Here is a 115343-nt window from a genome sequence, read left to right as displayed (position 1 = left end):
TTCCCCACAACATTTTCAGATGCTCAGGGGACACGCTGAAATTCGGTGAGTGGACATAGCGATTGAGAGTGTCCACTGACACAAGAGCTTCGCCTTGCTGCAGCTTTGTGATGGCTCCAAGATATTTTCTGTCTATCTTTCCTTTCGCGGCCATGTCATCGGCAACCTTGGCCACCTTTCGGGAGAGCTTGTCACTGTCATAGACAGAGGCCAACTTGGCTTGCTTTATGTAGTTATCGGTAGACAATTCAAGCAGAACACGCAGCAAGACTGAGATCGCATTCGGATGCTCCGAGAGGTCCAGCCGAAATTGCAATTCCTCCCAGATTTGGTGATGACGTTGGAGGCGCGCAACCCACACCACCCCGTAGTCGATCTGCGGAATGAGGTGGGGCCACGCCGCAGGTTTAGGCGGACTTGGCTTGGGCGGATTGGGCGCAGGCGTCGAAGACGGTGGCAACGGGCGAGGGCCGGGTGCAGGCTTATCCGCGACAGTCGGAAGGACGCCTTCGCGGTCCAGCTTGTCGATGTAATCCGATTTAGATTCCGTATCCCAAATGTCGTCCAAAGTGATGACTCGATTGGAAAGGTCGGCTGCCACACGACTCAACGCCTCAAGCGCAGCTTGTTCATCTCGAACGAATTCAAGCTTCCCCCTACGAACAGAAATTCCCAAGCGATTCCGCAGAGATTCCGACGACAGAAGGCGGTTCATGTTGGATCGGGGAATCTTTCGGGCGGGTAGCATCCCCGATGCCGAGAGCTTCTTTTCAATCTCATCAGCGACATTCAATCCGCTACTTTTCCCTGTCCGAATGACGAAATTATTCTTCATCCGATCATTCCAGGTACTCTGGCCGATACCGCCCTGAACCCCGGTGTGACGGCGGAAGAGAATATCGTCCACACGGTCGCGATCACTCTCGACACGACATTCAATAGTCTCGGGGAAGTCTCCCACCCACTGCTTTCGTAAATCTCCGAAAAATTGCTGCAGATCAACCGTAGGCGCACGCCGCGGCTTTGCCAGCAACTTCAGGCATGTAGTACGGCGATTGCCGTCCGCGACAACGAATTTGTCCCCCTCAGGAAAGACAAGGGGAGGCTCAAAAACCTCACCTTTTGCCACAAGATCTTTGGCAAGGCTGCGCATATGCAGCTCTTGTGAGGCAAAGAGCTGAGCGATCGCAGCGGTTTCGTTTTCCAGTTCTCCGTGCCGGTCATTGGCCGGATTCACTATGAGCGAATCTAGAGACAATTCTTTGTAAGGCATGGGCTCCCCCCCACATCAAGCTATATTGTCTGGCGGAAGATGTATATCCGGCCACTTCCACCTTCTTTCCCCCCCAAACGAAAAAAGCCGGTCCCTCTCAGGACCGGCTTTTCCGTACCCGGACCAACCCGGGAATATCGTCAGCGTATAACGCCAGCCATCAAGCCGCGTTATACCCCAGCACCGCCTTCACCTCGAGGAACTCCTCGAAGCCGAACTCGCCCCATTCGCGGCCATTGCCCGACTGCTTGTAGCCGCCGAACGGTGCGTTGAGGTCCGGTCCGGCGAGGTTCAGATGCACGTTGCCGGTGCGGAGCTGCGCCGCCACCTTCTTCGCATGTGCCGGTTCGCCCTGCACATAGCCCGAAAGCCCGTAGACCGTGTCGTTCGCGATCTGGATCGCCTCTTCCTCGTTCTTGTAGGGGAGGATCGCCAGCACCGGCCCGAAGATTTCCTCGCGCGCGATGGTCATGTCGTTGGTGACATTGGCGAACACGGTCGGGCGCACATAATAGCCCTTGTTGACGCCTTCCGGGCGGCCCGGGCCGCCGGCGACGAGCGTCGCGCCTTCCTCGATGCCCTTCTGGATGAGCGCCTGGATCTTGTTGAACTGCACTTCCGAAACGACGGGGCCGATGGTCGTGCCTTCCGCGTTCGGATCGCCCGCCTTCACGCTTTCGGCGGCGGCCTTCGCGATCTTGATGACCTCGTCCTGCTTCGATGCGGGCACCAGCATGCGCGACGGCGCGTTGCAGCTCTGGCCCGAGTTCGACATCATGCCGAAGACCGAGCCCGTCACCGCCTTGTTGAGGTCGGCATCTTCCAGAACGATATTGGCCGACTTGCCGCCAAGTTCGAGCGCGACGCGCTTCACCGTGTCCGCCGCCGCCTTGGAGACGAGAATGCCCGCCCGCGTCGAGCCGGTGAACGACACCATGTCGACATCCGGGTGCGACGAGAGCGGCGAGCCGACGCCCGGACCGTCGCCGTTCACGAGGTTGAACACGCCCGCCGGCACGCCCGCTTCATGCAGCACTTCGGCGAAGATATAGGCATTGATCGGCGCCACTTCCGAAGGCTTCAGCACCATGGTGCAGCCAACGGCGAGAGCCGGCGCCACCTTGCAGGTGATCTGGTTGATCGGCCAGTTCCAGGGCGTGATGAAGGCGCACACACCGATCGGCTCGCGCACGATGCGGGTCGGGCCCTTGTCTTCCTCGAATTCGTACTTCTTCAGGATTTCGAGATTGGTGTTGAGATGCGCGATGCCCATGGCCGCCTGCGCATGCTGGGCAAGCTTCTGCGGCGCGCCCATTTCCTCGGTGATCGCGGCGGCGATGTCCGCATAGCGCTTCTGATAGACCGCCATGATCGACTGCAGCAGCTCGATGCGCTCCTGCTTCGTCGTCGTGGAGAATTTCGGGAAGGCGGCCTTCGCGGCGGCGACAGCCTTGTCCACGTCCTTGGACGTGCCCATGCTGATGAGCGCGAAGGGCTCTTCATTGGCCGGGTTGATGACCTCGAGCGTCTTCTTCTCGACGGGGTCCACCCACTGGCCGTTGATGTAGAATTTCAGATATTCTTTCATGATCGTCCTCCATGTGATTTGCCGTCCCTTGCCGGGCTCGCGACCGTTTGCACATCTGCCGGGTCGGCCTTTTCGCAGGCCGGCCCCGGTGGCGGCGCAGGTGCCGTAAGGGGATTCTTGTTGGGGAGAAACCTCGCATGGCCGGGCTTGCCCGGTCCAGCCGAAAACGTCCTCGTTTCCCGCCAAAACCGGGAGTAAATTCTAGGGTGCCATCCCACAAAAGCCCGGCCTCCGCCGCAATTCAGGCGCGAAACCGGGTAAGAAACAGGTGGACCGAAGCCAGGAGACCAGAGCCCCCATGTTTATCGACGGACGCAGCCTTCCCGAGGGAACAGTCGTTGAAACCGATCTCGCCATCATAGGCGCCGGCGCCGCCGGCATCTCGATCGCGCGCGAACTGGCCGGTTCCGGCATTTCCGTCGCCCTGCTCGAAAGCGGCGGCTTCGAGTTCGATGCCGAAACGCAGGATCTTTATGAAGGCGAGATGGGCGGCGTCGATTATCCGCTCACAAGCTCGCGGCTGCGCTATTTCGGCGGCACCACAAATCACTGGGGCGGCTGGTGCCGTCCGCTCGAGCCGCTGGATTTCGAGGAGCGCGACTGGGTGCCGAATTCCGGCTGGCCGATCAACCGCCAGACCCTCGATCCCTTTTACGACCGCGCCCGCGAGCTCTGTCAGATACCGACGGGCCATTTCGACAATGCCGCCGCCTGGTCCGAATATGGCGAGCCCCTGCCGCTGGCGGGCAAGGATGTCGAAACGCGCTTCTTCCTCTACAGCCCGCCCACCCGCTTCGGAAAGAAATACCGGCCGGATATAGAGCGCGCGAAAAACATCACCTGCTACCTGAACAGCAACGTGCTGGAAATCGTACCCTCGGAAAACGCGAAGACGGTGGAGAGCCTGAGCATGGGCACGCTCACCGGCATCCGCTTCACCGTAAAGCCGAAAATCTGCATCCTCGCCGCCGGCGGCATCGAGAATGCGCGCATCCTCCTCCTCTCGAACAGCGTCCAGAAGGAAGGCCTGGGCAACGGCAATGATGTCGTCGGCCGCTACTTCATGGAGCATCCGCACATCCCCTCGCCCGCCTCCTTCCTCATCACCGATCCCGAACTCGTCGCCCGCTTCTACCGCACCTATACGCGGACGGATGAAGGCGTCATTCGCGGCTGCCTCATGTTCACGGAAGATTATCTCCGCCGCAGCCGGCGCATGGGCACCGTCCTCACCTTCGGCATGGTGCAGCCCGTCACGGCGGAAACGGGCCGCGGCCCGGAGGAAAAAGACCCCGCCGCCTTCACCATGCCCTCCGTGTTGCAGCTCGCGCGCAGCACCACCTCCACGCCTGCCACGGGCGAGGAGCTGGGCTGGCGTCTCGGCGTCGGCTGCGCCGGCGAGCAGGAGCCGAACCCGGCAAGCCGCATCACGCTTTCCGAACAGAAGGACGCGCTCGGCCTCAACCGCACGAAGCTTTCATGGCGCCTGAAAAAAACGGATGCCGAAAGCCTGCGCGGCAATCTCCTCGCGCTCGCCCAGGCCTTTGGCGGCTGGGGCGAAGGCCGCGTCCGCGTCCTCTTCCCGGAGCGCGACGAATGGACGGAGGCCGAGGGCTGGGGCAATCATCACCTCGGCTCGACGCGCATGTCCACCGATCCGAAGAAAGGCGTCACCGACGCCAATTGCCGCGTCCACGGCCTCTCGAACCTCTATATCGCGGGTTCGTCGCTCTATCCGACAGGCGGCACCGTCAATCCGACACTCACCCTCGTCGCGCTGGCGCTCCGCCTTTCCGATCACCTGAAGCTTCGCTTCGCGCAGACCAACGCCGTGCAATAGGGATTCCGGTCATGGAAGAAAATCATCACGATACGGAACATCACGGCGAAGCAGCGCATGGCCCCGCCATCTCGCGCCGCACCGTCGTCATCCTGGGCGGCACCGCCCTTCTCGCCGCGGCGCTCCCCACCGCCCTTTTCCTCACCGGCGGCCCGGAAGGCGCCTCCCTCGGCGCGCGCCATTTCATCACCCTGCTGGCGGACCCCGCCAGCGCCGCCGAGCTAGGTGAGGTCTGGTTCCGCGATGGCCGCCCCGGCGAGGCGCTCCCGGTCTATGAAAGCCGCTTTGAAAAGCGCCTCCGCGCCCATGGCTGGAACCCGCGCATGGACATGGAAGAAACCCACCGCGTCCTCGCCGCTGCCGTCCGCGCCGACTACGCCGCCGGCCGCATGGTCTCCATCCGCGAATGGCAGCTCTCCGAAACCGAAGCCGACCTCTGCGCACTGGCCGCCCTGGAAGCCCGCCGCCGAGATATCCCCGGCACGCATCCGCCGAAAGACGAACCCGGGGACAACCCCGCCCACGGCTGAGAACCGGCACGACTTGTCCCCGTCCTTTCCGTCTTCACCGGCCCTTGCCTAAAACAAACATGTCATCCCGGCGAAAGCCGGGATCCATGGGCCTCGCGGCCCCCGCGCACGCGCCTGTCCCCGGTCGGGGATAAATCGCGCATAATCCGCCCACGGACAAAATCCGCGCGCCCTTCATGGCAGTTCGATGACAGTTCAATGACGGTCAAAACCCGCTTCCGAAAAACCCCGGATGTCCGCCCTTTTCCAATTGTGACAGTCAGCCGGAAATCTCAGTCGCACGGACCGTGCTTGCCGAGCTGAACCGAGTTCATCCGCGCCGAAATCGTGCCCGCATAGCCGGTGTTCGACGGCCGCCGCGTCAGCGGGCTCGGCAGCACCGCCGCCAGTTGTGCCGCCTGCGCATGGCTGAGTTGTCCCGCACTGACGCCGTAATAGTGCCGCGCCGCCGCTTCCGCCCCATATATGCCGGGCCCGAACTCGATCACATTGAGGTAAAGCTCCAGGATCCGCTTCTTGGAAAGCAGCGTTTCCAGCCACACGGTGATATAGGCCTCGCCGCCTTTCCTCAGAAAAGTCCGCCCCGGCCACAGAAACAGGTTCTTCGAGGTCTGCATGCTGATGGTGCTGGCCCCCACCACGCGCCCACCGCCACGCAGCCTTTCGATGGCGGTATCGACGGCCTCCCAGTCGAAGCCTCCATGCTGACAGAATTTACTATCTTCAGCCGCAATCACGGCCCGCTGAAGGTTCGGGGAAATCTCGCTAAGTGGCTGCCACGACTTGGAAATTCCGTGTCCTTCCACCGCCCTTATCAGCATCAGCGGCGTCACCGGCGGCGGGACAATCATATAGACCAAAAGAACTAAGGCCGGCCCGAAAAACAGCAGCAGCAGCGCCCGCGCCGCCCACAGCCCAGCCCGCTTCCAGGGGCCGCGTCCGGCCTCCTTCTCATCCCCCGTTTCCAGGCGATCGCCGCTCGGGCCTTCTGGTTTGAAATCCATTGTCACGGCCGGATCATCCGCGAGCCCATGCAATCCTGCAAGCGCAACGCCCCGGAATCGGCCATTAAATGCCCAATTCCTGCCCTTCTCTTCGGTTGCGCCCGCCCTACCATTACAGGCAGTTAAGGCAGGACAGGAGGTATAAGCGATGATGAAGACATCTCTGGCTCTGACAGCCGCCGCCTTTCTGATGACGGCAGGCTGCACCGACCTCAACAGAACGGAGTCGGGCGCCCTTTCCGGCGGCGCCATCGGTGCCGGCGTCGGCGCCGCGGCAGGCGCCATTACCGGCGGTTCCGCCACCACAGGCGCCGTGATCGGCGGTGCGGTTGGCGCGGCGGGCGGTGCCTACAAGGGCTGCCGCGAAGAAGGAAAGTGCTGACAAGTCTTTGAAATCAAATAAGGAATGGCCCGGCCGGCAGCGCGGCCGGGCCATTTTTATGCGCTCTTGCCCGGCGCCAGCGCCCTCTCGACGGCGCTGAAGGATCCGGCCTTTGGCCCTTCCATCCACGCCTCTTCCTGAAGGGTGCGGTCGATTGTAACCGCCTGCATTCCCGCCTCCCGCGCCGCCTTGATCTCTCCTTCATGATCCGAAAGAAAGAGCACTTCCCGCGTCGGCAGGCCGGCACTCTGCGCGATCGCCGCATAGGATGCGCTGTCGACTTTCGCGCCGATCCGCGTATCGAAATAACCTTCAAAACAAGGGCCGAGATCGCCCTGGTCCGAATGGCCGAAGATCAGCCGCTGCGCGGCTTCCGATCCCGAGGAATAGACGAACAGCCGCAGGCCTCTGCCGTGCCAGAGCCGCAGCGCCGCCGCCGCATCGGCATAGATCTCGCCCTTCAGCACGCCCTCTTCATAGCCATGCCGCCAGATCAGCCCCTGCAGCAGCTTCAGCGGTCCGGCCTTCCGGTCTTCATCCATCCATGCCAGCAGAAGCTGGAGCGTCTCCGCATCGCCGGCCCCTGCAATGCCGCCCAATTCGCGCGCATCGCCAAGCGCCGCGGCCACTTCCTCGTCATCGGCATTCGCCGCCACGAAGTCGGCAAGCCGCGCGCGCGCATAGGGAAACAACACCTCATGCACAAAGGCGAGGGGCGTCGTCGTGCCCTCAATATCGGTGACGACGGCGCGAACAGCCGTCATTGCGGCTCGCTCTCGAACTTGGGAAACCGCGTGGCGATATCGTCGCCCGTGAAATGACCGACCCAGCCCTCCGGCGATGTGAAAATGCGGATCGCACAGAAATGCGGTGCCGCGCCCGTATCGAACCAATGGGTCGTACCGGCCGGCACCGAAATGAGATCGTTGCGCTCGCAAACGACGCGGTAGACACGGCCATCCTTCCGCAAATAGAAGGCGCCGGCACCCTCGACGAAAAACCGCACTTCATCATCGTCATGCGTATGTTCGGCGAGGAATTTCTGGCGCATTTCCGCGCGGTTCGGATTGTCCGGCTTCACGCGAACGACATCGACGCTCTTGTACCCGCCCTCATCCATGAGCCTCTTCACATCGGCTTCATAGGCGGCAAGCACGGCCGTCTGGTCCGCATCTTCGCCAAGCGCATGCGGTGCATCCCAGCGCTCGAACACAACGCCAATGCCGGAAAGCGATGCGGCAATCTCCGCCCCGTCTCTCGTATCGAGCAACACGGTCGCCGGATCGGTATCCGGATAAACGGTGAGATGGGTCATCTTGCGCTCTCCTCGTGAAGCTGGGCGGTGAGCAGAAAATCGAAAGCTTCCATATGGCGTATCGTCTCCGCGGCGCTCGCGCCCCAAACATATAGGCCGTGTCCGGCAATGAGATAACCGGGGCAGATGCTGTCCTTGTCCAGCCGCTCCTCGACAAGGGCGGCAAGGCGGTCAGTATCCTGGTCGTTCGGCACGATGGGGATATCTATCGACATGTCATGCGTCGTGACCCCGGCAAACGCCTTCATCAGCTCCCAGCCTTCAAGCCGCACCGCACCCGTCCCGGCATGCCGCCGCGAAAGGACGGTCGCCGCCATGCTGTGCATGTGAGAGATCGCTCCAATGCCGGGCGCTGCGCGGTAGCGGGCGAGATGCAACGGCGCTTCGGCGGAGGCTCGGGGATGCTTCGCCCCGGCGATTTCCGCCTCGATCACACCATTCTCGTCCAGCTCGGCTTTGTTCGCGCCCGTGGCCGTCAGCGCCGCGCTTAGCTCATTCATACGGACGGAAAAATTCCCGCTCGTCGCCGGTACCCAGCCCCGCGCGCCGGCAAACCGCGCCATCGCAATGACGCCCTTCGCCGCTTCGGCAAAATCCAGCCGGGGCACCATACTCTTCATTGCGACAACCTTCCGGCGGGATCAAAACTGGGGCCACCATAATGGATTTTCCCCGCAAATAAACCCTGCCGCCAGGATCGGTCGGCATAGGAAAGCTGGCTGATTTCCGCCAGATTTCGGTAGGTCCGATCCGGTACCGCAATGGCGGAATACACCATTTGAGCTAGTCTTATATATTTAAAGTTGTATAAACCTTTTTATGTGTGTCATTGTGGTTGAACGCACTCCGATTCGCCTACTAAAAAAGGTCTATGCAATGATCCCCATTACGCAGAACCTTCCAACCCCCGCAGTAATAACGCTGGTCGACCCCGATTGCGCCGAGCGCCTGCGGGATTGGAACGCGGCCCCCGCGGCAGATCAGCCCCTCAATTTATCGTGGCAGATCGCAGGCTCGCGCGGCGCTGTGAAAGACCGCCTGCTTCGCGACCAGGAGGTTCGGGTGGTCGTCATCGCCGCCTCATCGGGCGACGATCCGCTGCTGCGCGATCTTGCGCGCAATTGCTCCCAGCTGCCCGGACACGCATGGCTGCACCTCCTGCTGGTCACAAGCGGACCTGTAACGACGCCGCTCCTCACGCAGCTGCGGCACTTCAGTTCCTGGTCGGTCCTCGCCGCCCCTTGCGACAGCCGTGACCTCGGTGAGGCATTGGGCGACGCCATCGAAAAATCGGCCGAACAGCACCGCCTCGCCATGCTTTCCGCCGCAATTCGCGCCGATGCAGAGGACATTCTCGTCCGGACCCGCAATATCGTCGGCGCGCTCTGCCATGGCGAGGTGCCCGCCGCTCTCGGAAATCTCATTCGGATTGCCGATCGCCTCGGCAGCGGCGAAGGACGGGAGCTTCCTGCCACCGGCCGGGCAGCGCAGCCTATGCTCCAACCGGCTCCACCACCCCGCAGCGGCCAGGCCGCCGCCGGCCAGTTGCTGTCGGAGGAAGATGCAAACCGTCATTGGACGCGAAGCCTGATCGAGCTCTGCTCTGCGCGCCAGAACTACTTTCCAGAAGGGCTGTTCTCGGACCCCGCCTGGGACATGCTGCTCGATCTGACCTATGCGCGGCTGGCGGGAAAGCGTGTGTCCGTATCGAGTCTTTGTATCGCTTCCCGGGTACCGGCTACCACCGCCCTCCGGCGTATCGGCGATCTCGTCTCCCAAGGGCTCGCGGCCCGCAAACGGGACGAGGCAGACGGGCGGCGCGTCTTCGTGGAGCTAACCGAAGACGGCTTCTCCCGCATGCTGACATACATCGACAACATCCAAAGCATGCTCAACGGCGAACCGCGCGCACGGCTCCGCAAAATATGATCACTGAGCAATACAAAAGCAAAAAGCCCATCGGAAAATCCGATGGGCTTTTTATATATTTGGTTGCGGGGGCCCGCAACCACCGATACTTGCGGCTGACAGAGTGTGAGATTCCGAGGGCGTGAACAAGATTTGAATAAATTCACCCACATCGGAGGATCTAGAATAGTATTATTCGGCAAATATGAGAGCCGGTGCCGACGCTGAATATAAGGCCCTCGATCTCCACCAAGCTTTGCCGCCAATTCCTGCAGCAAAGACAAAGCGGTGCGCGGCGTAAGTCTGAACAAGGTATGGCGCGCGAACATACGCGAGGTGTTCACACGCCCAGACAAGCAATCCTCCCAGCGAGCTCTCCCGCGACTGAGATTTCAGAGACGGACAGCGTGAACAGCCTCGGCATTCGCCGCCAGCCAGCCGCGCACCGCACGAGAGGCCGCGTCATGAGCCGAGAACAACGTGTCCATAAGGCGGTGCGCGGCGTCCAGGTCGCCAGCCCGGCATGCTTTTTCAAGCAACCGCGCGGCCGCGCTTTCCCGCCTGGCACCGATTTCGCCCGCCGTTCCGACAATGACATGAGCAGCGGCCATCATCCCCTCAAGATCGGCACGGCCGTTCGCCTCCCGGATCGTTGCAATCCGTTCTTCCGTGTCGCTCAGATAGAGATCGAGCAACTCTCGCAAATCCGACATCGAGAGCACAGACAAAAGGTTCTCCAGTGACGCCACATCGAGGTCGGCGAGTCCTTCCTCGATTGCCAAGGTGGCAGGATCGCCGGATAGCTCTTCATTCGCGACTGCGTCGGACGCAGGCGGCTGCGCGGGCAACGCGGCGGACACTTTGGCAAGCTTGGCGAAAAGAATGTCCCGGCGCACCGGCTTGGATATGTAGTCGTCCATGCCGCAATCCAGATATTTCCGCTCGGCGCCTTCCATCGCATTGGCCGTCATCGCGATGATGGGGATGTCGCATTTCGGCGCCGGCAAGGCTCGAATGCCCCGCGTGGCGCCAACGCCATCGAGCTCCGGCATCTGAATGTCCATGAGCACCACGTCGAAATGCCCACGGCGAACGGCATCGACGGCCTGCAATCCGTTCTCCGCAATGGTCACGCTATGCCCCAGCTGTTCGAGCATCGCCAGAGCGACCTTCTGGTTGATCTTGTTGTCCTCCGCCAGCAGAATCCGCAAGGTACGGGCGGACGTCGCCGCGCCGTCCTCAAGCACGTCTCGATTATGCGCTGAACTCGAATCGACGAGCGGCGCTCCGCTATAGACGCGCATCAGACAATCCAGCAGCTCATGCTGCCTCAACGGCTTTTCAACGCGGGCATCCAGCGTGTCGTTTTCCTCGTGAAGCTTGCTCGCATGAGAGCCTGCCGATGAGACGAGTACCAGCTTCATATCGGCGAGATCGGGATTGTTGCGAATGCGCGAGGCAAGGTCTTCGCCCGAGATGCCGGGCATCATCTGATCGAGGAAGGCAATGTCATATGGATGACCGGCATGCCATGCCCTTTCCAGCTCGGCCTGCGCGGCAAAACCATCTTCGGCTCTGGTGACGGTAATGCCATAGGTGCCCAGTTGAGAGGTCAGGACGTCGAGGTTCACTGGAACGTCATCGACGACCAGCACTTTGAGCTTCTCGAGATAGACAGGCAGGCGGCTGAGATCGGGCAGGTGGGCGGCCGAGCGTACAAGCGATAACTGGAACCAGAACGTCGAACCCGCCCCGACCCGGCTGTTGACGCCGATATTGCCATCCATCAATTCGACGATCTGCTTGCAGATCGCAAGACCCAGGCCGGTGCCGCCATAGCGCCGTGTAACGGAGCTGTCAGCCTGGCTGAATTTCTGAAACAACCTGCCGCAGACGTCCTCGGGAATGCCAATGCCCGTGTCATGCACTTCAAAACGCAGATGAGACGCCTTTGTCTGGGGATCCTCGACGCGGTAAACCGACACCCGCACGGCGACGCCGCCCTTCTCGGTGAACTTGATGGCGTTGCCGATGAGATTCAACAGGACCTGGCGCAGACGCGCGGGATCGCCGCGGTAAATGCCCCGCGCGGCCGGCTCGATATAGGCGCCGAGATCGATCTGTTTTTCCGCCGCCCGCGCCGCCATCAGGCTGATCGCGCTTTCGACCGTGTTGACCAGATCGAAGTCGATATGATCGAGCTCGAGACGACCGGCCTCCAGCTTGGACACATCGAGAATATCGTTGACGATGGTCAGCAAGGCTTCCCCGGACTCTCGAACGGTCTCGGCGAATTTTCGCTGCTCGGCGTTCAACGCCGTGGTGAGCAGCAATTCCGTCATGCCCAGTACGCCGTTCATGGGCGTACGAATCTCATGGCTCATATTGGCGAGAAAGTCGGACTTGGCGCGATTTCCCGCTTCAGCCTGATCCTTGGCGGCGATCAATTCCTGCTTTGTCGCTTCGAGTTCGGCGATATAGACGCGCATGCGTTCCGCTTCACCAGACGCGCGTTGAGCCAGATAATTGTCCACCAAGGCGCCGACCAGGCCGAGCGCAATGATCAGGAATGTAACGGTCGCGATCGCGATGGCGATCATGCCGGGTTCCGCGACAACATCCGTTACGACGATGGTCGGGTCCGGCACATAGGTGAGCGCCGTCATTGCCGTGAAGTGTGTGGCGCAAATCGCGATGGTGAAGAGAAGCGATCCCACCAAGATGCCACCAAGTGCAGGAACGCGCATGGCGGCATGCATGGCGCCCGCGCTCGTCAGTACGCCGATGACGACGGCCGCGACGACATAGTTCATATCCCAGACGGGATCGGCCGGAATCCGGACGGCGGTCATGCCCGTGAAATGCATGGCGCTGATGGCCGCACCGATCAGGGCACCCCCGGCCAAGGGGCCGGGCCTCCCGAGAACAATCGCAAACCCCACCCCGCACAACACGATGGCGATCAAGGCGGAGAAGAAGGTCAAGCCAATCTCGTAGTTCACGGGCAGGATGGACTTGAACGCAAGCATCGCGACGAAATGCGTCGCCCAGATGCCGCTTCCTGCTACGCCCCCTGCCGCCATCAGCCAGAGCGTCCGCACTCGGCCCTGCGCGAGTTTGGCCCTGCCCAGCATGTTCATGGCGGTGAAGCAGGCGAACAGGCACAAGCCGCCCGCCAAAACGACGAGCCCTAGATCGTGTTCCTGAGTGATGCAGCCAATGACCCTCAACATGCCCGCAAGCTAGCGAGACATGTTGAATACGCGGTTAATTCTCTTAACGAGTTGGATCACACGGCGACGGACAGGACCGCGCTCAAACAGAGCTTTCGCGTGCTTTTCGCCTCGGCCGAGTGTCTCATCAATGTTGGCCACCTCCCTCCAGCCGAGACCTGCATCCGCACACGATATCCGACGGCCGGTGGTGTCGTGGTGAGTAGCCCCTCGTCACAGCCGCCGATCATACGGCCATAGCGTGCTTCGCTTCTGCTCGGTATGACCGGACTAGCGGCTTTGCGATAGGAGAGCTGGATGCAGTCACGCGCTTACTTTCGGGCCGAAATTTCGCCCGGATCGTTCGCTTGCCGAATCAGTTTCCGTCCTCTGCATCGGGATCTGGGGTCAAGATCGGCCAAGGGCGACCCGACGCAAGATCGGGATGGCGTGGTTCCGATTCTGGAGCGCCGTACTCGTCCCGGAGCTTGTCTATGAGGTTGAGAAAGCGGGCGGCGGGGTCATCCTTGCCGCCGCTGCCCGTCATCGCCAGCAGCTTCCGGCGCAGCTCGACCGCCGGGACGGGCACGACATTGTACGCACCTTCCCAGTTCTCTGCCGGGACGTGCTCCGTGACAGCGCTTTGGATCGACTGCCACGTCGTGAACGAACGTCCGGTTTTCATCTCAAAATCGATCAGCATCAATACGCCGTCCGTGTCAGGGTCTTCGGCAACTGCGCTAGCTAGCAAGGCAAGCTGCTTCGTTGTCGGCCCATTCTTCAGGAGGTCATGGACATAGGCGCGGACCTCGGAGAACTCCGAAATCAAACCACCCAACTCACGTTGCCAACGCCACCCGTCGTGTGACTTGTTGTCGAGCGCGCCGCTGATCGTCAAGTCAACAAGGCGGCGCGCGGCGGATACGGTGCCGAACCTCAACGCGGTCGCGCGCCACCCATGGTTCTGGTAGAGACGCGGATCATCTTCTGCGAGCGTGAAAATCACATCTTCTGCGTCGTCCGAGGACGAACTGCCGAGTCCGCGGACCATCTCTTCGAGTATTCGTGGATGGCGCTGAGCATCCGGCATGCCGCGCACGATGGCGGGCAGATCGGTGACAGGCGTGGCAAACGGCAAAAGGCGCAACCAATCGCGTAGCTGATACGCGTCGCTTTGTGTCAGAATCCAAGTCTCCTTCTCGGCCGCCTCAAAGGTCTCAGCTATGCCGTCGGCCACGAGCTTGATGTCGATGTCCTCGCCAGAGAGGACCAGCGACAACAACAAGCCTGCGCGCGCCTGCCTCGGCGCGAGAGAAATGAGCTTCTGGATCGTCGCGTCACGCTGGCCGTGGGGGAGCCGTGCTCCTACAATGCCGAGCGCGACCGCCAGCTTCACTTGCGCATCTGACGAACCATCGACAATCAAGGTCTCGATTGCGCCGAAGATCGCCTCCGCCTCGATCGATGTCGCGGCGGGATCGGCGGCGCGGGCGTCCCGGCGCGCTTCCACGCGCGAGAAGTCTACGCCGATGAGGAACTTTTTGTCGTCCTTGGGTTCGTTTGCCTCAACCCACTGGGCAGCCAGCACACACGCCGCCAGCTCGCCAAAATGCTCATCCGTCAGGTATTGGCGCATCAGCGCAGCGGTCTCCGACGCATTGATTGCCAAGAACGCACGTTGGTACTCGTGCATGTGCGGATGCTGTGCTTCGTGGACCGCGTCGCGATCCTTCCAGCCGCTGGCAGTCGCTTCTTCGCGGAAAGCCCGATAACGACGTAAATTGTCGTCAAGCATGCTTTTCAAGAGTGGAAGATGTGCGACGGACGGTGCGTGGCTCATCATCGTTGCAATGGTAGCCACTCGCCAGCGCTTCTCATCCCCAGCGGCGAGCATACGCTCAGCCCATTTGCGCGCGAGCACACCGATTGCAGCCAAGCCTTCTTCGCTAAAGGGTCGCGCCCGTTCTTCGTCACCGTTGGTCTCGCGGGAAAACAGCTCGGCCAGTTGGACGATTTCCTCATTATCGGCATCTGCCGCCCGCGCCTGAACGGCAGCCACCAAACTTGCGCCCGGCGTGTGGCCGATACGGTCTCGCAGACCGTGATAGCGATCACCCGCAGACTGATCGTATTTCCCGCTGGCGTCGCGCACGACTTTCCCAGCGGCAAGATACGCGTCGATCAGCCGTCCGACAGCGATTGGTCCTAGCACTGAGGCGGCAGCTTCAGCGCGGTCGTCGTGGCGGTTTGTCTCTTCGAGGGAAATTCCGAGCAGCTTGTCGTCCTCAAGGGAAAACCCGGCGGCGGCAAGAATATTGTCCGCGCCGTAGAAGAGATTTCGGTGCTCGCGCACGCGACGCAGCAACCCCTTAGCGAGAGCATGCGGATAGCGTTTTCGCACTTCATACAAAAGGTGGAATTCGCCATCGCGCTTCCGGTCGATCTCCATTTCAGCAACAATCTCAGCGACCTCGGCATCGCGATCATCTCCCTCCGGCGCGTAGACGAGCGTGCGCAGGCGCTGGAAGTGCGAAGTGCCAAAAGCTTTGCGCCGCTCACGCGCGCGCTGGAGTTCCCGCTGGACGGCATCGACTGCAATATCGTCGAGGTGACCCTTTTCGGCGAGGATGTCGTAGGTCGCGTCGCCGGCGTCAGCGAGCAAGTCGGCGACGTGGCGATCCGCTCGCCGAAATGAAAGCGCATCGACCACTGTCGCCTTCACGTCCGGGTCGCCGTCAGTCTTCGCGATTGCGGTCGCAAGGTCGAGGCCGTCGATTCCGCCATGCGATGCAATTTCATGCAGTACGTTCTTGCGGATTTCCGGTGGCAGCGCTGCGATGCGCACCGGCGCGTCGTTCCCAAGCACGGATGGGCGAAATCGCTTCGCCGCCCGGAGAGCGGACAAGTGCACTTGGGTGTTCGCGTGCGAAATAAGCGGCCAAAGAAGATCGCCGAATTCCGGCCTGCCGGACGCGACCATGAAACGCACCGCGCGATCCACCTTGCCTGGCGCGTGCCACTGCTCGGCGAGGTTCCGCATTTCGGTGCCGATCGGTGCCCATACCTCGTCGGTGGCGCGGAAGATCATCTCGCCCGCGAGGACAGGATCGACTTCAAAGGCCGCGCGGATGGCGGCACTGCATGCGGCCTTATGTACGGCGTCGCCGCGCGCGCTTCGTTCGACAGCGAACAGGACTGCTTCTTCCCACGGGCGCTGATCGAGCACGTCTACCTTCAGATTCTCGCGTGCTGCTGGATCGCTAACGGCCTGTAGCATCAGTCGCTCGACGTAGTGCGAGGCGTACCATTCCTGAAATTGCTGGTGCTGGAATGAGTAGCCCGGCATGTCGCCGGAGCGCGTCAGAACATGATTGCTGACAAGCGTGTCGAGCAACGTGTCGGGTTGTGTGGAGATGGTGATTTGTCCGTCGTCCACCAAGACCCGCGCGGTCTCAGCGACCGATTTGCGCGCGTTGCTGTCCGTGATCGCCGTGTTGGCCGTTGTCGTGGCGAACACGGCGAGGCCATCCAAATAGTCCTGCTGGAAGCCGAGGGCCACGGCATGAAGCGCCGCCGCACGGCGGGCTTCCTGCTCGTGTGCGGCAATGAAGCGTCGTAGCACTTCTTCCTTTGTTGTCGGAAAAGGCGCGCCCTCTGGCAGCGAAAGAAGTGCCGTGAGGTAGAGTGGGATGGTCACAAGATCCCGGACACCCGCTGTCCGCCACGCCTGATCGACGAGTTGTACGCCAGCCTCGCCCCGCATGCCGCGCGCGATCTCCATTTGCTGCTCGTCGTCAAGCGGCAGTAAATCGACCCGCGTCCCGCCGAACGGAATGTCGAGGGCCTGTTTGCGCGTGGAAATGACAAGACCGAGCTCCGGCAATTCAGCCTTGAGAGCAGTGATTTGCACGCGCGCGCGTTCGCGTGCGGCGGCATCCAGTTCGTTCCAACCGTCAAGAAGTAGCACGACGCCGGGTTTCGTGGCGACGGCGCGGAAATCCTGCTCTGAAATTCCGTTGAACGCAGGTCGTTTGAGAATGGATGCGAGCAGCGCTCCGCCTTCGGTGGCCCAATCTCCCAGCGGTACGATGAGTGGCGTGCCGTTGCCGATTTCCAACAGACCATCGGCGACCTGAAAGAGGGTTGTCGTCTTTCCCATTCCGGGTGCCGCGACAAGGATAAGGTCATCCAGCGTGGTCACGGCGTTGGCAAGCGCGCGCGTGCTGAGCGCCTCGTCCACGTGCTTCACCTTTAACGTCAGCGTGAGCGCTACGTTCGTGCCCGGCCATTTGGGTGTTCGACGGAACACGGCCAAGTCCGCAGCGGCAGCTTTTTGAAAGCGTGCACTGATTTCCGAAAACGTCGGCGGCATGGTCGGACCGAAGGCAAGCTTGTCGATAATGCTGCGCCACATGTCCTCAGAGTGCTTCTGCTTCCAGGTATGCAGAAACGCCTCGGTAAAAATGGGATCATCTGAATCAATCGCCTTTGCACAGTCCTGGCAAAGCCAAATCCCATTCTCATGCGATTTCCGTTGCTCTGGGGTCATATCGGCGCGATAGCGGCGCGCACCAACTCCGGGGGCTGCAGCACAGATATGAGCGGCAACTCCGATATTCACTTCCTTTGAGCCATCGCTGGTCGGCGCTGACGTCAGCTTCCTGCAACTTGGATTGCTACAATGATACCGGGCTTGCTTTGCTAGGCGATTCTTGGTCGCCTGAGAGAAATCGTCCCTGTTTTTACTCTTGGTCATCGGCGGTCTGCTCAAATTTGGTCGCGTGTACATGTTCTATATTTTGTCCGCCGGTGGACATATTGCCGGTCTCGGCTGAAATCAAAAGCAGAGACAGATACCCCGCTGCCTCGGCGAAATTGCTTGAAGATCCGCCAATCGCAGCCTGCGCGTCAGCAGCAAAATCGATCTCCCCAGTTCGCAGATGCTCGATCAATTCAGACACATCCGATCGCAGAGCTGGATCAAAGGCATCGAGGCGTCGGATCAGTTCTTCGTGCTTTCTGGCGAAGGCGGCCTCCAAGCTCCGACGGGCAGCGATCTCTTCTTCAGGACGAGTCTCATTGCCGAGCCATTTTTGATCCATTGCTCCAAGTTCGCTAGCAAGGCTCAGCACCTCCCCAAATATGCTTGCCATAGCAGTTGGGGCCTGTGGCAATCCGAGTTGTTCCGCCCAGACGGCAGCCCCTTCCACGTCGGGAAGGAGGGTCCGGTAACCAGACTTCGCGAGCGCCGGGAACGCGACATCCGCAATGTAAGGCATGATTGTCAGGTGGACAGACGAGCCCACCAATGACCGCACGAGTTCGGCTTGTTCAGCGAGCGTGACCACCGCATCTGCAATGTCGGGCGCAGGTATTAGCGCGAGAACATCTGCTGGCGGCCACGGGAAAATACCCTTGGCGTTAACGCGAAGATGAAACTGTGCGACGACCCCGGCTTCCTCTGCCAGGCGCTCAATTTCTGCCTTTCGCTGAGCTAGTCGTGTTTCGCCGGCAGCTTTGGCAGAGAGGGATACGAGCCGAACTGAGTTGCCTACTCGCGCGCCTTTGCCGCGTGCCGCCCAAGTTACCGCTGGCGCTTGCTTCCTTTCGTGGGCTTCTCCAGCCAGAAGTCGCAACGCCTCCAAGAGCGTCTTGAGTCGGATAAGCATTGGCGAGGGACCGTCGGCGATGAGCTGCCAAGGCTCTTCGGCAATTGCAGTGTCGACATCGGCGATGAGATCGGTCAACCAAGCAATGTATGCGCCAGCTTGGTCCGGCAGTATCGCGAACCTCTTGACGAGATTGACGCTTGCGCTGTGCAGGAGGTTCTGAAACTTGGTGACGGCTGTACTAGCCTCTCCGCCTCCCGCGCCCGACGCTTCCAATGACGAAACAGCAGGAGGTGTCAGCGCTTCAGTATCCGCGTTGAGTGAATTCAGCCTGTCGGCGAGGCTACCGAGTGCATCCTTTCCTCGAAAATACGCGTCGAAGACCTTCTCCAACGTCGGCACAAGGGCCTCGAGAATGGCCACGCCTCTTGCAAGATAATCGCTATAGCTCGGAGCGGCGACGCGGCGGGAGATCAGATCCCGCCAGCGCCGGTTCCATTGAGGAACCGACGGTGGAGGAAGATTCTCTCGGGGAATCCGCTTTGTCCCGAGCGGCAACTGGGCAAGGCCTGCCAATTCGCCACTTGCGGTAATAGCGTTGGACACCGCAATGTCAGCCGACGGACACAGTGCCAATATCCGCTCGCACAAACTAACAACCGCGTCGTGCGGATTTTTCTGTACAGAGCCGGCAACGTACCAAAGATCGCAACGGACGATCACTCCATCATCGGCATCTTCGATTGTTACAGGCCCGGCCCAAGCCGTCTCTGCTTGAACCCGTGCGAACAGCGTCTCTTGCCCGACCTCCGCTACCCAATGACTGGCAATCTCACGATCCAGGGCGGACAAGGTGCCCATCAGAGAGCCCAAAAGATCGAGATTGGCATACAAGAGGCCTTCTGGAGCCTGCATGAGACTGGTCCGCACCGCGGCTGGCAATGGCATTCCGATCAACGCTGCGAGAATCTCATCTAAGCTCACCAAATCCGCTGTCTCGATCAGGGCCGACAGGACAGAGAGCGACATGCGCTCCATCAACAGGCGGCGAGGGTCATCTTCCGGCGAACCTTTGATCTGCGAAAGTCGATCCGCCGCGGCCTGGACCTCCGGGATGATGGTGAGACTACTCAGGCTAGTACCGGCGACCCCGAACATTGCGGCGTTCGTGACTTGCGTTCGCGGCAACACACGCGCTTCGGGAGTGTCCAGCCATTCGTCCACGCCCGAAGAAATGAGGCCCGAACCGAGGCCCCGAAGCGCTGAAGCCAACGCCCGCGCATCCTGTTCGTCCTCCAAGCAGGCAATCAAGCCATTGAGCACCGCTGGAACAGGCAAGCGCCGCGCAGATAGCGTGTCCGCGACCAACGGCTCGAGATCGGCGGCGGGCACACTTGCAATCGTCCGTTCGAAACTCGTTTCGAGGGTCGGCAACGTTGTTTGGTGCGCGAGCTGCAGCAATTCTTCGGATCGAAGCTGGTGTAGGCCGGTGACTGCGCCCGGCGCAGGTGAACGAACCAGATGTTCCTGGATGAGGCGTTGTAAGGCGCGTGACAGATCGGCGTCACTGACCGAGAGAGCGCGTGCCAATCGCGATGCATCGACTTCAGCATTCGCTGCGCCTGCCCAAGCGCCGGATCGCAGAATATCCAGTTCAAGGGAACGCTTCGGATCTGAAATTCTGGCCGCGACTTGATCAGCGAGGAGTTCGTGCATCCTTCGCCCGCGCGTCAGGATATGGACATATTCTAGAAGAAGGCCATCGCTCATCTTCCACGGCTCGCGCCAACCCGCCCAGTTCGTCTTTTCAGCTTCGCGCAGTTCTCGCCAGAGTCGTTCTGCGAGTTCATCATCGGGATCGGCGCGTATTTCAGCTGCACGTGCGCGCTCGGCAATCAGCGTTACATCTTCTTCCCGGACCGAACCGAGCAGTACGACGCCGGGTACGGACATCGCTTCTTTGAGCAAGGCGCCCCAGCTTTCCGGCCCGTTCCGTCCGATATCATCCATGACGAAGCCCAAGGGACTGTCTTCTGAAGCGCGGAACGTCCGGACTAACTGGCGCAGAGAAGGAATATCCGCCGCGCTCAGACGACGGATACGAAACCACCGCACCGTATGGCTCAACGTGTTGGCGACCTCCCACATCAAAGCAGATTTTCCGGCCCCTGACGGTCCGACGATCAGCGCGGCCCGGCGTTGTTCAATACCTTCCACCAATGCTGATCTGCTTTGGGGCCGCTCGGATACCAGTCCCGCCGCGAGGTGACCGGGTTCTACATCGACCCCAAGATAAAAGTTCGGATCATTGAGCGGTGTGAGGAAATCGACCGGTTCGCAGACGCCTTCCCTGAGGGCCTGTTCGATCGCGTCAACATCGATAGCAGCCAAGACATCGCGGATTGACGTTTCGGTATCGGAGATCGAAAGGCCGCGATAACTCTCCGGCGATAACCTGCCATTGGCGTCTGCCAAGGAACCCACGCGAACAAGCAGATCGGCAAAGCACATCTGGGCCGCGATCGGAGCGCAGCCCAGCCGATTTGCGATCAAGCTGATCGCCCATTCCTGCGGTGAGGTCGCCACGGTGATCGACGTTCTCGGAAGAAGGTCGGAGGCCTCACTGAGCTTTGAAAGCCTAGCGCTGATCGAGCCTTTGATTGAGCGGACTGCCGGTTGATCTTCGAAGGGGACGAGGCCCGCCACCTCCCGCTCAAGAACGAGTTCCAGTCGCTCCGGCCGCGGTGCCGAGCCAAGCGACCGTTTCCACAGATCTTCTATATACCCGACGGTCTCGCCTTCCGTATAGTCTCCAAGGTGCTCACGTCGGCTCTTGATCTGGACAAAGCTCTCTGCGTCGCCACGCAGCTCAACATCGTCACCGCCTTCCGGAATCACTATGGCGGGCGCTCGCTGACCGGCCCATATTTCTACCGCTAACCAAGCGGACACGGCATCCTGGTAACGAAAGCCCCGGCCTGCATTGGATCCGGCCCTGGATGCAGCCTTGGCCGGTTTGGACGATGGCTTTGGATCACGGCGCGGCTTCGGGCTTTTTGTCTTCTTAGCCATCTTCCTGGCCGTCGCTTTCTTCAGCTCCTTCCGCCGGAACATTCAGAGCCGTCTCAAGTTCAATGATATCGTCGACAATCTCTTCAAAGGCCGGAGCTTCTCCGAAGATCATGCTCGACATGGCGCGATAGTCGCGGCTGAGGTCGTCGAGCATCTTGCCTTCGGGACGAAGAGAGAATGTGGGTGGCGTTGCCGTCGCGAGATCGAAGGCTGGGCGATTGAAGAACATGCGGGCATGGGCCACGCAGTCGGCGCCCAGTTCGCGGTCTTTCAAGGCCCTCTTCCCGGCTTCTGAAGCCAGCAGTAGGTGTAAATCGTAGTAGTGGCGCGAGACCCGCTGACCGTTTCCTTTGAGTTCCCCACGATTATCGAACCAGCGCCGAAGCCCATGCAGGATCACGACCTTGTCCCAAAAGGTCCGTTCCGGATCGACCGTTGTGACGTTACCGACACCTAAGTCGATATCTGGGATATCGCTTTCCAGATACGGCCGGATGACTCGATCCGAATTGGGATCGAGAGCCGACTTCGCGCCGGACTCGATCTTTACAGCCTTGCCGACATATGCATCTTCGGGCGTTGCCGTCGGATAACGCACATAGAGCGCCTGACTGTCTTCAGGGTCGGGCTCAATTCGGAACTGTTCCGCGCTTAACCCATTGCGTTTGGCCGTTTCGCCTATGATCGCGGACAGCCCCGTTAGGCACGGTCCATTGATGTAAGCCTCGCAGGCTGCTTTGATCGCATCCAGAGCTTTGCCGCGTTTCTTACCGCTGAGAGCTTCTAGTTCCGTGATAGAGGCTGCTTCTCCCAGATCGTCACGGAAGACAGTGACATCGATATCCTCCGAGAAACGCTTGATCAGGCCAAGCCCTTTGGAGAGCGATGTGCCGCCCTTGAACAGCAAGCGTGGCCGGTCTGCTAATCCATTGAAGAGCGCATCAAGGGTCCAGCAAACCCAGAAGTCCTTTTCGACGTTCTGGGGCGTCGTACCGAGGCGTTGGGCTGTCGTCGTATAAAGACCCAGCCGTGTCTCATCGTCTGCTGCGATGACCTGGTCGAATGCAGAGTTCATCATGTGCCGGCCTGTTCTTTCAACATCGGCCGCAACAGATTCTGCATCCAGCTCGGCAACGTCGACAGGCCAGCCAACAGGTCAGCCCGGAGCGCCTGTCCATCTTTTGGGTTCTGAAGAATTGCGTTCAGGCGGCGCTTAAGAACTGCATCGTCATCGACCTGACCCATGGTGTCCCGTAGCCAATGTAGCGCCTGAACAATGCGCATGGCCGGCCTTCCCGCCCAATATAGCTTGCTTGCAGCGGTTGGCTTGAATGTGATTCCGAGCTGGCCAAGCGAGACCGATTTGAGCCGCGCATCCGCGTGCACGACGATCTTCGCAGGAACTGCATTCGTAAGCCCCAGATCATTGGCGGCGGTCATACCGTCGACGAGTACGCGGATCTGGTCCCGCCGGGCGATAGCCTCAATCACCTGTCGTGGGTCGGGAGGATTGCTTTTCTGTGTGAGAGTGTTGAACGACGGCTTGTCGTAAAGCCCTCGATCGACCCGCCGCAGATTTCCGGCGCGTGTCAGTCGCTGCAGTGTCTTGTCCACGGCGTCGCGCCCGCCAAGATCGAGGAAGTCTCGTGGCGTCCAGACCCCTCTTGGCGCACCACTTTCGATGCGCCTCAGGATCGCGGTTTTCAAGTCTGATGCAGTGTCCGTCATGTCCGAAATATGTAGTATTTTTTCGGACAACCTTCAAGGAGTGCGTCCGAAATCTGTATGCAAATTTCGGACGTATGCCATAATATAGCTATAATCTTCCCTCAAACACTGGCTTTAACTAGGCCGCCATTCAGACTTTTGGACAGCTCATCAAGTAAGAGAATCTCTGCGCAAAATGGACCAGCTTCCCGCCCGGTTCCATGTGCCTAAGGAGCGCGTGGGTGACCTCTCGTTGCGAGCGTGACCTGGATCATTGATACATATCCTCACAGCTCAGAACCCCTAGTCCAAGGATTTGCATCACAGAAGGTTGGGACAGAGATAGCCCTGCCACGACCGCTCAGGGGACAGATATCGATTTGCCCATTTGAAATGGCCACGTGTCTCGGATGTCGCTTTTTCTCGCGGGCCAACTGTTTCCAGGAGTCCGCACAAGGAGCGGAAATTCGAACATAACTTTCCGAACTGATCCCGTATTGGCCGACGCTCATACTCATCTGACCAGCGATCTTAAATTCGGCTCGAACCGCATCCGAGCCATTCTTCAAGTCGTTTCCCACCGCCGCCAGACGAGGTGAGCCTCCCGATTCCCCTCCGTCGGGAAGAGCGCCGCGTGAAGGGGCGCCGCCAGTACCGGATCGTCGAGCCGGACACTCAGATACTCCTTCTCACCGCTCCGCTCCCGCCAGGCGGCGCCGATCTCTGAGCGGCCGACATAGAGCTTGAAGGCCGGCGCCCGCTCGCTGTCGCGATTGTCGTTCGGTACGAAGCGCAGCTTCGCATCGATAGTGAGGGTTCGGATCGTGCCGGACCAGCCTCCCTCCTTCGTGGGCGTGAACATCCCTATCACAGACATCTCAATCCTTCTTGTCCGTTGGCAGCAACAGCGTTCGAGGTGCGCGTCTTCCCGATCCCGGCTGAGCGATACCAGATCCCTTGCCCTCTCCTTCCGGCAACGCCTTCCGCGCCTTGGCAAAGCCGCGATCGGCCTCCAGAAAACTCTGCAGCATGTAGGGGATGAGCTCCGATACCGACTCCGCCTCGCCATAGGTCTCGCGATAGAGCGCGGCATAAGCGTGGAGCGCCTTGTTGAGATCGGGCGGCGCGGTGAAGGTGATCTTGACCGGCGTGCGGTCGGGCAGTTTGCCGAGTTTCAGGTCGGGCATGGATGTCATCCTCGATAGGGACGCAGGATCAGGTCCTTCTGCACGATGACGCGGATCGGCCAGCCGGGCCTCACCGTGATGGTCGGCTGGATGTTGAGGTTCTTCTCGGTGAGACGCTGACCGGCCTGCGAAACGTTCTGCTGCGTCGACTGGCGGATCGCGCGCAGGAGATCGCTCTCCTCGCTGCCGAAACTAAGCTCGGTGCCGACACTTAAAAGTGTCGCCAGCGCCACGCCCTTGACGAGCGCCCATGTGTGGTAGTCGACCTTATCGGCGACGCCGGCATAACCGGCGGCATCCGTTGCCGGCAGATTGTCGATCACGATCGAAGACCCATCCGGCATGATGATGCGGTGCCAGACGAGCAGCGCCCGCGACTGACCAAAGGCGACGACACTGTCGTAACTGCCGATCAGCCTCGATCCTTGCGGAATAAGCAAAGTTTTCCCGCTCACCGTGTCGAAAATATTTTCTGTGATCTGGGCGACGACAAGGCCCGGCAGATCGGAATTCAACCCCGTGATCAGGCTCGCAGCAATGACGCTGCCGGCCATCAGCTGATGCGCCGAGACCGGTTCCCGCAGTGCGTGGCGGTTATAGATGTCTTGGTCCGGTCCCCGGTTCAGGAAATCGAGCTTGCGCTGCTGATGGTTCTGGTCCCCCTCCGCTGAAGCTACGGAGGACAGGTCGCGCTTCGGATCGAGATGGAGGCGTTCGTCGACTGCAACAGCTTGGAAGCCTGTGCTGTCTCCCGCGTCTGACATCCTCGATTGTGAAGCACTGCCCTTCCCGCTTCCGCTTCCCTTCAATTGAAAGAACACACCGGCTTCCGCCGCCTGCCGCGCCTGTTGCGCAAGCCGCAATCGTTCGGCGCGGGCGTCGTTCTCTTCGGCGCTCGGCACGAAGTTTGGGCGGAGACCGGCGCCGCTGTCGATGCCGAGTTCGGCTTCCTGCCTGACGATGGGACGGCCGAACTCGCCGGGAAGCGGTGCGCCGAGTTCGGGGATAGGCTTCGGGATCTCGTCATAGCTCTCGGGCAGCGCCGCCAGTCCCTCCGCCCTCTCCTTCCGCTCCGGGTGGTAGAGTTCCGAGCCATCCGGTCCCATGAGACGGAAGCTTGAGCCCTCCAGCGCCAGAAAGGCGAGCGCGAAGATCGTTGCTGAGCCTGCCGCCGCGGCGCCGATGACGACGCTCCGCCGGAAGCGCGTCACGCGGCGCGGCTTTGCACGCAGCGCCAGCGTTTCGGGATCGACTTTTCCGGGCGGGGGCGTTTGACCCTGAGGCGAAGCGGGACCGGCCATGGCACGCTCCTATCGTCCCGGCCGCAGCCGCGCGGGGCGGTTGTCGCCCGTGTTCACCACCCTGTCCGCGCGGCTGATGCGTACCACCTGTTGCGGTGCCTCGCCGAGCCGCAGTTCCGCCGCCGCGAAGAGCCGGTCGACAATGTAGTAGTGGCCGCGCATGCGATAATTGACGAGTTCGCTGCCGCCCGACGGGCCGACGACGAAAAGCGGCGGCGCCTCGCCCTGATCGAGCCGCGCCGGAAACTCGATATAGACTTTCGCGCCATCATCGAAGGCGCGGAGCGGCCGCCAGGGCGGATCGTCGCCCGTAATTTCGTAGCGAAAGCGGAGCGCGGCGAGATCGACGCCGCCCGCAATTGCAGACGATGCTTCGGCCCTCGCATTCCGCGCCTGCAGGGCGAGCAGCTCGTCCCGCGGATAGGTCCAGGAGAGCGCGGCCATGGCCGTCGTCTCGGTGCTTTCGAGCGCCAGATGGTAGGCACGTCGATCGGTGGTGATGACGAGATTGGTCTCGAGCCCGGCGGCGAAAGGCTTCACCAGTACATGAATACGTTTGCCGGCGCCGCTGCCACTTACTGTGTCGCCGATCACCCAGCGCACCGTATCGCCGGCCGAGACGGCGATGAGTTCCTCACCCGGCTGCAGCGCGATATCGCTGACGCGCTCCGGTGCCGCATAGAGCCGGTAAAGCGCTCCTTCGGCGAAGGGATAGACCTGGATCGCATTGATATAGCCATCCCGCATAGGTTCGATCAGCGCCACCTTGTTGGCGGCGTCGACCCGTTCCGTCGGCACCCGCTTGTCGGGCTTCGGTTTTGCCGTATCGAGAGGCTGCAACTGACCCGGCAGCGGCAAAGGCTCGGGCATGGCAACAATCTCGACGGGTTTCGGGGCCTGAGGTTCGAGCTGTGCCGGTTGCAGATCGGCCGCGTCATAGCGGATCTGGGGCGGCGGCACCTTGTCGGCGCAGGCGGTTAACACAAGCGCCGAGATGCTTACCATCAAGAACGAACGGATCGGGGTCATCTGGATCTCCTTCGTCAGGGGGCTTCACCGGGGTTGAGTTCGCGCGACCAGTCGAGCGCTTCGACATAAAGACCGAGCGGGTTTTTCCGGAGCGTCTCGGCATCGCGCGGCGGTCGAATGGCGGTGGTGAGGATCGCGGTCCAGCGTGTCGTCGCGGCGAGACTGCCGCGCTCGTAATGCCGCTCGCGCCACTTGACCTGGAAGGAGCGCTCCGAGACGCGGACGACGCTCGTCACCTCGACGGACACATTGCGCGTGCCGACCGATTTGAAAGGATCGCTCTCGCGCGCGAATTCGTTGAGGAATGTCGCCGCCCTGCCCGTCGCGTGGTCGTAGGCTTCCAGCCAGTTCTTCCGCAGGACGATCGGATCGGAGGAAAGCGAGCGGACACTCGAGATGAAGCGCGCCAGCACAAAGGCGATCTGGGCGTCACCCGGCGTGTAGCTCTCGACGGCGGGCCGCACGGCGCGAACCTCGCCCGAACGCTCGATCTCGACGACGTAAGGGATCACGTGGGACTGCAGCGATTGCCAGTAGAGGCCGGCCGACAGCCCGGCGCTGAGTGCAAGCGAGCCGAAGGCCATCAGCCGCCAGTTCCGCGCCTGCACGCGCGCCGCGCCGATCCGCTCGTCCCAGAGCTGCGCCGCCTTCTGATAAGGCGTGACCGGTTCGGGGGTCCGGCCATATCGCTCGGTAGCGCGCTTGAAGAGCATCAGGACCTCCCATCATCGAAGGAAGGATTGGCGCCGGCGCCCGGCCGGTCGCCTTCGCGGATCGCCTGAATCGCGGTCTGGGTATGGGTGCGGCGGCGCTGCTCGGCGCGGAGACGCCGCGCCCAGTCGGGCGTGCCCGCCGCCATGCTTGAAGACATTCCGGCGGAGGATGATGCGGCCATGCCCGCCGCAGACCCCATCGCCGATGCACCTGCCGTCGCGGTGCTCATGCCGGTGCCGGCCCGAAGTGCCGAAAGTCCGGTACCACCCCCTATCCGCGCGGCGCCAAATGCGGCTCCGCCTGCAAGCGCCGCACCAGCCGCGACGCCGCCGGTCGCGCCGACCGCCGCGCCGGCGCCGAGCTGCGGCGCGCCGGAGACGAGACCCGCCGCGATGCCCGGCCCGAAGATACCGAGACCGAATAAGGCGAGCGAGGCGAGCACCAGTGCCATGGCGTCGTTGAGGTTGGGCTCGCGGCCCTGAAGCGCCGTCACGAAATCGGTGAAGAAGCCCGAACCGATGCCGATGATGACCGCGAGCAGCATCACCTTGACGCCCGAGGCGACGACATTGCCGAGCACGCGCTCCGCCAGAAACGCCGTTTTGGTCCAGAGCGCGAAGGGCACCAGTACAAAGCCCGCCAGCGTCGTCAGCTTGAACTCTATGATGGTGATGAAGAGTTGTACCGCGAGAATAAAAAAGGCGGCGATGACGACGGTCCAGGCAAGTACCAGCACGATGATGGTGACGGCATGGTTGAAGAAACTTGTGAAGCCCATCAGCGAGCCTGCCTGCTGCAGAAGCGGCCAGGCCGCCTCGAAGCCGATGCCGGCGAGATAGCCCGGCCGGAGCAGATCGTCGGCGGTGAGTTCGTTCTCCGCCGCACGAAGCCCGAGACCTGCGAAGGAGCGGAAGATGATATCGGCGAGGCCTGCGAAATTATTCAGGATCAGTGCGAAGACGCCGACATAGAGCACCTTCCGCAGGAGGCGACCGAGCACATTGCCCTCCTCCATCGCCCAGAAGAGACCGGCCAGCGTGATGTCGATACCGATCAATATCGCGGTCAGGAAGGCGACATCGCCCTGCAATAGCCCGAAGCCGCTGTCGACTGCTTGCGTGAAGGCTTCCATAAAGCGGTCGATGACGCCGAGATCGTCCATGCCCTCGTATCTCCAATCTCACTCTTCGTTTGTCACTGTGCCCTGTAGGCTTTGCCCTCGCCCATGAAGCGGTCGAAGCTTGCGCGGGCCTGTTCCTCGGCCTGGGCCTTGCGCGCTGCGTCGAGCGCCTCGGCGCGGTATTGCGCCGCCATCAGGCTCTGGATCTGAAGCTGCTGTTTCGTCGAGAGCGCGAGCAACTGGTTCGCCGCCTGCTGCGCCTGAAGCACACCGACCGCGCCCTGCGAGGCGGCGACCAGCGAGACGAGCGCCGCCTGGTCGCTCTCGACATTGCGCGCGATGCCCGCCTGCAGGCGCATCGTGTCGCCGTAGGCCGACATGGCATCGCGCCAGCGTTGTTTGGCATCGGCGAGAAGCACGTCGTGAGTGACCTCCGCGCCATAACGCTCGGGATAGCTCTGCTCCAGCGCGGCTTGCGTTGCCTCGATGGTGAAGGCGATGCCGCGCGCCTGATCCATCAGCTGACCGATCCTTGTGAGGCCCGAGACCATGCCCTCCAGTGTCGAGAGGTCGAGACGCTCCAGATTGCGCGCCATATTCTCGAGCATCACGGCCTCGTTCTGGAGGGAGCGGATCTGGTTGTCGATCTGCTCCAGCGCGCGCACCGCCTGCAGCAGGTTCTGCACATAGTTCGTGGGATCGAAGACGGTCATGGCGGCGGCGGGACGTAGGCATGCCATTACGAGACCAGCCGAGAGGCAGAGAACGAGCAGCACTGCCCGCAGTGTCGTGCATGTCATGAGCATGTCTCCGATTAAGAAGTTTTCGCTGTATGGATGTCGATGAGATCGGCGGCCCAATCGAGGCCCTTCGCGGCGAGAAATCTCTTCGCGAAACCCGCTGACCCCGTCTCATTCAACACACGACCGATGAGTTTCCGGTCGGCGGAAGAAGACGCGCCGCAAAAGGTGAACGCCACGGGACCGAGCCCGAGTTCGAAAAGCCGGTTGCCGCGGCGGGATTGGAGATAGTAGTGCCGCTTCGGCATGGCTTCCGCGATCAGCTCGATCTGGCGCGTGTTGAGACCGAAGCGCTCGTAAGCCGCCCGCGCCTGCGGTTCGATTGCGCGGTCATTGGGGAGGAATATCCGCTGCGGACAGCTCTCGATGATAGCGGGCGCGATGGCGCTCTCAGCGATATCGGCAAGCGACTGCGTCGCGAAGATGACCGCGACATTCTTCTTGCGAAGCGTCTTCAACCATTCACGGATGCGGGAGGCGAAAAGCGGGTCGTCGAGATAGACCCAGGCCTCATCGAGAATGAGAAGCGTCGGCGCGCCGGTGAAGCGTTCCTCAAGGCGATGGAAGAGATAGGTGAGAACCGGCATCACCGCGCCCTTCTCGTGCAGCAGTGCTTCCATCTCGAAACACTGGATGCCGGAAAGCGCGAGCCCGTCTTCTGCCGCATCGAGCAAATGCCCGAACGGACCTTCCAGCGTGTAAGGCGTGAGCGCTGCCTTGAGCGCGTTCGATTGCAGCAGGACGGAGAGGCCGGTCAGCGTCCGCTCACCGCACGGCGCGGAGGCGAGGCTCCTCAACGCCGACCAGACGGCATCCTTCACCTCCGGCGTCACCTCGAGTTTCTCATGCGTGAGAAGCGATCCGATCCATTCCGCCGCCCAGCCGCATTCCGCCGCTTCGTCGATTCGGGCAAGCGGCTGGAAGGCGAGCGCGGTCTCGCCCTCGCCCGAGCCCAGCGCATGATGGGCGCCGCCCATGGCGAGAATGGCGGCACGCGCCGAGAAACCCTTGTCAAAGAGATAGAGTTGCGCGCCTTCGTAGCGCCGGAACTGCATCGCCATCAGCGCCAGCAACACCGACTTGCCGGCGCCGGTCGGACCGACGATCAGCATATGGCCGACATCGCCGATATGGGTCGAAAACCGGAAGGGCGTTGCGCCTTCGCTTTCGGCATGGAGCAGGACCGGACCGTCCAAATGCGCGTTCCGCGCCGGTCCGGCCCAGACCGACGACAAGGGCATCAGATGGGCGAGATTGAGCGTATGGACGATCGGCTGCCGGACATTGGCATAGACGTGACCCGGCAGACTGCCAAGCCAGGCTTCGACCGCGTTGACGCTTTCGCGGATCACGGTGAAGCCGGCGCCGGTGACCGCGCGCTCGACAGCACGGCGATGCTCGTCCGCGACTTCGGCATCCTCGTCGGCGACGGTGATCGTCGTCGTCAGATAGCCGAAGCTCACATGATCGCCACCCAGCGCCTGCAGGGCGAGATCGGCATCGACCACCTTGTTGTCGGCATCCGTGTCGAGAAGCGGCGCCGGTTCGTTATAGATGACCTCGCGCAGGAGCGCGGTCACCGACTTCCGCTTCGCGAACCATTGGCGGCGGAGTTTGGTGAGTTCCCGCGTTGCAAGGGTCTTGTCGAGCGCGATGAAGCGCGTCATCCAGCGATAGGGGAGCGCCAGATGATTGAGCGCATCGAGCAGCCCGGGCCTTGTCAGGTTCGAGAAGCCGAGCACCGTCAGCGTCCGCAGATGCCGCGCGCCCAGCATCGGCTCGAGGCCGCCACTCAAGGCCTCGTCGGCCAGCACCGCGTCGAGATAGACCGGCGTCTCGGGCGGCACGATAAGGTGTCGCTTCGAGGAGACGGCGCGGTGGAGATAGGTGAGCGTCTCCGCATCGTCGAGCGGACGGAGCTCCGGCATGAAACCCTTGAGGAGATCGGCGATCCGGTCGGTCTCGGCAATGAAGCCGTCGAGATCCTCCCGCCAGTCGCGGGCGCTCTCCGCCCTCTCCTTCTCGATGAGCCACCGCTCGGCCCGCGAAACCGTATCCGCCGGCGGCATATAATAAAGGGTGAGGTGGCAGGCGCTCTCGAAATGTCCCGCCCCCTCGAAGCCCGCGCGGCGCTCGCGATCGACCAGCCAGGAAGCGGCGTCGGGAAAGACGCTGTCGGGATAATCCGCCGCCGCGAAACGCTCTGCCTCGAAAAAGAGCGCCCAGCCCGAGCCGAAGCGGCGCGCGACATTGTTGAAGCGGGCCGAAACGCCGATCAGTTCGGCCTCCGTCGCGCTTTCGAGGTCCGGGCCCCGAAACCTCAACGTCCGCTGAAACGCACCATCCTTGTTGAGGACAACGCCCGGCGCCACGAGTGCCGCCCAGGGCAAGTGATCGGCGAGGCGGTCCGGCTTGCGGCGGTACTCGGTTAGGTTCAGCATGAGAGAAATCCCTTCTGCCGAAGATGGCGCGCCAGCACCTGCCCGAATTGCGGATCGCGCTTTGCCGCGAAGACGCAGAGCGTGTGACCGGCAAGCCAGAGGACGAGGCCCGCGATCCAGAGTTGAAGACCGAGACCGAGCGCAGCCGCCACCGTGCCGTTCAGGATCGCGACGCTGCGCGGCGCGCCGGCAAGCAGGATCGGTTCGGCAAGAGCGCGGTGGAGCGGTACTTCGAAGCCTTCGAGATGCGCGCTCATGCGATCACCGCCCCGCCGCCGAAGGAGAAGAAGGAAAGAAAGAAACTCGAAGCGGCAAAGGCGATCGACAGGCCGAAAACGATCTGGATCAGGCGCCGGAAGCCGCCCGCCGTATCGCCGAAGGCGAGCGTCAGCCCGGTCACGATGATGATGATCACCGCGACGATCTTCGCGACCGGGCCTTGCACGGAATCGAGGATCTGCTGCAACGGCTGCTCCCAGGGCATGCCGGTGCCGGCGGCCTCTGCGGCACCGATAAACATGAGGCTCAAGAACAGGGACAGCGCACCGGTTCGGACGAGACGATGGGGCAAGCGCATGAGGCAGTCCTTTCAGGTCAGACAGAGGGGCGATGCGGGCTCGTGGTCTCAGTGACGAGATAGTCGCCATTGGTGTCGAGGCCGGTCACTTGGGCGATGCAGCCGACATGGCGGGCCGCCCCTCTTCCCTCGATGAAGGCGACGAGATCGATCGCTTCGGCGATGAGACGGCGCGGCACGACGGCGCTCGCCTCCTGGACGAGCTGTTCGAGCCGGTAGAGGGCGGCGCGGGCGGAGTTCGCATGCAGCGTCGCGATGCCGCCCGGATGGCCTGTGTTCCAGGCCTTCAGCATGTCGAGTGCCTCACCGCCTCTCACTTCGCCGACAATGATGCGGTCGGGCCGGAGGCGAAGCGTCGAGCGGACGAGATCGGCCAGCGAGACCACGCCCGGCTTCGTGCGGAGCGCCACGCAATCGGGCGCCGCGCATTGCAACTCGCGCGTATCCTCGATCAGGATGATGCGCTCGTCGGCCGTCGCCATTTCGGCAAGCAGCGCGTTCGCGAGCGTCGTCTTGCCCGAACTCGTACCGCCCGCGATCAGAAGATTGCGCCGGTCGGCGACGGCATCGCGTAAAGCGCTTGCCTGCTCGGGCGAGAGGATGCGGTCGGCGATATAGTCCTCCAGCGTATGAATCCGTGCGGCGGGTTTGCGGATCGCGAAACAGGGTGCGGGCGCGACGGGCGGCAGCAGGCCTTCGAAGCGTTCGCCGCTTTCGGGAAGCTCAGCGCTCACGACCGGGTTGCCGGCATGGACTTCGGTGCGAACATGCGAGGCCACAAGCCGGATCACGCGTTCGACCTCGGCCGCCTCGAAGCGCACGCCGGTGTCGACCCTGCCCTCGCCCAGCCGGTCAAGCCGGAGGCTCCCGTCCGGATTGACCATCACCTCGACGACCGAGGGATCGGCGAGCGCCGCCGCGATCGCCGGTCCCATGGCGGTCCGGAGCATCGAACGGCGCCGTTCCCTCGCTTGCGCTTCGGCGGGACCGCTCATGGCGTCTCCTCCATGTCGGCGCCGCGCAGGATCGTGTCGCCGCTCAGATCCCGCCTGCCGCCCGCAAGTTGCCGGCCGACCCGGTCGATGAAGGCCTCGAAGCGGTCGCGGCCGACGGCGCGGGCCGCGTGATCGGGCTCGGGCAGCGGCGCGGTGACGGTCAGTTGATAGCGGACGAAGAGCCCCAGGCTCTCCATCACGATCGCGAGGTCGCGCTCGATGCGGTTCAGTTGCGCGCTCATCCGGTCGAGCCGGAGTTTGAAGAGATCGTCGAGCTCCTTCGCGCCGCGGCGCGCGAGATAGGCGCGGAGTGCATCGCTGACGATGGCGGATTTGGATGAGCCGGGCTTCGCGGCGAGTTTCTCGAGCTCTTCGCTGAGCGCATCGTCGAGATAGAGATGATGGCGGGGCTTCATCGCATGCACCTTCAAAATCCAGGGAGCAGTTCTTGCGAGGCGCGGTGACGGTCGCCGTCGCTCCCCGCATTGGCCGCATAGGCGCGCCTGATCGAGCTGCGCCCGCCGCGTTTTCCTCCATCCATTGCCCTAGGATCGGTGCCCGCATCGCCGTCATCGTCGAAAAGGCCGAGTGTCGCTTCGCGGTGCTCGCGCCGTTTCGCGACCTCCTTCGCGGGCCGGCCCGGATGGCGCTGCTGCTGGAGACCGCCTTCCTCTTCCGCCAGTCCGGCATCGGGATCGGGGACGCTTGCGGTGGCGAGCCGGTGATCGAGCCCGCGCACCTGGCCGCTCCAGTCGTCGGGACGCGGAGCGGGCCTGTCGCGATAGCCATTCTCGGCAAGGACCGGCGCCGGCTTCACCCGCTCGGTGAAGTTCTTGTCCTCGTAATAACGGAGCTTCTTCGCTCGAATGGGCGCAAGACCCGAGACCAGCACAAGCTCGTCTGCCGAAGGCAATTGCATCACCTCGCCGGGCGTCAGGAGCGGCCGCGCCGTTTCCTGCCGCGAGACCATGACATGGGAGAGCCAGGGCGCCAGGCGGTGCCCGGCATAGTTGCGCTGGGCGCGCAGTTCAGTCGCGGTGCCGAGTGCGTCCGATATCCGCTTCGCGGTCCGCTCGTCATTGGAGGAGAAGGCGATCCGGACATGACAATTGTCGAGGATCGCATTGTTCTCGCCATAGGCCTTGGAGATCTGATTGAGCGACTGGGCGATCAGATAGGCCCTGATCCCGTAGCCCGCCATGAAGGCGAGCGCCGTTTCGAAGAAGTCGAGCCGCCCGAGCGCCGGGAACTCGTCCAGCATCATGAGCAGCCCGTAGCGCCGCCGCTTTGCCGGATCGCCTTCGAGCTTCTCGGTGAGGCGCCGCCCGATCTGGTTGAGCACGAGCCGGGCCAGCGGCTTCGTGCGCGAAATGTCGGCCGGCGGAATGACGAGATAGAGCGAGACCGGCCGCGCTGCATCAACGAGATCGGCGATCCGCCAGTCGCAGGCCGAGATCGTCGCCGCGACGATCGGGTCGCGGTAAAGCCCCAGAAACGACATGGCGGTCGAGAGCACGCCGGAGCGCTCATTGTCGGACTTGTTCAAGACCTCGCGGGCGGCGGACGCCACGACGGGGTGAACCTCCGGATGCTCCGGTGTTCCCAGATGATTGGTCGCCATCATGGCACGCAGCGTGTGCTCGAAGGAGCGTCGCGGGTCCGACAGGAGCGTCGCGACGCGGGCAAGCGTCTTCTCTTCTTCCGCATAAAGGACATGCAGGATCGCACCGACCAGCAGCGCGTGGCTCGTCTTCTCCCAGTGATTGCGGCGTTCGAGCGCGCCTTCCGGATCGACCAGGATATCGGCGATGTTCTGGACGTCGCGAACCTCGTCCGGGCCTTTGCGCACTTCGAGCAGCGGGTTGTAGCGGGCAGAGCGTGGATCGGTCGGGTTGAAGAGGAGGCAATGGGAAAAGCGGCTCCGCCAACCGGCGGTCAGCTGCCAGTTCTCGCCCTTGATGTCGTGAATGACGGCCGAGCCTGTCCAGGAAAGAAGCGTCGGCACGACGAGACCGACGCCCTTGCCGGAGCGCGTCGGCGCGAAGGCCATGACATGCTCCGGTCCGTCATGACGGAGATACTGCTCGCCAAGCCGCCCCAGAAACACGCCGGCGGCGCGGAAGAGTCCTGCCCGCTCGATCTCGCCGCGCTTCGCCCAGCGCGACGAACCGTAAGTGGTGACGAGCTTGCCCTGCCGGGCGCGCCAGAGAGAGCCGGCAATGGCGACCGCGCATCCGGCGACGCCACTCGAAGCGGCGATCGCGCCTGCCCGCGTAAAGACGCCCGGCGCATAGGCCTCATAGGCATACCACCACTCGAAGAGCCGCCAGGGATAATAGACGGGCCATGAGAGGAGGATGAACCAGGGCGCGCCGAGACGTGCCTGGAAACCGAGCGCGAAGGCTGCCCATTGCGTCGCGGTCCAGACGCCGAGAATGACGATCGCGAAGACGATCAGCGCCTGACCGATCAGAAGTTTTGTCGGGGTCATCCGTCTCTCTCCATCGCGCCATAGCTCGCGAAAACGAGAGACAGGATTCAATCGGAAGAAGGATTCTGAAAATCGCCTTTATCTGCGCTCTCGCGCGACGACGAGCACTGACGGAAAAGAGAGCGTTGAAGAGAATGCATGAACGTGAGAACAAGGACTCTGGAAACGCGGAATCGAGAGGTGTAGAATCCAGCAACGAGCGTCGATGCACGAGATCGTTTGCACCGCCCCGATGAAACAAGACCTCACCGCGACGGATGGAGATCCGATATGATCGCCATGCTTCTGCTCACCGCCTTCGGGCTCGGCGCCTTCTGCGTGCTGCTGTTCAGATGCGCGGTCTATGCGCTTCCCGTCATGGTCGGACTCTGGACCGGCTATTGGGCGGTCATGTTTGGGGCGGGCTTGGTCGGTGGCGTTCTCATCGGCTTGGTCGTCGGCGGTCTTGTGTTCGGCCTCGGGCAGGCCGCGCTCGCAACGAGCCATTCGTCGGTGCTTCGATTCCTGACTGTAGGGGTGTTCGCGGTACCTGCGGCATTGGTCGGCTACGGCATGGTGCTGGAGATATGGCAGCTCACCATGCCGATGAGTGCGTGGCAGTATGTGTTTGGAGTCGCCGCAGGCCTAGCCGCAGCGTGTTCGGTGGTGATCAGATTTCTTGATCCGGAACCCGCACCGGTCGTTATGAAGAATTCTAATGCTCTACACCGTCCCTGAAGACCGCTCCGCGCTAGAAGCCCACGCTCCCTCACCCGCGCCAGATCGTGGGGGTTTGATTGCGCTGAACTGCGCCCACAATTTTTCGTCTAAGAGCCATTGTCACTTTCGCTTCGCCGAAATTGGACCGGTCATGGATTCAATCCGATAGGGCAATCTCAGATTGACCGGGCGATCAGACGGAACCACGCGGAGCCGGTCGACGACCGAGATGTGAACGAGGCTGTCGGGTGCGATAAAGCGCGGTTCGCCTCGGGGGAGATAATAGCCCCACAAAGTATGCCGGTCGTGCCAGTCACGACGGCGCACATTTTTCGGCCACCATTCGAACGGCCACCACATCTTGTTCAACGAGTGATGCAACCGGCCTTTGGGGTCGGGTGCAGTATAGCGCCGGGCATGTTTGCGCTCCTTTCCGAGGACGATGTGGTTGAGCATGGTGCGCCGAATGCGAAGCCCTTTGTCGGCGGCCTGCTCGAGCATCCATCGCAACGGATACTTGGACAGCGCGCTTTCTTCTTCCACAAAGCCGCCGCCAATATCCGAATGACAGCCCGCAAACCAAACTTGCCGGCTGTCTTGCACCGGAATGGTCTTGCTTTGGGAATGACGGTTGGGTTTGAATTGCTGCGGTTCGATCCAGCGCTGAACACGGAACATGCGGCGGAACTCGTCAATTGCTATCGCCTGACGAAGCGTGGAAACCGCTGGATTCGTCGAAGTGAATGGTAGCTCCTCGAGCCGCAGCTTCGACCAAAACAGACGGCCTGGCACGATCACCGAGGCCACAGAATCCCAGAGCCCAAGAAAATGGATGGGCACGCATTGCGGCAGGGCGATTTCGTTGAACTCGCGAGCGACTGCATAGTCATCAACTGCACTGGCCTGTTTATAGGCCTTGAGTGCATAGCTTGCGAAATTCACCTGATGTTCGCGCAATAACCCGATGAGGTAAATGACGCCTGCCACGACGCTCACGGTATATGCGCCCCGACTGAACCCGAACAAGAAAATCCGATCGCCATCACGATAGTGACGCGCGAGGAAGCAATAGGCATTCAAGACATCTCGATCGAGTCCATGCCCGGTCGCCATCTCAAAAGTCGACCTCAATTTCTGCTTCCACTTACCCCAGTTGTTGGGCATGGAAACCGTGCCAATGCCGGGCTGGTAGAAAACGATCTGCCGTTCACTCTTCTCGGCAATCCGATAGAGCTTCAATACGTTCGACAACTGCTTGCCAATCTCATTGCTGGTGCCGTCGCAACACACAACGAGGTTGCGGCCCAGCATTACGCCGCCTGGGGTGGTGTTCTTGCCCTTCTCGCTGCTGGGTCGGCCCAGCTGGCAGGCGCGTTCGATATGGTCATGGTTAGCCATAGGGCTCTCGTTCTTGGCCATACATCCAGATCCTCGAACTGACTGCGCGCATCAATATCTTCAATCGACGTCATCGGCACCCTAGAAACGGTGTTCTATTTAGTCAGCCACTTAGCGTACGCCTCAATATCGATCATTGGCACGGTACCGCTGAATTGCAGCTGTGAGATCAGCTTGAATAGGAATGCCGTGGCGGGCTTATTCTCGTCTACGAACGAATACGCCGACGTTGACTGATCGAAGAAAAAATGACCGTGCGCAGCAATGCACCCTATATCGAGCCGCCCGTCTTCCAGGTCAGCAATCAATGCTTTGTCGAGTGACAATCCCAATGCTGGGTTCCACTCGCTTTCGAAGGTGAGCAAACCACCTAAGATCGGAATTAGGGGCTTAGCCGGGTAGGTGCCCTTCGCATAAGGAATAGGCAGGCTTGTCCGGTGTAGACGACGAACGCTTGCGACCTTCTCCTGAGCGTATGCGACTAGAGAAGCATCTGCCGTCTGCTTGGCCTCGAGAACGGCATAGACACTTTCGGCGGGGACGATTGTTTCATTCTCATAAGTGAAGATGAAGGGAGAATACTGGCGATCAAAGATCACCACATCGATCTGCTGGCTGAAGTTGCCAAGGCTATCCACCACATGCGCCTTGGCCGCTTGATATCGCTTAGGAAGATATGTCTCTAGCAGGCTGATCCAAACGTTCTCGCTGGCGTCGCCTTTCGTTCCAGGATGATTGAAGGATTTTCGTACCACCGCGAGACGCTGCTGAATATCTTCATGCAGCGAGGAAAGGAGTTGGGATAGAGACCATTCCGCCATCCGAAACCTCTGTATTTATTGGCCCCGACCGTCAAGATAGCGGGAACTTCGGCCCAAAAAGATCTCGCCACGCCCGGAGCGCTTCGCCATTTCGACCGCAACGTGTATGAGCAATTGCAAGCGTGGCTTGGCGCTCTGCCGCGCGGAGAAGATCGCATGCCCGCGCTCTGCGCGCGGTATCCATCCCGTTGCTAATCGCCGGACCAAGACCTGCCGGATCAGGCCACTCATCAAGCATTCGATCTGCAAGCGTCGCAAAAAAACCCTGCACCTCACGGTCGAAGCTTCCACCCCACCCGCCATGCAGGCACTGAAGCGCCATGACCTCGAGAAGGAATGAGGGCTTTACCGGCTTCTCACCGTGCTTCGGATGGTTGTTCCAGTACTTCACCATCCGCACCAGCCCCTTCCACTCACTGGAATAAGCTTGGTGCGCTGCGGTCGCCTTTGCGGCGTGCGTTTGTGGATTTGTCTTTATCCATTTTTTGAGTTCATCATCGGGAATCTCGAAATCATCACCTACATCAAACGCCGGAACGACATCTACGCTGATAACACGGTAGTCAGTGTTGTCGTCGGTGTCGGCCGTGACCCCAAAGTCGATGTTGATTGATCGATTTTGCTTCCTGGCGTTGTCGCCGTATTTTTCGACCAATGCATCATGGAAATCGGTCAAAACCGTTGATGGCGCCTTGGACCGATAGTGATCCTCGGAGGACTTCAGGACGAAGAAGATGTCGACGTCCTTGAGAGGCTTCGTCTTGGTCCAACGTGCATATGAGCCTGTGAGAAAGCTCCGATCGATCTTGAACTTAGTATCGATGTAGTCTCGCACCTCCGTTTGGCGTGCGGATGCGTTTTTCTGCTCTTTGTCGTTCAGCTCAAGACGGCTTTTGAACTTTCTGAAGGCTTCGTCGACCGTGAGCATCAAGCTCTCCTCAGATATGATGTGCGAGCGCCGAGGCCACTGTGTTCAACTGTGGTGCCAAGGCTTTGACGGACCATTCCCTCTGTCGAACGTCCGCTGGTCCTACTCCATCCGATCACGTCAGGCCTACCGGGCTTCGTGTGCACAAGCATACGATAGCGAGCCTCGCTTGGTGCCAGACCAGCCTTTTTTATCGCATACTTGAGCTGCTCGGTGTCGGTCCAGAAGCTACCGTCTCCATCCGACGAGCCATAGGAGATATCAATGTCCCAGCGAAAAATCAGCGTGTTCGTCTTCGGGTCATAGATCTCAAGCTTCACGGTCTCAAGGTCGCCGGTGCTCAGCCAGGTCTGAATACCGCGCATGTTGGTCTCCCAATCGCCAACGAACTCCGATGGATTCAGCCCGCTAAGACGAATGATGTCTTTCAGGCTTTTCAGGATATTGTCCGCTACATATGTGACGGAGTATGTGTATGTGTTGACGGCGACGCTTGTCATGAGCCGAGGAATCCTTTCGAGTCAAAAACAAGTGTCTGGGATTTCGTTGTTGCCGACTCGTTCGCACCGGGGACAGTTGCGTCGAGATCGCGAGCCGTAATGCGAGTGCTGTGCTGCTTCAGGGCGCTCTGAACCCAGACGAGATCATCAGCCAGGCAGGGAAGCGAAATCCTCCAGTCCCCTTTCAAAGGTTCAAAGCCGAGTGGATCCTCATTGGCATCAGAGCCCTCGATCGCATCCTCGTCATAAAGGCAATAGATGCGGGTGCGGGGGCCATCGCAGGTCACGGTAATCGCGGCATCCTTCGGCGCTTGATCCGCGATCACGCTGGCGGCGGTGCCAACGACAGCAAGAAGCTCAGTACGAGCATCGCCGGATTTTCCCTGCGTCAGAAGGTCGACGATCGCTATCCAGGTTTGTGCGGCATCACGCCCGGGAGTGCTCCTGAAAGTGCGGCTTGCAACGGTGCTCATGACGCTCCGCCTCCCATGATACGTCCCGCCTTGGCGGCACGAGCGGCTGCAAGCAGGTCGTCGATCGTCACACGTTCCGGATCCATGGCCGTCTTCTGATTGCTCGCCAGTGCATTGGCCACCATCTTGCGGATGGCTCGCCCGTCGAGACCAACGCATTCGGTTGCGCAGCGATCAAAGCCCGCAACACTCGGCAATCTTGCGATAGCTGGGTAGACCTTACCGAGGCCCGTTAGACAATCCCTCAGAATGCGTGCGCACGCTTCGCGGTCCGGCAAGGGCACATGGACGACAAGGTCGCAGCGCGACGTGAACGCTGCGTCGACAGCTTGAGGGAAATTGCTAGTAGCGAGAAACAGCAGGTTCGGATGCTTCTCGGCAAGGGCGTCAAGCTGGACGAGGACCGCATCGGTTGCCCGATGAATGTCGATCGGGTTGGCTTCGAGACTCATCTTTGAGCGGTCAGCTGCCAGTGTTTCGACTTCGTCGAGAAGAACGATAGTCGGTCCTCTGACGGCAGACTCTGCAATTGACTGCGAAAACAACTCCGATACGGCCCGTTGAGTTTTACCCATCGCTGAGCTGGTCAATGCATGTGGCTCGACCTCGAGCAGGTGGAACCCGCTTCCCTTGAACGACTCGGCAGTACGATGCGCCAATCCGCGAGCGAGAGAGGTTTTCCCCGTCCCTGGCGGCCCGACTAGAAGGATCACGCCATGCAAGGGGATCACACTTCGATCGACCTTGCCGCGCATCGTGAAATTCAGCATCGCCTGCGAAAGGAGCTGCGCTTTCAGGCGTTCTTCAATGATTATCGATTCCCAAAGAGCGCCAAGCTTGGGATCCGGAAGCCGCCGCATCCGCTGGATACCCTTCGGTCGATTGAAATCCTCATCTTGCACCGCAGCCAACTTCTGCATCGTCGATCCCTTCGTATCGCCTGTGTGGCGCGGGTAAACATGTTTCAGGAAAAATGCCGCACCTGAAAGGGGTCCGGCGCTATGGATCAACCCTTCGGAGGGAAGGGATCGGTGCCGTAGGAATTTGCATCCCTGATCCGGCCGTCCGGTCGATGGATGATGACCTCACCCCGCTCGCGGATTGCGGTGCTGCGCGCCGCTTCCGTGGCCTGGGCCTGAGTTTCGTGGGTCGACCCCGCGCGCGACGTTCCCTCACGGCGCGTCGCCCAACCGGAATCGTGTGGAACAACATGGATGCGTTTGGACACTCTACTGAATCTCCTCTACTTGCCGCTGATCAAGCCCTGCGCTTACCGGCTGCTTACTGATTCCATAATGTGGAAATGTTGTCAATAAGCACATTGCAATGTGCTTATTGAGCACATGTTTGTGAGATTGACATCGAGACTCACGTGTAGCAAACATGAGGCATGTCGGACGGAGCTATTTACAAGGCGTTCGGGCGGGCCGTCGCGACGCGGCGGAAAGAGCTCGGATTTACTCAAGCCGATCTGGCTGGCCGGGTGGGTATGTCGCGCGCGTCTGTCGCCAATATCGAGAGTGGCCGGCAGAACGTGCTGCTGCATCACGTCTACAATCTCGCCTCGGCGCTTCAATTCTCAAAAGTCTCAGATCTGCTGCCGACCCAACTGAAACCTGCGACGCAGGAGGACTTAGACATGATCCTATCGGACGAAACTCTAACCGCGCGTGGCAAAGCCCAGGTCACCGACCTAATCGCGAGCGCGTTGGCCCAACGCAGTTCTACAAAGGCGGCGTCGTGAAAGCGAACCCAGAGAGGGCCAGAGAAGCCGCCCGCGCGGTCTTGCAAGACTTCGGGGTAAAAGGTGTGCCTGTTCCGGTCGAGCGCATTATCAAGACAAGAAACATTGTTCTTCAATACGCTCCGCTTGAGGAAGACCTCTCCGGAATGGCCTATATTAAAGATGGAGTTGGGATCATCGGGGTCAACGCCCTGCATCATCCCAACCGGCAACGATTCTCGGCGGCACATGAGTTGGCTCATCATGTGCTGCATGCGCCAGAGATTCAGAAATCCGTTCATATCGACAAGGGATTTCGCGTCTTGCTGCGTGACGACGTCTCTTCGCAGGGCATTGATCCGTTGGAAATTGAAGCCAACGCTTTCGCATCTGAACTGTTGATGCCGCAGGAATTCTTGATGGACGCGCTGGACGCAAGCGGTCTGGATATCGAGGATGATTCGGGCATTGAAGCGTTAGCCCGCAAATTTAGGGTAAGCGCCTCTGCGATGCGATATCGCTTGGCGGGCCGCTTCTAGGCATAGGTGGGCCCGGTGAGTTTCGTCTTCTTCGATACAGAGACAACCGGCCTGAGGCACGGCTTCGATCAGATCGTTCATTTTGCTGCCATTCGGACCGACGCCGATCTCAATGAGATCGACCGATTTGAAGCGCATTCTCGACTTCTCCCACACGTGGTGCCTCACCCCTTTGCCCTGTACACAAACGGTCTTTCTATCGGGAGGCTTACCGATGATGGGCTTCCGTCACATTATGTCATGGTCCAAACCATCCGACGAAAGCTGTTGTCATGGTCTCCATCGATCTTCGTTGGATACAACTCGATTCGTTTTGACGAAGAAATGTTGAGACAAGCGTTCTTTCAGACACTCCATCCGGCCTACCTCACAAGCAATCATGGCAATTGCCGTGCTGATGCCCTGGGGCTGATGACAGCTGCAGCGGCGCTTTCTCCAAGCTGCTTGCTGGTTCCGTTTGGAGCAACGGGCCGCCCGACCTTTCGACTGGAGCAATTGGCGTCAGCGAACGGTATCGAACATACCAGAGCTCATGACGCGATGGCCGATGTCCTAGCCACGCTTGGACTATGTCGCTGCGTGTACGAGCGCTCATCAGAGCTCTGGCAGCGTTTCGTGCGATTTTCGAAGAAAGCGACAGTCGCTGATTTCGTTGACAGCGAGGATGCGTTCATTCTCACAGAATTTTTTAGCAATGAAGCTTATCATGCACCGGTCGTCTGCTTGGGCAGAGATCCTGAACAACCCAACGGTCGTCTATGCTTGAGGCTAGATGGCGACGTTGGTCGTTTCTACACGATGTCAGATGAGGATTTGCGGGTGGAGTTGGCTCGGAAGCCTAGCCCCATACGACGGTTTCGAATTAATGCCGCTCCGACTCTGACAGCGCTCTACGACGCGCGGGATCAGATGCTGAATGGTATCGATTTAGATGAGGTGGAAACTCGAGCTCGTCGAGTGAAAGACGATCCAACGTTCTGCGCCCATCTTATTTCGGCCTACGCCTCAATACGCGGACCACATGCGCCGTCCCGACATGTCGAAGAGCAAATTTATGACAGGTTTCCAGGACCGGACGACGAAGCTCGCATGGAAAGATTCCACAAGGTCGGCTGGCGAGAAGTGTTGTCCATCGTCCAGAGCTTTGAGGACGAGCGCCTCCGATGCTTCGGGCTCCGTCTTGTCTATTTCGAACATCGTTCTGTCTTGCCGGAAGAGATACGCCTCCGTGTGGAGCGCGAACTGACAGACCGACTTGTTGAGGAAGAAAGCGGTGGGTTGACACTTCGGCGGGCACTCCAAGAGACAGACGCTCTTCTGGGTAGCGACTACACCGACACGAACGGAATTCTTGCTGACTACAGAGCATACCTCGTCGATCGAATTACACGCGTGTCCAATTTTCGGCACAGCATTTCGTGATTCCATTACCCCACCTAGTTCTCGAGTCCTTTGGTAACAGACATCCACTCTTCGCGACTAAATCAAACTGATCCGATCTATATTTAGCTAGGTGCTGCCAATTTTCCGGTGCCGTCTCCCATAGTTGCTGTTTTTCTGTCATGTACGGTCGGTTCTCCTCGCCGGCAACCCAATCGTCCGCTTCCCGCGGGGAATATAAACAGCTATGAAACCCCCGGCCCTCTCCGCCTCCCGATCGTCCACGAGACCCTCCCTTCCCGGACGACCCCTGCGACCTGCCTCCCGAGATGCCGCTCCAGCACCGGCCGCCAGGGTACGAGCGTGAACTCGCGCGATCTTTCGATCACCGCGAAACGCCCGCTGGCGAGATCGACATGCCGGCGATAGGTGCCAGTCGCCTTTTGCCCCAATTCTGCCTCGGCATAGGGTAGACCGAGCTCGCCCGAGAGCTGTTCCGCTACACGCAGCAGCTCGCGCCGGCGCAGGATGCCGAGCATGTTGGCGCGATAGACGATCCGGTCCTGTTCCTCGCGTGCCAGTTCCTGCCCGGCCAGCCATCGCCGACGCATCGCGAGCGCGTCGCGCACCTCCCCGCCGAAGCCCGCCTCGCGCAAGGGCTCCGGCTTTTCCGCCACAAGCTCACGGTCAAGCCAGGTCGCGCCATTGGCGGTCACCTGCCGCTCGAGCGGCCAGGCGGAAAGCGTCTCGACAATGACCGGGCTCGATCTTGCCTGACCGCGCTCGAAGGATGCGGCGCGTTCCAAGTGATCCGGCGCGATGACCCAGCTTCCGTCCGGCTCTCGCTCGACCAGCCCGGCAATCCTCCGCATCGCTTCCAGCCGCCGGATATGGGTTTCGGCGAAGGCGCGTGACGCGGTTGGGTCGTGGCGGAGATGCGCCTCGATGTCGTAGCGCCCGTTATTCGCCGCCGCGACCTCCGCAATCGTTCGGTCGACGGTTCTCTGTCCCACCGGCTTCGGCCTGATCGCGACGATGGCGCCGTCCGGCAGCGCGTCCACCGTCTCCGCCCCACCGATATCGACGTAATGCACACGACCGTCGATCCCGTCGACGATCAAATAGTGACGGTCGTTGAGTTCATTCGACAGCCCTCTGGTGACAAGACGCCCGACGACGCGTCGCTCCTGCCCGTTCGCGGTTTCATGAACCGCATAGTCGGAGGGGACCCGCGCGAGCCCCTTCTCCGTCATTTCGCGGTGAAGCGTCTTGATGATGTCGCCGCGCTCCCCCATGCGGCGGAGCGCCGGTTCCAGGTCCCCGGCAAGCTTCCACGTTCCGGTGGCGATCTCCTCCGCCAGTCCCAACCGTTTCAGTTTCTGCAATCGCCCGGCCCGCAGGCTTTGCCGGAAGGCGTCGCCGACGGTCGCCCCAGACCGAACACAGCCTTCGCCGTCCGCGTCCTTCAACAGGCCGCGGTCGAGACCCGTGAACCGTTCCTGTTCGACCTCCCGCGCGAGGTTCGCCTCGATCTCGAGATCGCTGCGGGGACCGAGATCGAGGGTGACGATTTCGGCGGCGCGCTCGCGCATGCCCGTCGAAAGATAATCCCGCGCGATGACCAGGTCCTGTCCGCGCTCGTCCTTGCCCCGGAGCATGATGTGGGTATGGGGATGGCCGGTGTTGTAATGATCGACCGCGACCCAATCGAGACGCGTTCCCAGATCCTCCTCCATGCGGGCCATGAAGCGCCGCGTGAAACCCTTCAGTTCCTCATATTGCGCGGCGTCCTCGGCCGAAACGATAAAGCGGAACTGGTGCCGGTCGCCGTCGCAGCGTTTCAGAAACGCCTTGCCGTCCGCCCGGTCGTGTTCGGCATCGTAAAGCTCGCCCGGCTGCCCTTCGCGCGTCACGCCGTCGCGCTGGATATAGCGGAGATGGAGACGGGCCGCCTTCAGGCCCTGCCCCTTCAGCTTCACGATGCGGGATTTGACGACCACGCGCCGCGCGCGGAAGGCGGCATGGGTTCCGCGCGACGCGAGCACGCGACCGATGCCGGCGCCGCGGCCGATGCGATTGCCGTGAAAGCCCGAGCCCGGCGACGCTCCACCGAAGCGGCGTCCGCCCGCCAGCGCCGCCGATTTCAGCACGCGTTGCTGGTAGCGCCGCTCGGCCTTTCCGGCGCGCGCCCCGATCCTGCCGAGACGTGGCTCGAAGCCGTCGTCCTGCATCGTCTCCTCTCCGCGATTGTGACCCATCTTCAAGATGATCGGCTTTCGCCGCGTAACAAGACGGCGCCATGAAGACCGAAGAGGCACAGGGACTTGGCGCGGCCATGGCGCCACGCCTTCGGCGCATGGCGCCGTCAAAAGAGATGTGCAGACAGGAACATAAGCCGCTCATGGCGCCGTTCTTTTATCTTGCCCTCCCGCGATCCAGAACCGGCCTCACGCTCACCGGCGCTTAAGTACTTTCTCCTGGGACTGACTAACGGAAGGTGCCGGAGAGCGGCGCGAATAGATCGCCATCAACGGCTGCGGATTCGCCCTGCAATTTGCCGCCCGAACCGACGAACAGATGCTGTTCCGAAGGCCGCTTCGGATCGCTCGACGAGCCGATTTCGGCACGCATTTCATGCCCGCCGAGCGGAAAGAAGAGCGACTTTCCTGACGCGAATGACGCTCGCGCGGTCATTCTCTGGACGACTTTTCTGTCGTCTGCGGCGACCAGATCGATACGCGGCAGCAATGTAGTGAGATAGACAAGGGTCTCCTCGGGAAGCGGTTCCTCGCCTTTCAGACACGCCACATAACGCGTCGGTCCGGCATGATAGGCGGCGAAAAGTCCCGGAAAGCCGAAGCGGTCGCGCATCTCGCGGAGATAGGCGGTGCCCGCCAGAATATTGTCGCGAGGATCATGCGGATCGGGCCCGAGCCCGTGGCGCGCACGCAGTTCGGCATAGGTCGCGGGCATCAGCTGCATCAGGCCCATCGCGCCTGCGGGCGAGGTGATCGGCGCACCGTCCAGCACGGTCCGGCCACCGCTTTCCGCCTCGATGACGGCCTCGATCCAGTCCACCGGAATGCCGAAACGCCGCGCGGCTTCGACGATGAGGGGCCGCCATTGCGCCATGTCCCCTGCTTCCGGCTCGACCGCCATGCTCACCGTGAGGAGCGGTGAAAGGTCATGTTCAGGCTCGGCGTTGCGGATCGCATGCGCGAGAACCAGCGTCAGAATATCCATAGCGGCACCAGCCTGCCGATGACGAGCCGCCGCTCAACCGGCCCGAAATACCGCCCGTCGAAGGAGACGGGTTCGCCTTCGGCGAGAAGAAAAACGTGATAGCCGCCCAACCGCTCGCAGCCCTGCCAGCGCGACATCGGGCGGCCCGCGCCGTCTTGCTCTAGCCGCCGCGCCGTGTGCCGTCCGTTGATATAGAGATCGTTGCCCATCATGCAGACCGTGTCGAAACGGGAGGCGACAACGCGCTTGATCAGCAAGGCGTCCCGCGCGAGGTAGTGCCGTTCGTCGGCAAGCTGCCGCACTTCATCGGGCAATCGCGCCAGCACCAGATCGCCCCGAACGAAATCCTGCGAGAGACGCAGATAGAGCCCGCGCGGCGCGCTGGCGCTCGCGTTCCAGACGAGACGCGGCAGCGGTTCGAAGAGCGCCGTTGCGCCGATCAGGCCGACGCCGAACACCGTCCAGAGAAGAAGACGCCTGCGGCGGCGCGGATGTTTCGGGCCGCGCGGAGACCGCATGGGAATCAGCGCGCCGCTCTCGGCGATGAGGGAGAGCCGCTCATTCATCGGAGGTCGAGCGCTTTGCCCGCTCCCGCGACCAGGCGTCGAGATCGTCGATGTGATAGCGCACATAACGGCCATGCTTGCGGTATTCCGGGCCGCCGCCGACGACGCGCATCTTTTCCAGCGTGCGCTCGGAGAGGCCGACATAGTGCGCGGCCTGCGGCGTGTTGAGAAAGGGGCTGCCCTTCTTGGCGTTCGCAGCCCGGGTCGCGTCGTCATCCATGAGGCACCTCGCATGTGATCCACGCGCGAATCGCGCAAGGACGCCCCACCACGGCAAGGATCGGGAAAAGAGGTCCGGTGACCGAGCGGCGAATATCCGGCCACGTCGTTTCGCCAGCGCAACAGATCGCAGAAGGGCAAAGCCTCCGCGCCCGGAGGGACGCGGAGGCGAGGCGTGACCGTCAGTCGACGGGATTCCAGATCAGCGCGAAGGTCTCATCGTCGTCCTGACCGGCGGCGCGGCCGAGATTGGCGTAGAGCCGGCGCGGCCCGAATTCCGGGGCGGCGAGGCTGAGGCTCACATAGTCCCGGCCCGAAGTTTCGCCGGTACGCGTCCAGCCCGCGCCGATCTCGACGCCCTGTGTGAGGACCCGGAAGTCCGGCTGTGCCTCGGCGCTTTTCGCCGCATTGGGCACGATATCGATCTCGACGCGGATGGTCAGCGTCTTCAACTGGCCCTTGTAGCCGCCGCTCGACTGCTTGGTGACATATCCGATCGCAGGCATGGTCTTTCTCCTTCGATGAACGCCGAGGGGTCCATTCCCCTCGCGATGGCGAACCCCGATGGGCGCGGCAGCCGCCCGCCGAACCGGAGGCCGGAGCGCAAGCGAAGGACCCGAGCGGCGGGCTTTATTGAAGCGAAGCGACCGCGAGGAGCGCGCGACAGCGCGCGGGGAAAAAAGCCCGGCGCGACGGTTTCGGGCGGGCGGCAGCGCCCATAGGTCTCGCGGCTCAAGCGAGGAAATGGCCCCTTGACGCCTTACCGAAGGGGGAAAGAGCCCATGCAATCCATGCGCACCAAGCCTCTTGAGGCGGACGGGCCGTATGATGAAGGCCGGAGCGATAGATCGATTCAACACCGAGGCAACACGCCGACGGCACCGGAAAACGCTCACGCGGGGTGTGCGTATGACGCGGTAGATGCGTGGCGAAGGACGGGCAAACAGAGAGCCCCGACTCGCCACCGGAATGCGGCCAAGCGCGCCCGCATCGTGTTCCCGCGTGCCGCTTGACGACACCGTAGCTGTCTCTGAAATCATGTCCACGATCGTGCCCCGTCGCGATACCGGAGCGCGGCAGGCGATGCACAACAAGCTGTTCGCTCATGAAAAAGAGCGGGCGGCGAAGAAGCCGCCCGCACAAGTCTCAGGTCTTCCCGAAATATCCCGCGACGCGATCCCACGCCTCGGCGGGCGGGAAAGCTCCGTCCTCGCGATAGGACCGGGCCGGGACATGCATCCAGCGCGGCAGCCATGTGCCGACCTTCGCGCGGCCATTCGCGCCCGCGAGACAATCGCGAATGATCTGCTTCTGCACCGACGCCTTCTCGGCGACATTCTGGTCGGCGACGCTTTTTCCGGCGATGTCGGCCAGCATGGCATTGATCGTGCCCCGGTCGCGCAGCAGCTCGAAGAAGGTCTCGTCCGGCTCCCAGACCGGGCCCATGTCGCGCTTCAGCACCACCGCCAGCGCCTCGACCGCCGCGCTCCCGACCTGCAATGTCTCGCCCATCACGGTGACAAGCACATTCATGATTTCCTCGTCGTTGAGCATCAGAAGCCTGGCGAAGAGGGCGACGGTTGCTGCGTCGTCGCCGTGCGGCGCGGTGAGGTTTTCGCGCTCTTCCGGCAGACCGAGCAAGGCCCGGATATTGGCCTGCCAGCCCCGGAAGGCACATTCGGCGACATTGGCCGCGAGGCTTTTCGCGATGGCGTCGGACGCCGCTTTCTGCGGCTCAGGCGTCACCTGCCAGAGCGCCGATCCGGCGATGGCATGGGCGAGCATCAGCCGTAGCGCGATGCCGGGATGGTCCAGCAGTTCGGCACGGACGGCGGCATGGCGATGCAGTTCGATATAGTTGCGCATCGATTTGGTCACCTCGGGCCGGGCGGCGCGAACCTCCGCCGCATCATCGCTCGCGCCCTCCTGTCTCGCCTTGCGGCGCGCCTCCGCGCGGGAGAGATAGCCCTCGTGGAAACCGACCTCGCCGCGGCCTGAGACCTCGACATAGACCTTGCCGCCCTTTTTCTTCGACACCTTCTCGTAGTCCCATGCGGGGAAGCGGACGCCGGGCTCCATGACGATGACCTCACTCCAGCCCGCCTCGCGCAGCGCGTCTGCCTTGGCCGCAATGGCCTCGCCCTGCTTGCGCCAGAAGAGGTCGGGATCGGCGAAATACCCTTCCTCGCCGAAAAGATCGGCGACGACCTCGCCTTCGTAAGTATCGAGCGGGAAGAGCGCCGCGCCGGTCGCAATCGACTGGCCGCCGAAGAGCCATTGCTTCAACCGATGGCCCGTCGGGCAGGCGCTCCGGTCGGTCTTCCAGAGTTTCCACCATTCCTTCTGCTTCGCCTGCGAGGCAAGCGTCAGATGGCGGATCGATGCGGCATCGATCTTCTCCGCCCGATAGGCTTCGCGGATCGGTGCGATCAGCGTGCCGAGCGCGAGACGGCGCTTCACCATCAACTCGGTAAGGCCGAAGGTCGCGGCGATGTCGGCGACGGATTTTCCCTCGCGGGTGAGCCGCGCGAAACACTCATACTGGCTCATCTCGTCGGGATCGAGACGGGCGATGTTCTCGATCAGCGAGGCTTCGAGCGCGGCCGCATCGTCGCCGGGCTCCATCACGGCGCAGGGCAAGGGTTCGACCTCACCCTGCTCTTCCTTCACCGCCTTGGCCGAGAAATAACGCCGCCGTCCGGCGACGATTTCATAGGCATTCGCTTCCGTCTCGACGGGGCGTACGAGCAACGGCTGCAGGATGCCGCGCGCCCGGATCGAGGGCAGGATGTCGTCGATATCGGGCGGGCGTTTGCCATGCCGCATATTGATCGCGGCGGGGCGCAGTTCATCGATCGGGATGTGACGCAGTTCCATGGGTCTCTCCTTTCGGGTGCTCTTGGGTGGGGCTCGGGCTCTCCGCCGTTTCATGGGGCAGAGAGAAGTTCGACCAGTCGGCGAGCGCGTAAGTGCCGCCGTCCGCATCGATATGAAGGCCGGGCGTGCCGGGCGCGGCGCCTTCGGTGTCGTAGTCATGGACATGGACGATTGCGCGTCCGCCCTCGATCTCGACCTGCTGCACGGTGCCGCCGGAAACCGTAACGGTCACGGCGACCGGCTCGCCGCGCTCCGAAAAGCGCGGCGGCACGGGAAGCGAGGAGGCAAACTCCCGCCACGGATCAGCGTCGTCGCCTTCGGCAACCGCATCAATGAAGGTCGGGCCGCAATCATCAAGCGGTTTCCAGCCGTCGCTCTCATTGGCCGCGACGATGGCCTTCTCCAGCGCCGCGTCGAACGTCTCGGCCTCGACCGTCACGGTGTTGGCGTAATAGGCGGCAAAGCCGCATTGCACGGTCCATTTCTTCATGGGGCGTCTCCTTCAGAACAGGCTCAGCTGGTTGCGCGCGTCCTCGTCGAAGAGGCCGATGTTCAGGGGCTTCTGGGCCTTGCGCGGGCGCAGCGGCGCGGCCATGAAGGCGGCCAGCCGGTCGCACTCCCGGATCGGTGCGACACCCGGCATGAGGCACTGCTCGCCTTCGGGCGTCGTTTCCACATCGAGAGGCGGGTGCCCGCTCATGCCGCCCTCCCCTCGCCCGGCTCTATGCCCTCCGCGCGGAACGCCAGCAGGAAATCTGCTGCCTTGGAGGCGAGGCTCGCGGCGCGGAAGATGGCGCGGTCGTCGTCGCGCAAGAGGTCGAGCCATGAGGCGATGTAATCAGCATGTCGCACGGTCGGCACGATGCCGAGCGCGGCGCAGACAAAGGCGCTTGCCATTTCGGCGACGAGTTCCTCCGCCGCATAGGCGCGCGAGCCGAAGCGCCCGGAAAGATCGCGCGCCAGCCGCGAGGGGTGACCTGTCCAGTGGCCGAGTTCGTGGAAACAGGTGCGGTAATAATTGACCGGCTCGTGAAAGGCCGCTTGCGGCGGCACCTCGATGCAGTCGAGGCTCGGCATATAAAAGGCCATCGCGCCGCCGACATGAAATGCCGCCCCGGTCGCCGTGATCAGCGCCTCGGCGGCGGGCACGGTCTCGCTCTCCGGCAGTATGGCGGGCGGTGCAAGCAGGTCGTCCGGCAGGCCGTCGCATTGCGCGACATTGAAGACGGTGAAGCGCTTGAGGAAGGGGATGCTCCGGGCCTCGTCGCCGTCCGCCGCCGCGCGTTCGCGCTCCGCCTTCGGCGTGAAGCGGTCGGCATAAACGAGGGTCACGCCCTTCTCGCCCTTGCGGACATGCCCGCCGAGCGAGAGTGCCTGCCGGAAGGTAAGCCAGTTCTGGACGGTAAAGCCTCGCTCGATGACGGCGCTCCAGAGGATCAGGATATTGATCCCCGAATAGGCGTTCGCCGTCGCCGCATTGCGCGGCAAACCGAGCCCGGCCTTGGCCCCGTCCCAGGGTTGCACCCAAGGCACCCGGCCCGCTTCCAGTTCCGCGACGATCTTTGCCGTCACATCGGCATAAAGCTGCGGCCCCGCCTGCCTCCCGGCCTGACGATTATGTTCTCCGCGCATCGGCCAGCTCCCGTCAAATCCCGCCGCGTCTCTCCCGGAAGCGGGATGGGCGGCGAAAAGCGACCGGAAGGCCCGCCGTCAGAGGCGGGACGCACCGAAGGCCGGAACGGAGTGGAGGACCCGGAGCGCAAGCGGAGGGTTGCGGCCTGCCGCGGCGGGCCTAGAAGGGAGCGCCGCCCATCACGCGTGACGGGGAGACGCTTCAAAGAAAGACGCCGCGCGAGAGCGCGGCGACCTTAGCCCTTGGGCTTGTAAAGTTCCTTGAGAACGTCACCGGGATCATCACCAAGCGCCTGCACGACGTCGACGAATTCGATGATATCGAGACGGCGTTCGCCGCCTTCATATTTGGCGACAAAGGACTGGGTGCGCTTGAGCCGCGCGGCGACATCCGCCTGCGTCAGGCCCTTCGCCTTGCGAAGCTTGATCAGCAGCGCCAGCAGCTTTCGTTGACGCGGCGTGCGAAGGGTCTTGGACATTCGGCCGGACCGGCTGGAAGCGAAACGGTCCGATCAAATAATCCCAGTTTCGGATTATCCCATTTTAGGATATTTTGATGCGGTGCGAACTTGACTGATGGGACGAGATCGCCCTTCGCCACATCCGAAAAACAAGGTGATCGAGTCTCAGCCCGATCTGTCCGGACGCAGGAGATCGAGATGACTGACACCCAACGCGGTCGCGAGTTCATAAAGCGTCACGACGGTTGGATTGCGGCGGCCTTGTTCGAGCCCGCTGATGTATTGCTGGCTGAAACCGGAAATCTCGGCGAACTGCTCCTGGGTCAGACCCTTTTTGAGCCTGATTCGCCTGACATTGCCGCCGACCGTCTTGCGCATATCCATGCGCCAAGGTCAGCGGATTACATACTTTAAGTTTATCAACTATAATATGTTATCTGGTAACAACGGAACAATGAGCGGAGCGGGACATGTCCAAACCGGAACTCAATCCCGAGATCGCCGACGATGTCCCCTGGTCGGAGACCATCACCGACTATGACGAGCGTCATCTGATCGTCTATCTGCGATTGCTCGACGCGGTCGCGGCTGGAGCGTCGGATGAGGCGATGTCGAGGACCGTTCTGGGCATCGACCCCACGCGTGAGGCCGAAAGGGCACGCAACGCGTTGGCAAGCCATTTACGCCGCGCCAGATGGATGTCGGAAAAAGGCTACCGTCATCTCCTCAATGCCGGCGCGCACTGAGTTCCTTCACCGCAGCAATTTCAGATAGCCGCCATTCATGAGGTCACGGCCACGCCTGATGGCGCGGCGCACTTGGTCGCAGAGATGGTTCCGCGGATCGCGCCAGTCCGCCTCGACACGCTCCGCACCGAACAGCGCAATCGCGACCTCGCGCTGGGATGCTCCAGCGAGATAGCCGTCCAGCGCCTGCAGAACTCGGGAGAGGCGTCGAGCGCCAAGGTCCGGCGGATAAAATTTCGTTCGTAGCGTCTCGGTGCACACAAGGTCGTTCAGCCGCCTGAAGCCGCGCCATCTTGTCTCCGAATAGGGCGTCATGGGCAAGACGTTCGCAAGCACCTGCACCGGGCGCGTAAGGCATTCGCCAGTAACAGACAGTTGCAGGAACCGGCCCTGGTCGGCGCACAGAAGATGTTGAATGTCTTCTCCGGGGATGAGGACATTGCGGCATCGCAGGCGGCTTAAATTCAGAAACCGGCCCGACACGTGACCGACATTCTGGCTCGCAACGACCGGAAGAACACTCGGGCAGAACTCCGGCATCCAGAAAATATTCGCCTCGCGCGCGTCGCGATCGGGCGTTTCGAAAAGGAGCAAGCCCCATTCCCGTGCCTCGGACATTTGGTCGCCGGCGGACCAGGTCTCATCGGGCGGGCTGCCATCCGGCGGCCACGTCACGCCAAGATTTGCAGCCGCGCTCCTGTAGGCGCGATTGCGGCGCAAAAATTCCCACGCAAGCCCATGCGCCGATAAGGCCTGAAGCCACTCATATTGCTCTGTGTTTTGCCATTTCATGGGACCGGTTCGAAAAAGAGATAAGTCGCCGGAGCCTTCTATTCCGGTTCGGATATGGTCAATGGACCGCTCATCTGGTGAGGACGATCCATATCTGCGCGAGTGACGTGGGGTTCGGGTCTTTGACCGTCGCGAAGGCATTGCGCGCCGGGGTCCGGGACGGGGACACCGTTCCAGAACACCGTGCCGTCGAAGTCGAGTTCGAGATCGACGACCTGCGGCTCCGTCTCGGGCGGCGGGGCTGACAGGTTCTGCGGCATGTCGAGCTTCACCGCATGGGTCTGGATCGGGATGGTGATGATCAGCATGATCAGCAGCACCAGCATGACGTCGATCAGGGGCGTCGTGTTGACCTCCATCATCACGTCGTCTTCCTTGCCGTCGCCGACATTCATGGCCATGGGTTCACTCCTGCTGCGCCGCGCCGGAGACGGGCTCGGTGATGAAGGCGACCTTCTGGATGCCGTCGCGCTGACAGGTGACAGTCACCCGGCCGATGAACTCGAAGCCCGCATTCCGGTCGCCCCGGACATGGACTTCCGGTTGCGGCTCCAGCACCGCCACTTCCTTGATCCGGTCCAAAAGTTCGCGATTGTCCGCCATCTTCTCTTTGTTCCAGAAGACGGCGCCTTCGCCGTCGACCGCCGCACGATGTTCTCCGGCCGCGCCTGGGAGACGACAAGCACCTCACCATGATCGAAACCCAGTTCGGCAATGTCGATCAACAGCTCAAGCGCTATTCGCGGACGGCTTGAGCCTGAAGGGTTGGTGGACTGACATAAAAAAGGGACGCATCCCGGATGGTCCGTCAAAGTCCCAGAACGGCCTTTGCGATGACATTGCGCTGGATTTCGTTCGAGCCGCCATAAATCGAAGCGGCGCGACCGAAATTATAGGCACTTGTCACGCTCACCGCATAGGCGGGCCCGATGGGCGCTTCATTGGCGATTCCCATCAAATGTTCCCTCTGGAACGGCATGGCGTAGAAGGCGGCTGCTTCGACGGCAAGCTCCGACAACGCCTGCTGAACTTCGGTCCCGACAATCTTCAAGGTCGAAGAAGAGGGGCCCGCAGGGCGGCCCGCCACCTCCTCCGCGACGATCCTCAGATTGGTATATTCGAGACCCGTAAGCTTTACCTCGATTTCGGAGAGCCTCGTCATGAATGCCGGTTCGTCCGCCAGCGCCGCGCCATCGCCGAGCCTTTCCTGTTTCACGATTTTTCTGAGGTGCGCGATCTTGCGCTTGGACTCAGGAACACCTGCAATGCCGGTGCGCTCATTGACGAGCAGGAACTTCGCGTAGGTCCAGCCCTTGTTTTCATCGCCGATGCGATTCGTCACCGGCACCTTGACGTCAGTAAAAAAAACTTCGTTCAAGTGATGCAGGCCATCGATTGAAATGATGGGCTTCACCTCGATGCCGGGCGTCTTCATGTCGATCAGAAGGAACGAGATACCTTCCTGCGGTTTAGCGGTCTCATCCGTTCGCACGAGACAGAATATCCAATCGGCTTCGTGGGCGTACGACGTCCAGATTTTCTGGCCGTTAACGATGTAATGGTCGCCCTGGCGCACAGCCCTAGTCTTCAGCGAGGCGAGGTCCGATCCGGATCCCGGCTCCGAATAGCCCTGGCACCACCAGACATCGCCGGTAAGAATGCCCGCCAGATGCTGCTTTTTCTGGTCTTCATTGCCGAAGGTGTAGATCACCGGGCCTACCATTGACAGACCGAAAGGCGAAAGACGCGGCGCGTTAGCGGCGGCCATCTCCTCATTGAAAATATGCTTCTGCATCGGCGTCCATCCGGTGCCGCCATACTGCTTGGGCCAATTGACCGCTACCCAGCCTTTCTCGAAGAGGTCCTTCTGCCAGCGCCTGAGCGCACCGCGCTCGCCAGACGCGCCCACTGTCTCTCTCTCCGCGAGCTCCCTGGGGAGTTTTTCCGAAATGAACCGGCGGACTTCCGCGCGGAAGGCATCGTCCTCTTTCGTAAGCTCGATATCCATCTACAGACCTTTCGCGGCGACGATCCGGGTGATTGTATTTTTATTATAATGAATTTATCCGGGTGGGCAAAAGACCGAATTGTCCGCCTCTTTCAAAAATTTCGGCGAAAGGTTCGCCGCGATAAATCCGCCTCTCTCCCCATTGCCGGGCCGATGCGAATATTACCGCGTCGTGAGTCGCGGCAACACTCATCGACAACCGTATCCATGCTTCCCGATACCCGGATCGGGGTCTAGGCAGCCCAGCCCTGCAAGCGCGCCGCTTCAAGACGAACCAGCTCCGGCCCGCCCAACAGCTGCCGATCGAAACCAATACGCTTGAACCAGTAATGCAGGCCAAGCAGATCGGTGAAGCCCATGCCGCCATGAACCTCGGTCGCGGTGCGCGCGACGAAGCGGCCCACTTCCGACAAATGGCTCTTGGCATGACATGCCATGAGGCGCGCGTCGCCCGGCACCTCGTCCAGCGCATGGGCCGCATACCACACCAGCGAACGCGATGGTTCGAGAGCGGCCGCCATCTCGGCGCAGAGGTGTTTCACGGCCTGAAACGACCCGATCACACGGCCGAACTGCTTGCGCTCTCCCGCATAAGCTACCGCCTTCTCGATCATCATCTGACCCGCGCCGAGGGTGTCGGCGGCAAGCATGACCCTACCGGCATCTATCACCCGCGCAACCGCGTCGGCGCTGGATAGGCGCAAGGGCTCAGCCGCGACCCGATCGAAGACAAGTTCGCCAACCGATCGGGTCTTGTCGATGGTGTTGAGCGCCCGCCGCGACAAACCCTTCGCGTCGGGCAAAACGAGATGAAGTCCATGGTCGCTGTCGGCCACGATGTAGAGATCGGCCTCAGCCCAGTCGATCACGAAGAGGGACTTGCCCGTGAGCGTTCCCTTCCGGGCTTTCACGCCGGCACCTTCGCGGATGCCGATTCTTTCCGTGACGGCCACGCCTGCGACAATCTCGCCCGCGGCGATTTTTGGAAGCCACTTTTCCTGCTGGGCCTCGCTGCCTGCAAGCATCAGCGCGAGCGGCGCCATGACGGCGGCCCCAAGGAAAGGCAGCGGCGCCACATGCCGACCGAACATCTCGTAAACGATCGCCGCGTCGAGAAACCCAAGACCCATGCCGCCAAAATCTTCCGGAATCAGCATTCCAGGGATACCCAGCTCGCTGGCGCCCGCCCACAGGGACCGCTGAACGGTATGCGTGTTCCCGGCGGCAAGGCGTACCTTGTCAAGCGGCGCATTCTGTTCAAGAAAACGGCGGACGCTATCCTGCAACATGCGCTGCTCTTCCGACAATGCAAATTCCATCGGATAAATTCCTATTTTGCCAGCTTCGGTTCGCGCGGCATTCCAAGCCCACGTTCCGAAATAATGTTTTTCTGAATCTGCGCCGTACCGCCGCCGATGATGAGCCCAAGCTGAAACATGTATCCCCACTGCCACGAGCCGTGGCTGCGCAGATAGGGGCTGTCGTCGTAGAGAACGCCAAACTCTCCCATGACGTCGATCGCGAGCGCCGATATTTGATGGGTAAGTTCGCAGGATTGAAGCTTCACGATCAGGCGCGCCAAGCCGGAATCTTCGCCCTTGCTGGCGCTGGTCAGCAGCCGGAGCCCATTGAACTTCATGGCGGCAAGTTCTGCCTGAAGCCTTACCAGGCGGTCCCGGAAAATTGGATTGTCGATGGCCCGCTGCCCGTCGACAGTCTCCTCGCGCATCAGATCGACAAGGGCCTGGAACCTGGTTTCCATAGCGGCCGGATCACCCAGCATTCCGCGTTCGTGTTTCAGCGTTGCGTTGGCGACGAACCACCCCTGCCCGCGCTGGCCGACGATCTGCGTCTTCGGTACGCGCACATCGGTGAAGAAGACTTCGTTGAATTCGGCATGGCCCGTCATGGTGGTGAGCGGACGGACTTCGATGCCGGGCGTTTTCATCGAGAAAATCAGATAGGAAATGCCTTCATGCTTCGGCTTGTCGGGCTCAGTGCGCACCAGGCAGAAGATCATGTCCGCCTCATGCGCGGTACTGGTCCAGATTTTCTGACCGTTGATGACGAAATCGTCGCCATCGACAGTCGCCCTTGTCTGAAGGCTGGCGAGGTCCGAACCCGAACCCGGCTCGGAATATCCCTGGCACCAGACCACCTCGCCGCGAAGCGTCGGCTTCACCCATTTTTTCTTTTGCTCCTCGGTGCCAAGTTCCAGAAGCGTCGGCACCAGCATGGAGATACCCTGGTTCTGCAACGCCGAAGGCACACGAGCAGCGGAAAATTCCTCCGCGATGATGCGCGATTCGAGAATATCCGGCTTGGCACCATAACCGCCGTAGTCTTTCGGAATCGTCCGCGCGGCATAGCCGTACTGGATCAGCAGTTGCTGCCAGGAACAGGCTTCGGGAGACGGGCGCCCGGCAGCACCGAGCCCCTTAGGCGCCTGACTCTTGTATTTCGTCAGGAACGCCCTGACTTCTTCCCGGAAGGCCTCGTATTTGGGGCCGTATGCCAGATCCATTTTCGATCTCCGATGCGTAGATGGCGATTGGCTTTGCTTTTATTTCGGGGCAGGTTTGAAACACGGAAGCATGAATCCGTCGCCGATATCCTTGAAGACAAGGACCACAGGCATGTCCAGTTCAACTGCCTCCGGGTCGCAGTCGAGCAAGCGCGTCGCCATGCGAACGCCTTCCTCCAATTCCACGACCGCAGCTATGTAGGGCACGTCGCGTGCAAAAGCCGGATGAAAGGGCTGGTAGGTCACCGTCCAGGAAAAAATGCGGCCGCGCCCGCCGCTCGGCTTCCACTCGTAATCCGGCGAGCTACATTTCGCGCACATGTAACGCGGCAGGAACCGCCAGGTGTCACAATGGCTGCACTGCTGAAAACGCAGGACGCTGTCTTGGCAAAGCTTCCAGAACTCCGCATCGACCGGATCGACGGTCGCGGGCTGAGGATATTTGGGTTGCTCAATTTCCATTTTTACCTCCTCAAAATCGCGAGGCTACCATCGCCGAGATCGCCCCATCCGGTCACGAGTCCGATTTCGGCATCCGGAATTTGCCGCTTGCCCGCATCGCCGCGCAATTGGCGGGTCGCCTCAAGCACATGATTGAGGCCCCACACATGTGCCTCGCTCAAAAGTCCGCCATGCGTGTTAAGCGGGAGCTTACCGCCGAGCTCGATCTGTCCATCCTTGACGAAATCGAGCGCGCCACCCGGCTCGAAATAACCCAGGGCTTCGAGCTGGAGCAGCACAACATAGGTGAAACAGTCGTAGACCTGCAGAAAGTCCATGTCCTTCGGTGTCACGCCAGCCATGGCGAACGCGCGCGGCGCGGCGTAGCTCAAACCGATCTTGAAAGGATCCGGCCGTGACGGAATATCGTCGGCAGGATAAGGATGGCCCTCGGCCGCACCGGAGATATAGACCGGCCTGTGAGGCAAGTCCCTCGCCCGCTCAGCGCTCGTCACCACGACGGCGCAAGCCCCATCCGTTTCGAGACAGCAATCGTATAAACGGAACGGCGAGGACACCATGCGCGACCGCATGTAATCGTCCATCGTCATCGGTTGACCGCAGGTCAGGGCGCGGTCGTTGAGTTGGGCATGCTTGCGGCACGCCATCGCAATCCAACCCGTCGCCTCGGGGCCAACATTGTAAAGTTTCGAGTGCCGCGTCGCGAGCCAAGCATACATCTGCACCGGCAACAGAACGCCATAGGGGAGATAGTAACCCCGGATGGTCGAGGTCAGCGTGTTCATATTCATCGGCCGGCTTGGCGGCACCCCCGCTTTTGGACGCAGCGCCGAGTAGCCGTTCCAGCCGAGCGTGACCAGCACGTTGTCGCAGATACCGGAGGCCACGGCCATGGCGGCATTCTGCAACGCCGTGGTCGGGCTCGCGCCTCCCATGTTGACCGTCGAGGCATATCGCAGCACATCAACGCCAAGGTTGGCGGCCAATTCCTCCGAGGTTGTATAGACGGGCGGCGGCACCATGCCGTCAATGTCCCCGGGCTTCAGCCCCGCATCCGCGATGGCCCGCCTGGCGGCGTCGAGCATCATGGCCACGGCCGTCTGGTCCGACCCTTTTACATAGCCGGTCTCGCCGATCCCGACGATCGCAGCCTTGTCGCTGAAATTCTTCACGAAACTGCCCTCATCATCATTGCCCCGGCACGCAGCCTTGTCGTTGATCCGCCGCACACCTTCCGTAGAAAATATTCTGTAGACAGATCAAGTCGCCGGAATGAGACAGGAATGGACGGATTCCTGCCCCTCGATCTGGCGCGCCAGCGTCTTGATCGCCAGTTCAGCTTCCTCAAGCTCGAAATTATGAGTGTGCATGAGCTCAAGAGGATATTTGCGGCGCTCGATCATCTCGATCGCCTTCTTGTATCCCGACGACGTAACGCCGATCGCGCCCTTGATGGTGATTTCCTTCATGACGATAAGGTCGGACACAAAATCGGAGACGGGCTTAAATCCCTTGACGCCGGCAAGGACGACCGTTCCGCCCATACGGACACAATCCAGCGCATCACGGACCGGCTGAGTCGCGTAGGATGTAACCTCAACGATGACGTCCGCGCCCTTTCCGTTTGTCAACGCCCGCACGCGATCGACAACATTTTCGTTCTGCACGTCGATGATGTGATCGGCGCCCAGAGCAAGCGCCATCTGGAGCTTGTTTGAATCGGCCGCAAGCCCCGTGACTATGATCTTTCCCGCGCCGGCTTCACGTGCGGCAACGACGCTCGCAAGCCCGCGCTGTCCGGGCCCAAAAATCAAAACGGTATCGCCAACCTGCGTCTGCGGAATCTCTACCGCCCAGCGGAAACCGGCGCCCAGCGGATTGAACATGACCGCCAGTTCCGCCGGAAGGTTCTTGTCCATCTTGTGAAGGATCGTGTTGGGCGCGAGATACATATATTGCGAATAGGCACCCCAGAGGCCCGGTGACTCCGTGAGCGGAATATATGAGTAGATCTGGCGACGGTCGCAGAGGTGATAATGCCCGCCGACACAGGTGTCGCAGCAATGGCATGACAACATCGTCTCGATGGCGACCCGATCACCAACATCGACGCCCCAGCGCCTGGCGGCCTTGTCGCCGATTGCCTCGATAATCCCGAGAGGTTCGTGGCCCGGAATCACCGGCATCGGAGTCTGCAAGACCCCTTCGTATTGTTCGTAATCACTGCCGCAAATGCCGCAGGCTTCGATGCGGAGGATGGCGCTGTCGTCGGCGATCTGGGGGATCGGTAAATCGCGGGCTTCGAGTTTGCGCGGAGCCGTTTGCACCATCGCCATCGATTTTTTCGGCAACATTTTCAACTCCCTGTTTCGTGTCGGCGCCGACGACGCGTCGATAACACATATATATTTTTTTATCTTCGTATGTGTTATAGAGGCTCAAAGGTAGGATGCGAAGCCCTAAACTTCCGGCTTCGCAAAATTTTGGGGAGGACAAAATAATAATGACCGATGAAACGCCCAGGGTTCCCCTGCTGTCGATGGCGGAAGCGGCGGCCGCGGCCGCGAAGGCCGGCATATCCGAACAAATGGCGCCACTCAGCGTCTTCAGGGTCTTGCTCCGGCATCCCGATGTAGCGAGCGAGCTTGCCTCGACGCTGAACACCCTGCTTTTCCAGGGCAACAAGCTCGATGCAAGACTGCGCGAACTCATCATCATGCGTATCGGCTGGAAGACAAAATCGCTCTATGAATGGACACAACATTGGCGGGTCGCCCGCATGCTGGACATTCCGGAGGCGGATCTGGTCGCCACGCGGGATTGGAAAAATGCTTCCTGCCTGTCAGACGCCGACCGCGCCGTTCTCGCCGCGACCGACGAGACGCTCGACGGCGGCATGATTTCGGACGCCACATGGACTGCCTGTGCGGCACACCTGAAAACGGCCGAAGAACGCATCGAACTGGTTGTCGCCATCGGCAACTGGACGCTTTTCTCGCAACTGCTCAAAAGCCTGAAAATCCCGCTTGAGGATGGCGTCGTCGCCTGGCCACCGGATGGCAAGAAGCCTTGATCTGGCGAGGAATAACAATTCGAGGAATAACAATTCAAGAACAGGATCGCGACAATGAGCGGAAAAAAGGCGATTTCGAAGGATTTGGTCGGCATGACGTTTCCGGCCGTCGATGTGGAATGGTCCGACAAGGACACGATGCTCTATGCACTCGGCGTCGGCGCTCGTCCCGCCGACGGGCTTGATTTCATTTACGAAGGCCGGGGACCGAAAGTTTTGCCGACTTACGCCGTCATCCCTGGCGGGCGAGGGCTCGCCGGGCTGATGAGCGGCGTCGAGATGAAGCTGGAAATGCTGCTGCATGGCGAGCAATCCGTCGAGTTGCTGCGTCCCCTGCCCTCATCGGCCAAGATCAAGGTAACGGGACGCGTTTCCGAGGTTTGGGACAAAGGCAAGGCGGCCGTTATCGGGGTTGAGAGCACAGGTTCCGACGAGAAGGGGCCCCTCTTCAAAACTCACGCAACACTATTTGTGCGCGGCGCCGGCGGATTCGGCGGAGAGCGCGGCCCTTCGGGCGTCGACTCGACGCCGCCGGATCGGACGCCTGACGCCGTGGTCGAGGATGTGACGCGCCCCGAGCAAGGGGCAATCTACCGCCTCTCGGGCGACCGCAATCCGATCCACATTGATCCGGACTTCGCCAAACTGGGCGGCTTTGAAAAGCCCTTCGTTCACGGGCTTTGCACATATGGCTTTGTCGGCCGCGCGGTCCTGCGCGAGCTTTGCGGCAACGATCCTGCCCGCTTCAAATCTCTCAGCGGACGCTTTGCCGCTCAGGTCTATTTCGGCGACACCATTATAACGAAGATGTGGAAAACGGGCGACGGAGTCGCAATCGTGCAGGCCGAGACGCAAAACGGTAATGTCGTGCTGTCTCAGGCCAAAGCGGCATTCAAGCCCTGACGGACGGAAATTGGTCGAAGTGAAAAAAACGCCAGATATCTTTGCTCATCTGCTTGCACCGCTCGATCTCGGGTTTACTGCGCTCAGAAACCGCGTTTTGATGGGATCGATGCACACCGGCCTCGAGGAGATGCCGGACGGTTTCGAGCGACAGGCCAAATTCTTCGCACGACGCGCAAAGGGCGGCGTCGGAATTCTTGTTACCGGCGGTATCTCGCCGAACAGGGCGGGAAGGCTTGCAGAGCGCGCGTCGGTCATGACTGAGGACCTCGTTGAGAGTCATCGTGTGATCACACGCGCTGTCCACGATGAGGGCGGAAAGATCGTTCTCCAGCTCCTGCATGCGGGCCGGTACAGCCGGCATGCCGAACTGGTGGCTCCCTCCGCAGTCAGGTCCCGCATCAATCCGCTTGCGCCCCGCGCCCTGGGTGAAGATGAAATCCTCCAGACCATCGAGGATTTTGGCACTGCCGCGGCACTCGCACGCGAAGCCGGATATGACGGCGTTGAAGTCATGGGTTCGGAGGGCTATTTTCTCAATCAGTTCACTGCGGCGCGCACAAATCAGCGCACAGATGGTTGGGGCGGTTCGGCGGAAAACCGGCGACGCTTGCCGGTTGAAGTCGTCGGGCGTGTCCGCAAGCATTGCGGACCGGACTTCATTATCGTTTACCGGATATCCGTTCTAGATCTTGTCGAGGGGGGTAATTCCTGGCCGGACGTCGCAGCCCTCGCAAAAGATGTCGAGGTAAGCGGAGCAAACATCCTCAATACCGGCATAGGCTGGCATGAATCGCGTGTGCCGACGATCGCTCATATGGTGCCGCGCGGAGCTTTCACCTGGGCGATCAAGCGGCTCAAGGCAGAAGTCGCGATACCCGTGGTCGCGTCCAATCGGATCAATACGCCGGAGCAAGCGGAGCAACTGATTGCAGACGGACAAGCCGACATGGTTTCGCTCGCGCGTCCACTATTGGCCGATCCCGATTTTGTTGCGAAAGCGGCATCGGGCGCATCGTCGAAAATCAATACTTGCATCGGTTGCAATCAGGCCTGCCTCGACAATGCCTTTACCGGACGACTGACGACCTGCATGGTCAATCCCGCCGCATGCCGCGAAGTCGAGTTCAAGATCGCGACAGCAGCCAGAGGAAAGCACATTGCGGTCCTTGGCGGCGGCCCGGCGGGTCTTGCCTGCGCGGTGACGGCGGCCGAACGCGGCCACAAGGTGGTACTATTCGAAGCCGACATCGATATCGGCGGTCAATTCAATCTGGCACAGCGGATTCCCGGCAAGGAGGATTATGCCGAGACTGTCCGCTATTTCAGGAACCGGCTCGACGAACTGGGCATCGATGTCCGCTGCGGACGACCGGCTGCGCTCGCCGATCTGGAGAGCGGAGGATTTGACGAAATCGTCGTCGCAACCGGCGTTCGCCCGCGCCGTCTTGACATTCCGGGTGCGGATCACCCGTCGGTTATGACCTATGTAGAGGCAATCACAAACACCGCACGCGTCGGTGCCGAGGTTGCCATTATCGGCGCCGGTGGCATTGGCTTCGACGTGGCAGCACTCCTGTCCCATCCGCATGGTCCACACGATCCGTCACATCCCGATGTCGAGGGATTTTCCGCCGAGTGGGGAATTGATCTGAGCTATACGCAGCCAGGCGCTTTGCTGCCCGCCAATCATCAATGGCCTTCATCGCGCAAGATTCATCTTCTCCAGCGCAAGCCGCGCGATAGCTTCGGCGCCAGCCTGAGCAAGACCAGGGGATGGGCGAATTTTCTGGAGGTGATGTTCCGCGGCGTTACGATGACCGGCGATGTAACCTATCGGAAAATCGACGATACCGGGCTCCACATCGAGGCAGGCGGTAAACCGCAGACTTTGAAAGTCGACACGATTGTCGTCTGCGCCGGACAGGAATCGGCGGACGATGCGTTGTCGTTGGCGCAGTCCTTGGGCAAACCCGTTCACATGATCGGCGGCGTCGACAAGCCTCAACAACTTGATGCTGTGAGGGCGATCGAGGATGGCACGCGCCTCGCGCTCTTTCTTTGAGGAAACAAACGAAAAACGAGACGCGGAAGAGACCATATAAATCAGAGTTGTCGCATGAACGCTAATGTCCTCAAATCCGAACAGCCGTCGGCTGCAACGGTAAAATCCGCGACCCGTGTTCTGGAGATTTTCGAGTATTTCGACGAAGTAAGACGCCCGGTGACGATTCAAGACGTAGCGCAGGCGCTGAGTTATCCTCATTCCAGCACCGCCGCCCTTCTGAAAAGCCTCGTGAGCCTCGGTTATCTGGAGCACGACGACCGGGGCAAGACTTTTTTTCCAAGCATCCGGATATCTCTGCTGGGAAACTGGGTGGAAGCCGAGGCGTTACCGATCCGGAATGTCCAGCGCCTTATGAGACGGCTTTCGGCCGATACGGGATGCACGATCATCCTCGCTGCGCGTCTAGGGGCTTATGCTCAATATGTGAAGGTGATTCAAGGTACGTCGCCCATCCGCTTCCATGTCAAGCCAAGCACCAAGCGAATGCTCGCTTTTTCGACGATTGGCCGCGTTCTGCTGAGCGAACTTCCGTTGCCCGAAGCGAGACGTCTGATTCATGATGCCCTTGCCGCCATGCCGGAGCGGCGGGAATCGATGCAGGAGATCGAAGACGAACTGCAAAGAATCAGAAAACGCGGGCTTGCGCTTTACAGCGATCTCGTGACGCCGGGAGCGACTATGCTGGCGATGCCCATTCCGATGGGTCCGTCCGGACGCTCGGTCGCGATCGGCATAGCCGCTCCCAACGAGTATTTTCGCAATCGTAAACAACCGTTCACGGCGTTACTGAAAAACGCTATCGCCGAGCACATCTCACAAAACGGGCAAGGCTTTAAGGAGACTGTAGACGACGAGGACCAACTTGAAATCGACGACGATACAGCGCCATAATCATCCGAGCTTTGTATCCAGGAAGCTGGCCAGCTCGTCGATCGCCGCGCGGCCTTCGCTCAAGACCGGCGCAAACCAGTGCCAGACATGAATCATCTCCGGCCAGACATGGAGATTGACGGATACGCCAGCCTCTTTCAATCTATCGGCCAATAAGTGGCTATCCGAGAGCAAAACCTCCGAACTGCCTACCTGAATCAGGAATGGCGGCAATCCCTTGAGATCGGCATATACCGGCGATGCCAGAGGCGTCCTGCGCGGGGTTGAAGTTCCCAGATAGGCCGCCGTCCACAGCTCAAGATCGGCATGGCGCACCATCGGGTCCACATTCGCTTTCGCGCCATAAGAGGCACCTTTATTTTCAAGATTGGCCCACGGCGAAATACAAACGGCCGCAGCCGGAAGTCCGAGACCGGCATCGCGCGCCGCCAGAAGCACGGCAACCGTCAGGCCGCCGCCGGCTGAATCTCCCGCCACAGCGAGCTTCACCGGGTCGACGCCCGTCTCGATCAACCAGCGATAAGCAGCAAGCGCATCATCGACAGCCGCCGGAAATGGATGCTCTGGAGACCGCCTGTAGTCGATCAGCAGAACCCGGCCTTTCAGGGCAAGAGCTGCGCGCGCCGCAAGATGGCGATGCGAGTCGAGAGAACCAAGCGCATAGCCTCCTCCATGCAGATAGAGCAAAACCCGCTTGCCGGCACCGGCAGCCGGCGCCAGCCATTCGCCGGGAACCCCGCCGGCGGAAACCGGCGTGACCGTCACGCCTTCGGGAAGACCGAACGCCTTGCCAGCCTCGTCATACGAGGTACGAAAATCCTCAAGAGAACGAGCCTCCCCGGTCACAAGGCCCGCAAGCAGCTGACGAACGACAGCAAGTTCCTCAAGACTCATTTTTCACGTCCTCCTCAGGCTGCTGCGCCATGGCGCAACAGACGGCCCGGCAAACGACCTTCGGCGCCCAACACATCGACGCCATTGCGCCGGATCAATGTCCCGTTGACGACGACGGCCGAAATGCCCGAGGCATCGGAAATCAGCCGGTCTTCGCCAGCAGGCAGGTCATAGACCCTGCGAAGGGAACTTGCGCCAACCGTTTCGGCGTCGAAGATCAGGACATCGGCGGGCATTCCCACAGCGAGGCGACCGCGATCCTTGATGCCGAACACCTCGGCGGGCCGCGATGTCAGCATCCGGACCGCCTCCTCCAGCGTCAAAACGCGCTTTTCACGGACCCATCTTCCGAGAAGATGCGTAGAAAAACATGCATCGCAGAGTTGGCTCGCATGCGCGCCTGCGTCCGAGAGGCCGAGCACCGTGCAGGAATCGCGCAGCAACGTTGCCACTTCGTCTTCGTCGGCGTTTGCGACAGGCAGGCGGAACCGCGTCTGCAGATCGCTTTGAATCGAGAGATCCAACGCAAGATCGATCGAGTTGCATCCGAGTTCCGCTGCTACGTCGCACACCAGCCGTTCTCCGAACTCCGGCCGATCCGGACAATAAGCGATGACCGCCTTGTCCCATGCACTGAGAATCGGACCACGCATCGCGTCCCGGAATCCCGCCCGGAAAGAGTTGTCGGCGTAAAGCCTCAGTTTTTCCGCGCGGTCGGCTTTGTTCACCGGCGCGAAGACCGGCATGCTCTGGAACAGAAACGGCTGATCGAATCGAAATTCAAAATTGAGTGGCCTGCAGGTGACCTGCGGAAACACCGCGTAACCAGCCGACTGAAGTTCGTTTGAGCGCGCCAACTGCTCGGCTGCGGAGCCGACATTCAGCACCCCGCCACCGCCCAGCAACGCCGTCCAACTGACATGGCGACCGGAAACGCGGTTCAATTCCGCGAATTCATCAAATGACAGTTCCTTGCCGACAGTCGCCTGTATCACGCCTTCGCCCGCCTCGCCCAGCGCCGACGCGATCTCCCGTATCTCGCTGAACGCCGCCAGCCGGCTTGGAACCGGTCTGCCCTCGTAGCCCACATGCGTCGGCGATTTCGATGTCGCATAACCGAGTGCGCCCGCTTCGAGGCCCTCGCGCATCAGGCTTTTCATATGCCTGACCTCCTCCGGCCGCGCCGCCCGTTCGGTGGATTCAGGCCCGAGGGCATAGAGGCGAAGCGGCGTATGCCCCAGAAGAACGGCCACGTTGATCAACGTACCCTTCTTTTCCACGACGTCGAGATATTCGGGAAACGTCTCGAACCCCCATTCGTCGCCGAGACCGGCCTCCAGCGCCCTGACGCTCATGCCCTCGACATTTTCGAGCGTCCGCAGAATAAGGCCGCGGTGCTCCTTGCGCGTCGGTGCGATGCCGAACCCGCAATTGCCCACCACGACCGTCGTCACGCCGTGCCACGGCGAGATCGACAGATTCCTGTCCCACAGAAGCTGGGCATCGTAATGCGTATGTATATCGACGACGCCGGGGGCAACGACCTGCCCCCGGGCGTCGATAGTCGTCCTCGCCCCGGCGGGGGCCTGCCCCATAGCCACAACTTTGCCATCGCGAATACCGATGTCTCCGGCATAGCCCGGAGAGCCGGTGCCGTCGACAATGAATCCACCCACGATCTTCAGATCGTAGTCCATGAAAACGTCCTCCCCGTGAATCGAAAAAATCCGCGCCTTGACATCAGTATACGGATCGTCAAACGGCGAGCTTGTAGAGTTCCGCGACGTTGTCGTGGCATATCCAGTTGCGTTCCTGCTCGCTCAGATTTTTCGTGTGCTCTTCCAGCATTGCCTGCGACCAGGGCCAGGTCGAATCCGAATGCGGGAAATCGTTCGCCCACATCAGGCGGCGAACATTGCACATATCCTTCATCCTGAAGGCAACCCAGTCGTCCTGGAACGTCACATAGATGTTGTCGTTGAAATAGTCGCTCGGCATCCGCTTGAGCGGCGGCGCCTTCATCCAGTAGCGATGACGCTTGTAGGCATGGTCCATGCGATACATGTAGTGCGGAACCCAGCCCGCATCGGCCTCGACGCAGACAACCTTGAGGTCGGGGAAGCGATCGAAGACACCGCCGAATATGAAAGTGCCCATCACGTCCTGGCAGCCACGAATGATCGAGAGGAAGCCGTTGATACGCGGACCCCGGACCTGCCCCGAAAGACTGTCCGATTTGCCGGTCAGGATGTGGAACGAGAGCGGCATGTCGCACTCGACAGCGGTCGCCCAGACCTTGTCGTATACAGTTGAATCATAATCCTCGACGGCGGGGTTTCCGGGCATCATCACACCCTTGAAGCCCATCTCCTTCGCATGCCTGATTTCCGCAACGCCATCTTCCGGTGATCGCATGGAAACCTGCGCAAGACCGTAAAGACGGTCAGGCGCCTCCCCGCAGTATTCCTGCAACCAGCGATTATAAGCGTCGAAGCAGGCCTTCTTGTAGTCGAAGTCGGGATGGTTGCAGATCACCATTCCGACCGTCGGATAGATGAACTCGGCCGCAATGCCATCCTTCTCCTGGTCCGCAACGCGGAACTTGGCGTCCCAGCCACTCTTCCACAGGTCTTCGAAGGCGACGCCGTCTGTCGTGATCTCCGCCGGATCCTTGCCGGCGGCGGCCACCAGCCCCATCGGAACTGGAGACCCCATACCATCGACGATGAAAGCATCGCCAATCTTGTCGATCCGCTGGATGCGCGGCGCGCGATCACGGAATTTGGGATCAATGTAATCAACATAGCAATGCGGAGGTTCGGTGATGTGCGAATCCGCGGATATCGGCTTCTTGATCATTGGCGCTCTCCCAGCGTCGTATTTGGTTTCAAGGGCGCGACTTTTAATTTGACAATCCCTGATCATAAATCTTCGCTGGCCGCGCAACCCGAGTCCAGATAAATTTACATCCATGCGATCAGCAACACATATATGTTATTCAGAGGAGACGCGAACATGACGATGGAACCGGCCCTGCTCGAAAAAAAGGGCCATATCGCGCTGATCACGCTCAACCGCCCGGAAGCGCGCAACTCGTTCAGTCCGGAGATGTTGGTCAGGCTTGCCGGTCATTGGGAAGAGGTGCGCGACGACGCGAATATCCGCGTCGCCATCGTCACCGGCGCCGGAGACAAGGCGTTTTGTTCGGGCGCGGATCTCGGGCAACTCATCCCGCTCATAAATGGCGCACGCAAACCGCAAAACGAATGGGATCAGAAAATTCTGGCTGATCCGAATATCCTGGCCAAGGGCTTGTTGCGCACATTCGATGTGACAAAGCCGGTCATCGCCGCGATCAACGGCTTTGCCGTCGCAGGCGGAATGGAGTTGGCGCAAGGAACGGACATGCGTATCGCTGCGGATACGGCAAAGCTCGGTGTGCAGGAAGTCAAATGGGCGATTTTTCCGGGCGGCGGCTCAACGGTGCGCCTTCCGCGCCAGATACCTTATGCAAGGGCGATGGAACTGCTGCTCACCGGCGACCTGATCAGCGCGCAGGAAGCCTACGATCTGGGATTCCTGAATCGTGTCGTCCCCCAAAACCAGGTGCTCGACGCGGCATTCGAACTCGCGGAGAAGATCGCCGCGAATGGGCCGATCGCCGTTCAGGCAATTCGCAAATCCGCCCGCGAATGTCTGGGTCGCCCCGAGAGCGAGGCGATGGGTATGGAGTCGCGCTTCGCAGCACCCGTGTTCAAGACCGAGGATGCCCGCGAGGGGCCCAAGGCATTCATGGAGAAGCGCAGGCCTAACTATAAGGGCCGCTGAAACAAGAAACCGAAATCATTACGACAGGGAGATATTCCGATGCAGTTCGGCATTCAGATGGTTTTTCAGAATTTCGACAGAGCCAACTCCGGCGTAACCGACGGCCAAGTCTATGACGAGGAGATCCGTCTCGGGCTTTTGGCGGAAGAACTCGGCTTTGACGCATTGTGGCCCGTCGAGCACCATTTCGAGGACTATTCGTTTTGTCCCGACAACACTCAGTTCCTGAGCTACATGGCGGCGCGCACCAAACGCATCAAGCTAGGCACCGGCGCCGTCATCCTTCCCTGGAATGTGCCCGTTCGGATTGCGGAAAAGGTCGTCCTGCTGGATCACCTTTGCCAAGGCCGAACACTCTTCGGGATGGGTCGCGGCCTGGCGCGCAAGGAATATGCCGGTATGGGCGTGAATATGGACGAAGCGCGCCAACGCTTCGACGAAGCAAGCCCGATGATTATCGACGCTCTCGAGACCGGCTTCATCGAAGGGAGCGGCCCCTTCTATCCGCAGAAGCGGACCGAAATCCGTCCCAATCCGCGCGGCTCCTTCAAGGAGCGTATCTATCAGGTCGCCATGTCGCCGGAATCCGTTCTTCAGTGCGCGAAGGCTGGCGCGCGGATGGTGATCTTCGCTCAAAAGCCGTGGGAGGCTCAGGCCGAGGCCGTCAAGGAATACAAGGCTGCGTACAAGACACAACATGGCGAAGACGCACCGCCGATCATGATATGCGACTTCACCTATTGCGACACCGATCCTGCACGCGCGAAGGAGTTGGGACAGAAATATGTGACCAACTATCTGCTTTCGGTACTCGATCACTATGAACTGGCCGGCGAGCATCTTAAAAATGCCAAGGGCTACGAGTCCTACGCCCAGGCCGTCGACGCCATTCGCGCGCTCGGCAAGGATGGAATGGCCAGAACCTATCTCGATGTCACGGCCTGGGGGACGCCCAAGGAAATCGTCGACAAGTTCGAATATCGCAAATCGCTTCTGGGCGAATTCGACATCAATCCCTGCTTCCTTTTCGGCGGCATGAGCTATGAGAAGGCAGCCGAAAGCATGCGTTCGTTCGCCAGACACGTCATACCGGCCCTGAGAAAGAGCAGCAAACGCAAGGTGGCTTGATGCGTCTGCTTCTGGAAGCCCTATGGCGGTCTGGCCCCTGAATTGGGCGACGACCCAGCTTGTCGCCGATGCTCCGCGGACGGCGGTCTGGCGGCGTGGAAAGCCGGATGCGCCGATGCGTCACTCCAGATCGAACGGGCGCCCGCAAGGTCGACCACACAAGAGACCACGCCAAGGTAGACGTGTTCGATGACATCGAACACGTCTGCGGTCTCCTGCGCCGGCACTCGACGCTCGGGTATACTTGAGCCCTATGGAGCTCGAAAAGAAGAGGCTGTCAGCTTAGCTATCTGTCCACGAGACGGGCGTCAGGCACACGGCAACTTTCAAGAGGCCGCCCTCCCGGAACTGGCGGGCCGACAATTTCCAAGTCAAACATACCTAAAACGTCAGATGAGTCCCGCTCCTTTCATGGCAGAAATGTAACCGAATGTCATGGCCGGTCCGATAGTCGCGCCGGGTCCGGGGTAGGAATTTCCCATGACCGACGCCGTGCTGTTGCCCGCCGCCCAAAGGCCCTCGATAACCTCCCCCGACTGCGAGACCACCTGTCCGAACCTGTTGATAACAAGCCCGCCGCGCGTGCCGATGTCGCCGGGATAGAGCCGGATGGCGAAGAAGGGAGCTTTCGTCAACGGCGCCAGGTTCGGATTTTTGAAATAGGGATCGCCGTACATGCGGTCATGCGCACTGTCGCCCCTATGATAGTCCTCATCGACACCGGTTTCGGCAAGCTTGTTGAATCGCTCCATCGACTTCGCGAGTCGATCCGCCGGAACGCCTATCTTCTCCGCAAGTTCCGCAAGGTCTGGCGCCGAGATCACGTCGCCGCTTTCGTTCCACCGCTTCGGTATGGGCTGGCGCGGCATGTTCGAGGCAATCATATAGTAATCCTTGTACGCCTTATCCAGGATAAGCCATACCGGCACGCAGGACGTATCTGTCCCGTTATGCATTTCGTAAATTCTGGTGACCACGTCGCAATAGGGCGCCGCCTCGTTTACAAAGCGATCGCCCGAGGAATTCACGATCATCGATCCCGGCAGCGAGCGCTCGAGAACGCAAAAATGCGGGTTCTCGTTGGCGTTTACGTGACTGACCGGACCCCACCAAGCGTCGTCCATCAGATCGAGCCGGGCACCAATGCTCTCACCGGCACGAATGGCATCGCCCATATCGCTTTCGGCGGCAAGCGACCATTTCGAGCTTGTGGGATGCGGCAGATAACGATCGCGCATTTCCTGATTGTGGGCGAAACCGCCGGCGGTCAGCGCCACGCCGCGCCGCGCCTTGTACCGAAGCGTCCTGCCGCCCTTCGACACCTCGGCGCCCACGACGCGACCGTTCTCCGTCACCAGCGACGTCAGGGCCGTATTCACTTCGAACGGAATGTTGGCACGCAATATGGAGTAAAAGAGCCGACCGGCGGTGCCCTGCCCCGCCGTCATCACTTTTCTTCCAAGCAGCCTGTTTGTGATCGTGTTGAAAGCCGCCTTCATGAACTTGCGTTTTCCATCCCAATGACGGCGCATCCGGGCGACCGAAAACAACTCGAACAGCAGGAGGCCGGCGTAATGAGTGCCCGACAGAACCGGCGGGCGGAAATATTTCTGATTGGCGCCAAGCAAAGTCCCGTTGAAGGGAACGGCTTCCAGGGCGCGGCCTTCAGGGAAGCCGCCAGTCGCTTCGGGGTAATAGTCCGAATATCCCTTGCTCCAAACGAAGCGCGTTTCCGTGTGATCGCGCAGGAACTCGATCATCTGCGGACCGTACTTCACAAACGATTCCTGAACTTCCGAGGGCACGCGGTTGCCGACCGTGCTGGCCATGTAGCTCCTGGCCCGTTCCTCCGAGTCCGGTAACCCGCCTTCGCGCACCAGGTAGTTGTTGGGAATCCAGACCACGCCACCCGATCGAGCCGTGCTGCCGCCCATATAAGGCGCTTTTTCGATCACCAGCGTATCGAGGCCCAGATGATTGGCCGTCAGAGCCGACACCATTCCGGCGCCGCCGCCGCCCACGACCAGCCAGTCTACTTCCTTGTCCCAGCGAATACCGGCTCCCGCTCCGTTGTCAGCCATATGCGTGCTCCCTCAATTTGTCCGACGCACCGAAACCCCATGCCGCCCGCTTGCAGCGCCGCATAAACGAACAGCGGGCAACCCGCCACCTCCCGCTCTCCGGGGTGCGTGTTTCAATCGTGCGCCTGCTCGTAAACCTGATACTCGATGCCGCCGGGATAAACGCGCCCTTCCCCGACGCCCAGAACCCTGTTCAACCATTTATATTTTTCGGCGCCGGTCTCGAAACGCAGCTGGCTCAAAAAATACGAGTCGCCGATTTTCGTTTCTCCGCCACTAAGCGCCGCGGTGACGAACTTGTCGTTATATTCGAGAAAGCCCGTATAATGAACATAGATGTGTGCGCCATCGTTCGTCTGCAGAACGATCCGCACGTCGATATGCCCCAAATTCTCGGAATCGATGACGATCCAGTCGGCGCCACTGCTGCAAACGGTGCCCGTTAGGCGATTGCCCTCGAACGCGCCCCCCGTAATGTTGGCGACAAGCCGCTTGCCATGCGTCGTGTCGCCGATGTCGAATGGCGAGGCGACAAGAACGTGAATTTTCATCAAAGGAACTAGCTTCATGTGCTTTTAATCCTTATACAGAATGATATAACCTGCATATGCGAGAAATTGCGCGACACTTTTCCTGTTTGGCGCAGTAACCGGCCGTCCACGACTCAGGTAAAACTCATCGACAGATCGCCCAATCCCTGGTCGAAGCGGCACAAAACGTCGTCGCCGGCCTTAACGGGGATTGCCCGCACAAAGGACCCGGTAAGCACGACCTGCCCCGGCTCGAAAACAACGCCGAATTGGCCGAGCTTGTTCGCAAGCCAGGCGACGGACGTGACGGGATTGCCCAGAACCGCCGAGGCATCGCCCTCGACTTCCAATTTGCCGTTCAACCTCAATTCGCCATGTACGCGCCGCACGTCGATCGCGTCGAGCCGTCTCGGATTGGCGCCCAGCACGACAGCGCCGCAGGCAGCCAGATCGGCCACGGTGTCGATCATGCCGAAACCGGGCTCCGGCATTACGCGGAAATCGACAATCTCAATCGCAGGGACAACAAAATCGGTCGCCCTGATGACGTCGACGGGCAGCACGCCCGGCCCCTTGAGCGCGTGCTTCATGACGAATGCGATTTCGATTTCGATCATCGGGCGGAAAAACCGGGAAGCATCGATCGGCGTCGCTTCAGGCAGGAACATGTCGTCGGTTATGGCGCTGAAATCCGGCTCCGAAGATCCGGCCATTTCCTGCATCGGTTTCGACGTGAGCCCTACCTTGTAGCCCTTCACCTTCGCGCCCGCGTCAACCTTGCGGCGGACGAACTCTTCCTGAACCAGATAGGAATCCTCGACGGTCAAGCCAGGATAGGTTCCGGTCAGCCGCCGGAGCGGCCTGCGTGTCTCGTAGACGTCGAAAAGCTCGTCAACGATTTTTGACCTTGTCGCACTATCCAGCATTTTTTGTTCCAGTTTTTTCTTTCACAGCCGTGAGACTCGCCATGCTCGCCGAAGAGAGCGCCGCGATGTCCGTCGTAACCGAGATCATTTGAAACCCCTGCGCGACGCGCAGCGGCGCGACGATCGCGTTCGACAGGACGGCTACCGCCTTGCCGTGCCGCCGGCAGGCAGCGACAACAGTCTTTATGGCATCGTCGAAAGCAGGCTTTCCGTCATTGTCTCCCGGCGGCAGACCAAGCGCGACCGAAAGGTCGAACGGCCCCACCAGGGCGGCATCGACCCCCGGCAAGCCGACGATTTCATCGACCTGATCGAGCGCGGAGCGCGTCTCAATCATCGGAACGACGGCAACACGGTCATTGGCCGTGAAGGCATACCCCGCGCCGTCGCGCGTTCCGACACGCACAGGCCCGAAGCTGCGGCGCCCCACCGGCGGATAGCGGCAGGAGTCAACCAAACTCCTCGCATCGTCGGCCGTCTGAATCATCGGAGCGACGACGCCAAGGGCACCCGCGTCCAGAACGCGGCCGACGATTCCCGGCTCGTTCCAGGGCACGCGTACAATTGCTGGAAGTCCGCGAATGTCAGCGGCGCGGATCATATCAAGCGCCTGTCCGTAGTCCATGCAGCCATGCTGCATATCGACGAGTATCCAGTCGAAGCCAAGCGACGAAACGGCCTCGACTCCGAGCGCGCCGGGCATCATGCACCAGGCGCCGAATGTCACCTCTCCAGCCGCCCAACGCGATTTCAGAGACACGGCTTCCGCCATTTTCATATCCCTCAGAACTGGCCGAGCGCGACGCGGCGCACCGCGTCGGTGTCGGTCGGCTGGTGACCGACATCATGCGCGGGTGCCGGCACTTCCTGGACGGTGTTCGAGATGCGTCCAATGCCCGTCACCTCCACTTCGACGACGTCGCCGATATTCATGGGCCGCGAGTTGGCGGGCGTGCCGGTCAGCACAATGTCGCCCGGAAGGAAAGTAATGTGACGCGAGAGATCGGCGAAGATGTAGTCGATCGGAAAGGTCATCTCGCTGACCGGCCCGTCCTGCACCATCTTGCCGTTGATGTAGGTGCGGACGCTTTCCTTGCGGATGTCGACACCGCGCACGATGCCCGGACCAATGGGACAGAAACCGTCCTGCCCCTTGACGCGCAACATGGAGCCTGCATCCGTGTCGCGGAAATCCTGCGCGCCGACATCGTTGGCCGGCGCGAAGCCCGCAAGGCAGTCCCACACTTCATCGGGCGCGACATTGCGCATCGGCTTGCCGACGATCGCCGCGATCTCGCCTTCGTAGTTCAGGTAGCGGCAGTCGGCCGGACGGTTCAGAAAGCCGCGATGGGAATTGAGCGTCGTCAGCGGCTTCTGAAAGTAGGTTGGCGTGACGAGAGGCGGCGCCTTGAACTCGACGCGGCGCGAATCGTAGTTCAGGTGAATGCAGATGATCTTGGTCGGATCGCAAGGCGGAAGATAGGTCGCGGCGGCTTCGTCCACCGTCCGTCCGTCTCCAAGGCGGAGCTTGCCGCCCTCCTCCGGCTTCACCCAGACCGGCGTTCCCTGATGCAGGATACGCCGCCATTCCTCGCGCGGACCGTCCAGAACCGACATGTGTTTTCCTCCCTCTTTCATTCGGCAATATGGAATGGACGCTCCGGTCACACTTCCATCAGCCCCTTTTTCATGACTTCTTCGTTCTGCTCATGGCCATAGGTGTCGCGCTGGTAATATTCCGACTGGTGCGTCGCCTCGCGCGCGCCCCAACCCACCTCGCACATAAAGCCGGACGGGTTGAGGAAGTAGAAGGAATACATGTGATCGTTCGCGTGGCGGCCGGGCATCATGGTGATGGGGATGCCCGCCTGGCGGACGATCTCATAGGTGAGGCCGACATCATCGAAACTTTCCACCTCGAGCATCAGGTGGTTGATGCGCTTTTCGCCGGGCGGACCGAAGGCCACCGTGTGGTCGCGCGTATTGCAGTGCATGAACATGAGGTCGAAGGGCTTGTCGAGACCGGGAAAGGGAATGCGGTATTCGACACCGCCGCGCATGCCGAGCAGCTTGTAGAACTCATAGGTCTTTTCGAAGCCGACCGTTTCCTTCTGAATGAGATGGCCCAATCCGCCCTCGCCCGTCTTGAAGCGGCCATGCATGCGGCGGCCGGGGTGAAAGGGCTTGTCGGACTGCACCTGCGGCCCGTGGAAAATCTCGATCGGGAAACCGCTCGCATCCTTGAGCTTCATCACTTCGATGACACGGCGATCCGCCGCTTCCTCATAAGAGCCGATCCGCACGTCGATGCCGGCATTGGTAAGCTTCCTGTGCATCTCGCGGAATTCCTCGACGCCCGCGACGCGGAAACCGAGGAAATTCAGATCGTCCGTACCGTCCTCTTCCAGGATGATGCGGTGATGCCAGTAATCCATCCGCAGATAGCAGCGGCCCGCCTCGCCCTCATCCGCCACTTCGAGGCCGAGGATCTTCGTTGCGTAGTCCTTCCAGTCATTGAGGCTCTTTACGCCGAGCCCCATATAGCCGAGTTCCGTGACCTGAACCATGTGTGCCTCCCCTCAGGCGAACGATCCCTTGCGGACCGAAATGTTTTTTATGTCAGTGTAGAAATCGAAGCTCCAGGTGCCGCCCTCGCGGCCGATGCCGGAGTCCTTCGCGCCGCCGAAAGGCGCCGCCAGATCGCGGACGAAGAAGCAATTGACCCAGAGCGTGCCAGCCGTGACGCGCGAGGCGATGTCCATCGCGCGCTTTTCGTTGCGGCTGAACAAGGTGCCCGCGAGACCGTACCGCGTGTTGTTGGCAAGCTCGATCACCTCGTCGTCGGAGGAGAAGTTCTGCCAGGTGAGGACCGGGCCGAAGACCTCGCGCTGAGCGATCTCGAGCTCCGGCGTGATGTTCGCGAAGAGCGTCGGCTCGAAATAGAGTTCGCCGAAATTCGCGCGGTTGCCGCCCCAGAGCGGTACGGCGCCATCCGCCCTGGCCCGCTCGACGAAACCGGCCACGCGCGCGAAGTGCTCCTTGTGAATGAGCGGTCCGACGCGCGTATCCTTGTCGCGCGGGTCGCCGACGATCATGTGGCTTGCGGCGCCACGCACTTTTTCCAGGAACTCTTCCTCGATCTTCTTCTCGACCATGATGCGGGTGCCTGCGAGGCAGACCTGACCTGCATTCATGTATTGCCCGGCGACCGTCTGCGCGGCCGCATCGAGATCGGCATCGGCACAGACGATGAAGGGCGATTTGCCGCCAAGCTCGGCGCTCATGGGCGTGATCGAACGCGCCGCCGCCTGCCCGATGATCTTCGCCGTGTCGGTCGAGCCGGTGAAACTGATGCGGTCGACATCGGGATGGTTGACGAGCGCATCGCCCGCCTCCTCACCGATCCCCTGCACGACATTGAGAACGCCCGCGGGAACGCCCGCCGCATGCGCAATGTCGGCCATCAGCGAGCAGGTGAGCGGCGCCCATTCCGGCGGCTTGACGACCACGGTGTTACCCGCTGCAAGCGCTGGGCCGACCTTCCAGGTGGTCAGCATGAGGGGCGCATTCCACGGCGTGATGAGAACCGCGACGCCGGCTGGATCGTATCTCACATGGTTCACGACTTCCGGCGAGTCGATCGAATGACCATCAAGCGTCAAAGCCCAGTCGGCGAAGAACTCGATATTCTGCGCCGCGCGCGGCACGACACGATGGACATTGCCCATGAGGAGCGAGCCGTTGTCCATCGTCTCGACGGCGGCGAGATCGTTCACCCGCGCCTTGATGCCTTCGGCGAACTTCTTGAGGATCGGCAGACGTCCCTTCGGACCGAGCGCCGCCCAGGCGGGAAAGGCCTTGCGTGCCGCCGCGACGGCCGCATCCGCCTCCGCCTTGCCGCCCGCCGACAGATCGCCGAGATGCGAGCCGTCGATGGGCGAGAAGTTGGCGAATTTCTGCTTCGAGGCGACACGCTTTCCGCCGATCCAGTGATCGGTGGAAATGTCGACGCCCGCGACTTTTACGCTGTTACCGTTCATCACACGGCCTCCGCGACATGGCGGTCCGCTTTTTTCATCGCGCCAATGTCCTCGGTCAGAAAGCGATCGACCAACTCGTTGGCGCGGGTGCGGTCACCGAACAGATGGGCCATCTGATAGTTACGGACCGAAGATCCGAGATAGAAGCGCTCGTACTGGAGGTTCCGGCCAGCAAGGCCCGTGCCGACGAAATCCCATGCGAGCCGGAAGACACGCGCGCGCTGCTCGGCACCCACATCGCCAGCGCCGCGCAGATAATGGTCGATGAGCGGCCGAAGACCGGCATCGTCGAGTTGAGCGCGGCTCGGGGCGGCGAAGACGTTATGCGACCCGATGAGTTGGATGATTTCGCTGACCCGCGCCATCCATCGCGGCATCGACGCGCGAAGGGCGGCGAAGGGTTGGGCATCCGGCAGCCAGACGCCGTTGCCATAGTCTATAGCCCCGTCTTCGGCGGCTTTCAGGCAGGCGCGGGTCAATTCGGCATAGCTCCAGATTTCGCCGAGCATCTCCCATGTCTGCGGCTTGACGTCGTTGATCACCTCGGTCATCCGCGAGGCGAGGCCCCAGGCAAATTCGAGTTTCGTCAGCGCCCGGACCGTTGTCTGCTGCATGACGTTCGGCCACCAGCTGCGCATCATGACCGAATTGTAGACGGCGGTGTTGCAGTTGACGTGCAGACGGTTCCGGGGCACTTCGACATTGTCGAAGATCACGAAGGCATCCTGCTCATCGAACCGGCCCGAGATGGGGTGATCGAAAAAATTGCTGCTTTCGGAAAACGAATCCCGGCAGATGAATTTGAGACCAGGGGTGGACATCGGAATGCAGAAGGAGATCGCGTACTCGTCGCAATCGGGCGGCAAGGGATGGGACGGATAGACCGCAATCTCGTCGGCGAAAGGGGCGAGCGTCGCGAGGATCCGCGCACCGCGCACGACGATGCCGTGCTCCGTTTCGCCAACCTTGCGAAGGGCCACATCGTTGCCGGGTTGCGGCGCGTCGCCCTGCGCCTTGTCAATGGTCGGATTGACGATCGTATGCGTCAGCGAAATGTCGTTGCGGCGCAGATATTTCTGATAGTTGACGAGGTTTTCCGCGCCCTCCTCGTTGCCATTTACGGCCCACTCCTCGGCGCGGCCAGCGAAGCCCGCATAGGTCACATTCATATAGTCCGGCGTGCGGCCCATCAGGCCGACTGAATATGCGGCGATTTTTTCCAGCCCCGCGCGACGACGCGCCAGATCCTGCCTCGATCGAGGAATCATATGGCTAACATTGATCTTTTCACCCGTCTCGGGATCCGGCATCAGGCAGGCGTCAGCCTCTTTATGCTGGAGATCATAGACGGCTGCGACGCCACGCGCCGCGCCCGCGAATGCGGGGTCGTCGGCGACGCTCTCGATCTTTCGGTCGCCGACCCAAATCTCCCGAGGTTGCTTGAGGCCCTCCAAAAACTGTGCGCCCGTACGTGCCGGCATGGCTTTCTCCCTTTACACTCGTATTGATTCTTGTCTCGACACCCGGCTCAAGTGGCATGGCTGGCAAATCCACCCGCAACCATCCATATCTTATATATACTCATTTATGAGTGGACTCATATCTTCCGCACGTTGCACAAACTTGTCAACCGGCGAGGCTCGCCGACAATTGGCGCAGGAATGGTCGAGATACTTGCCGTGCCGCCAAATAATCTGACAGACGGGGCCTGGCGGCCGCTGGACGCAACCACACAATAATCAGGACGCTCGATGGACACACCCTCGAAAACTAGCAAGCAAGTCAGATCCAAATCCGCAAAGGGAGAACGTCCGCAGACGGAAGGGCGAAGAGAGCGCAACAAGCGGGAAAAGGTCGCGCGCATCACGGCGGCGGCCCGTACTCTGTTTCACATCAAGGGTTATACGGAAACGACCACGCAGGAAGTGGCGGAAGCTGCCGACATCGGAGCTGGCACACTATTTCTCTATGCTAAATCAAAGGAAGACCTCCTCATCCTTGTTTTCAAGGATGAAATGAGCCAGTTGATAGAGGAAGTGTATGGAACAATTCGGAAGAAGGCCCCGCTGCTTGAGCAAACGGAGTCATTGTTCGACGGATTTATTGAATATCACAGACGCGATGTTGTCATTGCCCGCGCGCTAATTCGCGAACTCAGCTTCTCCGGCAACCCCGGGCGCCGGAAAGACGTGCTCACCATTCCAGAAGCGATTATCGAAAAGCTTGTCCATTTCGTCTCAGCCGCTCAGTCGCGCGGCGAAATTCACGCCGATATCGATCCGGTCGAAGCAGCGCGGTGTCTGTTTGCCATCTATTATCAGCAGTTGCAAACCTGGCTGGGAACCTATGTCAGCCACAGCATCTTCAAAAAAAACATGCATGTACTGCTCAAATTCGTGGTCGACGGAATGTCCGTAGACGGCATACACAAAACAGAACCCTCGCGAAATAAGCGAACGTCGCAGAACGGGAAAAAATAAGAACAGGCTCGCTAAACCAACACTTGGAGAAAAGCGGCGCCTTCGAAGGCGAATGAGTTTGGCTGATTCAGCATTCCAACACTGCCGGCTTTCGAGATCGGCACGAAGACAAGGTTTGGGTCAGGAGTATCTCTCTCGACCCAAGGGGCAGTCGACGCCCGTCTTTCAAGGGGAGGATCGGGGGAGGGGCCTCGAAATCCGCGCGCCGACTGCGACTAGGGTTCGGACCCTAGTGCTGACCGTCAGGTATTCTCAACATGAGACCGTCGAGATCGTCGGTCATGGTGATCTGACAAGCAAGGCGGCTGTTTTCCGTCGAACCCTCGGCAAACTGTAGTAAGTTGGCTTCCATGCCGCCCGGCTCGGCCATGCCGGTCCGGGCCATCCACGCGGCATCGACATGTACATGGCAGGTCGCGCAGGCGCACTCGCCGCCGCAATCGCCGTCAATACCCGGCACACTGTTGTTGACTGCGGCATCCCTCGCGGTTGTGCCGCTCTTGACCGCAATCGGATATTCGACGCCGTCCGGTTCGATGAAAATGATTGTGGGCATTTTTTCTCTTGTCAATCATGCCGGGTGAAAAGCCGGCTGGGGCGTTTTCGCGACGAACCGCGAGCGCCGCTCCGTCGCGAATTAATGCGCCGGACCGGGCCCGGCTCTAATGCACGTACAGCTTCACCGGCAAATGGGTGAACCCTCGGATGAAGTTGGACAGCGTTCTCTCGGGTGCGCCGACGACCTCCACCTTGCTGAAACGCTTCAGGATTTCTTCCCAGATGATGCGCAACTGCAGCTCCGCCACGCGGTTCCCCATACAGCGATGTACGCCGAAACCGAAGGAAAGATGGTGACGGGAATTCGGACGGTTGATGATGAACTCGTTCGGACGGTCGATCACCTCGTCGTCCCGGTTTCCCGAGAGGTACCACATGACGACTTTGTCGCCCTTCCTGATCTTCTTGCCACCGATTTCGGCGTCCATGAGCGCCGTCCGACGCATATGCGTCAGCGGCGTCTGCCAACGGATGATCTCGGGGATCATTTTCGGGATGAGATCCGGATCGGCCATCAGCTTGCGATATTCGGCCGGGTTCTGATTAAGAGCGAGCACCCCGCCGCTGATGGAATTGCGCGTGGTGTCGTTACCGCCCACGATCAGGAGAATCAGGTTTCCGAGGAATTCGAGATACGGCATGTCCCGCGTCGCCGGCGAATGCACCATCATCGAGATCAGATCGGGCTTCGGCGGCTCGTTGACCCGCTGGTCCCACAGACCCTTGAAGTAGTGCGCACATTCGAGGAGTTCCTCGCGGCGCTGCTCAAACGAAGAAACCACGCCCGTCTCTGGTGTTGAGGTCGCAACATCTGACCAGCGCGTGAGCTTGCGCCGCTCCTCCCAAGGGAAATCGAACAGTGTCGCCAGCGTCATTGTCGTAAGCTCGATGGAAACTCGATCAACCCAATCGATCTCCTCGCCTATGGGAAGAGAATCGAGAATAATCCCTGCGCGCTCGCGGATGATGGGCTCCAGCAGAACAAGATTGGACGGGGCGACAGCTGGACTGACTGCCTTGCGCTGAGCGTCGTGCTTGGGGGGATCCATCGCAATGAACATCTCAAGCTCAAGCGCCGCTTCGCCGCTTTGCATGTCCTGCAGGGCGATACCACCAAGTTTAGCCTCCGAGGAAAATGTCTGGTGGTTCACCTCGACCTGCATGATGTCGTTGAATTTCGTTACCGACCAGTAGGGCCCGTAGGCGCTCTCGGGGCAATAATGGACGGGGTCTTCCCGCCGCAGCCGGGCGAAGTAACTCCCAATCATGTCGCTTTGAAAGAGCTTTGGATCGCTGACATCCATCTGAGAAAGCGGGACCGTCGAAGCAGTATCTCCAACCAATGTGTCGGTCGTCATCTCTCTGCCCTCCAGATCGTCGTCTACGCAGCATCCACCCGTCGTGCGGATGCTATCCAAATTCATTATAATAAATCATGTGGGCGATTCAGCGTCAAACACTTTCGTTCCCGCACGCGCCCTCCAAAAAACGGTAGGGAGGCCGCCCCAGTTCCATCAATCCAAGACGAATCCCTCATAATCCTTGGCCGCAGCGGTATTGCACTGGTCCATATAAATGGGTACGCCGGGGAAATTAAGAAGCTGACGCGGCTTTCCCGGAATGTTAGCGCCCATGTACCAGGAATCGGCCCGGGGAAAGAGTGTCATGCCGGCGATGGAATTCAGGAGCTGCGCCCATTCTTCCTCCGCCTGAGCGGTCGCCTCAATCCGCCCCTTGTTATTCTCGCGCATATGCTTGAGGCAATCGACGACCCATTCACCCTGCATTTCGGCGCATGTCGGGCCATTGCAGAATCCGGAAGGACTTTGCGGACCGTAAAGAAAAAGCATGTTCGGGAATCCCGACGTCGCGAAACCGAGATAAGTACGTGCACCCTCGGTCCATTTTTCCTTGAGCGTTATGCCGCCCGTCCCGTGTATATCGATCTGGGTCAACCCGCCGGTCACGGCATCGAACCCGGTCGCCAGGACAAGCATATCGAGCTCAACCAACCCATCCGACGTAAGCACTCCTTCGGGAACTATTTCCACGATCGGCATCTCGCGCACATCGACCAAGCTGACGTTGTCCTGATTGAACGCTTCGTAGTACCACTGCTCCAGCGAGGGGCGCTTGACGCCGAAGGGATGCGGCGGCTCCATCGGTGCGAGTTTGTCTGCCAATGCCGGATTCTTGATCCGGGCGCGGGTCTTGTCGCGCCAGAAATCGTACATGGTACGATTTGCTTCCTCATTCGTCAGGATGTCGGAAAATCCACCAATCCAATAGTGGAAGCCACCTTTTTGCCAGAGCTTTTCATAAAGCGCGCAGCGCTCTTCCGGCGGCACTTCCAGCGCGGACCTTTCGTCCCTCAGAATGTCGAATCCGCCAAACGTCTCCCGCCGTATACGGAATATCTCCGGATAATCAGCCTTCATCCGCTGCTGCGTCTCGACGTCGAGCTTGCGCTGCTGCATCGGCAGAGCGAGGATCGGCGTGCGTTGGAACACCGTCAGATGCGCCGCATCCTTGCTGGCTTCCTGCACCACCTGAACGCCGCTCGCTCCGGTTCCCACGACGCCAACCCGCTTGCCCGTGAAACTGGCGCCTTCCTGGGGCCACAATCCCGTGTGAAATGATTCTCCAGCGAAGCTTTCAAGACCCTTGTAGTTCGGAATATAGGGTTTCGACGCAAAACCTGTGCAAAGGATAAAGAACCGGGCGCGCACGACGGTGCCATCGGTCGTGCGAATGACCCATTGATCGCGCGCTTCGTCGAATTCTGCCGCGCTGACGCGCATGCCAAATCTTATGTCACGGCTGAGATCGAGTTTTTTGTCGACGTAGTGGAAGTAGCGGCGCAGTTCATCCCAAGCCGGAAACCTCTCGGTCCAGTTCCAGTCGCGCCATAACTCCTCGATCGAAAATTCATAAATCGGGATATGAGAATCGACCCGCGCGCCAGGATAGCAGTTCCAGTACCAGATGCCCCCCATGTCGGCACCGGCCTCAAACAGGCGCACTTTGAAACCTTCTTGCCGCAAGCGGTGAAGCTGATAGATGCCATTGAATCCCGCTCCGACAATGAGGGCATCAAATACTTCGGCATCGTCATTTTTTTGCGTCTGGCTGGATTGTACCGAACTCATGGAAACAGCTTCCCTTCATATCCCAGCCACGAAACGGTGGGTGTCGTTCCGGAATTTACCTCATCGAAACCATATTCGGTCGCCGAGCAATCTTCCTCGCAGCGCCGGGAGGGGAGCTGCGTTGCCTAAGCGGGCTTTGGATCGCGAATGAGAACGGTGCCCTGGGCCGCACAACAGGCGCGGCCCTCGTTCGTCACATCTATACGAACCACCGCAGTCGATTTTGTCATCGCGATCAATTCGGCCACTGCTATCACCTTGCCCGACGATACCGGCGCCAGCAGATTGAGCTTGAATTCCGTCGTGGCCGCCCACTGTCCTTTCCGCATATGCGGATAGCAAACGCAGCCGAGAACATGGTCGCACATCGCAGCCAGCACCCCACCATGCATGTTTCCGATCGGCGTCAACAGCCGGTCGGAGACTTCCATCTCGGCAGTGAGCTTGCCCGGCTCGATATGCGTGATGCGGACCCCCAGAAACTCGGGCAACCCTTTCATTGAATTGCTGGCGTTTATGAAGCCCTGTGCGATTTCCTGGTTGAACTCCGGCAGTTTTGCAACAATTGTCATTTCGTTTTCTCCGAACCTTCAATGATCCCCAAGGCGCGCAGCCGAGGCTTACAGATAGGTGTTTGCGCTGCTCAACGAGTTTTCGGCGCTTTTCACGAGATCGGCCATGACTTCCGCAGCCGGCCTTACCTTGTGAATGAGACCCATGCCCTGCCCTGCGAAACCGGGAGCGATATCTTTCCGCTTTACCGCCGCCGCCGCCGCCAGCACCGGCATCGCAACCATGGGTTGGAAGGGCATGGGCAACGGCTCCAGACCCGCCTCGACAAAAGCCTCGGACCACTTGTTGCGAATGATCCGGGCCGGCTTTCCGGTGACGGTTCGAGAAACCAGTGTGTCACCGTCACCCGACTCGACAATCGCTTCCTTCTGGAAGTCCTCGATGCCCGCCTCTTCGGTGGCGAGAAACGCCGTACCGATCCAGGCACCTTCGGCGCCGAGCATCATTGCAGCCGCGATGCCGCGCCCATCGGAAATGCCGCCCGCACCAAGCACTGGAATGCGGCCAGCGATCGCATCGACAACCTGCGGAATGAGCGCCATCGTTCCGACGGGTGAATTGTGCCCGCCCCCGTCATGGCCTTGCGCAACGATCAGATCGATGCCGGAATTGACTACCTGCAGCGCATGCTTTACCGCGCCGACGACTGCCATCACCTTGGTGCCGTTGGCATGGAGCCGATCAAGCCAGGGCCCCGGATTGCCGAGACCCGCCGCATAGACAGGAACCCGCTCCTCAACAACGACTTCCATTTGCGCTTCGAAGAATTCCTTGGAAAACAGCGGCGCGTTCGATTTTGACGACCGGTGAGCTTCCTCGGATTCCCGCGCCCTGGATTTCAGCGGCGGAATGTTTTCCTTCTTCAGAAAATCTTGCGCGAATTTTTGGTACTCAGGCAGCATATCCATCGGAGACGGACCCGCCTTGCCCTTGTAGGCTTCCCTACGCACGGAGGCTGGCAGCAGGGTGTCAACACCAAATGGCTTGTCCGTCAGCGATCGCGTTTCCCGAATCCATTCGCGCAACTGATCGGGAGAGCAAGCAGCCGCGCCAAGCACACCGAGGCCACCCGCATTCGATACCGCCGCCGCAAGCCGCGGAACGCTCGCGCCGCCCATACCGGCCAGCAAGATCGGGTATTTAATACCTAGAATATCACATACTCGGCTATGCAGAGTCATAGCTAACCTCCCATGGGGCGACTTCATTGGCCGCGCTATTTATGATCATAAATTAGCGACACCCGGGGAGCGGCGCAAGTGCTGCAAAAACGACATCGCAATCGCGAACACTCGCCTAGCGTTTCCGTCGGGGAACCCGCGGCACGCTCAGGTCGTCCGCATCCTGCCAACGCACGATTTTGGACATGATGTCGGGATATCGAGCTTCCAGATACTTGTCCGATCGGCTTATGAACCGGGACATTTCGGTGAAAGCGAGGTCTGGGTTGCGATCTTCAATCGCCTTGAGAAGCCGTCCGTACGCCTTGATCTGATAGTCACGCTCACCCTCCGTATAAATTATACCGACTTCCGACGCATTCGTGATGTTGTGAAGCGAACCGATTAGGAATCCGATCAAGGGATTGCCAGACGCCCATGCAAGCACGTCGTGGAAACGCCTGTTCTCCTCCGCATAGGAGTCGCAAGATACGGACAGCGTCTTCAAAGTGGCCAATGACGTATTCAGCTTGTCGATATCCTCATCGGACGCACGCTCCGCCGCAAGCGCCGCCATGGTCGGGCCGACCGCTTGTCTCACTTCAATCAGCGAACGGAACGTGGTGCCGAGAAACTGCAGCAGCAACGCCATTGTACTGGCAAAATCTTTCGGTCGGGGCTCCTGAACGATCGGCCCACCGCCAGGGCCGGGCCGCAGAAAAATGATGCCCTGCAGTTCCAGAAACCTGAGGGCCTCCCGCAAAGTCGCGCGGGCCACCCCATACCGTACGAGCATCTCCTGTTCTGGCAGCAAGCGATCTCCGACCTCGGCACCTTGCTGCTCGATGTCCTCGACAATCTGCCTTGCAACTGTGAGGGCACGCTTGCCGGACCCTTTCGGAAATCGGTTGACTCGTGAAACGGACGCGATCGCTTTCATTTCAGATACCCGCATACTTCATTGTTTTTAAGATCAATCGCCCCTGATCAGGGAACGGTTGGAAGAACCCGACTACAACACCGTCGTCCGTGTTTGCAACGCCCTGTTAATTCATCATAATGGATTTCGGCCTTTGAATACACATATGAAAACATGGAAAAAAGCGTTTGATGTCAGCAAACCGGACCTTGTTCATCCTTGCCCAAAATCTCAAAATCGCGGCGGACGCATTCGGCCCCGACCAGGCGCGTCCGGTTATGCTCGCCCATGGCGGCGGGCAGACACGCCATGCTTGGCAAGCCTGCGGTAGAAGGTTGGGGGAAAACGGGTATTACGCCCTCTCCGTCGATTTGCGCGGGCACGGCGAAAGCGACTGGTCTCCGGACGGAGACTACAGGATGGAGCGTTTCGCGGAGGATCTCCTCGACGTCGCGGACGGCTTCTCCGTGCCTCCTGTCCTGGTCGGCGCATCTCTGGGCGGCATCGCGGGCATGATCGCGCAGGGAGAATACGCAAAGGCCGGACGGCGCGGGTTTGCGGCGCTGGTCCTTGTCGACATCACCCCTCAGATGAACATGGAGGGGGTTCAAAAAATCCTCGGATTCATGGCGTCAAATCTGGAAGAAGGCTTCGCCTCGCTTGAGGAAGCAGCCGATACGATCTCGCGCTACATGCCCGGTCGGCCTCGCCCCAAAAACCTGAGCGGACTGGCGAAGAACCTTCGCCTCAGGGAAAACGGCCGCTACTACTGGCATTGGGATCCACGTTTCATCACCGGCACACAAAAGCCGCAAGGCAGCCGCGAACCCGAACGCCTCCAAATGGCGGCACGTTCCCTGAAAATACCGACGCTCCTTGTCCGGGGCCGCGACAGCGACCTCGTGACGGTCGAAGCGGCGCGGCAATTCGCCGAAATTGTTCCTCATTCCGAGTTTATCGATGTCGCAAATGCGGGCCATATGGTAGCGGGCGACAAGAACGACATATTTACAAGCGCCGTTCTGGATTTTCTGACGCGAATGGCGCCTGCCGCGAGCACATCGTAGCCCCACGGGTGGATTCATTCACGCGTGTACGTCTTCGACAGATGAAGACAACCCAAACAAATAAAAATCGAGAAGAAGAAGGGAGAAAGCCGATGTCGAATCTGGTTCTTCGCAAGGACAGCGGGCGTATTTGTACGCTGACGCTCAACCGTCCAGAAACCTTGAACGCGCTCAATGTCTCGCTGTTCGAGGAACTGCGCGAGCATGTGGATGCGCTTCGTGGACAGGTTCACGAGGTGGCATGCGTCATCATCACGGGCGCGGGCAAGGCTTTTTCAGCCGGCCACGATCTGAAGGACATCCAGAAGGGCGAGCGCCCGCCGGAACCGCATTTCCAGGCGAAGACCATTCAGGCGCTGGCCGAACTGCCGCAACCGGTCGTCGCCTGCATCCGCGGGCATTGCTATACTGGCGGACTGGAGCTTGCGCTCGCGGCAGACATCATCATCGCCGCGCGCTCCGCCAAGTTCGGCGACACGCATAGCAAGTGGGGACTGAGCCCGCTCTGGGGCATGACGCAAAGACTGCCGCGTCGCGTCGGGCTGTCGAAGGCCAAGCAGATGATGTTTACCTCCGATATTTTCGCGGCGGAGGCGGCGGAGCGTATGGGGCTGGTCGACATTTGTGTCGACGATGTCGAACTGGAACAGGCGACAAACGACCTTGCTCAGCGTATCGCCGCCAATTCAACCTACAGCAACCAGGTCAACAAAGGTCTGCTGAGCGCGACCGACGGCATGACCGCCCAAGCGGGGATGGCCTACGAACTCGCGCATAGCCCCGGTGCCTGTTACGACGCGCGCGAACGGGTCGCCTCATTCGGAAAAAAATGACGGCGGGCCACGCGCCGCGCCGCCTTCGACCTTATGTGGCGGGTGGAAGTTTTCCACCCGCCTCCTCCAGGTTCAGCCCGGGATTCTTACCGGCAATGCCTCATAGCCCTTGATGAAGTTGGAAAAGACCCGCTTTGGTTCATCGACCACTTCGATCGGCTTGTCGGGCCAGCGCTTCAGGATTTCTTCCCAGACAATGCGGAGTTGCATTTCCGCCAAGCGGTTGCCGACGCAGCGATGAATGCCGAAGCCGAAGGAGAGATGCTGACGCGGCCTTGCACGATCGATGATGAAACGGTTCGGCTCGTCGATCGCCTCCTCGTCCCGGTTACCCGAGACGTACCACATGACAACCCTGTCACCCTTCTTGATCCGCTTGCCGGCCAACTCGGTATCCTGTAGCGCGGTGCGGCGCATGTGGGTGAGCGGCGTCTGCCAGCGGATGATTTCCGGTATCATGGTTTCAACGAGCGCCGGATTTTCGCGCAGCTTCCTGTACTGATCCGGGTTCTCGTGGAGCGCGAGCAAGCCGCCGGTGAGCGAATTGCGGGTCGTGTCGTTACCGCCGACGATCAGCAGAATGACATTTCCCAAATACTCCGCCGGACTCATGTTCTTGGTGGACTCACCCTGGGCTAGCATGGTGATAAGATCGCCGCCCGGTTCGGTCGCGTTGACGCGCTGATTCCACAACTCGGTAAAATAGGCGGCGCATTCGAGAAGCTCTGCTTCGCGGGCTGCCTCGCCTTCCGGTGTCTTGAAGGCTTCCTCCGAGGTTGCGACGTCGGACCAGCGGGTGAGTTTCCGGCGCTCTTCCCAGGGGAAGTCGAACAGGGTGGCGAGCATCTGCGTCGTCAGCTCAATCGACACGCGATCGACCCAGTTGAACGTCTCGTTCACCGGAAGCGAATCGAGAATCTTGCCGGCGCGCTCGCGGATCGTGCCTTCGAGTTTGGCCAGATTGGCCGGAGCGACGATCGGGCTCACCACCTTCCGCTGCGCGTCGTGCTTCGGGGGGTCCATTGCGATGAACATCGGAAGCTTCAGACCCGCATTATTGTCGCGAATCGTAATCCCCCCTGCTCGACGTCGGACGAATAGACGCCATGATTGGTCTCGACATGCATGATGTCCTTGTATTTTGTCACGGACCAGAAAGGTCCATAAGCGCTTTCCGCACAATAATGCACGGGATCCTCGCGACGCAGCCTTTCGAAATACGGCCACATCCGATTGGACCTGAAGAGCTCCGGATCGCTGACATTGAGTTTGTCGAGCGGAATGGCATATGGATCGTCCAAGGACTGGACGCGTTCGGCTACGTTCATGCTGCTCATGATCTTATCCTCGTTTGTGGACGAATATTCACCGGCGCAACCACTCCTATTCGGCGGCGATTGTCACGCGACCGCGCATGCCGCCGACACTTCCATTGACTTCCTGACGCTTCAGACGCGGTAAAACCTTTTCCGCGAAAAGTTTCATGTTTTTGGTGGAAAGTTCCTGCGGCATGCCGCCATAGCTGAAAATGGAAATCAGCCCCGCCGCATCGACGCGCTTTTGGTTTTCCATGATCTGCTCGTAGACCTGATCCGGCGTGCCCCAGACCTGAAGCTTCGCCAGAAAATCGACAAACTCGTCGACTCCGTGCTTTTCGATATTCCGGGCGAGCGCTCCGTAATACTCATAGCCCTTGATGTCCGCGAGCCCCTTGTTATGAAATTCGTAATGGTTCAGGGCCGAACGGCTGTATCCCCTTATGTATTTTTCGTATATCTCCTGAGCGACCGATGCGTCCTCATGACAGGCGATGAAACTGGCGATGATCGGCTTGGGCGCCTCGGTACTGTTTATCTCCCTGTAGATTTCCCGGTAGTTGTTGAGTTCGGCGACCGTCGTTTCCCAAGGCTTCTGAGCGATGATCAGAATGCCAATGCCGAGCCGCGCCATGATGCGCGCCGACTCCGGCGAAACCGCCGCCGCATAGGTCCGGCCGCGGAAACTCTGGAACGGGAACGGCCTGATGGCCGTTCGGGGCTGTTTGTAAAACTTCCCGTTCGCCTCGATATAGCCCGTTTCGAAGGCGTTCAGAATTGCCTCCGCATATTCGACGAAGCGTTCGCGGGATTCACCCATATTGATGCGGAAGCCCTCGAACTCGATCCGGCCGAGGCCGCGGCCAACGCCCAGAATGGCGCGGCCTTTCGAAACATGGTCGAGCACCAGCACTTCTTCCGCGAGCCGGACGGGATCGTGCCAAGGCAGCACCATCACCATCGAGCCGAGACCGACCCTATTGGTACGGCCAGCCATATAAGTGAGAAACTGCGCCACGTTCGGGCACATGGTGTATTCGTCGAAATGGTGCTCGGCCGCCCATATAGAATCGAAGCCGAGCGGCTCGGCCATGTCGGCCATCGCGATTTCATGGGCGTAGACCTCCTGGTCGGTATAACCGCCAGCGAGGTTCTGAAAGAACGTACTCATGCCGACATGCATGGGAATCTCCTTTTTGTTCAATTCCGCTTCACACGGCGTTTATCCCCAGCGTCTTTTTTATCGACCGGTGGAAGTATGCAAGAGCCGGCTCGTTGGCGCCGAAAGTCACAAAATCTTGTGCACCCGAGTGAAAATCACGCTGGATATTTTCCGCCAGCGGAAAATCTTCCTGCTGCACGGTCGCCATCAGCAAGTCCATGTTCTTGGTCCAGTACTTTCTGGCCTTGTCGGTCACGGCGGGTTCGGGCGTATAGAGAGAGACGTGCATTTTTGATTCATCCACGCTGTCGCCCGGATAAACCCTCCACGTCTCCAGATGATCGCCCTGCATGATGAAGACCGTATTCGGAAAGAGCACGTATACAAGCGCGGAGTGGCGGACCAGATCCCACTCGCTTTCCGGCCTCTGGCGCAACGCGTCGATCGTCTTGCGGGCGCCAATCATGCGCAGATTTCGTGCCATGCCGTCGAACGTGCCGAGGTTCGAGTGCAGGATCGGCGCGATCGTATTCTTGTGAAGTGTGCTCAGATGGTAGGTTTCGAGAAACGTGTCGATCACGAGCTTCCAGTTGAGGCGGGCCCGGAGCACGCGTGTCTCGTAGTGGCTGTAACTCGCAAGGCCGAACGCGACGAGATCGTCCGCCATCCCCGCAAGATGGCCGTCGATGTCGATCGACCCGCCGGGCGTCGGCATGACCCAGATCATGCCGTATTTCTCCACCACCGGCAGAGGCCGCAAGCCGTTGCTCGTCTTGTCGACGCTCTCGAAGCCCTGCTCGAACGGTATCGACCTCAGCCTGCCGCTCCGGTCGTAGGTCCATGCGTGATAGGGACAACTGAACACGGTCTTGCCGCTGCCGCAGCCCGACGCAACGCGCGCGCCACGGTGGCGGCAGACATTGATGAAGGCATTGACCTGCCCCGCTTCATTCCGCACCACCAGGATCGGAACGCCCGAAAAATCGTCGGTTACATAGTCGCCGGGATTGGGCAATTCGCAGCTCAATCCGATCAGGAGTGGCTCATGCCGGAACAGCATCTCCCGTTCTCGGCCAGCCTGATCCGGACTGGTGTAGTCACTGACATGATGACGATACACGGCATCGCCCATCGCGGTCTCACCCGCGTCGAGATAGCCGAAGATCTTCCGCAACTGCTCGACCTGGGCTTCGTGTTTCATGATCGCACTTCTCCCGAAGAGGTCCCTTGATTATCCGTCAGCGGAATAATGGTTCCCGGCGCTCCCGGAACGCCGCCAGACCTTCCGAAACATTTTCGCCCATCAGCGCGTCCACGACTGCGCTCCGTTCCATATCCAGACCTTCCTGGAGCGATCCGTCGAGCCCGTTTCTGCAAAGCTGCTTCATGGCGGCAAGACCGCCCGGATTCTTTTTGGCGAGGTCGGCACAATAGGCTTCCGCCTTGCCGGCAAGCGCGCTGTCGTCAACGATATGGTTCACAAGCCCCCAGGCCAGCGCCTCGTCTACCTTGAGCCAGCGGCCGCTGAACATCAGATCAAGGGCACGCCGCGAACCGACGATGCGCGCGAGACGCTGCGTGCCGCCCCAACCCGGCACGAGCCCGTAGCGGGCATGCTGGCATCCCATCTGCGCCGACTGCCCCGCAAAAACCACGTCACATGCCATCATCAATTCCAGCCCGCCCGCAAGACACAGACCGTTCACCGCGGCGACAATCGGCAGAGGTGAGACCTCAAGACGGCGCAGGACGCGATGACCGCCCGTGATAAACGCTTCCAGCCGACCCCGCTCCCTGCGAGCGTCGAGGACCTCGTCAAGATCGGCACCGGTGCAGAAGTGCTTGCCACGCGCGAGCAACAGAACGGCACGAACCTTCCTGTCTCCCTCGAACATTGCGAGAGCCTCGTCGAGACCGGCCATGACAACCGACGAGAGGCAATTGAACTTGTCAGGCCTGTTGAGCGCCACGATTCCGACGCCGTCTCGCATCTCGGTCTGGACCGGGGCTTCCGCGGCGCTAGTCATATCGCCTCCCTCACGCATAAGGCACGGCCACCCGGCCGACTTTCTCGCGCGAAATGATCATCTTCTGGATTTGCTCGGTGCCGTCGCCGATCTGAAGCCCCATCACGTCGCGCAATCTCTGCTGATGAGGCAGATCAGTGCTGTAACCGCCATGTCCGTGCGTGAGCAGGCAACGGTGGATGACCTGGAAAGCCGTCTTGGGTGCCCACCATTTGCACATTGCGGCTTCGGCGGTATGCGGCAAATCATTGTCGCGGAGCCAAAGCGTCTTGTAGCAAAGCAGACGCGCCGCCTCGAGCAGCGTCTGGGCTTCGGCCAGCGGTTCCGTGACACCCTGATATTTGGCCAGCGGATTGCCGAAGGCAACGCGCTCGGTCACATACTTCCAGGTCTCTTCCAGCGATGCGAAGGCGGGAGCCAGACATTGCAGGCCGATCAGCGCGCGGGAATAATCGAACCCCTGCATGACCTTCCGGAAACCTTCGCCCTCCGGGCCGACCATGTAGCGCGACGACACATTAACATTGTCGAAGAATACCGAACCGCGGCCGACCGCTTTCGAACCTACATCATCGAAGCTCGAACAGGTGATACCCGGCGCGTCGAGCGGCACCAGAAAAGCCGACACACCGCCAGCGCCCGGATTGCTTTCATCCGTGCGCGCGAGCACAAGAATGTAATCAGCCTGCTCGGCCATCGAGATCGAGGTTTTCTCGCCCGACAGGACGTAGCCGTCGCCATCGGCGCGCGCTTTCGTCTGCAGATGCGCTGCGTCGGAGCCGCCTCGCGGCTCCGTCAGACCGAGCGCGACGATCGCCTCGCCCGAGCAAATCTTCGGAACGATTTCATCGGCGACTTCAGGCCTTGCATGCGCGGCGACGATCGATCCCATCAGCGAACCCAGGAGCTGGACATAACCGACGCTAATGTCGCCGCGTGATATTTCCTCGATAATAATGCCGGTCGTAACGCTATCGAGTCCCGGCGCCCCGAATTTTTCGGGCAAATCGGCGCCGACGAGGCCAAGCTCGCCCATATCCCGGACGAGCTGTCGATCGATCGCTCCGGCGGTTTCGCGCACCTTGTAGGCGGGCGCGAGCCGCTCGCGCGCAAATCGTGCGGCGGTATCTCGAATGGCTCCCTGGTCGGACGTAAAGGCAAAGTCCAAGATACCACCTATTTCATATGCTTGCGGAATTCCGGCTTGCGCTTTTCATTGAGCGCGTTGACGCCCTCTTTCGACTCCGCCGAGTTGTAGTAGAGGCGGAGCGCCTGCATGCCAAGACCGCCAATGCCGCGAATATTATCGCTGTCGGCGTTGAACGATTTCTTGGCAATCGCAATCGCCGTCGGGCTACGCTCGACAAGCTCGGCGCACCAGGCATCCACTTCCTCATCCAGCTTGTCGTCGGGAACGACCGCATTGGCGAGACCCATCGCCAGCGCCTCGCGCGCCGGGTAACGCCGGCACATGTACCAGATTTCGCGCGCCTTCTTCTCCCCGACCACGCGGGCGAGATAGGCGGTGCCGAAGCCGGGATCGACGGAGCCCATCTTGGGGCCCACCTGGCCGAAGATTGCGCTCTCGCCCGCAATCGTCATGTCGCACAACGTCGCCAGCACATTGCCGCCGCCGATGGCGTAGCCCCGCACCTTCGCAATCACCGGCTTGGGCACGTCGCGAATGACCGTGTGCAGTTCCTCGACCGGCATGCCGATGGTTCCGCGCGTCTCGCCGTCGCCATAGGAACCGTCATGATCCGATTGATCGCCGCCGGTGCAAAACGCCTTGTTGCCCGCGCCAGTCAGCACGATCGCACCGATCTCCTCGCTCCAGCCCGCCTTCAGAAAAGCGTCAATCAGTTCGACGCAGGTGCGGGGGCGGAACGCGTTATAGACCTTCGGACGATTGATGGTGATGGTCGCGACGCCATTTTTCTCGTCATACAGGATGTCTTCGTAGTCCATGAAAATCCCCGTCAACCGTGCATTGAGAGACCGCCCGAGACGCTGATCGTCTGGCCGGTAATGAAACTTGCATCGTCGCTCAGAAAGAATGCGACCATGCCCGGATAATCGTCCGGTTGCGCCAGGCGGCGCATCGGGATCGCCTTGGTGAGCGCTTCGGTCAGACGTCCGCCGCCCGACGCATCCACGGAGGCGAGCAGCGGCGTGTCCGTCGGCCCCGGACAGATCGTATTGAAGGTGACGCCCTTCCGGGCGAACTCGCGCGCCATCGTCTTCATGAAGGCGATGACGCCGCCCTTGGCCGCGGAATAGACGGCCTCGCCAGACGAGCCCACACGGCCCGCATCCGACGAAATGCTGACGACCCGACCGGCACCCTGCTCGGCAAGCCGACGCGCAACGACATGAGTGAGATTGAGCGGCCCGTAAAGATTGATGTCGATCACCTTTTTCCAGAAATCAGGCTCTGTCTGGATAAAAGGCTTCGCCTCGTCCCAACCGGCATTGTTCACCAGTCCATAAACCTGGCCGGCCGCCTTTTCGAACGCATCGACTGCCCGCGCCACTGCCGCATAGTCGGTGATGTCGACCTTATAGGCCCAAGCCTCTCCACCCTTCTGGCGAATTTCGGCGGCGGCGGCCTCGGCACCCTTCTCGTTCATGTCGAAAATGGCGACCCTGGCACCCTCTTCGCCAAGCCTGAGCCCAATCGCCTTTCCGATACCGCTTGCGCCGCCGGTAACGATGACCGGCTTCTGATCGAGTCCTCGCATGTTAGTCGCCTCCCTCGCTGCACCGCTTCAGACACATTTTTAACTTTGCCATAGCAATGGCGGCACATTTTTTCTAATACTAGTTCGATTTTCGAGGGAGGCGCAACATGTTTCGAACGTACATTAGATTTACGATCGGCACCGCCAAACAGGCGGCGAGGGGGCGTTTGTGACGAGCGAGCAAAGCAAATCCGACATCAGCCGCGCGAGAATACTGGACGCCGCCGCCAAGATGTTTCGGCAAAAAGGCTACGCGGCGACGACCCTGATCGAAATCGCGAGAGCCGCAGGCATGCAGGCGGGCAGCCTCTATTACCATTTCGGTTCGAAGGACGAACTCCTCGAGGAAGTTCTCGACATAGGCATGAGGCGGGTTCACGAAGCCGTCGAGGAGAGCCAGGAACGTCTGCCTGCGGATTCATCTCACCGCGACCGAATTCGCGCCGCCGTAGAGGCGCATCTCACCACACTTCTGAAGCATGACGACTACACATCCGCCAATATCCGCATTTTCGGACAGGTCCCCGAAGAGGTGCAACAGCATCACATCAGGCAGCGCGACGCCTACGCCGAACTCTGGCGGCACATTTTCACCAAGGCGCAGAAATCGGGCGCATTGAGCAGCGACGTCAATCTTGGCGTCGTACGCATGCTGCTGATGGGCGCTCTCAACTGGTCGGTCGAATGGTACCGTCCCGGCAGAACGTCCATTCAGGCGATAGCCGATCATATGTGCCTGATGCTGTTCAACGGAATCGGGATCGAAGAACCCGCACAAAGCAGGGAAAACGAAACAGTCACGTGACCGAAAACATTCGAGGGAGACGCGCATGGAAGTTCAGAAGACTCGATTCGGGTTTTCCGATGAGGAACTGAAGGCTCTACCCACGGTTTATCGAGCTGATCTTTTTTCGGGGAAAACGGTCGTCGTTTCCGGCGGCGGCAGCGGTTTCGGCAAGGCGATTGCCTGTCTTTTGGCACGACTGGGCGCAAACGTCGCCATATGCGGGCGCAACGAAGAAAAACTTGCCGCGACGGTTTCACTTCTGGAAAGCATGGGCGCGCAGGTCTTCAGCCGGTCCCTGACCATACGCGATCCGGATCAGGTTGACGGTTTTATTGAAGCGGTCTGGGATAAATTCGGCGCGCTCGACCTTCTCGTGAACAATGCCGGCGGCCAGTTTCCGCAAATGGCCCTCGACTTCAAGGTCAAGGGATGGAACGCCGTCATCGACACCAATCTCAACGGCACCTGGTACATGATGCAAAGCGCCGCGCGGCAGTGGGTCGAAAGAAAGACCCCCGGCTCGATCGTGAACATCATCGCGGACATATGGCGCGGAATGCCGGGCATCGCGCACACATGCGCGGCGCGCGCCGGTGTTGCCTATCTGTCCAAATCGGTGGCCGTCGAATGGGCACCCCATCGCATCCGCGTCAACTGCGTCGCACCGGGCGTCTGCGAAACGAGCGGTTTTGCGCAATATCCACCCGAAGGTCTCAAGACCTATCCTGGCGCAAATCCGATGCTGCATGTCGGCGACGCCCACGACATCGCCGAGGCTGTTGCCTATCTCGCCTCGCCGGGCGCCAAGTTCATTACCGGCGAGGTATTGACGGTCGATGGCGGCGAGCAGCTCTGGGGCGACCCGTGGCCCCCCGGACGACCGGATTATTTCCAGCCAAAGTAATGCCTGGAGTTCAAGCCCGCCTGCGAGGGGAGCGTTACCGATGTTCGATCCAATTCTGACCAGGAAGCGTGTCGAGGCGATGAACGCCGGCGGCTTCTGGCCGGGCAAGACCGCCGCCGACTATCTCGACGGTTGCATCGCCAAAATGCCGGACAAGACGGCCGTCGTCGATTTCAACTCCATGACGAACAAGGCCACCCGCCTCAGCTACCGCGATTTAGGCAAGATCGTGGAACGTATCGCGGTCGGCCTCGCGGAACTCGGCGTGGAGAAAGGCGATGTTGTTTCCTGCCAATTGCCGAACTGGTGGCAATTCACCGCGCTGCATCTGGCTTGCGTACGGATCGACGCCGTGACCAATCCATTGATGCCGATTTTTCGCGAGCGCGAATTGTCCTTCATGCTTGGCCTTGCGGAAAGCAAGGTACTCGTCATCCCGCGCACCTTTCGCGGCTTTGATTACCCTGCCATGGTGGCCAACATCCGGGCCGGCCTGCCGCAGCTGAGGAATGTGCTCGTCATCGGCGGCGACGGCGAAACCAGCTTTGAGAAAGTCCTTCTTGATACGCCGTGGGAGCAGCGGCGCGACGCCGGCCGTCTCTTCGCGGCGCGACGGCCCGATCCCGACGACGTAACGCAGTTGATGTATACGTCCGGCACGACCGGCGAACCGAAAGGCGTCATGCATACGTCGAATACGCTGCTCTCCAATATCCTCGTCTGCGCCGAGCGCCTCGGGCTCGGCGCGGACGACGTGATGTTCATGGCGTCGCCGATGGCGCACCAGACAGGCTTCATGTACGGGCTGGCGATGCCCGTTCTGGCCGGAGCGACCGCCATTCTGCAGGATGTGTGGGAGCCGAAGCGCGCCTCCGCGTCGATCTCCCGCGAAGGAATCACCTTCACCATGGCGTCCACGCCGTTCCTGTCCGATCTGACCGAAACGGTGGCGGCGGACGGGAGCGACGTATCCCGTTTGCGCATCTTCCTGGTGGCAGGCGCCCCCATCCCCCGCGCGCTTGTCGAGCGGGCGCGGCAAATCCTCGGGGCGAACATCGTGTCGGCCTGGGGCATGACCGAGAACGGCCTGGTGACAACGACATGCCTCGACGATCCGGACGACAAGGCGATCAATACTGACGGACGCGCGCTGCCAGGCATGGAAGTCCAGGTGGTCGACAGCGAGAACAAACCCCTGCCCGCCGGCGAGGAGGGCATGCTCAAGGCTCGCGCCTGTTCGACTTTTGTTGGCTATCTCAAAAGACCGGACTGGTACAATCACGACGCGGAAGGCTGGTTCGGCACAGGCGACCTGGCGCGGATCGACGGCCAAGGCTATATCCGGCTGACCGGACGCTCCAAGGACATCATCATCCGCGGCGGCGAGAATATCCCCGTGGTCGAGATCGAAGGCCTGCTCTTCCGTCATCCCGACATTCAGGATGTAGCGATCGTCGGCGTACCGGATGAACGGCTGGGCGAACGGGCATGTGCGTTCATCGTGCCGAAGCCCGGCCGCGAGGTTGGCTTGCGCGAGGTGGTCGCCTTCCTCGAAGAGCACAGGGTAGCGAGGCAATACCTGCCGGAACGGGCGGAAATCGTCGGCGAACTGCCTCGAACACCGAGCGGCAAGGTACAGAAGTTCAAGCTGCGCGAGATCGCCGTCGCCCTGCCGGCATGACATTCCGCAGGCAGCCGGTGGCGGAAGGCCGGCAACAGGCGTGTGACGGACTGTTCGGAAAGTTGGCGACACCGCGTCGCCGCCCAATGAATGCAACCTGACAATCCACGGAAATATGCTTATAATGATTTGGTGGGAGAGAGTCGGCTAACCAGCATCCCATATGTCACGCCTTCTCAGGCTTCTGGAAACACAATGGAGACGCCGTCATGAGTGAAACCCTGGTTGCCGCTCGAGACAAGTCGATTGCGGACGCCTACGCGATCCCGCTTGAAAAAATCGATGTCAGCAATCCGGAACTCTTTAGGGCGAATGCGATCTGGCCGTATTTCGAGCGGTTGCGCCGCGAAGATCCGGTCCATTACTGCAAGGAAAGCGAATACGGCTCGTTCTGGTCGGTGACAAAATACAAAGACATCATGCATGTCGACACCAACCACGGCATCTATTCGTCCGAAGCCACTCTGGGCGGCGTCGCCCTCCGCAATCAGGAAGAAGGTTTCTTCCTGCCCATGTTCATCATGATGGACCCGCCGAAGCACGACGCGCAGCGCAAGGTTGTCAGCCCGATCGTCGCGCCCGGCAATCTGGCGAAACTTGAAGGCACGATCCGCGAGCGCGCAGGCAACATTCTCGATTCCCTGCCTGTCAATGAGACTTTTGACTGGGTAGACCGCGTGTCAATCGAGTTGACGACGCAGATGCTCGCTACCCTTTTCGATTTCCCTTGGGAAGAACGCCGCAAGCTCACCCGCTGGTCGGATGTCGCCGCCGCAGGCACCGCCTTCGGCGATGAGGAGACCGAGAAGGCCCGCAGGAATGAATTGCGCGATTGCGCCGCCTACTTCACCGAGTTGTGGAATCAGCGCGTCAACGCGACCGAGCCGGGAAACGATCTCATCACTATGCTGGCTCAGGGCGAAGCGACGAAAAACATGGGGCCAATGGAGTATCTGGGAAACGTTCTTCTCCTGATCGTCGGCGGCAATGACACGACCCGCAACTCGATCACCGGTGGCCTTCTGGCCCTGAACGAGAACCCGGTTCAATACAAGAAGCTGCGGGACAACCCATCGCTCGTCGAATCCATGGTCCCCGAAATCATCCGTTGGCAGACACCCTTGTCGCATATGCGCCGCACCGCGCTTCAGGACACGGAGCTTGGCGGCAAGCAGATCAAGAAGGGAGACAAAGTCGTCATGTGGTACGTCTCGGGCAACCGGGACGAGGAGGCAATCGAAAACGCCAACAGCTTCATCATTGACCGCAAGCACCCCCGCCAGCACCTGTCCTTCGGCTTCGGCATCCATCGCTGCGTCGGCAACCGGCTGGCGGAAATGCAGCTCCGCGTCGTCTGGGAGGAAATCCTGAAACGCTGGCCCGACAAGCCGATCGAAGTGGTCGGCGAACCGACGCGGGTTTTTTCAAATCTGATCAAGGGTTACTCGAGCATGCCGGTCAGAATTCCAGGCTGAAGCAAAACACCGGAACGCATTTCCCGGCCTCAGTCACAGGATGTCGCGGGCGGGACCGTGTCGCCGCCGCTACCTGCAAGGAGAGGGCATGCGAAAGATAGGCCTCGGCATGTGCTGGAACGACCTCACCGTCGGCGAGGAATTCCGCACCATCGGCCGGACGATCACCGAAACCGACCTGGTCAATTTCATCAACACGACAGGCATGGTGGAAGTGCTCTTCACCGATGTCGAATATCTCAAGGCCCACGGCCCCATGAACGGCCGTGTGGTGCCCGGCGCGCTGGTCTATTGCATGGCCGAAGGTTTGCTCGTCCAGTCGATGATGCAGGAGACGGGCCTCGCCTTCCTGCACATGGAGTTCAACGTCAAGGGACCTACCTTTGTCGGCGACACGATTCATGTGGAATGCAAAGTGCTTCAGGCGCGACCGACATCCAGGGGGCGCGGTCTGGTGCGCACCCGCAACCGGATCGTGACCCAGCGGAACGAAACGGTGATCGAATATACGCCGTTGCGAATGATGGCCGGCCGGTTCGACGCCTCCCGAACATAAAATCCGGTATCCGGCCGTCAGCGTTCCTCGGGAAATCCTCGGCCCGCGGCAAGAGAGGCCGCCGTGCGCATGGCGCTCAGCATCATCGCCGGATCGGCGGTGCCCTTGCCCGCAATGTCATAGGCCGTTCCATGCGCGACCGTCACATGCAGGTAGGACGGCCCGAGGATGATGGCGCAATTGCCGGAAAAGCCCCATGTCTTGACCGCGATGTGTCCCTGATCGTGATACATCGCGAGGACGATGTCGTATCGGCCTTCAACGCATTGCCGGAACACGGAGTCGGGACTTACGGGCCCTTCGGCATCTATGCCTTCCGCCCTCGCCCGCGCGACGCCGGGCGCGATGGCTTCGCGGTCTTCATCTCCCATCGCGTGAGGGTTGAGTCCCGCGACGACAATCCGCGGGCGGGCGATCCCCCAGTTCCGCATAGCGCCGTCTATCTGCCGCAAGGCAAGCGCCACGAGATCGGGGCTGATGATTTCGCAAACGCGCCGGAGCGGAATATGGTCGGTCAGATGCGCGACGCGGAGCGGACCAGTCAGCAGAACAAGATAGCTTTCGCCGGGTGTCGGACTGACGATGCCCGGCACCTTGCGGGCAAGTTTGAGGGAGCCGGAGCTGATTGGTCCCATGACGCCAGCCGCGATGGCGCCGCCGGATGCAAGGGCACTCATTTCGTCGAGCCACAGCGCCGATGCCTCCCCGCCGCGCACCGTATCCTCCGCGAGCGGCAGTTCGGACGCTTTCAAGGCGCCTGAATCGATGATGTCGACGATAGCAGGGTCGTCGCTCAGATCGTCGATCGATCGGGTCACCCGCACGCTGCACGACACGCCGGTGATTTCCACGGCGCGCTCCATTGCCGCCGCGCTGCCGATCAGGACGGGAATGGACAGCTCATGCACATGGCCAGTCGCGAGGGCGCGGGCAATCACCTCGGGACCGACCCCTGCCGGATCTCCGATCATCGTGCCGACAATGGGTCGCGCTTGCTTGCTGTTCACGTCCTGCTGTCCTCAGACGTTGTAGACATCGATCATCGTGTCGGCGACGTCGTTCAGAACGACGGTCTTTTTCCGGGCGATAAGCCAGGTATCGCCGTGCTCCGCCAGATCGTATTCCGCCCATCCGTAGTAGGCGAGGGTTCGATCCTCGCGAACCGACTGAACCGTCCAGGAAGTTCGCGCATGGACGCCACCTTCCCGTCCCTCGACGGAAAGCAGCGTAAACATGTGGCAGGTCCGCATGAGCGGCATCGTCGCGGATGACCGGCGCGATCGAATGCGGTAGATGCGATCCTCCAGACCGGCACGGCTTGAATAGTAAATCAGCGAGATTTCGCTCTGCGGATCGACCGTGAGTTCCCCATCATCGTCCCATGCCGGCAACCAGTATTCGGCGTCCTCGCGATAAAGCGCCAGCCAATCATCCCATTTCCGCTCATCGAGGCAAAGCGCTTCCCTGCCAAGAAACCGCTGCACCGAAATCCAGCATCGTTCGCCGCTCGTCATTCTGCGGCCCTCGAACGATCGTTTTCGCGAGTGAGGGACGCTTCCGCCCGCTCCTGCGCGATCGCGTGTTTCATCCGCTCGATCCACTCCTTGTGCATGGTGACGAAAAGTCCTTCATCGGCGACATTGATGCTGCTCATGGTCGCGTCGATGTTGAGCCCCTTGCCAAACTTCCCCGACCCTTGAACGCTTCTCGTTGCCCCGCGCGACAAATCGTTATAGCGACCACCATCGCGGCCATACGCGATCTGGCAATTGTTGAACTCCGTCAAATCGTCGGGCGTGGCCATGCCGCTGGCATTGAAGAAATCCTCATACTGTCGAATGCGCATCGCCCGCGCCCGCGCACTTTCTCCAACCGGCGCGATGCAATATGTCGTTATTTCCGTTTCATCGACCGAGATCGGACGCACGATACGGACTTGTGTGCTGACCTGATCCATCAGGAACACATTCGGAAACAAAAGAAGATTTCGTGTGGTTTCGGTCATCCAGCGGGAGCGCTCCTCGCCGAATTTCCGCTTGTACTGGTCGACAAACTCAAAATTGGGCCGGGAGGCAGAACTGGCCGACGCGTTCCAGATCAAAGCGTGTCCGTGATCGAATGAGAAAAAACCGCCCTGATCCGTCTTCATCCACGCGGATACGTTTGCGCTCTTGGTGGTGTTCGTTGAACCGCCCGTCATTCGGTTTGCGACGGTCAACAGGTAGTTGGAATGCACGGTCGGCACGTGATACCCGTCGAGACCGTTCTCGGTCTGCATCTTCCAGTTGCCGCGATAGGTATACCGCCCGACCCCGCGGATGATTTCAAGCTTCCCTTCCGGCGACTGATCCACCATGAGATCGATGAAGGTCTTCGTACCCGCAAGGTAATCGCTCAGCGGTGGCACGTCCTCTGAAAGGCTGGCGAAAACGAATCCCTTGTAGGATTCCAGGCGTCCGACTTCGCGGAGACCCAGATCGCTCCGGTCGAAATGTTCCGGATATGCGCCATTTTCCTCGTCTGTGACATTCAGCAGCGCGCCATCGTTGCTGAACGTCCAGCCGTGAAACGGGCATGTGAATGTCGCTCGCCTGCCCCGTTTTTCCCGGCACAGCCGCGCGCCGCGATGCGTGCATGCATTTATAAAGCATTTCAATTCGCCCGACCGGTTCCGGGTCAGAAGCACAGGTTGACGACCGATTGTCAGGGTCAGAAAGGCGCTTTCGTTGGCGAGCTGGCTTTCATGGGCGAGAAACACCCAGTTGCGCTCGAAGATGTGCTTCATCTCAAGAGCGAACAACTCGGGATCGGTGAATATGGCGCGGTCGAGCATGAAGCGCCCGCTCGACGTATCCTCGACAAGCCATGAATCGAGACCGTGGCGAATGCGATCGAATGGGTTGCTCACGCCGGATGTACTCATAATGCTTCCTCCCTCGCCTTTTGGCCGGCCACGAGACCGGCACGCGATTGTTTTCCGCCCCAGCGACAAACCGGCTTCGACCTTCAATGCATTCAGAGTCCATCGCATCGCAATGCGTCACATGGTCGTGTAGCCTCCGTCGACGACAACCTCGGAGCCTGTCATGTAGGACGACTCGTCGGATGCCAAAAACAGGACCGCATAGGACACCTCGACGGGTTCGGCCGGCCGACCAATAAGCGTGGCGCTCAAGACCTGTTTGGCGACATCCGCATCGCTGAGAATATCCTTTGTCATATTCGTGCGGATGATTCCGGGGTGCACGGAATTCACGCGAATCTTGAAAGGCGCATAATCCACAGCCGTCGATTTCGTCAGCAAGCGAACGGCGCCCTTCGATGCCTGATACGCCGCCGTGGCGGGCGCACCGATCAGTCCGTAGATCGAGGAAATATTGACGATCGAACCGCCGCCAGCCGCCTTCATCGCGGGTAATATATATTTCGTGCCATAGAATACGCTTTTTACATTGACGTCGAGAACACGTGCGAAGTCTTCATTCGAGGTGTCCTGCACAGCAGAAAAAACGAGAATACCGGCATTGTTCACGAGGATGTCGACGCGTCCGAAAGTGGACTTCGCCTGCTGTGAAATCCGCTCCCAATCCGAGACGCTCGACACATCGTGCCTGAAAAATCGCGCCTGCCCACCGTGATCGTTGATCTCCTCGACCACGGCGTTGCCGCCCTTCTCGTCCATGTCGGTCACGATCAGCGTTGCGCCTTCGCGCGCAAGCAGCAAGGCGTGGGAACGCCCCATGCCGTTGGCGCCGCCCGTCACAAAGGCGATTTTCCCGTCTACCCGTCCCATGCAGTCCTCCCGTTGGGATGCCGCGCCGACTCCGGCGCTGTCACTCAAATCGTCGTCTAGGCAACCCCAAGCTCGCGTTTCGCGAAATCGGTAACGCCCTTGTAGTCGGCCTTGCCGTTCGGCGCGCGAAGAGGCACGGCGCCGACCAGAATGCGCTTGGGCGTTTTGTAGCCAGCGAGATGCGAGCGGACGTGCTTGCGCAAATCCTCTTCGTCGAACTTCGCGCCGCTCGCCAGCATGACGATGCCGGTGACCGCCTGACCCCATTTCTGGTCGGGCACACCGACGACAAGCGCATCCTCGACGGCGGGATGCGTCTTCAGAATTTCCTCGATCTCCTCCGGGTAGACCTTCTCGCCCGCCGTGTTGATGCAGACGCTGCCGCGTCCCAGCAATGTCAGGCTGCCGTCTTTTTCCACAACGCACCAGTCGCCGGGAATGGAATAGCGGGCCCCGGCGATGGTCTTGAAGGTCTTGGCGGTCTTTTCCGGATCCTTGTAATAGCCAACGGGAATCGGGCCACCCAGGGCGATGATGCCCGGCTTGCCGCTGCCGGGTTCGACCGGCTGATCGCTTTCATCGAACACGCGGCACCGGCCGCCGATCTGGAACCTGGCGGTCTTGACCTCGCCGGCGCTCGTCATGATCGAACTGCCGAAACCGAGTCCCTCCGAGGCACCGAAGGAATCCATCAGAATGACATTCGGCAAATGCCTGAGCAGGCCGCTCTTCACTTCCGTGCTCCACATAACGCCGGAAGAAACGATCGAGACGACGCTGGCCAGGTTGTATTTGCCAGGCGCCTCGTCGAGCGCCGCCAGCATCGGCCGGGCGAAAGCGTCGCCGACGATCGCCAGCGAATTGACACCATGGCGCGAAACCACCGACCAGAGTTCATGCGCGTCGAGGGTCGGGCTCTCCAGCGTGACGATGCAGCCGCCGCTCATCATATTGCCGATAGCCGTAATCAAGCCGGTGCCGTGCATCAGCGGGCAGGCAGGCATCGCCTTGGGCCCCGAACCGGAAGTCTTGATAAATTCGACCAACGCGGGAAGTGTCTCCGGGATCGGACCCAGCGCTCGAAGCGTCGTAAGCTGCGCTTCGCGCATGTCGTCGTGGCGCCACATGACGCCTTTGGGCATGCCCGTCGTGCCGCCCGTATAGATGAAAAGCATATCTTCTATCGAACGCTCGATGCCGAGCGGCGCACCATCTCCACTGGTGACGATCTTTTCGTAATTTTCCGCGAAGGGCGCGGCGGATCCGTCTTCGTTTACCTCAATGAAAGTGGCGACTTTCGTCAGCCGGTCTTTCAGTTCGACGATGATGTCCCGGAACTCGGAACCGTAAACGACCGTTTGCGCGTCGGAGTCATTGAAGATGTAGAAAACTTCGTCCGCCTTGTAGCGGTAGTTGATGTTGACATGGACAAGACGGCTCTTGAAGCAGGCCGCCATGGTCTCGACATATTCGGGTCGGTTTCGCATATAGAACGCGACCTTGTCGCCGGGCCTGGCGCCGCGCGCGATCAGCGCGCGCCCGAGATTGTTGGACCTCCGTGTCGTTTCTGCCCATGTGATTACCCGATCGCCATGAATAAGGGCGGGCGCATCCTGCGGCAGAACCGCCGAAATACTGTCGAGAATGTCACCGAAATTCCAAGCCATATGATCCTCCCTGAAAAATCCGGTCCTCGGGGTCGGCTTTTTTTGCGATCAAGCCGTTACGTCCCTAACCGTGCGTTGTCTCAACCGACCCGTCGCCGGAATTCCGGCAGGAAGTCAAACCCACCGGAATGCCGTTCAATGAAAATTCCGCATCATGCGGACGTGAACACCGGCAGCGCGTATCCGTCGCCAGCCTCGGAAAATTTGACCCTGACTTTCTGTCCGATGCGAATCTTGTCGATTTCGCAATCGACGATATTCGTGAGCATTGCAACCCCTTCATCAAGCTCAACATAGGCGATGACATAAGGCGGCTTGGCTTGCCTCGTGACCGAATAGCTGTAGATCACGCCGTTGCCCGAAGCCTCGACGAACGCGGTGTCCTCCGAGAAGCAATGCGGACAAATAGTCCGCGGATAGTGGTGCACCTTGCCGCAGGCGTTGCAAGCCCGGATCAGGAGTTGCCCCTTTGCGGCACCTTCCCAGTAGGGCTTGCTCTCGGAATTGACGACAAGATTGATCTTGTTTTTCTGCTCGGTGCTCATGCGTCTTCGTTCCCCAGAATAACGGTTGCGCTGCCCATACGCGATCCCAGAAGCCCGCCGGTTCCATGCGCGAGAGCAATATCGCAATTGCGAACCTGAACCTTCGGATGAGCCTCACCGCGAACCTGACGAACCGCTTCGAGAACCTTGGTCATGCCGCCGCGATTGCCCGGGTGGTTGTTGCACAATCCCCCGCCATCCGTGTTGAAGGGCAATTTGCCGACGCCGGAAATCAGATTGCCGTCCGAGACGAACTTCCCGCCCTCACCTTTTTTGCAAAAACCCAGATCTTCGAGCGTTTCCAGCACTGTAATAGTGAAGGAATCATAGACGGAGGCGTATTTAATATCGGCGGGCGTGACGCCGGCTTCAGCGAACGCTTTGGGTCCGCTCCAACGCGCGCCGGAATAGGTCAGATCGACCTGGCCCGCCGCGAGATGCTTGGGCGCCTCACCGGCACCGAGAACCTTGACGCGGGTACGCTTCAGCGACTTCGCCACTTCCGGGCTCACCATCACAATGCCGCCACCACCGTCGGTAATGACGCAACAGTCGAGCCGGTGCAACGGATCGGCAATCATCGGCGAATTGACGACATCCTCCACGGTCACAACGTCGCGGAGCCTGGCATGTTCATTGTGCTGGGCGTGATGGGATGCGGCGACCTTGATCCATGCGAGTTGCTCGCTGGTGGTGCCGTATTCGTACATATGCCGCATCGCACACATGGCGTACATATTCGTGACGTTGGGGCCATAGGGCATTTCGAACGGAAAGTCCGGCGCTTGCTGGTTGTAGTAACGGACGGGCTTACCTTCTTTCGCGTCGGCAACCGGCCTGCCTGCCAGCGTGATCAGCGCCACATTGCAATGCCCCGCGGCTATGGCCTGCGCTGCGTGATTGACATGGACGATGTAGGAAGACCCGCCGGTCTCCGTGCTGTCCATATGACGCACATTGTTGAGGCCCATATATTCGATCATGTTGATCGGGCCCAACCCCGGTGCGTCGCCGGCGCAGAAATATGCGTCAACATCGTCCTTTGAAAGACCAGCGTCCGCCAGCGCACCCTTCGCGATCTCGGCGTGAAGTTGCGGCAGCGTCTTGTCCAGCGCCGCGCGGCACGGATGCTCGTAGATGCCGACTATGTAGGATTTTCCGTTGATACCCATCCCTATCCCTTATCATGAATTTCATATTGCTTACCGCATTCAAGGGGGATACGTCCACCCCGTCCACGAAAGGCAGAAGCGCCGGTTATGGCCGATCGGAAGAACAGATCGAGCGAGGGGGGGGAACGGATTGGGGACGGTGAGGATTGAAAACGTGGGCGGCGTCAGGACCATCACGCTTGCACGCGTCGAAAAGTGGCCTGCCCCCCCGAAATGCCACCAATCAAAGGCTAAACCCACCCCAAATTCGGTTTGGCCAACTGAAGTGGTCCCGCAGATGCCCGTGCGGCATAGCCGCCCCGGCATATCTGCCGTCATTCACCCGTGTCGGGGCGCTGGATTCCTGATTATCTCCGCGCTCTCGGACCTGCTCAAGAAACCAGCAACTTCTGCTGACGCTTCACCGCACACGCAGAGAACACGCAATCCTCTAAACGACAGCCGGCGAAGGTAAATCTCCCAAATCCATCGCTGGACGAACAAGACGCATTTTCTCAAGTACCAAGACGCTTACCGATGTTGACGCGTATTGCGGAGTTAACACTTTTGCGCCCACAATATCCTTTAGTGCGCTCTATCGGTGCACATGGAATGCACACGCGATCGCATTCCATCGCGGACCGGGCATGCGAAATCGCCCATCGAATTTTCTCCACGCCCATTTCATCTTTTTCCGCGCCGACAAAGCCACAACTACGACGAAGCAGGCCCAACTACTTCTAAGTCTTTGATGTGGCTTTGCTTCTTGTTGATCCCCTGCTGGCAATCGCCAGATATTGATGGTCGCATCCGACACTGGATGCCATGTCAGATGGATGGCAAGATGGCAAAGCGTAATCGAGACGGGCGTCGGCCCGCCGACGGCAATGCGGCAAACTCGGACGTCGACCCTGATCTTGAGAGAATCCGTCTTGCGTTCGTCCCTCTGGTGAAATTGCTTGCTCGGCAAGCAGCACGGGAGTGGTTGCGATCAGCGGCGAACAGAATTACGCCCAAGGAAGAGAAGGAGCAATCAGGACAGGAGTGAGCATGTCCCGTGTCGCCCTCTACGCCCGCTACAGCAGCGACAATCAGCGCGATGCGTCGATTGAAGATCAGTTGCGGCTCTGCCGGCTTCATGCCGAGCGCCAAGGCTGGAAGGTCGTCGATAGCTACTCCGATCGCGCGATCTCCGGCGCTTCACTTCTTCGTCCGGGAATTCAGGAGTTGATCTCCGACGCGCAACGTCAGCATTTCGATACCGTGCTGACGGAATCCCTCGACCGGCTTTCTCGCGATCAGGAAGATATCGCCGGCCTCTACAAGCGCATGCGCTTCGCCGACGTACGGATCGTCACTCTTTCGGAGGGCGAGGTCAGCGAGTTGCATATTGGACTCAAGGGAACGATGGGTGCGCTCTATCTCAAGGACCTTGCCGACAAAACACGTCGAGGTCTGCGCGGTCGCGTCGAAAACGGAAAATCAGGCGGCGGCCTCTGCTACGGCTACGACGTCGTCCAGCGCTTGTCCGAGAGCGGAGAGCCGGTCCGCGGCGACCGAACGATCAACGAGTCCGAGGCCGCTATCGTCCGGCGTATCTTCCGCGACTATGTCGCCGGCAGCTCATCACGAACGATCGCCCAGGTGCTGAACCGAGAGGGCGTGCCCGGTCCCTTCGGCAAGGCGTGGGGGCCGAGCACCATCCACGGCAATCCAAAACGCGGCACCGGTATTCTCAATAACGAACTCTATGTCGGCCGGCTGGTGTGGAACCGCCAGCGCTACATCAAGGACCCGGACACCGGCAGGCGCGTCTCACGCGCCAACCTTGAATCCGAGTGGGTTGTCCAGGACGTGCCGGACCTTCGGATCGTCGAGCAGGCTCTCTGGGACCACGCCAAAGCGCGCCAGGAAACGATGGCGCTCGGGCCACAAGAGCCGGGCACCAACCCGCTCGTCGACCGACGCCGGCCCAAGTATCTTCTCTCCGGGCTTGTCAGATGTGGCCGCTGCGGCGGTGGCTACTCGTTGATCTCGAAGAACCTGCTCGGTTGCGCCGCGGCGCGGACCAAGGGGACCTGCGACAACCGGCTGAACATTCGTGTCGAAACGCTTGAGGCATCGGTCCTGAGCGGCCTGCGCACGCACCTGATGGAACCGAAGCTGTTCGAGACGTTCTGCGAGGAGTTTACGCGGGAGGTCAATCGTCAGCTCATCGAGCGCCGGACGACACTGGTCGCTCAACGCAAGGAAGTCGAGCGCATCGAACGGGATATCGATCGCGCCATTCAGGCGATCTTCGACGGTGTGCCGGGCGCACAGCTCAAGGACAAGATAGGCGCGCTCGAGACGCGCAAGGCGGAGTTGACGGCGATCCTCGCCGAGGCCAAGGAACCTCCCGCTCTCCTTCACCCCAACATGGCGCACCTGTACCGCAAGCGCGTGGCTACGCTTCATGATGCCCTGCAGAAGAAGGAGGCCAAGAGCGAAGCAAGCGGCGCCATTCGCGCGCTCGTCGACCAAGTGACGCTCGTTCCCGAAAATGGCGAACTGACGATCGTGCTTAAAGGCGACCTCGCCGCCATGCTCTCCTTCGCAGCCAACAAAAAACCCGGCTCCATTTCTGGAACCGGGTTGCTTGCATCGCAAGTATCGTTGGTTGCGGGGGCAGGATTTGAACCTGCGACCTTCAGGTTATGAGCCTGACGAGCTACCGGGCTGCTCCACCCCGCGTCAAATTCTGCGCGAACCGGATTTCGCTTTCTCGCCCGCGCACGCGATCAAGACAAACGGGTCAGGATGAGTGGCGGATGGCCGCGAAACGGCTCGGATCGGAAGAAGGGATGAACGATATGCGCTTGGCAGGCCTGGCAGCGACCTACTCTTCCATGCCTTAAGACATAGTACCATTGGCGCTGAGGAATTTAACGGCCGAGTTCGGGATGGGATCGGGTGTAGGCTCCTCGCTATAACCACCAGGCCGGCGAAGGGCATATCGTCAGGGTTCGAATGATTATCGTTGTTTGGTCTGTTGTCGTTGTCTTGTCTCGCTCACGGAATGAGCAGAGATAAATGAGAGTAATCAAGCCAATCGAGCGATTAGTACCAGTAAGCTCCATGCGTTGCCGCACTTCCACACCTGGCCTATCAACGTGGTCGTCTTCCACGGCTCTCAAGGGAAAACTGGTTTTGAGGTGGGTTTCCCGCTTAGATGCTTTCAGCGGTTATCCCGTCCATACATAGCTACCCGGCTGTGCCGCTGGCGCGACAACCGGTCCACCAGAGGTATGTCCATCCCGGTCCTCTCGTACTAGGGACAGATCCTCTCAATTTTCCTACACCCACGGCAGATAGGGACCGAACTGTCTCACGACGTTCTAAACCCAGCTCACGTACCACTTTAATCGGCGAACAGCCGAACCCTTGGGACCTGCTCCAGCCCCAGGATGTGATGAGCCGACATCGAGGTGCCAAACCTCCCCGTCGATATGGACTCTTGGGGGAGATCAGCCTGTTATCCCCGGCGTACCTTTTATCCGTTGAGCGATGGCCCTTCCACGTGGAACCACCGGATCACTATGACCGACTTTCGTCTCTGCTCGACATGTACGTCTCGCAGTCAGGCAGGCTTATGCCATTGCACTCGACAGCTGATTTCCGACCAGCCTGAGCCTACCATCGCGCGCCTCCGTTACTCTTTGGGAGGCGACCGCCCCAGTCAAACTACCCACCATGCAGGGTCCCGGATCCGGATAACGGACCGCGGTTAGACATCAGTAAAAGTAAGGGTGGTATTTCAAGGACGGCTCCACGAAAGCTGGCGCTCCCGCTTCAAAGCCTACCACCTATCCTACACATGCCGTCACTAATGCCACTGCAAAGCTATAGTAAAGGTGCACGGGGTCTTTCCGTCTAACCGCAGGAACCCCGCATCTTCACGGGGAATTCAATTTCACTGAGTCGATGCTGGAGACAGCGGGGAAGTCGTTACGCCATTCGTGCAGGTCGGAACTTACCCGACAAGGAATTTCGCTACCTTAGGACCGTTATAGTTACGGCCGCCGTTTACCGGGGCTTCGATTCAAAGCTTGCACCTCTCCTCTTAACCTTCCGGCACCGGGCAGGCGTCAGACCCTATACGTCATCTTGCGATTTCGCAGAGCCCTGTGTTTTTAGTAAACAGTCGCTACCCCCTGGTCTGTGCCCCCCACACCTGGTTGCCCAAGCATGGGGCCTCCTTCTCCCGAAGTTACGGAGGCAATTTGCCGAGTTCCTTCAGCATCGTTCTCTCAAGCGCCTTGGTATACTCTACCAGTCCACCTGTGTCGGTTTAGGGTACGGTCTCATGTGG

General features: G+C 60.3%; 105 protein-coding genes, 1 tRNA gene, 2 rRNA genes and 2 pseudogenes (2 of these 110 only partly in view). 25 read left to right on the top strand and 85 right to left on the bottom strand.

Annotated elements, in window-relative coordinates; all coding sequences use genetic code 11:
• Both PLAV_RS09430 and PLAV_RS09425 read right to left on the bottom strand, forming a co-directional pair.
• Positions 1-1273 carry the 5' portion of a hypothetical protein gene (locus PLAV_RS09430; protein ID WP_012110770.1) on the bottom strand. The gene continues 38 nt to the left of window position 1, outside the view, so 1273 of the gene's 1311 nt are visible here — the first part of the coding sequence; its start codon is at positions 1271-1273; the stop codon falls past the left edge of the window.
• Between the two features lie 160 nt (positions 1274-1433).
• Complete coding sequence (locus PLAV_RS09425; protein WP_012110769.1) at positions 1434-2861, bottom strand: aldehyde dehydrogenase family protein; 1428 nt, start codon at positions 2859-2861, stop codon at positions 1434-1436.
• A 298-nt stretch (positions 2862-3159) separates the two neighbouring features.
• Between PLAV_RS09425 and PLAV_RS09420 the strand changes: the two genes are divergently transcribed.
• A complete protein-coding gene (locus tag PLAV_RS09420) occupies positions 3160-4701 on the top strand; it encodes an FAD-dependent oxidoreductase (protein WP_012110768.1) in 1542 nt (513 codons plus the stop codon).
• 11 nt (positions 4702-4712) lie between these two features.
• On the top strand, positions 4713-5231 hold the full coding sequence (locus PLAV_RS09415; protein ID WP_041535927.1) for a hypothetical protein: 519 nt from the start codon (positions 4713-4715) through the stop codon (positions 5229-5231).
• Between the two features lie 272 nt (positions 5232-5503).
• Here PLAV_RS09415 and mtgA read toward each other — a convergent pair whose 3' ends face one another.
• Positions 5504-6235 carry a monofunctional biosynthetic peptidoglycan transglycosylase gene (mtgA, locus tag PLAV_RS09410; RefSeq protein WP_012110766.1) on the bottom strand — a complete coding sequence of 244 codons (732 nt, stop codon included), beginning with the start codon at positions 6233-6235 and terminating at the stop codon, positions 5504-5506.
• A 148-nt stretch (positions 6236-6383) separates the two neighbouring features.
• On the opposite strand from mtgA, the gene PLAV_RS09405 reads away from it, so the two are divergent.
• Complete coding sequence (locus tag PLAV_RS09405) at positions 6384-6617, top strand: lipoprotein (protein ID WP_041535926.1); 234 nt, start codon at positions 6384-6386, stop codon at positions 6615-6617.
• A 56-nt stretch (positions 6618-6673) separates the two neighbouring features.
• Here the strand turns inward: PLAV_RS09405 and mtnC are convergent, their stop codons facing one another.
• The 3 genes from mtnC to mtnB are packed head-to-tail and all read right to left on the bottom strand — an operon-like array spanning position 6674 to position 8552.
• Complete coding sequence (gene mtnC, locus PLAV_RS09400) at positions 6674-7381, bottom strand: acireductone synthase (protein WP_012110764.1); 708 nt, start codon at positions 7379-7381, stop codon at positions 6674-6676.
• The gene (locus tag PLAV_RS09395; RefSeq protein WP_012110763.1) at positions 7378-7932 is read right to left on the bottom strand and encodes a 1,2-dihydroxy-3-keto-5-methylthiopentene dioxygenase; all 555 of its coding nucleotides are present in this window, start codon (positions 7930-7932) and stop codon (positions 7378-7380) included. Before PLAV_RS09395 ends, mtnC begins: the two co-directional genes overlap by 4 nt.
• Positions 7929-8552: a methylthioribulose 1-phosphate dehydratase gene (gene mtnB, locus PLAV_RS09390; protein WP_012110762.1), complete on the bottom strand. Its 624-nt coding sequence runs from the start codon at positions 8550-8552 to the stop codon at positions 7929-7931. Before mtnB ends, PLAV_RS09395 begins: the two co-directional genes overlap by 4 nt.
• Before the next feature lie 256 nt (positions 8553-8808).
• Between mtnB and PLAV_RS19885 the strand changes: the two genes are divergently transcribed.
• The gene (locus tag PLAV_RS19885; protein ID WP_012110761.1) at positions 8809-9861 is read left to right on the top strand and encodes a winged helix DNA-binding protein; all 1053 of its coding nucleotides are present in this window, start codon (positions 8809-8811) and stop codon (positions 9859-9861) included.
• A 371-nt stretch (positions 9862-10232) separates the two neighbouring features.
• Here the strand turns inward: PLAV_RS19885 and PLAV_RS09380 are convergent, their stop codons facing one another.
• The 18 genes from PLAV_RS09380 to PLAV_RS09295 form a co-directional block, all read right to left on the bottom strand.
• Entirely contained in the window at positions 10233-13073 is a 2841-nt protein-coding gene (locus PLAV_RS09380; protein WP_012110760.1) for a response regulator, read from the bottom strand.
• Between the two features lie 355 nt (positions 13074-13428).
• Positions 13429-17808 (bottom strand): NACHT domain-containing protein, encoded by a 4380-nt coding sequence (locus PLAV_RS09375; protein WP_012110759.1) that lies wholly within the window; start codon positions 17806-17808, stop codon positions 13429-13431.
• Positions 17795-21733 (bottom strand): hypothetical protein, encoded by a 3939-nt coding sequence (locus PLAV_RS09370; protein ID WP_012110758.1) that lies wholly within the window; start codon positions 21731-21733, stop codon positions 17795-17797. Before PLAV_RS09370 ends, PLAV_RS09375 begins: the two co-directional genes overlap by 14 nt.
• Entirely contained in the window at positions 21726-22811 is a 1086-nt protein-coding gene (locus PLAV_RS09365) for a nucleotidyl transferase AbiEii/AbiGii toxin family protein (RefSeq protein WP_012110757.1), read from the bottom strand. The genes PLAV_RS09370 and PLAV_RS09365 overlap by 8 nt, the downstream gene beginning before the upstream one ends.
• A complete protein-coding gene (locus PLAV_RS09360; RefSeq protein ID WP_245545109.1) occupies positions 22808-23440 on the bottom strand; it encodes a DUF6088 family protein in 633 nt (210 codons plus the stop codon). Before PLAV_RS09360 ends, PLAV_RS09365 begins: the two co-directional genes overlap by 4 nt.
• 565 nt (positions 23441-24005) lie before the next feature.
• Positions 24006-24317: a DUF736 domain-containing protein gene (locus PLAV_RS09355; protein WP_012110755.1), complete on the bottom strand. Its 312-nt coding sequence runs from the start codon at positions 24315-24317 to the stop codon at positions 24006-24008.
• A 1-nt stretch (position 24318) separates the two neighbouring features.
• Positions 24319-24627 carry a DUF2274 domain-containing protein gene (locus PLAV_RS09350; protein WP_012110754.1) on the bottom strand — a complete coding sequence of 103 codons (309 nt, stop codon included), beginning with the start codon at positions 24625-24627 and terminating at the stop codon, positions 24319-24321.
• 5 nt (positions 24628-24632) lie between these two features.
• Complete coding sequence (locus PLAV_RS09345) at positions 24633-25928, bottom strand: TraB/TrbI/VirB10 family type IV secretion system protein (RefSeq protein WP_012110753.1); 1296 nt, start codon at positions 25926-25928, stop codon at positions 24633-24635.
• A gap of 9 nt (positions 25929-25937) precedes the next feature.
• Positions 25938-26957: a P-type conjugative transfer protein TrbG gene (trbG, locus tag PLAV_RS09340; protein WP_012110752.1), complete on the bottom strand. Its 1020-nt coding sequence runs from the start codon at positions 26955-26957 to the stop codon at positions 25938-25940.
• A 14-nt stretch (positions 26958-26971) separates the two neighbouring features.
• Entirely contained in the window at positions 26972-27670 is a 699-nt protein-coding gene (trbF, locus tag PLAV_RS09335; RefSeq protein WP_012110751.1) for a conjugal transfer protein TrbF, read from the bottom strand.
• Positions 27670-28833 (bottom strand): P-type conjugative transfer protein TrbL, encoded by a 1164-nt coding sequence (gene trbL / locus PLAV_RS09330; RefSeq protein ID WP_012110750.1) that lies wholly within the window; start codon positions 28831-28833, stop codon positions 27670-27672. The genes trbF and trbL overlap by 1 nt, the downstream gene beginning before the upstream one ends.
• Before the next feature lie 32 nt (positions 28834-28865).
• Positions 28866-29591 carry a P-type conjugative transfer protein TrbJ gene (trbJ, locus tag PLAV_RS09325; RefSeq protein ID WP_012110749.1) on the bottom strand — a complete coding sequence of 242 codons (726 nt, stop codon included), beginning with the start codon at positions 29589-29591 and terminating at the stop codon, positions 28866-28868.
• Positions 29592-29605: 14 nt separating this feature from the next.
• Positions 29606-32032 carry a conjugal transfer protein TrbE gene (trbE, locus tag PLAV_RS09320; protein WP_012110748.1) on the bottom strand — a complete coding sequence of 809 codons (2427 nt, stop codon included), beginning with the start codon at positions 32030-32032 and terminating at the stop codon, positions 29606-29608.
• Complete coding sequence (locus PLAV_RS09315; RefSeq protein WP_012110747.1) at positions 32026-32289, bottom strand: VirB3 family type IV secretion system protein; 264 nt, start codon at positions 32287-32289, stop codon at positions 32026-32028. The genes trbE and PLAV_RS09315 overlap by 7 nt, the downstream gene beginning before the upstream one ends.
• Positions 32286-32552 carry a TrbC/VirB2 family type IV secretion system protein gene (locus tag PLAV_RS09310; protein ID WP_245545271.1) on the bottom strand — a complete coding sequence of 89 codons (267 nt, stop codon included), beginning with the start codon at positions 32550-32552 and terminating at the stop codon, positions 32286-32288. Before PLAV_RS09310 ends, PLAV_RS09315 begins: the two co-directional genes overlap by 4 nt.
• A 74-nt stretch (positions 32553-32626) precedes the next feature.
• The gene (gene trbB, locus PLAV_RS09305) at positions 32627-33604 is read right to left on the bottom strand and encodes a P-type conjugative transfer ATPase TrbB (RefSeq protein ID WP_012110745.1); all 978 of its coding nucleotides are present in this window, start codon (positions 33602-33604) and stop codon (positions 32627-32629) included.
• Positions 33601-34020 (bottom strand): ribbon-helix-helix domain-containing protein, encoded by a 420-nt coding sequence (locus tag PLAV_RS09300; protein ID WP_012110744.1) that lies wholly within the window; start codon positions 34018-34020, stop codon positions 33601-33603. The genes trbB and PLAV_RS09300 overlap by 4 nt, the downstream gene beginning before the upstream one ends.
• A gap of 11 nt (positions 34021-34031) precedes the next feature.
• Complete coding sequence (locus tag PLAV_RS09295; RefSeq protein ID WP_012110743.1) at positions 34032-36095, bottom strand: conjugal transfer protein TraG; 2064 nt, start codon at positions 36093-36095, stop codon at positions 34032-34034.
• A 270-nt stretch (positions 36096-36365) separates the two neighbouring features.
• Between PLAV_RS09295 and PLAV_RS09290 the strand changes: the two genes are divergently transcribed.
• Complete coding sequence (locus tag PLAV_RS09290) at positions 36366-36812, top strand: hypothetical protein (RefSeq protein WP_012110742.1); 447 nt, start codon at positions 36366-36368, stop codon at positions 36810-36812.
• 102 nt (positions 36813-36914) lie between these two features.
• Here the strand turns inward: PLAV_RS09290 and PLAV_RS09285 are convergent, their stop codons facing one another.
• The 7 genes from PLAV_RS09285 to PLAV_RS19325 all read right to left on the bottom strand — a co-directional run bounded on the left by PLAV_RS09285 (position 36915) and on the right by PLAV_RS19325 (position 42142).
• Positions 36915-38213, bottom strand: a complete 1299-nt coding sequence (locus tag PLAV_RS09285) for a DUF2235 domain-containing protein (RefSeq protein WP_012110741.1) — start codon at positions 38211-38213, stop codon at positions 36915-36917.
• A 74-nt stretch (positions 38214-38287) separates the two neighbouring features.
• A complete protein-coding gene (gene nucC, locus PLAV_RS09280) occupies positions 38288-39013 on the bottom strand; it encodes a CBASS effector endonuclease NucC (RefSeq protein ID WP_012110740.1) in 726 nt (241 codons plus the stop codon).
• A gap of 31 nt (positions 39014-39044) precedes the next feature.
• Positions 39045-39941, bottom strand: a complete 897-nt coding sequence (locus PLAV_RS09275) for a CBASS oligonucleotide cyclase (protein ID WP_012110739.1) — start codon at positions 39939-39941, stop codon at positions 39045-39047.
• Entirely contained in the window at positions 39941-40441 is a 501-nt protein-coding gene (locus tag PLAV_RS09270; protein ID WP_012110738.1) for a hypothetical protein, read from the bottom strand. Before PLAV_RS09270 ends, PLAV_RS09275 begins: the two co-directional genes overlap by 1 nt.
• Entirely contained in the window at positions 40438-40914 is a 477-nt protein-coding gene (locus tag PLAV_RS09265) for a hypothetical protein (RefSeq protein WP_012110737.1), read from the bottom strand. Before PLAV_RS09265 ends, PLAV_RS09270 begins: the two co-directional genes overlap by 4 nt.
• A complete protein-coding gene (locus PLAV_RS09260; protein ID WP_012110736.1) occupies positions 40911-41834 on the bottom strand; it encodes an AAA family ATPase in 924 nt (307 codons plus the stop codon). Before PLAV_RS09260 ends, PLAV_RS09265 begins: the two co-directional genes overlap by 4 nt.
• An 86-nt stretch (positions 41835-41920) precedes the next feature.
• The gene (locus PLAV_RS19325; RefSeq protein ID WP_012110735.1) at positions 41921-42142 is read right to left on the bottom strand and encodes a DUF2188 domain-containing protein; all 222 of its coding nucleotides are present in this window, start codon (positions 42140-42142) and stop codon (positions 41921-41923) included.
• A gap of 162 nt (positions 42143-42304) precedes the next feature.
• On the opposite strand from PLAV_RS19325, the gene PLAV_RS09255 reads away from it, so the two are divergent.
• From PLAV_RS09255 to PLAV_RS09245, 3 genes are read left to right on the top strand one after another with little or no spacing between them, the layout of a single operon-like run.
• The gene (locus tag PLAV_RS09255) at positions 42305-42658 is read left to right on the top strand and encodes a helix-turn-helix transcriptional regulator (RefSeq protein ID WP_012110734.1); all 354 of its coding nucleotides are present in this window, start codon (positions 42305-42307) and stop codon (positions 42656-42658) included.
• The gene (locus tag PLAV_RS09250; RefSeq protein ID WP_012110733.1) at positions 42655-43176 is read left to right on the top strand and encodes an ImmA/IrrE family metallo-endopeptidase; all 522 of its coding nucleotides are present in this window, start codon (positions 42655-42657) and stop codon (positions 43174-43176) included. The genes PLAV_RS09255 and PLAV_RS09250 overlap by 4 nt, the downstream gene beginning before the upstream one ends.
• Positions 43177-43191: 15 nt before the next feature.
• Positions 43192-44598, top strand: coding sequence for an exonuclease domain-containing protein (locus PLAV_RS09245; RefSeq protein WP_012110732.1), 1407 nt, complete (start codon positions 43192-43194; stop codon positions 44596-44598).
• A gap of 203 nt (positions 44599-44801) precedes the next feature.
• On the opposite strand, the gene rlxS is transcribed toward PLAV_RS09245, so the two are convergent.
• From rlxS to PLAV_RS09190, 11 genes are all read right to left on the bottom strand, one after another.
• Entirely contained in the window at positions 44802-46787 is a 1986-nt protein-coding gene (rlxS, locus tag PLAV_RS09240; RefSeq protein WP_012110731.1) for a relaxase/mobilization nuclease RlxS, read from the bottom strand.
• 256 nt (positions 46788-47043) lie between these two features.
• Positions 47044-47799: a lytic transglycosylase domain-containing protein gene (locus PLAV_RS09235; RefSeq protein ID WP_012110730.1), complete on the bottom strand. Its 756-nt coding sequence runs from the start codon at positions 47797-47799 to the stop codon at positions 47044-47046.
• Positions 47787-48365 (bottom strand): S26 family signal peptidase, encoded by a 579-nt coding sequence (locus PLAV_RS09230; RefSeq protein WP_012110729.1) that lies wholly within the window; start codon positions 48363-48365, stop codon positions 47787-47789. The genes PLAV_RS09235 and PLAV_RS09230 overlap by 13 nt, the downstream gene beginning before the upstream one ends.
• Positions 48358-48585 carry a helix-turn-helix transcriptional regulator gene (locus tag PLAV_RS09225; protein WP_041535925.1) on the bottom strand — a complete coding sequence of 76 codons (228 nt, stop codon included), beginning with the start codon at positions 48583-48585 and terminating at the stop codon, positions 48358-48360. The genes PLAV_RS09230 and PLAV_RS09225 overlap by 8 nt, the downstream gene beginning before the upstream one ends.
• Before the next feature lie 181 nt (positions 48586-48766).
• Positions 48767-49090: a DUF736 domain-containing protein gene (locus PLAV_RS09220; protein WP_012110727.1), complete on the bottom strand. Its 324-nt coding sequence runs from the start codon at positions 49088-49090 to the stop codon at positions 48767-48769.
• Between the two features lie 640 nt (positions 49091-49730).
• Entirely contained in the window at positions 49731-51461 is a 1731-nt protein-coding gene (locus tag PLAV_RS09215) for a ParB/RepB/Spo0J family partition protein (protein WP_012110726.1), read from the bottom strand.
• The gene (locus tag PLAV_RS09210; RefSeq protein ID WP_012110725.1) at positions 51433-51951 is read right to left on the bottom strand and encodes a hypothetical protein; all 519 of its coding nucleotides are present in this window, start codon (positions 51949-51951) and stop codon (positions 51433-51435) included. Before PLAV_RS09210 ends, PLAV_RS09215 begins: the two co-directional genes overlap by 29 nt.
• Before the next feature lie 12 nt (positions 51952-51963).
• Positions 51964-52161 (bottom strand): hypothetical protein, encoded by a 198-nt coding sequence (locus tag PLAV_RS09205; RefSeq protein ID WP_041535924.1) that lies wholly within the window; start codon positions 52159-52161, stop codon positions 51964-51966.
• Positions 52158-53093 (bottom strand): ArdC family protein, encoded by a 936-nt coding sequence (locus PLAV_RS09200; RefSeq protein WP_012110724.1) that lies wholly within the window; start codon positions 53091-53093, stop codon positions 52158-52160. The genes PLAV_RS09205 and PLAV_RS09200 overlap by 4 nt, the downstream gene beginning before the upstream one ends.
• A 236-nt stretch (positions 53094-53329) precedes the next feature.
• On the bottom strand, positions 53330-53572 hold the full coding sequence (locus PLAV_RS09195; protein WP_012110723.1) for a helix-turn-helix domain-containing protein: 243 nt from the start codon (positions 53570-53572) through the stop codon (positions 53330-53332).
• A gap of 147 nt (positions 53573-53719) precedes the next feature.
• The gene (locus tag PLAV_RS09190; RefSeq protein ID WP_012110722.1) at positions 53720-53938 is read right to left on the bottom strand and encodes a helix-turn-helix domain-containing protein; all 219 of its coding nucleotides are present in this window, start codon (positions 53936-53938) and stop codon (positions 53720-53722) included.
• Between the two features lie 86 nt (positions 53939-54024).
• On the opposite strand from PLAV_RS09190, the gene PLAV_RS09185 reads away from it, so the two are divergent.
• Positions 54025-54300, top strand: coding sequence for a DNA -binding domain-containing protein (locus PLAV_RS09185; protein WP_012110721.1), 276 nt, complete (start codon positions 54025-54027; stop codon positions 54298-54300).
• Positions 54301-54306: 6 nt separating this feature from the next.
• Here PLAV_RS09185 and PLAV_RS09180 read toward each other — a convergent pair whose 3' ends face one another.
• From PLAV_RS09180 to PLAV_RS09140, 9 genes and pseudogenes are all read right to left on the bottom strand, one after another.
• Entirely contained in the window at positions 54307-55092 is a 786-nt protein-coding gene (locus PLAV_RS09180) for a DUF2285 domain-containing protein (protein ID WP_012110720.1), read from the bottom strand.
• Between the two features lie 38 nt (positions 55093-55130).
• The gene (locus PLAV_RS09175; protein ID WP_012110719.1) at positions 55131-55493 is read right to left on the bottom strand and encodes an ExbD/TolR family protein; all 363 of its coding nucleotides are present in this window, start codon (positions 55491-55493) and stop codon (positions 55131-55133) included.
• Positions 55494-55497: 4 nt separating this feature from the next.
• Positions 55498-55725 (bottom strand): annotated as a pseudogene (locus PLAV_RS09170) (ExbD/TolR family protein); the annotation flags it as partial.
• Between the two features lie 175 nt (positions 55726-55900).
• The gene (locus tag PLAV_RS09165; protein ID WP_012110718.1) at positions 55901-57100 is read right to left on the bottom strand and encodes an acyl-CoA dehydrogenase family protein; all 1200 of its coding nucleotides are present in this window, start codon (positions 57098-57100) and stop codon (positions 55901-55903) included.
• A gap of 233 nt (positions 57101-57333) precedes the next feature.
• Positions 57334-58419 carry an acyl-CoA dehydrogenase family protein gene (locus PLAV_RS09160; RefSeq protein ID WP_012110717.1) on the bottom strand — a complete coding sequence of 362 codons (1086 nt, stop codon included), beginning with the start codon at positions 58417-58419 and terminating at the stop codon, positions 57334-57336.
• A gap of 11 nt (positions 58420-58430) precedes the next feature.
• Entirely contained in the window at positions 58431-59624 is a 1194-nt protein-coding gene (locus PLAV_RS09155) for an acyl-CoA dehydrogenase family protein (protein WP_012110716.1), read from the bottom strand.
• A gap of 39 nt (positions 59625-59663) precedes the next feature.
• Positions 59664-60086, bottom strand: coding sequence for a Zn-ribbon domain-containing OB-fold protein (locus PLAV_RS09150; RefSeq protein WP_012110715.1), 423 nt, complete (start codon positions 60084-60086; stop codon positions 59664-59666).
• A 2-nt stretch (positions 60087-60088) separates the two neighbouring features.
• On the bottom strand, positions 60089-61315 hold the full coding sequence (locus PLAV_RS09145) for a thiolase C-terminal domain-containing protein (RefSeq protein ID WP_202943973.1): 1227 nt from the start codon (positions 61313-61315) through the stop codon (positions 60089-60091).
• Positions 61316-61345: 30 nt separating this feature from the next.
• On the bottom strand, positions 61346-62440 hold the full coding sequence (locus PLAV_RS09140) for a zinc-dependent alcohol dehydrogenase (protein ID WP_012110713.1): 1095 nt from the start codon (positions 62438-62440) through the stop codon (positions 61346-61348).
• 149 nt (positions 62441-62589) lie between these two features.
• Between PLAV_RS09140 and PLAV_RS09135 the strand changes: the two genes are divergently transcribed.
• From PLAV_RS09135 to PLAV_RS09120, 4 genes are read left to right on the top strand one after another with little or no spacing between them, the layout of a single operon-like run.
• Positions 62590-63159, top strand: coding sequence for a carboxymuconolactone decarboxylase family protein (locus PLAV_RS09135; protein WP_012110712.1), 570 nt, complete (start codon positions 62590-62592; stop codon positions 63157-63159).
• A gap of 54 nt (positions 63160-63213) precedes the next feature.
• On the top strand, positions 63214-64062 hold the full coding sequence (locus tag PLAV_RS09130) for a MaoC/PaaZ C-terminal domain-containing protein (protein ID WP_012110711.1): 849 nt from the start codon (positions 63214-63216) through the stop codon (positions 64060-64062).
• Positions 64022-66127 carry an NADPH-dependent 2,4-dienoyl-CoA reductase gene (locus tag PLAV_RS09125; RefSeq protein ID WP_083762538.1) on the top strand — a complete coding sequence of 702 codons (2106 nt, stop codon included), beginning with the start codon at positions 64022-64024 and terminating at the stop codon, positions 66125-66127. Before PLAV_RS09130 ends, PLAV_RS09125 begins: the two co-directional genes overlap by 41 nt.
• Before the next feature lie 54 nt (positions 66128-66181).
• On the top strand, positions 66182-67021 hold the full coding sequence (locus tag PLAV_RS09120) for an IclR family transcriptional regulator (RefSeq protein WP_012110709.1): 840 nt from the start codon (positions 66182-66184) through the stop codon (positions 67019-67021).
• Here PLAV_RS09120 and PLAV_RS09115 read toward each other — a convergent pair whose 3' ends face one another.
• The 3 genes from PLAV_RS09115 to PLAV_RS09105 are packed head-to-tail and all read right to left on the bottom strand — an operon-like array spanning position 67022 to position 70774.
• Positions 67022-67915: an alpha/beta hydrolase gene (locus PLAV_RS09115; protein ID WP_012110708.1), complete on the bottom strand. Its 894-nt coding sequence runs from the start codon at positions 67913-67915 to the stop codon at positions 67022-67024.
• 14 nt (positions 67916-67929) lie between these two features.
• Positions 67930-69612: an N-acyl-D-amino-acid deacylase family protein gene (locus PLAV_RS09110; RefSeq protein WP_012110707.1), complete on the bottom strand. Its 1683-nt coding sequence runs from the start codon at positions 69610-69612 to the stop codon at positions 67930-67932.
• 58 nt (positions 69613-69670) lie between these two features.
• Complete coding sequence (locus tag PLAV_RS09105) at positions 69671-70774, bottom strand: amidohydrolase family protein (RefSeq protein WP_012110706.1); 1104 nt, start codon at positions 70772-70774, stop codon at positions 69671-69673.
• A 156-nt stretch (positions 70775-70930) separates the two neighbouring features.
• Here PLAV_RS09105 and PLAV_RS09100 point away from each other — a divergent pair, with 156 nt between their 5' ends.
• Together PLAV_RS09100 and PLAV_RS09095 are read left to right on the top strand one after the other, a co-directional pair.
• Positions 70931-71743, top strand: a complete 813-nt coding sequence (locus tag PLAV_RS09100; RefSeq protein ID WP_012110705.1) for an enoyl-CoA hydratase-related protein — start codon at positions 70931-70933, stop codon at positions 71741-71743.
• A gap of 39 nt (positions 71744-71782) precedes the next feature.
• Positions 71783-72871 carry an LLM class flavin-dependent oxidoreductase gene (locus PLAV_RS09095; protein WP_012110704.1) on the top strand — a complete coding sequence of 363 codons (1089 nt, stop codon included), beginning with the start codon at positions 71783-71785 and terminating at the stop codon, positions 72869-72871.
• A gap of 389 nt (positions 72872-73260) precedes the next feature.
• On the opposite strand, the gene PLAV_RS09090 is transcribed toward PLAV_RS09095, so the two are convergent.
• From PLAV_RS09090 to PLAV_RS09055, 8 genes are all read right to left on the bottom strand, one after another.
• Positions 73261-74952: an FAD-dependent oxidoreductase gene (locus PLAV_RS09090; RefSeq protein WP_012110703.1), complete on the bottom strand. Its 1692-nt coding sequence runs from the start codon at positions 74950-74952 to the stop codon at positions 73261-73263.
• A 113-nt stretch (positions 74953-75065) separates the two neighbouring features.
• Positions 75066-75521, bottom strand: a complete 456-nt coding sequence (locus PLAV_RS09085) for a DUF3237 domain-containing protein (RefSeq protein WP_012110702.1) — start codon at positions 75519-75521, stop codon at positions 75066-75068.
• Positions 75522-75616: 95 nt separating this feature from the next.
• Positions 75617-76408: a 2-keto-4-pentenoate hydratase gene (locus PLAV_RS09080; protein ID WP_012110701.1), complete on the bottom strand. Its 792-nt coding sequence runs from the start codon at positions 76406-76408 to the stop codon at positions 75617-75619.
• Positions 76398-77180 (bottom strand): HpcH/HpaI aldolase family protein, encoded by a 783-nt coding sequence (locus tag PLAV_RS09075; RefSeq protein ID WP_012110700.1) that lies wholly within the window; start codon positions 77178-77180, stop codon positions 76398-76400. Before PLAV_RS09075 ends, PLAV_RS09080 begins: the two co-directional genes overlap by 11 nt.
• An 11-nt stretch (positions 77181-77191) precedes the next feature.
• On the bottom strand, positions 77192-78025 hold the full coding sequence (locus tag PLAV_RS09070; RefSeq protein WP_012110699.1) for a fumarylacetoacetate hydrolase family protein: 834 nt from the start codon (positions 78023-78025) through the stop codon (positions 77192-77194).
• A 47-nt stretch (positions 78026-78072) separates the two neighbouring features.
• The gene (locus PLAV_RS09065; RefSeq protein ID WP_012110698.1) at positions 78073-78975 is read right to left on the bottom strand and encodes a VOC family protein; all 903 of its coding nucleotides are present in this window, start codon (positions 78973-78975) and stop codon (positions 78073-78075) included.
• 12 nt (positions 78976-78987) lie between these two features.
• Positions 78988-80448, bottom strand: coding sequence for an aldehyde dehydrogenase (locus tag PLAV_RS09060; RefSeq protein ID WP_012110697.1), 1461 nt, complete (start codon positions 80446-80448; stop codon positions 78988-78990).
• On the bottom strand, positions 80448-81929 hold the full coding sequence (locus tag PLAV_RS09055; protein WP_012110696.1) for a 4-hydroxyphenylacetate 3-hydroxylase family protein: 1482 nt from the start codon (positions 81927-81929) through the stop codon (positions 80448-80450). The genes PLAV_RS09060 and PLAV_RS09055 overlap by 1 nt, the downstream gene beginning before the upstream one ends.
• A gap of 270 nt (positions 81930-82199) precedes the next feature.
• Here PLAV_RS09055 and PLAV_RS18895 point away from each other — a divergent pair, with 270 nt between their 5' ends.
• The gene (locus PLAV_RS18895; RefSeq protein WP_012110695.1) at positions 82200-82928 is read left to right on the top strand and encodes a TetR/AcrR family transcriptional regulator; all 729 of its coding nucleotides are present in this window, start codon (positions 82200-82202) and stop codon (positions 82926-82928) included.
• A 229-nt stretch (positions 82929-83157) separates the two neighbouring features.
• Here the strand turns inward: PLAV_RS18895 and PLAV_RS09045 are convergent, their stop codons facing one another.
• The 6 genes from PLAV_RS09045 to PLAV_RS09020 form a co-directional block, all read right to left on the bottom strand.
• Complete coding sequence (locus PLAV_RS09045; RefSeq protein WP_012110694.1) at positions 83158-83484, bottom strand: 2Fe-2S iron-sulfur cluster-binding protein; 327 nt, start codon at positions 83482-83484, stop codon at positions 83158-83160.
• A gap of 106 nt (positions 83485-83590) precedes the next feature.
• Positions 83591-84844 carry a cytochrome P450 gene (locus PLAV_RS09040; protein WP_012110693.1) on the bottom strand — a complete coding sequence of 418 codons (1254 nt, stop codon included), beginning with the start codon at positions 84842-84844 and terminating at the stop codon, positions 83591-83593.
• Between the two features lie 156 nt (positions 84845-85000).
• Positions 85001-86635 (bottom strand): flavin-containing monooxygenase, encoded by a 1635-nt coding sequence (locus tag PLAV_RS09035; protein ID WP_012110692.1) that lies wholly within the window; start codon positions 86633-86635, stop codon positions 85001-85003.
• 125 nt (positions 86636-86760) lie between these two features.
• Positions 86761-87207, bottom strand: coding sequence for a PaaI family thioesterase (locus PLAV_RS09030; RefSeq protein ID WP_012110691.1), 447 nt, complete (start codon positions 87205-87207; stop codon positions 86761-86763).
• Between the two features lie 48 nt (positions 87208-87255).
• A complete protein-coding gene (locus tag PLAV_RS09025) occupies positions 87256-88416 on the bottom strand; it encodes an NAD(P)H-dependent flavin oxidoreductase (protein WP_202944011.1) in 1161 nt (386 codons plus the stop codon).
• 88 nt (positions 88417-88504) lie between these two features.
• On the bottom strand, positions 88505-89308 hold the full coding sequence (locus PLAV_RS09020; RefSeq protein ID WP_012110689.1) for a FadR/GntR family transcriptional regulator: 804 nt from the start codon (positions 89306-89308) through the stop codon (positions 88505-88507).
• 170 nt (positions 89309-89478) lie between these two features.
• Between PLAV_RS09020 and PLAV_RS09015 the strand changes: the two genes are divergently transcribed.
• A complete protein-coding gene (locus PLAV_RS09015) occupies positions 89479-90354 on the top strand; it encodes an alpha/beta fold hydrolase (protein ID WP_012110688.1) in 876 nt (291 codons plus the stop codon).
• A 92-nt stretch (positions 90355-90446) separates the two neighbouring features.
• Entirely contained in the window at positions 90447-91187 is a 741-nt protein-coding gene (locus tag PLAV_RS09010; RefSeq protein ID WP_012110687.1) for an enoyl-CoA hydratase/isomerase family protein, read from the top strand.
• 72 nt (positions 91188-91259) lie between these two features.
• On the opposite strand, the pseudogene PLAV_RS09005 reads toward PLAV_RS09010, so the two are convergent.
• The 7 genes and pseudogenes from PLAV_RS09005 to PLAV_RS08975 all read right to left on the bottom strand — a co-directional run bounded on the left by PLAV_RS09005 (position 91260) and on the right by PLAV_RS08975 (position 98433).
• Positions 91260-92524, bottom strand: a pseudogene (locus PLAV_RS09005) (cytochrome P450).
• Between the two features lie 46 nt (positions 92525-92570).
• A complete protein-coding gene (locus tag PLAV_RS09000) occupies positions 92571-93686 on the bottom strand; it encodes an LLM class flavin-dependent oxidoreductase (RefSeq protein WP_012110686.1) in 1116 nt (371 codons plus the stop codon).
• Between the two features lie 28 nt (positions 93687-93714).
• A complete protein-coding gene (locus tag PLAV_RS08995) occupies positions 93715-94866 on the bottom strand; it encodes an aromatic ring-hydroxylating oxygenase subunit alpha (RefSeq protein ID WP_012110685.1) in 1152 nt (383 codons plus the stop codon).
• Positions 94867-94903: 37 nt separating this feature from the next.
• Entirely contained in the window at positions 94904-95692 is a 789-nt protein-coding gene (locus PLAV_RS08990) for an enoyl-CoA hydratase/isomerase family protein (RefSeq protein ID WP_041536539.1), read from the bottom strand.
• Between the two features lie 10 nt (positions 95693-95702).
• Entirely contained in the window at positions 95703-96860 is a 1158-nt protein-coding gene (locus tag PLAV_RS08985; RefSeq protein ID WP_012110683.1) for an acyl-CoA dehydrogenase family protein, read from the bottom strand.
• Positions 96861-96868: 8 nt separating this feature from the next.
• Positions 96869-97660, bottom strand: coding sequence for an enoyl-CoA hydratase-related protein (locus PLAV_RS08980; protein WP_012110682.1), 792 nt, complete (start codon positions 97658-97660; stop codon positions 96869-96871).
• A gap of 11 nt (positions 97661-97671) precedes the next feature.
• The gene (locus PLAV_RS08975) at positions 97672-98433 is read right to left on the bottom strand and encodes an SDR family NAD(P)-dependent oxidoreductase (RefSeq protein WP_012110681.1); all 762 of its coding nucleotides are present in this window, start codon (positions 98431-98433) and stop codon (positions 97672-97674) included.
• Between the two features lie 169 nt (positions 98434-98602).
• Here PLAV_RS08975 and PLAV_RS08970 point away from each other — a divergent pair, with 169 nt between their 5' ends.
• From PLAV_RS08970 to PLAV_RS08950, 5 genes are all read left to right on the top strand, one after another.
• Positions 98603-99238 (top strand): TetR/AcrR family transcriptional regulator, encoded by a 636-nt coding sequence (locus PLAV_RS08970; RefSeq protein WP_012110680.1) that lies wholly within the window; start codon positions 98603-98605, stop codon positions 99236-99238.
• A 25-nt stretch (positions 99239-99263) separates the two neighbouring features.
• Positions 99264-100124 (top strand): SDR family oxidoreductase, encoded by an 861-nt coding sequence (locus PLAV_RS08965; protein ID WP_012110679.1) that lies wholly within the window; start codon positions 99264-99266, stop codon positions 100122-100124.
• Between the two features lie 40 nt (positions 100125-100164).
• The gene (gene aliA / locus PLAV_RS08960) at positions 100165-101805 is read left to right on the top strand and encodes a cyclohexanecarboxylate-CoA ligase (protein WP_012110678.1); all 1641 of its coding nucleotides are present in this window, start codon (positions 100165-100167) and stop codon (positions 101803-101805) included.
• Between the two features lie 209 nt (positions 101806-102014).
• Positions 102015-103280: a cytochrome P450 gene (locus PLAV_RS08955; protein WP_012110677.1), complete on the top strand. Its 1266-nt coding sequence runs from the start codon at positions 102015-102017 to the stop codon at positions 103278-103280.
• Positions 103281-103368: 88 nt separating this feature from the next.
• On the top strand, positions 103369-103836 hold the full coding sequence (locus PLAV_RS08950) for a MaoC family dehydratase (RefSeq protein ID WP_012110676.1): 468 nt from the start codon (positions 103369-103371) through the stop codon (positions 103834-103836).
• Between the two features lie 17 nt (positions 103837-103853).
• Here PLAV_RS08950 and PLAV_RS08945 read toward each other — a convergent pair whose 3' ends face one another.
• The 7 genes from PLAV_RS08945 to PLAV_RS08915 all read right to left on the bottom strand — a co-directional run bounded on the left by PLAV_RS08945 (position 103854) and on the right by PLAV_RS08915 (position 111013).
• Positions 103854-104843, bottom strand: a complete 990-nt coding sequence (locus tag PLAV_RS08945; protein ID WP_012110675.1) for a PdxA family dehydrogenase — start codon at positions 104841-104843, stop codon at positions 103854-103856.
• A 12-nt stretch (positions 104844-104855) separates the two neighbouring features.
• Positions 104856-105350, bottom strand: coding sequence for an aromatic-ring-hydroxylating dioxygenase subunit beta (locus PLAV_RS08940; protein WP_012110674.1), 495 nt, complete (start codon positions 105348-105350; stop codon positions 104856-104858).
• Entirely contained in the window at positions 105347-106846 is a 1500-nt protein-coding gene (locus tag PLAV_RS08935) for a Rieske 2Fe-2S domain-containing protein (protein WP_281032314.1), read from the bottom strand. Before PLAV_RS08935 ends, PLAV_RS08940 begins: the two co-directional genes overlap by 4 nt.
• Before the next feature lie 30 nt (positions 106847-106876).
• Positions 106877-107629, bottom strand: a complete 753-nt coding sequence (locus tag PLAV_RS08930; RefSeq protein ID WP_012110672.1) for a glucose 1-dehydrogenase — start codon at positions 107627-107629, stop codon at positions 106877-106879.
• A 56-nt stretch (positions 107630-107685) separates the two neighbouring features.
• Complete coding sequence (locus PLAV_RS08925) at positions 107686-109296, bottom strand: acyl-CoA synthetase (RefSeq protein ID WP_012110671.1); 1611 nt, start codon at positions 109294-109296, stop codon at positions 107686-107688.
• A gap of 152 nt (positions 109297-109448) precedes the next feature.
• Positions 109449-109841 (bottom strand): Zn-ribbon domain-containing OB-fold protein, encoded by a 393-nt coding sequence (locus tag PLAV_RS08920; protein WP_012110670.1) that lies wholly within the window; start codon positions 109839-109841, stop codon positions 109449-109451.
• A complete protein-coding gene (locus PLAV_RS08915) occupies positions 109838-111013 on the bottom strand; it encodes a thiolase domain-containing protein (protein ID WP_012110669.1) in 1176 nt (391 codons plus the stop codon). Before PLAV_RS08915 ends, PLAV_RS08920 begins: the two co-directional genes overlap by 4 nt.
• Positions 111014-111824: 811 nt before the next feature.
• Between PLAV_RS08915 and PLAV_RS19495 the strand changes: the two genes are divergently transcribed.
• Both PLAV_RS19495 and PLAV_RS19320 read left to right on the top strand, forming a co-directional pair.
• Positions 111825-112040, top strand: coding sequence for a hypothetical protein (locus PLAV_RS19495; RefSeq protein WP_143710194.1), 216 nt, complete (start codon positions 111825-111827; stop codon positions 112038-112040).
• Positions 112041-112042: 2 nt separating this feature from the next.
• Positions 112043-113692, top strand: a complete 1650-nt coding sequence (locus tag PLAV_RS19320) for a recombinase family protein (protein WP_012110667.1) — start codon at positions 112043-112045, stop codon at positions 113690-113692.
• Here PLAV_RS19320 and PLAV_RS08900 read toward each other — a convergent pair.
• From PLAV_RS08900 to PLAV_RS08890, 3 genes are all read right to left on the bottom strand, one after another.
• Positions 113649-113725 (bottom strand) — tRNA-Met (locus PLAV_RS08900). The two genes, PLAV_RS19320 and PLAV_RS08900, sit on opposite strands and share 44 nt — an antisense overlap.
• A 132-nt stretch (positions 113726-113857) precedes the next feature.
• Positions 113858-113972 (bottom strand): 5S ribosomal RNA (rrf, locus tag PLAV_RS08895).
• A gap of 98 nt (positions 113973-114070) precedes the next feature.
• A 23S ribosomal RNA gene (locus PLAV_RS08890) occupies positions 114071-115343 on the bottom strand; it runs 1468 nt beyond the window's last position.

Source organism: Parvibaculum lavamentivorans DS-1 (genome assembly GCF_000017565.1).
GTDB lineage: Bacteria > Pseudomonadota > Alphaproteobacteria > Parvibaculales > Parvibaculaceae > Parvibaculum > Parvibaculum lavamentivorans.
Note: the sequence above shows the minus strand (reverse complement) of the source record. Positions and strands in the feature narration are given on the sequence as shown.

Excerpts from the sequence above, each read along its gene's own strand:
- PLAV_RS09065 (WP_012110698.1), bottom strand. The coding sequence starts at position 78,975 with ATGGTTCAGGTCACGGAACTCGGCTATATGGGGCTCGGCGTAAAGAGC.
- PLAV_RS09185 (WP_012110721.1), top strand. The coding sequence starts at position 54,025 with ATGTCCAAACCGGAACTCAATCCCGAGATCGCCGACGATGTCCCCTGG.
- PLAV_RS09210 (WP_012110725.1), bottom strand. The coding sequence starts at position 51,951 with ATGAAGAAATGGACCGTGCAATGCGGCTTTGCCGCCTATTACGCCAAC.
- PLAV_RS09165 (WP_012110718.1), bottom strand. The coding sequence starts at position 57,100 with ATGGATATCGAGCTTACGAAAGAGGACGATGCCTTCCGCGCGGAAGTC.
- PLAV_RS08995 (WP_012110685.1), bottom strand. The coding sequence starts at position 94,866 with ATGAAACACGAAGCCCAGGTCGAGCAGTTGCGGAAGATCTTCGGCTAT.
- PLAV_RS08915 (WP_012110669.1), bottom strand. The coding sequence starts at position 111,013 with ATGGGTATCAACGGAAAATCCTACATAGTCGGCATCTACGAGCATCCG.
- PLAV_RS09205 (WP_041535924.1), bottom strand. The coding sequence starts at position 52,161 with ATGAGCGGGCACCCGCCTCTCGATGTGGAAACGACGCCCGAAGGCGAG.
- PLAV_RS09045 (WP_012110694.1), bottom strand. The coding sequence starts at position 83,484 with ATGCCCACAATCATTTTCATCGAACCGGACGGCGTCGAATATCCGATT.
- PLAV_RS09255 (WP_012110734.1), top strand. The coding sequence starts at position 42,305 with ATGTCGGACGGAGCTATTTACAAGGCGTTCGGGCGGGCCGTCGCGACG.
- PLAV_RS08930 (WP_012110672.1), bottom strand. The coding sequence starts at position 107,629 with ATGGGACGGGTAGACGGGAAAATCGCCTTTGTGACGGGCGGCGCCAAC.
- PLAV_RS09175 (WP_012110719.1), bottom strand. The coding sequence starts at position 55,493 with ATGGCCATGAATGTCGGCGACGGCAAGGAAGACGACGTGATGATGGAG.
- PLAV_RS09105 (WP_012110706.1), bottom strand. The coding sequence starts at position 70,774 with ATGATCAAGAAGCCGATATCCGCGGATTCGCACATCACCGAACCTCCG.
- PLAV_RS09275 (WP_012110739.1), bottom strand. The coding sequence starts at position 39,941 with ATGCTCACGGTCGACGAAGCCTTCAGAAAGTTCAAAAGCCGTCTTGAG.
- PLAV_RS09215 (WP_012110726.1), bottom strand. The coding sequence starts at position 51,461 with ATGGAACTGCGTCACATCCCGATCGATGAACTGCGCCCCGCCGCGATC.
- trbE (WP_012110748.1), bottom strand. The coding sequence starts at position 32,032 with ATGCTGAACCTAACCGAGTACCGCCGCAAGCCGGACCGCCTCGCCGAT.
- PLAV_RS08965 (WP_012110679.1), top strand. The coding sequence starts at position 99,264 with ATGGAAGTTCAGAAGACTCGATTCGGGTTTTCCGATGAGGAACTGAAG.
- PLAV_RS09020 (WP_012110689.1), bottom strand. The coding sequence starts at position 89,308 with ATGAAAGCGATCGCGTCCGTTTCACGAGTCAACCGATTTCCGAAAGGG.
- PLAV_RS09380 (WP_012110760.1), bottom strand. The coding sequence starts at position 13,073 with ATGTTGAGGGTCATTGGCTGCATCACTCAGGAACACGATCTAGGGCTC.
- PLAV_RS08990 (WP_041536539.1), bottom strand. The coding sequence starts at position 95,692 with ATGACTAGCGCCGCGGAAGCCCCGGTCCAGACCGAGATGCGAGACGGC.
- PLAV_RS08975 (WP_012110681.1), bottom strand. The coding sequence starts at position 98,433 with ATGCGAGGACTCGATCAGAAGCCGGTCATCGTTACCGGCGGCGCAAGC.
- PLAV_RS09010 (WP_012110687.1), top strand. The coding sequence starts at position 90,447 with ATGTCGAATCTGGTTCTTCGCAAGGACAGCGGGCGTATTTGTACGCTG.
- PLAV_RS09015 (WP_012110688.1), top strand. The coding sequence starts at position 89,479 with ATGTCAGCAAACCGGACCTTGTTCATCCTTGCCCAAAATCTCAAAATC.
- PLAV_RS09375 (WP_012110759.1), bottom strand. The coding sequence starts at position 17,808 with ATGACCAAGAGTAAAAACAGGGACGATTTCTCTCAGGCGACCAAGAAT.
- PLAV_RS09350 (WP_012110754.1), bottom strand. The coding sequence starts at position 24,627 with ATGCCCGACCTGAAACTCGGCAAACTGCCCGACCGCACGCCGGTCAAG.
- PLAV_RS09290 (WP_012110742.1), top strand. The coding sequence starts at position 36,366 with ATGATCGCCATGCTTCTGCTCACCGCCTTCGGGCTCGGCGCCTTCTGC.
- PLAV_RS08950 (WP_012110676.1), top strand. The coding sequence starts at position 103,369 with ATGCGAAAGATAGGCCTCGGCATGTGCTGGAACGACCTCACCGTCGGC.
- PLAV_RS09000 (WP_012110686.1), bottom strand. The coding sequence starts at position 93,686 with ATGCATGTCGGCATGAGTACGTTCTTTCAGAACCTCGCTGGCGGTTAT.
- rlxS (WP_012110731.1), bottom strand. The coding sequence starts at position 46,787 with ATGCAGGACGACGGCTTCGAGCCACGTCTCGGCAGGATCGGGGCGCGC.
- PLAV_RS09055 (WP_012110696.1), bottom strand. The coding sequence starts at position 81,929 with ATGCCGGCACGTACGGGCGCACAGTTTTTGGAGGGCCTCAAGCAACCT.
- PLAV_RS09085 (WP_012110702.1), bottom strand. The coding sequence starts at position 75,521 with ATGAAGCTAGTTCCTTTGATGAAAATTCACGTTCTTGTCGCCTCGCCA.
- PLAV_RS09315 (WP_012110747.1), bottom strand. The coding sequence starts at position 32,289 with ATGAGCGCGCATCTCGAAGGCTTCGAAGTACCGCTCCACCGCGCTCTT.
- PLAV_RS09040 (WP_012110693.1), bottom strand. The coding sequence starts at position 84,844 with ATGACGACCGACACATTGGTTGGAGATACTGCTTCGACGGTCCCGCTT.
- PLAV_RS09265 (WP_012110737.1), bottom strand. The coding sequence starts at position 40,914 with ATGAGCACCGTTGCAAGCCGCACTTTCAGGAGCACTCCCGGGCGTGAT.
- PLAV_RS09135 (WP_012110712.1), top strand. The coding sequence starts at position 62,590 with ATGACCGATGAAACGCCCAGGGTTCCCCTGCTGTCGATGGCGGAAGCG.
- PLAV_RS09160 (WP_012110717.1), bottom strand. The coding sequence starts at position 58,419 with ATGGAATTTGCATTGTCGGAAGAGCAGCGCATGTTGCAGGATAGCGTC.
- PLAV_RS09420 (WP_012110768.1), top strand. The coding sequence starts at position 3,160 with ATGTTTATCGACGGACGCAGCCTTCCCGAGGGAACAGTCGTTGAAACC.
- PLAV_RS09100 (WP_012110705.1), top strand. The coding sequence starts at position 70,931 with ATGACGATGGAACCGGCCCTGCTCGAAAAAAAGGGCCATATCGCGCTG.
- trbL (WP_012110750.1), bottom strand. The coding sequence starts at position 28,833 with ATGGACGATCTCGGCGTCATCGACCGCTTTATGGAAGCCTTCACGCAA.
- PLAV_RS09190 (WP_012110722.1), bottom strand. The coding sequence starts at position 53,938 with ATGGATATGCGCAAGACGGTCGGCGGCAATGTCAGGCGAATCAGGCTC.
- PLAV_RS09095 (WP_012110704.1), top strand. The coding sequence starts at position 71,783 with ATGCAGTTCGGCATTCAGATGGTTTTTCAGAATTTCGACAGAGCCAAC.
- trbB (WP_012110745.1), bottom strand. The coding sequence starts at position 33,604 with ATGAGCGGTCCCGCCGAAGCGCAAGCGAGGGAACGGCGCCGTTCGATG.
- PLAV_RS19495 (WP_143710194.1), top strand. The coding sequence starts at position 111,825 with ATGGATGGCAAGATGGCAAAGCGTAATCGAGACGGGCGTCGGCCCGCC.
- PLAV_RS09300 (WP_012110744.1), bottom strand. The coding sequence starts at position 34,020 with ATGAAGCCCCGCCATCATCTCTATCTCGACGATGCGCTCAGCGAAGAG.
- mtnC (WP_012110764.1), bottom strand. The coding sequence starts at position 7,381 with ATGACGGCTGTTCGCGCCGTCGTCACCGATATTGAGGGCACGACGACG.
- PLAV_RS09080 (WP_012110701.1), bottom strand. The coding sequence starts at position 76,408 with ATGCTGGATAGTGCGACAAGGTCAAAAATCGTTGACGAGCTTTTCGAC.
- PLAV_RS09395 (WP_012110763.1), bottom strand. The coding sequence starts at position 7,932 with ATGACCCATCTCACCGTTTATCCGGATACCGATCCGGCGACCGTGTTG.
- PLAV_RS09115 (WP_012110708.1), bottom strand. The coding sequence starts at position 67,915 with ATGAGTCTTGAGGAACTTGCTGTCGTTCGTCAGCTGCTTGCGGGCCTT.
- PLAV_RS09405 (WP_041535926.1), top strand. The coding sequence starts at position 6,384 with ATGATGAAGACATCTCTGGCTCTGACAGCCGCCGCCTTTCTGATGACG.
- PLAV_RS09195 (WP_012110723.1), bottom strand. The coding sequence starts at position 53,572 with ATGTCCAAGACCCTTCGCACGCCGCGTCAACGAAAGCTGCTGGCGCTG.
- PLAV_RS08925 (WP_012110671.1), bottom strand. The coding sequence starts at position 109,296 with ATGGCTTGGAATTTCGGTGACATTCTCGACAGTATTTCGGCGGTTCTG.
- trbJ (WP_012110749.1), bottom strand. The coding sequence starts at position 29,591 with ATGACATGCACGACACTGCGGGCAGTGCTGCTCGTTCTCTGCCTCTCG.
- PLAV_RS09075 (WP_012110700.1), bottom strand. The coding sequence starts at position 77,180 with ATGGCGGAAGCCGTGTCTCTGAAATCGCGTTGGGCGGCTGGAGAGGTG.
- nucC (WP_012110740.1), bottom strand. The coding sequence starts at position 39,013 with ATGGCGGAATGGTCTCTATCCCAACTCCTTTCCTCGCTGCATGAAGAT.
- PLAV_RS19885 (WP_012110761.1), top strand. The coding sequence starts at position 8,809 with ATGATCCCCATTACGCAGAACCTTCCAACCCCCGCAGTAATAACGCTG.
- trbG (WP_012110752.1), bottom strand. The coding sequence starts at position 26,957 with ATGACCCCGATCCGTTCGTTCTTGATGGTAAGCATCTCGGCGCTTGTG.
- PLAV_RS09310 (WP_245545271.1), bottom strand. The coding sequence starts at position 32,552 with ATGTTTATCGGTGCCGCAGAGGCCGCCGGCACCGGCATGCCCTGGGAG.
- PLAV_RS18895 (WP_012110695.1), top strand. The coding sequence starts at position 82,200 with ATGGACACACCCTCGAAAACTAGCAAGCAAGTCAGATCCAAATCCGCA.
- PLAV_RS09130 (WP_012110711.1), top strand. The coding sequence starts at position 63,214 with ATGAGCGGAAAAAAGGCGATTTCGAAGGATTTGGTCGGCATGACGTTT.
- PLAV_RS09235 (WP_012110730.1), bottom strand. The coding sequence starts at position 47,799 with ATGGATATTCTGACGCTGGTTCTCGCGCATGCGATCCGCAACGCCGAG.
- PLAV_RS09180 (WP_012110720.1), bottom strand. The coding sequence starts at position 55,092 with ATGAAATGGCAAAACACAGAGCAATATGAGTGGCTTCAGGCCTTATCG.
- mtnB (WP_012110762.1), bottom strand. The coding sequence starts at position 8,552 with ATGAAGAGTATGGTGCCCCGGCTGGATTTTGCCGAAGCGGCGAAGGGC.
- PLAV_RS09070 (WP_012110699.1), bottom strand. The coding sequence starts at position 78,025 with ATGTCGGTTCTGGACGGTCCGCGCGAGGAATGGCGGCGTATCCTGCAT.
- PLAV_RS09110 (WP_012110707.1), bottom strand. The coding sequence starts at position 69,612 with ATGGACTACGATCTGAAGATCGTGGGTGGATTCATTGTCGACGGCACC.
- PLAV_RS08920 (WP_012110670.1), bottom strand. The coding sequence starts at position 109,841 with ATGAGCACCGAGCAGAAAAACAAGATCAATCTTGTCGTCAATTCCGAG.
- PLAV_RS09285 (WP_012110741.1), bottom strand. The coding sequence starts at position 38,213 with ATGGCCAAGAACGAGAGCCCTATGGCTAACCATGACCATATCGAACGC.
- PLAV_RS09200 (WP_012110724.1), bottom strand. The coding sequence starts at position 53,093 with ATGCGCGGAGAACATAATCGTCAGGCCGGGAGGCAGGCGGGGCCGCAG.
- PLAV_RS09230 (WP_012110729.1), bottom strand. The coding sequence starts at position 48,365 with ATGAATGAGCGGCTCTCCCTCATCGCCGAGAGCGGCGCGCTGATTCCC.
- PLAV_RS08940 (WP_012110674.1), bottom strand. The coding sequence starts at position 105,350 with ATGACGAGCGGCGAACGATGCTGGATTTCGGTGCAGCGGTTTCTTGGC.
- aliA (WP_012110678.1), top strand. The coding sequence starts at position 100,165 with ATGTTCGATCCAATTCTGACCAGGAAGCGTGTCGAGGCGATGAACGCC.
- PLAV_RS19320 (WP_012110667.1), top strand. The coding sequence starts at position 112,043 with ATGTCCCGTGTCGCCCTCTACGCCCGCTACAGCAGCGACAATCAGCGC.
- PLAV_RS09225 (WP_041535925.1), bottom strand. The coding sequence starts at position 48,585 with ATGGATGACGACGCGACCCGGGCTGCGAACGCCAAGAAGGGCAGCCCC.
- PLAV_RS08980 (WP_012110682.1), bottom strand. The coding sequence starts at position 97,660 with ATGGACTACGAAGACATCCTGTATGACGAGAAAAATGGCGTCGCGACC.
- PLAV_RS09125 (WP_083762538.1), top strand. The coding sequence starts at position 64,022 with ATGTCGTGCTGTCTCAGGCCAAAGCGGCATTCAAGCCCTGACGGACGG.
- PLAV_RS09035 (WP_012110692.1), bottom strand. The coding sequence starts at position 86,635 with ATGAGTTCGGTACAATCCAGCCAGACGCAAAAAAATGACGATGCCGAA.
- PLAV_RS09260 (WP_012110736.1), bottom strand. The coding sequence starts at position 41,834 with ATGCAGAAGTTGGCTGCGGTGCAAGATGAGGATTTCAATCGACCGAAG.
- PLAV_RS08955 (WP_012110677.1), top strand. The coding sequence starts at position 102,015 with ATGAGTGAAACCCTGGTTGCCGCTCGAGACAAGTCGATTGCGGACGCC.
- PLAV_RS09155 (WP_012110716.1), bottom strand. The coding sequence starts at position 59,624 with ATGGATCTGGCATACGGCCCCAAATACGAGGCCTTCCGGGAAGAAGTC.
- PLAV_RS09220 (WP_012110727.1), bottom strand. The coding sequence starts at position 49,090 with ATGCCTGCGATCGGATATGTCACCAAGCAGTCGAGCGGCGGCTACAAG.
- PLAV_RS09295 (WP_012110743.1), bottom strand. The coding sequence starts at position 36,095 with ATGACCCCGACAAAACTTCTGATCGGTCAGGCGCTGATCGTCTTCGCG.
- PLAV_RS09355 (WP_012110755.1), bottom strand. The coding sequence starts at position 24,317 with ATGTCTGTGATAGGGATGTTCACGCCCACGAAGGAGGGAGGCTGGTCC.
- mtgA (WP_012110766.1), bottom strand. The coding sequence starts at position 6,235 with ATGGATTTCAAACCAGAAGGCCCGAGCGGCGATCGCCTGGAAACGGGG.
- PLAV_RS09370 (WP_012110758.1), bottom strand. The coding sequence starts at position 21,733 with ATGGCTAAGAAGACAAAAAGCCCGAAGCCGCGCCGTGATCCAAAGCCA.
- PLAV_RS09415 (WP_041535927.1), top strand. The coding sequence starts at position 4,713 with ATGGAAGAAAATCATCACGATACGGAACATCACGGCGAAGCAGCGCAT.
- PLAV_RS09090 (WP_012110703.1), bottom strand. The coding sequence starts at position 74,952 with ATGGCTGACAACGGAGCGGGAGCCGGTATTCGCTGGGACAAGGAAGTA.
- PLAV_RS09365 (WP_012110757.1), bottom strand. The coding sequence starts at position 22,811 with ATGATGAACTCTGCATTCGACCAGGTCATCGCAGCAGACGATGAGACA.
- PLAV_RS09030 (WP_012110691.1), bottom strand. The coding sequence starts at position 87,207 with ATGACAATTGTTGCAAAACTGCCGGAGTTCAACCAGGAAATCGCACAG.
- PLAV_RS09140 (WP_012110713.1), bottom strand. The coding sequence starts at position 62,440 with ATGTTGCCGAAAAAATCGATGGCGATGGTGCAAACGGCTCCGCGCAAA.
- PLAV_RS09345 (WP_012110753.1), bottom strand. The coding sequence starts at position 25,928 with ATGGCCGGTCCCGCTTCGCCTCAGGGTCAAACGCCCCCGCCCGGAAAA.
- PLAV_RS09120 (WP_012110709.1), top strand. The coding sequence starts at position 66,182 with ATGAACGCTAATGTCCTCAAATCCGAACAGCCGTCGGCTGCAACGGTA.
- PLAV_RS09425 (WP_012110769.1), bottom strand. The coding sequence starts at position 2,861 with ATGAAAGAATATCTGAAATTCTACATCAACGGCCAGTGGGTGGACCCC.
- PLAV_RS09060 (WP_012110697.1), bottom strand. The coding sequence starts at position 80,448 with ATGAACGGTAACAGCGTAAAAGTCGCGGGCGTCGACATTTCCACCGAT.
- PLAV_RS09270 (WP_012110738.1), bottom strand. The coding sequence starts at position 40,441 with ATGACAAGCGTCGCCGTCAACACATACACATACTCCGTCACATATGTA.
- PLAV_RS09025 (WP_202944011.1), bottom strand. The coding sequence starts at position 88,416 with ATGAAGTCGCCCCATGGGAGGTTAGCTATGACTCTGCATAGCCGAGTA.
- PLAV_RS09150 (WP_012110715.1), bottom strand. The coding sequence starts at position 60,086 with ATGGAAATTGAGCAACCCAAATATCCTCAGCCCGCGACCGTCGATCCG.
- trbF (WP_012110751.1), bottom strand. The coding sequence starts at position 27,670 with ATGCTCTTCAAGCGCGCTACCGAGCGATATGGCCGGACCCCCGAACCG.